121 protein-coding genes (2 of these 121 cut by a window edge) are annotated in these 115,343 nt (G+C 40.2%); 69 read left to right on the top strand and 52 right to left on the bottom strand.

The annotated features are described in order from the left end of the window. On the bottom strand, window positions 1-2,495 hold the 5' portion of the coding sequence (locus tag H6G69_RS07515; protein WP_190684022.1) for a UPF0182 family protein. It extends 508 nt beyond the left edge of the window; 2,495 of the gene's 3,003 nt are visible here — the first part of the coding sequence; its start codon is at window positions 2,493-2,495; its stop codon lies beyond the left edge, outside the window. A gap of 348 nt (window positions 2,496-2,843) precedes the next feature. Between H6G69_RS07515 and H6G69_RS07520 the strand changes: the two genes are divergently transcribed. Then, the gene (locus tag H6G69_RS07520) at window positions 2,844-3,278 is read left to right on the top strand and encodes a cyclic nucleotide-binding domain-containing protein (protein WP_190684025.1); all 435 of its coding nucleotides are present in this window, start codon (window positions 2,844-2,846) and stop codon (window positions 3,276-3,278) included. A 68-nt stretch (window positions 3,279-3,346) separates the two neighbouring features. On the opposite strand, the gene H6G69_RS07525 is transcribed toward H6G69_RS07520, so the two are convergent. Next, window positions 3,347-4,792, bottom strand: a complete 1,446-nt coding sequence (locus tag H6G69_RS07525) for a sensor histidine kinase KdpD (protein ID WP_190684028.1) — start codon at window positions 4,790-4,792, stop codon at window positions 3,347-3,349. 1,457 nt (window positions 4,793-6,249) lie between these two features. On the opposite strand from H6G69_RS07525, the gene H6G69_RS07535 reads away from it, so the two are divergent. Further along, window positions 6,250-6,798, top strand: a complete 549-nt coding sequence (locus H6G69_RS07535; RefSeq protein WP_190684034.1) for a pentapeptide repeat-containing protein — start codon at window positions 6,250-6,252, stop codon at window positions 6,796-6,798. Between the two features lie 73 nt (window positions 6,799-6,871). On the opposite strand, the gene H6G69_RS07540 is transcribed toward H6G69_RS07535, so the two are convergent. Next, window positions 6,872-7,225, bottom strand: a complete 354-nt coding sequence (locus tag H6G69_RS07540) for a hypothetical protein (RefSeq protein ID WP_190684036.1) — start codon at window positions 7,223-7,225, stop codon at window positions 6,872-6,874. 484 nt (window positions 7,226-7,709) lie between these two features. Further along, on the bottom strand, window positions 7,710-8,201 hold the full coding sequence (locus tag H6G69_RS07545; protein WP_190684037.1) for an orange carotenoid protein N-terminal domain-containing protein: 492 nt from the start codon (window positions 8,199-8,201) through the stop codon (window positions 7,710-7,712). Between the two features lie 347 nt (window positions 8,202-8,548). Here H6G69_RS07545 and H6G69_RS07550 point away from each other — a divergent pair, with 347 nt between their 5' ends. Both H6G69_RS07550 and H6G69_RS07555 read left to right on the top strand, forming a co-directional pair. Further along, window positions 8,549-10,984 (top strand): hybrid sensor histidine kinase/response regulator, encoded by a 2,436-nt coding sequence (locus H6G69_RS07550; RefSeq protein ID WP_190684040.1) that lies wholly within the window; start codon window positions 8,549-8,551, stop codon window positions 10,982-10,984. An 8-nt stretch (window positions 10,985-10,992) separates the two neighbouring features. Further along, the gene (locus tag H6G69_RS07555; RefSeq protein ID WP_190684043.1) at window positions 10,993-12,255 is read left to right on the top strand and encodes a sensor histidine kinase; all 1,263 of its coding nucleotides are present in this window, start codon (window positions 10,993-10,995) and stop codon (window positions 12,253-12,255) included. Window positions 12,256-12,409: 154 nt separating this feature from the next. Here the strand turns inward: H6G69_RS07555 and gor are convergent, their stop codons facing one another. After that, window positions 12,410-13,762: a glutathione-disulfide reductase gene (gor, locus tag H6G69_RS07560; RefSeq protein ID WP_190684046.1), complete on the bottom strand. Its 1,353-nt coding sequence runs from the start codon at window positions 13,760-13,762 to the stop codon at window positions 12,410-12,412. Between the two features lie 93 nt (window positions 13,763-13,855). Next, the gene (locus tag H6G69_RS07565; RefSeq protein WP_190684049.1) at window positions 13,856-14,404 is read right to left on the bottom strand and encodes a peroxiredoxin; all 549 of its coding nucleotides are present in this window, start codon (window positions 14,402-14,404) and stop codon (window positions 13,856-13,858) included. Between the two features lie 441 nt (window positions 14,405-14,845). On the opposite strand from H6G69_RS07565, the gene H6G69_RS07570 reads away from it, so the two are divergent. Then, on the top strand, window positions 14,846-15,289 hold the full coding sequence (locus H6G69_RS07570) for a pentapeptide repeat-containing protein (RefSeq protein ID WP_190684052.1): 444 nt from the start codon (window positions 14,846-14,848) through the stop codon (window positions 15,287-15,289). A gap of 96 nt (window positions 15,290-15,385) precedes the next feature. Here H6G69_RS07570 and H6G69_RS07575 read toward each other — a convergent pair whose 3' ends face one another. Further along, the gene (locus H6G69_RS07575; RefSeq protein ID WP_190684055.1) at window positions 15,386-17,443 is read right to left on the bottom strand and encodes an elongation factor G; all 2,058 of its coding nucleotides are present in this window, start codon (window positions 17,441-17,443) and stop codon (window positions 15,386-15,388) included. 304 nt (window positions 17,444-17,747) lie between these two features. Here H6G69_RS07575 and H6G69_RS07580 point away from each other — a divergent pair, with 304 nt between their 5' ends. From H6G69_RS07580 to H6G69_RS07590, 3 genes are all read left to right on the top strand, one after another. Continuing rightward, complete coding sequence (locus tag H6G69_RS07580) at window positions 17,748-18,674, top strand: lipopolysaccharide assembly protein LapB (protein ID WP_190684058.1); 927 nt, start codon at window positions 17,748-17,750, stop codon at window positions 18,672-18,674. 87 nt (window positions 18,675-18,761) lie between these two features. Further along, entirely contained in the window at window positions 18,762-19,310 is a 549-nt protein-coding gene (locus H6G69_RS07585) for a phosphate-starvation-inducible PsiE family protein (protein WP_190684061.1), read from the top strand. Window positions 19,311-19,468: 158 nt separating this feature from the next. After that, on the top strand, window positions 19,469-19,708 hold the full coding sequence (locus H6G69_RS07590; RefSeq protein WP_190684064.1) for a hypothetical protein: 240 nt from the start codon (window positions 19,469-19,471) through the stop codon (window positions 19,706-19,708). 190 nt (window positions 19,709-19,898) lie between these two features. On the opposite strand, the gene H6G69_RS07595 is transcribed toward H6G69_RS07590, so the two are convergent. The 7 genes from H6G69_RS07595 to H6G69_RS07625 form a co-directional block, all read right to left on the bottom strand. Next, entirely contained in the window at window positions 19,899-20,267 is a 369-nt protein-coding gene (locus H6G69_RS07595; RefSeq protein WP_190684067.1) for an EamA family transporter, read from the bottom strand. A 26-nt stretch (window positions 20,268-20,293) separates the two neighbouring features. After that, window positions 20,294-22,627 (bottom strand): hypothetical protein, encoded by a 2,334-nt coding sequence (locus H6G69_RS07600; RefSeq protein WP_190684070.1) that lies wholly within the window; start codon window positions 22,625-22,627, stop codon window positions 20,294-20,296. A gap of 7 nt (window positions 22,628-22,634) precedes the next feature. Further along, entirely contained in the window at window positions 22,635-23,630 is a 996-nt protein-coding gene (locus tag H6G69_RS07605) for a glycosyltransferase (protein ID WP_190684073.1), read from the bottom strand. 433 nt (window positions 23,631-24,063) lie between these two features. After that, complete coding sequence (locus H6G69_RS07610) at window positions 24,064-24,840, bottom strand: hypothetical protein (RefSeq protein WP_190684076.1); 777 nt, start codon at window positions 24,838-24,840, stop codon at window positions 24,064-24,066. 2 nt (window positions 24,841-24,842) lie between these two features. Next, window positions 24,843-25,742: an ABC transporter permease gene (locus H6G69_RS07615; protein WP_190684078.1), complete on the bottom strand. Its 900-nt coding sequence runs from the start codon at window positions 25,740-25,742 to the stop codon at window positions 24,843-24,845. Window positions 25,743-25,778: 36 nt separating this feature from the next. After that, entirely contained in the window at window positions 25,779-26,861 is a 1,083-nt protein-coding gene (locus H6G69_RS07620) for a PotD/PotF family extracellular solute-binding protein (protein ID WP_190684081.1), read from the bottom strand. 39 nt (window positions 26,862-26,900) lie between these two features. Beyond that, the gene (locus H6G69_RS07625; protein ID WP_190684082.1) at window positions 26,901-28,031 is read right to left on the bottom strand and encodes an ABC transporter ATP-binding protein; all 1,131 of its coding nucleotides are present in this window, start codon (window positions 28,029-28,031) and stop codon (window positions 26,901-26,903) included. 291 nt (window positions 28,032-28,322) lie between these two features. Between H6G69_RS07625 and mrdA the strand changes: the two genes are divergently transcribed. Together mrdA and H6G69_RS07635 are read left to right on the top strand one after the other, a co-directional pair. After that, window positions 28,323-30,167: a penicillin-binding protein 2 gene (mrdA, locus tag H6G69_RS07630; protein WP_190684085.1), complete on the top strand. Its 1,845-nt coding sequence runs from the start codon at window positions 28,323-28,325 to the stop codon at window positions 30,165-30,167. A gap of 105 nt (window positions 30,168-30,272) precedes the next feature. Beyond that, entirely contained in the window at window positions 30,273-30,830 is a 558-nt protein-coding gene (locus tag H6G69_RS07635; protein ID WP_190684088.1) for an adenylate kinase, read from the top strand. 21 nt (window positions 30,831-30,851) lie between these two features. Here H6G69_RS07635 and H6G69_RS07640 read toward each other — a convergent pair whose 3' ends face one another. From H6G69_RS07640 to H6G69_RS07675, 8 genes are all read right to left on the bottom strand, one after another. Next, complete coding sequence (locus H6G69_RS07640) at window positions 30,852-31,091, bottom strand: DUF6737 family protein (protein WP_190684090.1); 240 nt, start codon at window positions 31,089-31,091, stop codon at window positions 30,852-30,854. A gap of 159 nt (window positions 31,092-31,250) precedes the next feature. Further along, window positions 31,251-32,963: a DUF1565 domain-containing protein gene (locus H6G69_RS07645; RefSeq protein WP_190684093.1), complete on the bottom strand. Its 1,713-nt coding sequence runs from the start codon at window positions 32,961-32,963 to the stop codon at window positions 31,251-31,253. Window positions 32,964-33,094: 131 nt separating this feature from the next. Next, entirely contained in the window at window positions 33,095-33,670 is a 576-nt protein-coding gene (locus H6G69_RS07650) for a hypothetical protein (protein WP_190684095.1), read from the bottom strand. A 251-nt stretch (window positions 33,671-33,921) separates the two neighbouring features. Further along, entirely contained in the window at window positions 33,922-34,761 is an 840-nt protein-coding gene (locus H6G69_RS07655; RefSeq protein WP_242072002.1) for a DUF692 domain-containing protein, read from the bottom strand. Window positions 34,762-34,765: 4 nt separating this feature from the next. Next, complete coding sequence (locus H6G69_RS07660; RefSeq protein WP_190684099.1) at window positions 34,766-34,933, bottom strand: hypothetical protein; 168 nt, start codon at window positions 34,931-34,933, stop codon at window positions 34,766-34,768. Between the two features lie 121 nt (window positions 34,934-35,054). Then, window positions 35,055-36,002, bottom strand: a complete 948-nt coding sequence (locus H6G69_RS07665) for a TIGR04222 domain-containing membrane protein (protein WP_190684102.1) — start codon at window positions 36,000-36,002, stop codon at window positions 35,055-35,057. A gap of 122 nt (window positions 36,003-36,124) precedes the next feature. After that, window positions 36,125-37,192: a TIGR04222 domain-containing membrane protein gene (locus H6G69_RS07670; RefSeq protein ID WP_190684105.1), complete on the bottom strand. Its 1,068-nt coding sequence runs from the start codon at window positions 37,190-37,192 to the stop codon at window positions 36,125-36,127. A 100-nt stretch (window positions 37,193-37,292) separates the two neighbouring features. Next, complete coding sequence (locus H6G69_RS07675; RefSeq protein ID WP_190684108.1) at window positions 37,293-38,084, bottom strand: ion transporter; 792 nt, start codon at window positions 38,082-38,084, stop codon at window positions 37,293-37,295. A 90-nt stretch (window positions 38,085-38,174) separates the two neighbouring features. Between H6G69_RS07675 and H6G69_RS07680 the strand changes: the two genes are divergently transcribed. Then, window positions 38,175-38,606 (top strand): nucleoside deaminase, encoded by a 432-nt coding sequence (locus H6G69_RS07680; protein ID WP_190684110.1) that lies wholly within the window; start codon window positions 38,175-38,177, stop codon window positions 38,604-38,606. A 24-nt stretch (window positions 38,607-38,630) separates the two neighbouring features. Here H6G69_RS07680 and H6G69_RS07685 read toward each other — a convergent pair whose 3' ends face one another. Both H6G69_RS07685 and H6G69_RS07690 read right to left on the bottom strand, forming a co-directional pair. Next, window positions 38,631-39,293, bottom strand: a complete 663-nt coding sequence (locus H6G69_RS07685) for a response regulator transcription factor (RefSeq protein WP_190684113.1) — start codon at window positions 39,291-39,293, stop codon at window positions 38,631-38,633. Next, window positions 39,290-40,495 (bottom strand): sensor histidine kinase, encoded by a 1,206-nt coding sequence (locus H6G69_RS07690; protein ID WP_190684117.1) that lies wholly within the window; start codon window positions 40,493-40,495, stop codon window positions 39,290-39,292. The genes H6G69_RS07685 and H6G69_RS07690 overlap by 4 nt, the downstream gene beginning before the upstream one ends. Before the next feature lie 220 nt (window positions 40,496-40,715). Here H6G69_RS07690 and H6G69_RS07695 point away from each other — a divergent pair, with 220 nt between their 5' ends. From H6G69_RS07695 to H6G69_RS07760, 14 genes are all read left to right on the top strand, one after another. Continuing rightward, the gene (locus H6G69_RS07695) at window positions 40,716-41,237 is read left to right on the top strand and encodes a Spy/CpxP family protein refolding chaperone (RefSeq protein WP_190684120.1); all 522 of its coding nucleotides are present in this window, start codon (window positions 40,716-40,718) and stop codon (window positions 41,235-41,237) included. 57 nt (window positions 41,238-41,294) lie between these two features. Continuing rightward, entirely contained in the window at window positions 41,295-41,594 is a 300-nt protein-coding gene (locus H6G69_RS07700) for a hypothetical protein (RefSeq protein ID WP_190684123.1), read from the top strand. Window positions 41,595-41,672: 78 nt separating this feature from the next. Then, window positions 41,673-42,188, top strand: a complete 516-nt coding sequence (locus tag H6G69_RS07705) for a Coq4 family protein (RefSeq protein ID WP_190684127.1) — start codon at window positions 41,673-41,675, stop codon at window positions 42,186-42,188. A gap of 169 nt (window positions 42,189-42,357) precedes the next feature. Further along, a complete protein-coding gene (gene sipA / locus H6G69_RS07710; protein ID WP_190684131.1) occupies window positions 42,358-42,624 on the top strand; it encodes a regulatory protein SipA in 267 nt (88 codons plus the stop codon). A gap of 32 nt (window positions 42,625-42,656) precedes the next feature. Next, entirely contained in the window at window positions 42,657-43,214 is a 558-nt protein-coding gene (locus H6G69_RS07715) for a peroxiredoxin (RefSeq protein WP_190684134.1), read from the top strand. 283 nt (window positions 43,215-43,497) lie between these two features. After that, the gene (gene nfi, locus H6G69_RS07720) at window positions 43,498-44,163 is read left to right on the top strand and encodes a deoxyribonuclease V (RefSeq protein WP_190684137.1); all 666 of its coding nucleotides are present in this window, start codon (window positions 43,498-43,500) and stop codon (window positions 44,161-44,163) included. Window positions 44,164-44,293: 130 nt separating this feature from the next. Then, window positions 44,294-44,866, top strand: coding sequence for an FHA domain-containing protein (locus H6G69_RS07725; protein WP_190684140.1), 573 nt, complete (start codon window positions 44,294-44,296; stop codon window positions 44,864-44,866). A gap of 68 nt (window positions 44,867-44,934) precedes the next feature. Next, window positions 44,935-46,893 carry an FHA domain-containing protein gene (locus H6G69_RS07730; RefSeq protein WP_190684143.1) on the top strand — a complete coding sequence of 653 codons (1,959 nt, stop codon included), beginning with the start codon at window positions 44,935-44,937 and terminating at the stop codon, window positions 46,891-46,893. A gap of 157 nt (window positions 46,894-47,050) precedes the next feature. Then, the gene (locus H6G69_RS07735; protein ID WP_190684146.1) at window positions 47,051-47,770 is read left to right on the top strand and encodes a GDSL-type esterase/lipase family protein; all 720 of its coding nucleotides are present in this window, start codon (window positions 47,051-47,053) and stop codon (window positions 47,768-47,770) included. A 63-nt stretch (window positions 47,771-47,833) separates the two neighbouring features. Continuing rightward, the gene (locus H6G69_RS07740; RefSeq protein WP_190684149.1) at window positions 47,834-48,268 is read left to right on the top strand and encodes a hypothetical protein; all 435 of its coding nucleotides are present in this window, start codon (window positions 47,834-47,836) and stop codon (window positions 48,266-48,268) included. A gap of 148 nt (window positions 48,269-48,416) precedes the next feature. After that, the gene (locus H6G69_RS07745; protein WP_190684152.1) at window positions 48,417-49,706 is read left to right on the top strand and encodes a cation:proton antiporter; all 1,290 of its coding nucleotides are present in this window, start codon (window positions 48,417-48,419) and stop codon (window positions 49,704-49,706) included. A 559-nt stretch (window positions 49,707-50,265) separates the two neighbouring features. Further along, the gene (locus tag H6G69_RS07750; RefSeq protein WP_190684156.1) at window positions 50,266-52,449 is read left to right on the top strand and encodes a cation:proton antiporter; all 2,184 of its coding nucleotides are present in this window, start codon (window positions 50,266-50,268) and stop codon (window positions 52,447-52,449) included. A gap of 3 nt (window positions 52,450-52,452) precedes the next feature. Then, window positions 52,453-52,962, top strand: coding sequence for a hypothetical protein (locus H6G69_RS07755; protein WP_190684160.1), 510 nt, complete (start codon window positions 52,453-52,455; stop codon window positions 52,960-52,962). Window positions 52,963-53,001: 39 nt separating this feature from the next. Continuing rightward, window positions 53,002-53,844, top strand: coding sequence for an AMIN domain-containing protein (locus H6G69_RS07760; protein ID WP_190684163.1), 843 nt, complete (start codon window positions 53,002-53,004; stop codon window positions 53,842-53,844). A 37-nt stretch (window positions 53,845-53,881) separates the two neighbouring features. Here the strand turns inward: H6G69_RS07760 and H6G69_RS07765 are convergent, their stop codons facing one another. Continuing rightward, window positions 53,882-54,421 carry a DUF3172 domain-containing protein gene (locus H6G69_RS07765; protein WP_190684166.1) on the bottom strand — a complete coding sequence of 180 codons (540 nt, stop codon included), beginning with the start codon at window positions 54,419-54,421 and terminating at the stop codon, window positions 53,882-53,884. 289 nt (window positions 54,422-54,710) lie between these two features. Between H6G69_RS07765 and H6G69_RS07770 the strand changes: the two genes are divergently transcribed. Then, window positions 54,711-55,538 carry an ABC transporter permease gene (locus tag H6G69_RS07770; protein ID WP_190684168.1) on the top strand — a complete coding sequence of 276 codons (828 nt, stop codon included), beginning with the start codon at window positions 54,711-54,713 and terminating at the stop codon, window positions 55,536-55,538. A 140-nt stretch (window positions 55,539-55,678) separates the two neighbouring features. On the opposite strand, the gene H6G69_RS07775 is transcribed toward H6G69_RS07770, so the two are convergent. Beyond that, window positions 55,679-56,929 carry a sensor histidine kinase gene (locus tag H6G69_RS07775; protein ID WP_190684171.1) on the bottom strand — a complete coding sequence of 417 codons (1,251 nt, stop codon included), beginning with the start codon at window positions 56,927-56,929 and terminating at the stop codon, window positions 55,679-55,681. Window positions 56,930-57,183: 254 nt separating this feature from the next. Continuing rightward, the gene (locus tag H6G69_RS07780) at window positions 57,184-57,672 is read right to left on the bottom strand and encodes an NAD(P)H-quinone oxidoreductase subunit N (RefSeq protein WP_190684174.1); all 489 of its coding nucleotides are present in this window, start codon (window positions 57,670-57,672) and stop codon (window positions 57,184-57,186) included. A gap of 962 nt (window positions 57,673-58,634) precedes the next feature. Here H6G69_RS07780 and rplC point away from each other — a divergent pair. From rplC to H6G69_RS07970, 38 genes are all read left to right on the top strand, one after another. Beyond that, window positions 58,635-59,270: a 50S ribosomal protein L3 gene (gene rplC, locus H6G69_RS07785; RefSeq protein ID WP_190684176.1), complete on the top strand. Its 636-nt coding sequence runs from the start codon at window positions 58,635-58,637 to the stop codon at window positions 59,268-59,270. A 90-nt stretch (window positions 59,271-59,360) separates the two neighbouring features. Next, window positions 59,361-59,993, top strand: a complete 633-nt coding sequence (gene rplD / locus H6G69_RS07790) for a 50S ribosomal protein L4 (RefSeq protein ID WP_190684179.1) — start codon at window positions 59,361-59,363, stop codon at window positions 59,991-59,993. After that, entirely contained in the window at window positions 59,986-60,300 is a 315-nt protein-coding gene (locus H6G69_RS07795; RefSeq protein ID WP_190684181.1) for a 50S ribosomal protein L23, read from the top strand. The genes rplD and H6G69_RS07795 overlap by 8 nt, the downstream gene beginning before the upstream one ends. A 6-nt stretch (window positions 60,301-60,306) precedes the next feature. After that, the gene (rplB, locus tag H6G69_RS07800; protein ID WP_190684184.1) at window positions 60,307-61,170 is read left to right on the top strand and encodes a 50S ribosomal protein L2; all 864 of its coding nucleotides are present in this window, start codon (window positions 60,307-60,309) and stop codon (window positions 61,168-61,170) included. Between the two features lie 115 nt (window positions 61,171-61,285). Then, a complete protein-coding gene (gene rpsS, locus H6G69_RS07805; RefSeq protein WP_190684187.1) occupies window positions 61,286-61,564 on the top strand; it encodes a 30S ribosomal protein S19 in 279 nt (92 codons plus the stop codon). 58 nt (window positions 61,565-61,622) lie between these two features. Continuing rightward, a complete protein-coding gene (rplV, locus tag H6G69_RS07810; protein WP_062291738.1) occupies window positions 61,623-61,982 on the top strand; it encodes a 50S ribosomal protein L22 in 360 nt (119 codons plus the stop codon). 26 nt (window positions 61,983-62,008) lie between these two features. Continuing rightward, window positions 62,009-62,764 (top strand): 30S ribosomal protein S3, encoded by a 756-nt coding sequence (rpsC, locus tag H6G69_RS07815; RefSeq protein ID WP_190588738.1) that lies wholly within the window; start codon window positions 62,009-62,011, stop codon window positions 62,762-62,764. Window positions 62,765-62,878: 114 nt separating this feature from the next. Further along, window positions 62,879-63,307: a 50S ribosomal protein L16 gene (gene rplP / locus H6G69_RS07820; protein WP_190684190.1), complete on the top strand. Its 429-nt coding sequence runs from the start codon at window positions 62,879-62,881 to the stop codon at window positions 63,305-63,307. Window positions 63,308-63,310: 3 nt separating this feature from the next. Next, window positions 63,311-63,538 carry a 50S ribosomal protein L29 gene (gene rpmC, locus H6G69_RS07825; protein WP_190684193.1) on the top strand — a complete coding sequence of 76 codons (228 nt, stop codon included), beginning with the start codon at window positions 63,311-63,313 and terminating at the stop codon, window positions 63,536-63,538. A 6-nt stretch (window positions 63,539-63,544) separates the two neighbouring features. Next, entirely contained in the window at window positions 63,545-63,793 is a 249-nt protein-coding gene (rpsQ, locus tag H6G69_RS07830) for a 30S ribosomal protein S17 (protein ID WP_015113422.1), read from the top strand. 39 nt (window positions 63,794-63,832) lie between these two features. Next, entirely contained in the window at window positions 63,833-64,201 is a 369-nt protein-coding gene (gene rplN, locus H6G69_RS07835; protein ID WP_062291728.1) for a 50S ribosomal protein L14, read from the top strand. Further along, window positions 64,201-64,545 carry a 50S ribosomal protein L24 gene (gene rplX, locus H6G69_RS07840; RefSeq protein WP_190684196.1) on the top strand — a complete coding sequence of 115 codons (345 nt, stop codon included), beginning with the start codon at window positions 64,201-64,203 and terminating at the stop codon, window positions 64,543-64,545. Before rplN ends, rplX begins: the two co-directional genes overlap by 1 nt. 97 nt (window positions 64,546-64,642) lie before the next feature. Beyond that, entirely contained in the window at window positions 64,643-65,191 is a 549-nt protein-coding gene (gene rplE / locus H6G69_RS07845) for a 50S ribosomal protein L5 (protein WP_190684199.1), read from the top strand. Between the two features lie 20 nt (window positions 65,192-65,211). Beyond that, on the top strand, window positions 65,212-65,613 hold the full coding sequence (gene rpsH, locus H6G69_RS07850) for a 30S ribosomal protein S8 (protein ID WP_190684202.1): 402 nt from the start codon (window positions 65,212-65,214) through the stop codon (window positions 65,611-65,613). A 67-nt stretch (window positions 65,614-65,680) separates the two neighbouring features. Then, window positions 65,681-66,229: a 50S ribosomal protein L6 gene (gene rplF, locus H6G69_RS07855; protein ID WP_190684205.1), complete on the top strand. Its 549-nt coding sequence runs from the start codon at window positions 65,681-65,683 to the stop codon at window positions 66,227-66,229. Window positions 66,230-66,231: 2 nt separating this feature from the next. Then, a complete protein-coding gene (gene rplR, locus H6G69_RS07860; protein ID WP_190684207.1) occupies window positions 66,232-66,594 on the top strand; it encodes a 50S ribosomal protein L18 in 363 nt (120 codons plus the stop codon). Window positions 66,595-66,686: 92 nt separating this feature from the next. Beyond that, the gene (rpsE, locus tag H6G69_RS07865) at window positions 66,687-67,211 is read left to right on the top strand and encodes a 30S ribosomal protein S5 (protein ID WP_062291712.1); all 525 of its coding nucleotides are present in this window, start codon (window positions 66,687-66,689) and stop codon (window positions 67,209-67,211) included. Between the two features lie 45 nt (window positions 67,212-67,256). Then, window positions 67,257-67,703, top strand: a complete 447-nt coding sequence (gene rplO / locus H6G69_RS07870; protein ID WP_190588746.1) for a 50S ribosomal protein L15 — start codon at window positions 67,257-67,259, stop codon at window positions 67,701-67,703. 71 nt (window positions 67,704-67,774) lie between these two features. Beyond that, a complete protein-coding gene (gene secY, locus H6G69_RS07875) occupies window positions 67,775-69,088 on the top strand; it encodes a preprotein translocase subunit SecY (protein ID WP_190684210.1) in 1,314 nt (437 codons plus the stop codon). After that, complete coding sequence (locus H6G69_RS07880; RefSeq protein ID WP_190684213.1) at window positions 69,088-69,642, top strand: adenylate kinase; 555 nt, start codon at window positions 69,088-69,090, stop codon at window positions 69,640-69,642. Before secY ends, H6G69_RS07880 begins: the two co-directional genes overlap by 1 nt. Window positions 69,643-69,844: 202 nt before the next feature. Further along, window positions 69,845-70,069 (top strand): translation initiation factor IF-1, encoded by a 225-nt coding sequence (gene infA / locus H6G69_RS07885; protein WP_006276978.1) that lies wholly within the window; start codon window positions 69,845-69,847, stop codon window positions 70,067-70,069. A gap of 135 nt (window positions 70,070-70,204) precedes the next feature. Further along, on the top strand, window positions 70,205-70,318 hold the full coding sequence (rpmJ, locus tag H6G69_RS07890) for a 50S ribosomal protein L36 (protein ID WP_015113411.1): 114 nt from the start codon (window positions 70,205-70,207) through the stop codon (window positions 70,316-70,318). A 121-nt stretch (window positions 70,319-70,439) separates the two neighbouring features. Next, on the top strand, window positions 70,440-70,820 hold the full coding sequence (gene rpsM, locus H6G69_RS07895; protein WP_190684215.1) for a 30S ribosomal protein S13: 381 nt from the start codon (window positions 70,440-70,442) through the stop codon (window positions 70,818-70,820). A gap of 54 nt (window positions 70,821-70,874) precedes the next feature. Further along, window positions 70,875-71,270, top strand: a complete 396-nt coding sequence (gene rpsK / locus H6G69_RS07900) for a 30S ribosomal protein S11 (RefSeq protein ID WP_015113409.1) — start codon at window positions 70,875-70,877, stop codon at window positions 71,268-71,270. 335 nt (window positions 71,271-71,605) lie between these two features. Next, the gene (locus tag H6G69_RS07905; protein WP_015113408.1) at window positions 71,606-72,553 is read left to right on the top strand and encodes a DNA-directed RNA polymerase subunit alpha; all 948 of its coding nucleotides are present in this window, start codon (window positions 71,606-71,608) and stop codon (window positions 72,551-72,553) included. 33 nt (window positions 72,554-72,586) lie between these two features. Further along, the gene (gene rplQ / locus H6G69_RS07910; protein WP_190684218.1) at window positions 72,587-72,937 is read left to right on the top strand and encodes a 50S ribosomal protein L17; all 351 of its coding nucleotides are present in this window, start codon (window positions 72,587-72,589) and stop codon (window positions 72,935-72,937) included. Window positions 72,938-72,997: 60 nt separating this feature from the next. Next, window positions 72,998-73,819: a tRNA pseudouridine(38-40) synthase TruA gene (gene truA, locus H6G69_RS07915; RefSeq protein ID WP_190684221.1), complete on the top strand. Its 822-nt coding sequence runs from the start codon at window positions 72,998-73,000 to the stop codon at window positions 73,817-73,819. Window positions 73,820-73,884: 65 nt separating this feature from the next. Further along, window positions 73,885-74,340 (top strand): 50S ribosomal protein L13, encoded by a 456-nt coding sequence (rplM, locus tag H6G69_RS07920; RefSeq protein ID WP_190684224.1) that lies wholly within the window; start codon window positions 73,885-73,887, stop codon window positions 74,338-74,340. Then, the gene (gene rpsI, locus H6G69_RS07925; protein WP_190684226.1) at window positions 74,340-74,756 is read left to right on the top strand and encodes a 30S ribosomal protein S9; all 417 of its coding nucleotides are present in this window, start codon (window positions 74,340-74,342) and stop codon (window positions 74,754-74,756) included. Before rplM ends, rpsI begins: the two co-directional genes overlap by 1 nt. Before the next feature lie 137 nt (window positions 74,757-74,893). Then, window positions 74,894-75,133: a 50S ribosomal protein L31 gene (gene rpmE / locus H6G69_RS07930; protein WP_190684229.1), complete on the top strand. Its 240-nt coding sequence runs from the start codon at window positions 74,894-74,896 to the stop codon at window positions 75,131-75,133. A gap of 93 nt (window positions 75,134-75,226) precedes the next feature. Beyond that, the gene (gene prfA, locus H6G69_RS07935; RefSeq protein WP_190684232.1) at window positions 75,227-76,327 is read left to right on the top strand and encodes a peptide chain release factor 1; all 1,101 of its coding nucleotides are present in this window, start codon (window positions 75,227-75,229) and stop codon (window positions 76,325-76,327) included. Window positions 76,328-76,489: 162 nt separating this feature from the next. Beyond that, complete coding sequence (locus tag H6G69_RS07940; protein WP_190684235.1) at window positions 76,490-76,990, top strand: hypothetical protein; 501 nt, start codon at window positions 76,490-76,492, stop codon at window positions 76,988-76,990. A 33-nt stretch (window positions 76,991-77,023) separates the two neighbouring features. Then, a complete protein-coding gene (locus H6G69_RS07945) occupies window positions 77,024-77,848 on the top strand; it encodes an Rpn family recombination-promoting nuclease/putative transposase (RefSeq protein WP_190684237.1) in 825 nt (274 codons plus the stop codon). A 26-nt stretch (window positions 77,849-77,874) separates the two neighbouring features. After that, window positions 77,875-78,093 carry a hypothetical protein gene (locus H6G69_RS07950; RefSeq protein ID WP_199335838.1) on the top strand — a complete coding sequence of 73 codons (219 nt, stop codon included), beginning with the start codon at window positions 77,875-77,877 and terminating at the stop codon, window positions 78,091-78,093. A 134-nt stretch (window positions 78,094-78,227) separates the two neighbouring features. Next, window positions 78,228-79,922, top strand: coding sequence for an ABC-F family ATP-binding cassette domain-containing protein (locus tag H6G69_RS07955; protein ID WP_190684244.1), 1,695 nt, complete (start codon window positions 78,228-78,230; stop codon window positions 79,920-79,922). 215 nt (window positions 79,923-80,137) lie between these two features. After that, window positions 80,138-81,736, top strand: coding sequence for a 2,3-bisphosphoglycerate-independent phosphoglycerate mutase (gene gpmI / locus H6G69_RS07960; RefSeq protein ID WP_190684246.1), 1,599 nt, complete (start codon window positions 80,138-80,140; stop codon window positions 81,734-81,736). Between the two features lie 178 nt (window positions 81,737-81,914). Continuing rightward, a complete protein-coding gene (secG, locus tag H6G69_RS07965) occupies window positions 81,915-82,148 on the top strand; it encodes a preprotein translocase subunit SecG (protein WP_190684249.1) in 234 nt (77 codons plus the stop codon). A gap of 10 nt (window positions 82,149-82,158) precedes the next feature. Further along, entirely contained in the window at window positions 82,159-82,893 is a 735-nt protein-coding gene (locus H6G69_RS07970) for a peptidase (RefSeq protein ID WP_190684252.1), read from the top strand. Between the two features lie 164 nt (window positions 82,894-83,057). Here the strand turns inward: H6G69_RS07970 and H6G69_RS33805 are convergent, their stop codons facing one another. From H6G69_RS33805 to H6G69_RS08060, 18 genes are all read right to left on the bottom strand, one after another. Then, entirely contained in the window at window positions 83,058-83,369 is a 312-nt protein-coding gene (locus tag H6G69_RS33805) for a BrnA antitoxin family protein (protein WP_190684255.1), read from the bottom strand. Then, window positions 83,332-83,607 (bottom strand): BrnT family toxin, encoded by a 276-nt coding sequence (locus H6G69_RS07980; protein ID WP_190684257.1) that lies wholly within the window; start codon window positions 83,605-83,607, stop codon window positions 83,332-83,334. The genes H6G69_RS33805 and H6G69_RS07980 overlap by 38 nt, the downstream gene beginning before the upstream one ends. 134 nt (window positions 83,608-83,741) lie before the next feature. Then, window positions 83,742-84,890 (bottom strand): glycosyltransferase family 4 protein, encoded by a 1,149-nt coding sequence (locus H6G69_RS07985; RefSeq protein WP_190684260.1) that lies wholly within the window; start codon window positions 84,888-84,890, stop codon window positions 83,742-83,744. A gap of 341 nt (window positions 84,891-85,231) precedes the next feature. Next, a complete protein-coding gene (locus tag H6G69_RS07990; protein WP_190684361.1) occupies window positions 85,232-86,866 on the bottom strand; it encodes an MFS transporter in 1,635 nt (544 codons plus the stop codon). After that, entirely contained in the window at window positions 86,853-87,764 is a 912-nt protein-coding gene (recO, locus tag H6G69_RS07995; RefSeq protein ID WP_190684263.1) for a DNA repair protein RecO, read from the bottom strand. The genes H6G69_RS07990 and recO overlap by 14 nt, the downstream gene beginning before the upstream one ends. A gap of 114 nt (window positions 87,765-87,878) precedes the next feature. Further along, on the bottom strand, window positions 87,879-88,559 hold the full coding sequence (deoC, locus tag H6G69_RS08000; protein ID WP_190684267.1) for a deoxyribose-phosphate aldolase: 681 nt from the start codon (window positions 88,557-88,559) through the stop codon (window positions 87,879-87,881). A 198-nt stretch (window positions 88,560-88,757) separates the two neighbouring features. Continuing rightward, on the bottom strand, window positions 88,758-89,879 hold the full coding sequence (locus tag H6G69_RS08005; RefSeq protein WP_190684270.1) for a DNA cytosine methyltransferase: 1,122 nt from the start codon (window positions 89,877-89,879) through the stop codon (window positions 88,758-88,760). A 69-nt stretch (window positions 89,880-89,948) separates the two neighbouring features. Next, the gene (locus H6G69_RS08010; RefSeq protein ID WP_190684272.1) at window positions 89,949-91,385 is read right to left on the bottom strand and encodes a YcjF family protein; all 1,437 of its coding nucleotides are present in this window, start codon (window positions 91,383-91,385) and stop codon (window positions 89,949-89,951) included. Between the two features lie 60 nt (window positions 91,386-91,445). Continuing rightward, a complete protein-coding gene (locus tag H6G69_RS08015; RefSeq protein ID WP_190684276.1) occupies window positions 91,446-91,907 on the bottom strand; it encodes a group I intron-associated PD-(D/E)XK endonuclease in 462 nt (153 codons plus the stop codon). Between the two features lie 431 nt (window positions 91,908-92,338). Then, complete coding sequence (locus H6G69_RS08020) at window positions 92,339-93,292, bottom strand: asparaginase (RefSeq protein ID WP_190684278.1); 954 nt, start codon at window positions 93,290-93,292, stop codon at window positions 92,339-92,341. A gap of 97 nt (window positions 93,293-93,389) precedes the next feature. Beyond that, window positions 93,390-93,890: a CGLD27 family protein gene (locus H6G69_RS08025; protein WP_190684281.1), complete on the bottom strand. Its 501-nt coding sequence runs from the start codon at window positions 93,888-93,890 to the stop codon at window positions 93,390-93,392. Further along, window positions 93,887-94,348: a ribosome silencing factor gene (rsfS, locus tag H6G69_RS08030; RefSeq protein ID WP_190684284.1), complete on the bottom strand. Its 462-nt coding sequence runs from the start codon at window positions 94,346-94,348 to the stop codon at window positions 93,887-93,889. Before rsfS ends, H6G69_RS08025 begins: the two co-directional genes overlap by 4 nt. 367 nt (window positions 94,349-94,715) lie before the next feature. Continuing rightward, the gene (locus H6G69_RS08035) at window positions 94,716-95,987 is read right to left on the bottom strand and encodes a glycosyltransferase family 4 protein (RefSeq protein WP_190684287.1); all 1,272 of its coding nucleotides are present in this window, start codon (window positions 95,985-95,987) and stop codon (window positions 94,716-94,718) included. A gap of 353 nt (window positions 95,988-96,340) precedes the next feature. Further along, window positions 96,341-97,228, bottom strand: coding sequence for a LysR family transcriptional regulator (locus tag H6G69_RS08040; RefSeq protein ID WP_190684290.1), 888 nt, complete (start codon window positions 97,226-97,228; stop codon window positions 96,341-96,343). Window positions 97,229-97,362: 134 nt separating this feature from the next. Further along, a complete protein-coding gene (locus tag H6G69_RS08045) occupies window positions 97,363-98,106 on the bottom strand; it encodes an amino acid ABC transporter ATP-binding protein (protein WP_313950275.1) in 744 nt (247 codons plus the stop codon). Window positions 98,107-98,164: 58 nt separating this feature from the next. After that, window positions 98,165-99,340, bottom strand: a complete 1,176-nt coding sequence (locus tag H6G69_RS08050; RefSeq protein WP_190684293.1) for an amino acid ABC transporter permease — start codon at window positions 99,338-99,340, stop codon at window positions 98,165-98,167. Between the two features lie 17 nt (window positions 99,341-99,357). Beyond that, window positions 99,358-100,284: an amino acid ABC transporter permease gene (locus H6G69_RS08055; RefSeq protein WP_190684296.1), complete on the bottom strand. Its 927-nt coding sequence runs from the start codon at window positions 100,282-100,284 to the stop codon at window positions 99,358-99,360. Window positions 100,285-100,498: 214 nt separating this feature from the next. Beyond that, complete coding sequence (locus tag H6G69_RS08060; RefSeq protein WP_190684298.1) at window positions 100,499-101,578, bottom strand: amino acid ABC transporter substrate-binding protein; 1,080 nt, start codon at window positions 101,576-101,578, stop codon at window positions 100,499-100,501. A gap of 475 nt (window positions 101,579-102,053) precedes the next feature. Between H6G69_RS08060 and H6G69_RS08065 the strand changes: the two genes are divergently transcribed. Continuing rightward, window positions 102,054-102,611, top strand: a complete 558-nt coding sequence (locus H6G69_RS08065) for a hypothetical protein (protein WP_190684301.1) — start codon at window positions 102,054-102,056, stop codon at window positions 102,609-102,611. Window positions 102,612-102,689: 78 nt separating this feature from the next. Continuing rightward, a complete protein-coding gene (locus H6G69_RS08070; protein WP_190684304.1) occupies window positions 102,690-103,334 on the top strand; it encodes a DUF3318 domain-containing protein in 645 nt (214 codons plus the stop codon). Window positions 103,335-103,387: 53 nt separating this feature from the next. Here H6G69_RS08070 and H6G69_RS08075 read toward each other — a convergent pair whose 3' ends face one another. Together H6G69_RS08075 and H6G69_RS08080 are read right to left on the bottom strand one after the other, a co-directional pair. After that, entirely contained in the window at window positions 103,388-104,866 is a 1,479-nt protein-coding gene (locus H6G69_RS08075) for an esterase-like activity of phytase family protein (RefSeq protein ID WP_190684307.1), read from the bottom strand. 138 nt (window positions 104,867-105,004) lie between these two features. Continuing rightward, window positions 105,005-105,802 carry a 7-carboxy-7-deazaguanine synthase QueE gene (locus H6G69_RS08080; RefSeq protein WP_190684310.1) on the bottom strand — a complete coding sequence of 266 codons (798 nt, stop codon included), beginning with the start codon at window positions 105,800-105,802 and terminating at the stop codon, window positions 105,005-105,007. 193 nt (window positions 105,803-105,995) lie between these two features. On the opposite strand from H6G69_RS08080, the gene H6G69_RS08085 reads away from it, so the two are divergent. After that, window positions 105,996-107,042: a sugar transferase gene (locus H6G69_RS08085; protein ID WP_190684312.1), complete on the top strand. Its 1,047-nt coding sequence runs from the start codon at window positions 105,996-105,998 to the stop codon at window positions 107,040-107,042. Between the two features lie 171 nt (window positions 107,043-107,213). Here the strand turns inward: H6G69_RS08085 and H6G69_RS08090 are convergent, their stop codons facing one another. The 4 genes from H6G69_RS08090 to H6G69_RS08105 form a co-directional block, all read right to left on the bottom strand. Further along, window positions 107,214-107,462 (bottom strand): hypothetical protein, encoded by a 249-nt coding sequence (locus tag H6G69_RS08090; RefSeq protein WP_190684315.1) that lies wholly within the window; start codon window positions 107,460-107,462, stop codon window positions 107,214-107,216. A 35-nt stretch (window positions 107,463-107,497) separates the two neighbouring features. Further along, on the bottom strand, window positions 107,498-107,743 hold the full coding sequence (locus H6G69_RS08095) for an HNH endonuclease (protein WP_190684318.1): 246 nt from the start codon (window positions 107,741-107,743) through the stop codon (window positions 107,498-107,500). Next, window positions 107,740-108,120: a KGK domain-containing protein gene (locus H6G69_RS08100; RefSeq protein WP_190684321.1), complete on the bottom strand. Its 381-nt coding sequence runs from the start codon at window positions 108,118-108,120 to the stop codon at window positions 107,740-107,742. Before H6G69_RS08100 ends, H6G69_RS08095 begins: the two co-directional genes overlap by 4 nt. Window positions 108,121-108,441: 321 nt before the next feature. Next, window positions 108,442-110,922: a dynamin-like GTPase family protein gene (locus tag H6G69_RS08105; RefSeq protein WP_190684324.1), complete on the bottom strand. Its 2,481-nt coding sequence runs from the start codon at window positions 110,920-110,922 to the stop codon at window positions 108,442-108,444. Between the two features lie 521 nt (window positions 110,923-111,443). On the opposite strand from H6G69_RS08105, the gene H6G69_RS08110 reads away from it, so the two are divergent. Then, window positions 111,444-113,279: an alpha-amylase family glycosyl hydrolase gene (locus H6G69_RS08110; protein WP_190684327.1), complete on the top strand. Its 1,836-nt coding sequence runs from the start codon at window positions 111,444-111,446 to the stop codon at window positions 113,277-113,279. A gap of 165 nt (window positions 113,280-113,444) precedes the next feature. On the opposite strand, the gene H6G69_RS08115 is transcribed toward H6G69_RS08110, so the two are convergent. Then, window positions 113,445-114,404: an RsmB/NOP family class I SAM-dependent RNA methyltransferase gene (locus H6G69_RS08115; RefSeq protein ID WP_190684330.1), complete on the bottom strand. Its 960-nt coding sequence runs from the start codon at window positions 114,402-114,404 to the stop codon at window positions 113,445-113,447. 151 nt (window positions 114,405-114,555) lie between these two features. Here H6G69_RS08115 and H6G69_RS08120 point away from each other — a divergent pair, with 151 nt between their 5' ends. Then, window positions 114,556-115,343, top strand: the 5' portion of a protein-coding gene (locus H6G69_RS08120) for a DUF2157 domain-containing protein (protein WP_190684333.1). Its footprint extends 655 nt past the window's final position; the window shows 788 of its 1,443 coding nt (coding positions 1-788); the start codon lies at window positions 114,556-114,558; its stop codon lies off the right edge, out of view.

Here is a 115,343-nt window from a genome sequence, read left to right on the forward strand (position 1 = left end):
GGACGCGCTTCACTACCATAAATTTCGTTGGGAATTTGCCACTGGTCTTCGCGGTTGTAAAATACCTGGGGGTCAGTCATGTGATAAGTTATCAACTGCTCGGCTTGAGTTTGAAAAAAGTCCAACGGGTAGCGGACATGAGTGCGGAGGGTGGCTGGCATCGCACTCAGGGGCTGAAACATTTTGGGTAAGATGGTTGCCCAAGTATTAATTATGGGATCTCTAGTGTCGGCAATGTAAAAGTTCACAGTGCCGTTGTAAGCGTCAATCACTACTTTGACAGAGTTGCGAATGTAATTAATCCCATTTTTATCAGGGTCAGAATAAGGATAGCGATCGCTGGTAGTATAAGCATCGATAATCCAGTACAATTTGTTTTTAATATCTGGAACATCAGAGTTGACATCAGCCGCAACTAAATAAGGGTTGCTATCAAATTTGAGAAAAGGTGCGATCGCTCGAATCCGTTGATTGACATTCCGGCGAAACAGAACTTTTGTATCAGGCAAAAAGTCTCGCGTAAATAGCATTTGCCAATCTTTCAAATACATAGCAAATAACCAGCGTCGCCATCTACTCCCGATGGAAACGCCTCCTCGCCCATCGTAAATGTTATAAGCGTTATCACTGCCACTGGGATAATCTAATTCTCTAACTCTAGTGCCAGTCATTACATAAGTATTCGTAATCTCACCGTAATAAATTCTTGGTAGTCCAATGGGAATGCTATTACGAATTGCGGCATTAGCAGTAGTCAACGGGCCATCACTACTACTGGCAATATCTTTGACAAAGTATTCTGGTAAGCCACCAGGGCCGACTGTATTCACCGGACTAACTGTAAAGCCATAGCCGTGTGTATAAATTAGATGGCGGTTGACCCATGTTTGTGCTTGTTGTGGTACAGCACCATAGTCTAATTCCCTGGCAGCAATTAATACTTGTCGCTTTTCTGCTGAGTCTGATGTAGGTGCGGATGCTATGGTATTGGGTGGCGCGGCTGGGCGGTTCGCGGTTGCTTCAGTTGCTAAAGTATAGCGATCAATGTCAGCATCAGGAAAGCGGTAATAGGGGCGAATTTGTTGCAGTTGGCGGTTAGTATCTAAAAGTGGTCGCTGATCCCACAAACGAATATTGCGAATTGTTAAGGCATTGGTGCGGAGATCAGCTTGCGTTAAGGTTCCCTGAGGGTTGAAGGTTCTAGCATCAATAGCTTCTAAGCCAAATGCTTGGCGAGTTAAGGCAATTGTTCTTTGAATGTAGGGTTCTTCTCGCTGTAATTCGTTGGGTAGGACAATGAAATTCTGCACTAAAGACGGCAAGATTACACCAGCCACCACAGCAATGACCAAATAAACGCCGAAACCATAAAACACCCAGCCACGAGAGCGAGATTTTGGTCGCCAGAAAACTGTACGCCACAACAGGTAAAAAGCGATCGCCACTGCTAAAACACACAGAACGTTGTAGGCTGGTAACTGCACATTCACATCAGTGTAACTAGCACCGTAAATCACACCTTGTCGGGAATACACCAATTCATAACGACTTAGCCAATAACTGAGGGCGACAACCAGCATCAATAAGCCACCCATCCCGTATAAGTGACGCTGCTGCTGGGAAGAAAATCCTGGGAAAATTCCTTGGCTTAAACTATCGGCTGAAAGTAGATAAGTTAGACTTACGGCTGCAAAGCCAAATAAAAATAAACCCATTAACCAGAGTTCTAGTAATTCCCAGACTGGTAGGGAAAAAATATAGAAACTGATATCTCGGCTAAATAAAGGATCGGAATAATTAAATTGAGTTGGGTGGAAATATTGCAGAACTTTTGCCCAGTTGTGATGCACTATCCAACCAAATAAAAGTGTAAATATACCTGCGATCGCTGTGAGTAAAATTCGCGGATAAATTAAAATAGCGATCGCTACGCCTGCAACTAAACCCCCATATAAAACTTGAGCAGTAATTTGTGTTCCTAATTGCCAAATTGTTTCTAGCCGAAACAAAGATAAAACAGGTTGTCCGACTCTTTTTGTGGAAGCTTGCCAATATGCGAAAGCTACCTGACCATAATGTGCCAGCATTAAGCCTATCAACAAGCTCAATATTAAAACTAGCGGGATTAACCACCTTAATTGTAAGGTTGGTTGATCAGTGGTTTGCTTGTCATTAAATTTGGCAGACTGAGGACTGAGCAAATTTTTGAATTCAGCTTGCAGTCCGCCTTCCTCCAGCCTAACTTGGTCAATTTTCCAAGATTGAGGATATTTCAGCCGCCTTGCTAAAAACAAATTACCGAACAAATAGACAGCACTAATAATAGTGACCACCAACCATAAAATACCCTTAGTTAGCAACCTCAGCCAAAATACTGATAGATAGCCAACTTCGTGGAACCAAAAAATTTCTGCTCCTAGGCGGGAACCCAAATCTAACAAGAACCACAGCCCTAGGAGGACTATTAATAATCGCCAGCACCACTTTCGCAACATTTTTTGGTAGCTAAACTAAGGGAATAGGGAACAGGGAAAAATACTTATCACCTGTCACCTACATTACTGGGAACCCATCTCAAAAAACAACGATTACGCTGTTGAGAGGTTGATAATTTAAACGCAGAGTTACGCAAAGTTAAGCGCAAAGGGGCGCAAAGTTATTCAAATTTACTACTAAAATTCCTAATCCCCACTCTCGACTGCCTATTCCCAGCCTCTACAACTAGTTTAGAAGCCAAACGAGATTGCTATAGTTATAATTTTTATCGGTTAATATGGCGATCGCATATTCAAGAATAGCAAAATTGCCTGATATTTTTAAGGTGTGAGATTTAACTCTAAATTATGCTCAGTAGTGTTGACCGTTTGTTATTTGTGCGGCGAGTCCCGATTTTTAAGGAATTACGGGATGATTTTATTGTCCGGCTGACTTCTGTAATGCACGAGTTGTCATTTCCGGCTAACTATACCATTTTTAGACAGGGTGAAGAAGGGCGATCGCTTTACATTGTGGTCTCAGGTAGAGTTAAAGTCCACATTGGCAATAAACTTTTGGCAGAAGTAGAACAGGGAAAATACTTTGGGGAAATGGCAGTGTTTGATACTCAAACTCGTTCTGCTACCGCCACCACCATAGAACCTTGCGAATGTCTAGAATTAACTCAAGAGCAACTCTATGATGCTATAGAAGAAACGCCCGAAATAGCTGTCAATATTATTCGGGAATTATCTCGCCTAATTCGGAAATTAAATGAAAGTGTTGACGTAAATCACTCATAAAATTATAATTTTGCCAATCCAACTTTGCCGCTCAATTTTCATCAGCTGGGCTAAAGCTAGCAAAAATATCAGACTTCATACTTAATGCTTTGCTTATGCTGAGAGCTTACTTCTAAAGGTAAGAAAATAGTCATCACTTCGCCATATTGCGGACGTTGACGCACAATTAATTTACCGCCAATCGCTTGGAATAAATGTTTGGTCGCATTTAAATTCAAACTAATTGTGCCTGTTTCTGGTTGAAACATCAATAGCTGACCAAGAGCTTTGCGAATTGGTGGTGCAACAGTATCTGCGGTTTCTTGACACTGGGGTTGCGGCGACAATTGCAATTTAAGTTGGTCGCCTGCGGGGATTACTTGCACTTGAATATGGCTACCAGCAGGTAAATTGCGGGTAAAGTTCTCCATCAAACCCGTCAATACCCGGTCTAGCATATTGGGATTACTCACCACTGTAGGTAATTGTTGCGGTAACACCACCTCTAAAGTTAAATTGCGGCGATTTGCTGCTTGTTGCCAACGCGGGATACTTTGTTGCAACACTTGGTCTAATGACATAGGAGTGAGATGAGTGTTGGCAGATTTCCCTGCTGCACAGGTTTCTAATTCTGCCGCCTTAAACAATAATTCCATCCGGTCAATTTGCTCAGTACACTCATGATCTATCACTTGTAAGCGCTTGATGACATTAGCAGGTAAATCCCGCCGCTTTAATAGCAAGCGAGTCATAGTACGGATAGTAGTCAAGGGGGTGCGAACTTCATGCGCAAAAGCTTGCAGCAATTCTACATCCGGTTTTGATGATGCGGCATTAGGAATTACGGTTTGAAAATTGGGGATATGCGATGGAGAATTGACTACATTCGTACCCACTTCTACATCTTTGCTCACTTCCGAGGGTAATTCTTGCAACAGCAATTGGCTAAACTGCATCACAATCCGATAATCAGGCGCGACTGGGGAATATTGCTGCACTACGGCATCGAGTTGCGCGCAAAAATCGGGATTAGTTAGCATAACTCGCGCACCAATAGCTCGCCAAGCTTGCTGTACCACCTCTGGCTCAAAAGAAAAAGAAAACTTTTTGTGACCATCCTTGCATTCTGCCAACACCAACACTAGGCGAAACTTATCTGTAAATACCAAACAAAATTGTTCCACCACCAGGGGATCGGCAGGAAGTAAGGGAAGCACCGCTTCCTCGGGCGAATCTTGTTCGGTTTCCATCACCGCAGTTGGCATTTGAAACGGCATCAACGCCAAAGGATTAAACGGCTTGGCGGTAAAAGTCACCGTTTGTAAGTTTTGCGTCAGTATTGGTTGACTAAATAAAGGTGCAGGTGCGGTTAAGACTAAACCTTTGCTAGCAGCTAAAGTATTAATCAGCAAATTTTCGGTTGCTGCTAAACTAATACGCCATTGTCGCTCCGCTTTGGCTGGTGAACATTCAGCCATAGTTGATTGACTTTCGGCTAAAACTTCACTCAGACTTGGCAAGATCCATTCGTACACAGGTTTTCACCCCTTAAGTGGAGAGCGACTACTAACGTGGAGATTTAATAAATTCTTCCTAATTAAGAGGTTATAGGCATTTGTGTATCAGCGACAGTCGTAGAACCGAACAAGATAAGCGCAATAACAGTAAACACTCAAAGATAGATAATGTGATTCGACAAATTTGTACAGAAACGACAAAACCCTCTCCCCTGCCACGCTAGTCACTGTTAGTCGAGCAAACCGCTCAACGCGCTAGCTCCCCCGCGGCCTGAATAATAAGTCTTTAACAGGAAACGTATGAGTCCATTTGCCATCTCGGCAGAAGCCAAGACGGCAAATTGGCGAACCCGGAGGGTAGTCTCGATGAAACAAGTTTCATAGCCAAGCATGAAAGTGAGACTAGCATTTTTACTCAGCACGGGCTAAACGCCCCGCTACCGCTAACAGCACTCAGCACTTTCAAGTCAGATGGGAAAGAATTATTCGCCCTCAATGGTCATAGTTCTTATGTAAATGCCGTTGTCATACCATTTCACGAAAATTCTGATGGTTTTTCATTCTTTCTCCCTGCCCCCCTGCGACACATTTGTATCAAACTTAAAGTGAAACGGTATCATCACCCCCAAAAGAAAGGCGAAAAATCAGGGAGGAGGCATTTTTTACATCTAGAAGAGATAGACAGAAACACGATGAAGAAGTAATTTGATCTGCCAAAGTTTTCATTGATGCTATTATTCAAATCACATTCAAAAATGCTGGAATTAATCAAATTTGACAGTTTTTATGTTTGCTACTTTAACAAATCAGTGGAGAGTTAGCATTTTAGGAAATAAAATTTAAGATTTTTTTAATAAAAAATCGATATTTTTCTGTTAGATTTGCGCAAATCTTTTACTATTTTTATGTAGGTCGAAATAGTTTCAACGAAGAGCGATCGCCTCAACAAAGATTGCCGCGATCGCTTGAAATTCTAGAGGAAATTATGTTGACTATTCATTATCAAATCATTTCATGACACTAGTGAATGTAAATAATGATAACCATCTATTAACCATAGTTAATGTTTTGATAACCAAATTAACTGTTTCATCCTCAACTCATCTTGATCCCTCGCTACTGCCAGCAATGAGTCAGACAAATAAGAATGCTAAACTCCTATGAAATTAGAAAAATAAAATAAATTTACCTAAGCATTTTTCATTCGCATTAGCAATTGCTCAGTTTTTGATGATTCAGAGCAAATAAATAACCAAAATTGATTAATTTTATCGGATCATTTCTTTAAGATGAGAACGTTACGTATATTTCCATTAAGTAATCGGGAGAAATTGCATCAACTATAGCAAAATGAAACTACAAGTTTTTCTGAAAATTCCGGTTGCTAGCAACTCAAAAAATAGTCTGTAGTGTGGTTTGAGTAGTGTGAATGCACAACTAGACTTGTGTATCTATAGACATGGTGAGGTGAAAATATGGATGCGAAGAAACTCCTAGATTCATATGCGGCAGGAGAACGGGAATTTATCGGTGTAAACCTTCATCAAATCAATCTGTCGGGTGCAGACTTAAGAGGTGCAAACTTTGCTGAAGCTGACTTCAGTGGGGCAGATTTAAGCCAAGCTAACTTGAGTGGATGCAGCTTTAGCAGAGCAAACTTGACAGATGCAGATATTAGTGGAGCTAATTTGAGTCGGGCAAACTTAAGTGAAGTCAATTTAATCGGTGCAGACTTAATTAGAGCTAACCTCGAAAGAACTAATCTCAGCCGTGCAGATTTACGGGGTGCTAACTTGTTGTTAGCTAACTTATCCAGTGCTAATCTCAGCGAAGCAGAAATGAGTGGCGCAGACTTTAGCGGTGCTAACCTCAAAAGAGCTAATTTGATTGCTACTAATATTAATGAAGCAGAAATTAGCGGTGCAGATTTAAGCAAAGCAATCATTACTGAATATGAGATGAGTGGCAAAATCTTACATTTAGGTTTATCTCATAAATGGGTAACTTGGGCTGGCAGCTATTAAATGACTACAGGATGTCATAAAAAGAGGCACAATGTCTTGTGCCTCTAAAAATTTGTTTTTTACAACAGATATATTAATAAACTAAAGGTCTTGCGCCACTCATTTGGCGCAAAGAATTAATGCAAGCCGGACAGTCACAACCAAATAAAGTCACAGCCATCTCGCTTTCTTGGTCACTGAACTCTAGCATTGGCACGTTATCGTTAGAAAATTCCACCTCAGCTTGCTTTGTCGGAATTTGTGCCAATACAGAAGCTCTAGCACACACTAAACCAACCTTGTGTTTGTTTCGGATACAAGATAAACGGTCTTCAGTACTTTTTACTACTGGCTCAGTTGCTTGTGCTTGATTAACCATCGCTGTCATAGACAGAACAGAGCTAATCAGCATAGGAGTTGAAAGTAAACTCAGTATGATTTTGTTCATTTCCTGGAAAAATAGTGCGGCTGCGGACAATACATTGATTAAATCTTACATTTATGTCGATCGTCCATCAGGAGTTTATCTTAACCAAAAAAAGACGCGTAATTAAAATAATTGCGGAAATCGGGTTTTCTCAAAAATAAAAGTAATGCTGATTTAATTGAAAGCTGAAGAATTAAAATTATTGTAATTCATTATGACACTCATAGATTATAACTAATGCTTGAAAAATGACCCAATATTTAAGATAAATAATCACATATTGCATTTACAAACCAATATTTTCCACTAGCCATCAGATAGATAAAATTAACCAAAAATCAGCATAAACTATAGATTATCAAGCAAAGAAAGTAACAAATTTAGGGTGTAACTGGATTCATAAGCAACCAAAAATTACCCAGAGTAAATTTAGATTCACTCTGGGTTTCTTTGCTATTATTCTTCAGACTTATTCGTTTTCAACAGCCTCTATTAAAGCCATATATTAAACTTCAGCACCCGCTTTTGGTTCAGCACCCATTGGGGAAACATAATCGCGGAAGAGATTAATTTGCTGTTCAAAAGCTAATTCTTTGACTTTCTCTAGCAATGTTTCTGCTTGTGAGGAAAGATTATAGCCAGCAGGCACAGGAATAATTACACTGCTGTCCATACCTTGAGATAAACGATACCAAAATAGCAGTTTAGTAGTATCGCCTAAAGAACCATATTCACGGCTAATTTGAGTATCGGCTTGATTAATTAAGTCACGTTGAACTTGTAGTTGTTCTTCATGGCTTAATTCTTTGACTTGATTAAATAAACCTTCAGCAATTTCCGGAGAAACCGTGCTAGCAGCAGGGGCGGCTGGAGTAACATCTTTACCCATTTCTTTATATATGAACCAGAATAAACCTAGTTGTTCATCTACATCTAATTTTCTCCAAGATTCGACACATTCACGAATTGTCGGGTCACTAGTTTGAGTATAAGTCATGACTAATTTGCTTGTATTTTATGATTGCCAATAGTCACCTTAACAAACAGGTATTTAATGTTTAACCCCACTAAAGACAGATGTCTCTTCACCAAAAGGAATCATCAATAAATAAAGCACAGAATTATCAAAATATATGGAATTTCAATAATTAATAGGTTATTGAGCAGCGAAATCTTACACCGGGTAGATAAAAATTAGAGGGTGGGTGAGATAGTCAACTATGAAGCAACTAACTTGGGATATATAAGGTTTAGACAAATATGTGAGTATCAGTAATTTATGGGGAAATCTAAGAATAACGTAGAATTTCTGCTGATTTGACTTTGTGATTAAGGAGCAAACCCTTGATACAAAAAAACTCCATACTATCGATATCTCACAAAAAAATTCCCGGCTCACGTAATTTACTAATTCGATTTATTGTTGGTGGGACAACCATTTTAGTCAGTATTTCGGCATATTTTAGCTATCAAGCTGCCAGAAATATGACACTCAAGGATTTAAGACAAAGTGCTTTTTTAGAAGTACAGAGAGGATCTGATGAAATTGAGGAGTGGTTACACGTCCGCCAAGTAGAAGTAGAAACCTTGGCTAATACTCCGACTGTGCGTTCCTTAAATTGGTCTGTTGCAGAACCTTATTTAACCGCAGAAGTTAAGCGGATCAAAGAATTTTTCTTTTTTCAAATGGTTAACCGTGATGGTTCATTTGCTAATACCAAAGTTGGGCGATCAAAGAAAAATATTCAAGATAGAGATTTCTTTCAAAAAGCGATCGCAGGTAAAAGCAATATTTCCGATCCCTTCATTAGCCGTTCTACAGGAATTCCCTTAATTGCGATCGCTACTCCGATTTGGGCAAATAATCCCCAAGTTAATTCACCCATCGGAGTTTTCCACGGTAATGTGACAGTCGATCACATCAAAGAGGTCGTCGATTCCCTGAAATACGGCCCCAATAGTTACGCTTTTGCGCTGAATTCTCAAGGACAAGCCATTGTCCATCCAAATTTAACTTTAATGTCCACCGTTGAAAAACCTGCACCTAGCTTACTCAACGTTGATGATTGCCATTTAAATGCGATCGCTCAACGGATGGTCAACAAACAGCAGGGAATTGAGTTGATGGAAATTGACGGTACATATAAATATGTAGCTTATCTGCCGTTAAAATATACTAATTGGTCAGTAGCTTTAGTCATTCCCCGCCAGAATATCGAATCTCGACTGCAATTTCTCGATGCGATCGCTTTAATTGTCGGTGGGCTGACAGTCACCATGATTACTGTCTTGTGGAGAGTCCAAGCATTTGAACAAGCTGAACTCAAAAAGTCAAAAGCCGCAGCTGATACCGCTAACCTAGCGAAAAGCGAATTTTTGGCTAATATGAGTCACGAACTGCGAACACCCTTAAATGGTATTCTTGGCTGCGCGCAAATTTTACTGCGTTCTTCAACTTTACCTGAGCCAGAGCAGTATCACGTCAATATTATTGAGCAATGTGGCTCCCATCTGCTGACTTTAATTAATGACATTTTAGATTTGTCTAAAATTGAAGCTAAAAAGCTAGAACTCCATCCTCATGATGTGCATTTACCTTCTTTTTTGCAAGGAATGGTGGAAATCTGCCAAATTCGGGCAGCACAAAAAGGTATTTTGTTTGTCTATCAACCCGCAATTAACTTACCCCCCGGGGTTCATATCGATGCCAAAAGATTACGTCAAGTATTATTAAATCTGCTGGGAAATGCCATCAAATTTACAGATGTAGGTCAGGTAAGTTTCCATGTGGAAGTGATCGAGCAACCCGCCAATGAGCAGCAGATAGTTAAACATCGGATTCGCTTTAAAATCCAAGATACAGGAATTGGCATAGCTCCGGCGGAGTTAAGCCAAATTTTTCTGCCCTTTGAACAAGTAGGTGAGAAAAAGCGCCAAGCTGAAGGTACTGGTCTTGGTTTAGCAATTACTCGGCAATTAGTACAGATGATGGGTAGTGATATCCATGTGCAAAGTCAAATTGGTCAAGGAAGTAGCTTTGGTTTTGAGTTAGAAATTCCCGCAGCCCATGATTGGGTACAGTCAGCAATGGCTGTCTCAGAGAAACAAATTATTGGCTTTGTTGGTGAACCTTACACTATTTTGATGGTTGACGATCGCTGGGAAAATCGTACAGTGATTACAAACTTACTGCAACCATTGGGTTTTAATGTCGTGGAAGCTAACAATGGTAAAGAAGGTTTAGAAAAAGCTCTGGCTCTCCAGCCGAACTTAGTTATCACAGATTTGCTGATGCCAGAAATGGACGGCTTTGAATTGATTCAACATCTGCGTCAAACCCCAGAAATTCAAGATGTTAAAATTATCGTCTCTTCTGCTAGCGTCTTTGAAGCCGACCAATATCGCAGTCTGCAAGCCGGCGGTGATGACTTCCTCAGCAAACCCATACAGGCTGACGAATTATTACGGCAATTAGCTAACCAACTAAATATAGTTTGGATTTACAAACAATCTCAAACTTCAGAGCCAACAACTAAAGAATCTACCACCGCAAATAGCCAATCTTCCCAATTCACTCCGCCCAGCCCAGAAATTTTGCAAGAACTAGTTACTTTAGCTAGTAAAGGTAACTTCAATGCCATTCTCAAGTGGGCCGATCAACTAGAAAATTCCGACATCAAATTTGCGCCCTTTGCTAACGAAATCCGGCAACTAGCAAGACAATTTGACGAAGATTTAATCCTTAATTTCTTGAATCAATATGCAGTGGAAAAAGTGTGAGAAATACTATGGCGGAGCCTTCTGGTCAAGGAATTATTTTAATAGTTGATGATAACCCGACGAATTTACAAGTGTTATCCAGCTTTCTGGATCAATCTAACTTTGAAGTCTGGGCAGCACGCAGTGGTGAAAAGGCCATTCAGCGATTAGAAAATGGTGATTTACCTGATTTAATTTTACTAGATGTGATGATGCCTGGTATGGATGGATTTGACACTTGTAAATATCTCAAAAATCATCCACGGATTCAAGATATTCCGGTAATTTTTATGACAGCCCTCTCAGAAACAGCCGATAAAGTTAAAGGGTTGCGATTGGGGGCTGTAGACTATATTACTAAACCTTTTCAGCAAGAAGAAGTCTTAGTCAGAATTGAAAATCATCTGCAAATCAGAAACTTAACTAAGTCGTTGATTGCCAAAAATAGCGAATTACAAAAAACTCAAACTCAACTGATTCAAGCCGAAAAAGTAGCAGCTTTAGGGCAACTCACAGCCGGAATTGCTCATGAGGTTAATAATCCCATCAATTTTATCGCTGGCAACTTAAATTTTGTCGAAAAATATGTAAAGCAAGTAATTAGTGTACTTCATCTCTATCAAAAACATCTACCTGAGCCACCAGATGAAATTAAAACCGCAATTTATAAAAATGACTTCGACTTTCTGTTAGAAGATTTATCAAATATTATTCATTCTATGCAAGTCGGTACAAGTCGAGTTACAGAAATAGTCTCATCTTTGAATAAGTTTTCTCGACATAGAGAAACAGGTAAGAAATTAGCCAATTTGTATGAAGGGCTAGAAAGTACATTGCTGATTTTGGGACATCGACTCAAAAGTAATGGTCATTATCCAGCGATTCAAATAATCAAAGAATATGCGGAATTGCCTCTGATTGAGTGTCTGCCTGGGGAAATTAATCAGGTATTTATGAATTTAATTTGCAATGCCATTGATGCTATTGAAGAAACATATAAAAATAAAGATTTGCATGAACTTGGACAAAAACCAGGCGTAATTAAAATTAAAACTGAGGCAAATCAAGAAAGAGTAATTATTAAAATTGCCGACAATGGCTCTGGTATTAAAAAAGTAGATGATTCTAAAATATTTGATGCCTTTTACACGACAAAACCTGTTGGCAAAGGTACAGGACTTGGCTTATCTATTGCTTATCAAATTGTGGTGAATAACCATAACGGTAAGCTGACATATAATTCTGTATCTGGTGAGGGCTTAGAGTTTGTGATTGAATTGCCAATTCGATAACAGCAATCGGAAATTTATCACATCATTACCGATGGATAGAGGTATTAGGAATTTTCCAGCTTGGCGTAAGCAGATTCAGTTTTTTGCTCACCTACTCTTACACCCCTAAACCTCTGACTACAACCATCGGTTTTTATCTGACTGGGGACGATTTTTACCGCATAGTCACGAATTCTTCAGCAGAACTAGGATGTATACCCACAGTGGCATCAAAATCGGCTTTGGTAGCACCCATTTTAACAGCGATCGCTACTCCCTGAATAATTTCTGCCGCACTATCACCAACCATGTGCGCGCCTAAAACCTTATTAGTATTTTGATCAACTATCAGCTTCATTAAGGTTTTTTCATCTTTACCAGGCAAAGTGTAATACATGGGGCGGAAACGCGATTTATAGATTTTAATCGCATCGCCATATTTCTCTCTCGCTTGGGCTTCCGTTAAACCAACCGTTGCAGCTTCGGGTGTGGTGAATACAGCTGTTGGCACATTTTCATAACTCATGACGCGAGGCTTGTTACCAAATACCGTATCTGCAAACGCCCGGCCTTCATTAATCGCTACAGGGGTCAGATTAATCTTATTTGTACAATCTCCTACTGCAAAGATATTTTCTTCATGGGTACGGCTGTACTGGTCAACGAGAATTGCCCCATCTCTGTGCTTCACATGAGTATTTTCTAAGCCGAGGTGCTGTGTATTGGGTTTGCGACCAACAGCAGCTAAACTGACAGCATCAGCAACTACTGTCTCGACTGTATCGCCACTAGCTTTCACTGTGACTTTTACCCCTGCTTCACTTTTCTCAATTGCAATTAGTTCGCTGTTATTGAGAATCCGAATACCGTGGTTAGTCATCCCCTGCTGAATTTCGTTGCGGATGTCTTCATCAAAACCACGTAAGATTTTTTCGCCACGAATTACCTGAGTAACTTCACTACCCATCCCGTGTAAGATACAGGCAAATTCACACCCAATGTAACCGCCGCCCAAAATCACGATGCGTTTTGGTTGTTCTTTGAGGTGGAAAATCTCATCCGAAGTGATGGTGTGTTCAATACCTAAAATATTTGGTTTAAAGGGTTTACCACCAACGGCAATCAAAACCTTATCGGCTGTGACTTGACGTTCCCCAACCATAATAGTGTGAGGGTCAACAAATTTACCGTATCCTTGCAACACCTCAACTTTGGAGTTATCCAACATTCGTTGATAAATCCCATTTAGGCGAATCACTTCATTGTTCACTGCCGTAATCATCTTTTCCCAATCTAAAACACTCTCGACAGGACTCCAGCCATAGCCTTGAGCTTCTTCAAATAAATCAGGAAAATGAGAGGCATAGACCATCAATTTTTTGGGAACACAGCCACGATTGACACAGGTTCCACCTAGTCTATCAAACTCGGCAAGCCCAACTTTAGCACCATATTCTGCAGCTCGCCTTGCAGTAGCAATTCCTCCAGAACCCGCGCCAATCACAAATAAGTCAAAATCGTAGCTCATGTCTTTTCCGTTAATAATTACTAATGCCTAATACGTAATTCGTAATTTTTACCTTAATTACGAATTACGTATTATCAATTGCAAATTATCTATTTATACAGCAACAGGTTTTTTAGCTTCTTGCAGGTAAGCCAACATTGTATCTGCATCTGAAACTTCAAATGGATCTATAGGGCAATTGTCTAAAAAACCTGGCTCAATGAAAATCTTTTCGATTTTGCCATCATCAACTACCATTGAGTAACGCCAAGAGCGCATCCCAAAACCCAAATTAGACTTATCAACTAGCATACCCATTTTGCGGGTAAATTCGCCATTGCCATCGGGAAGCAAGAATACATTTTTCGCGCCTTGTTGTTTACCCCATTGGAACATCACAAAGGCATCATTTACAGATATACAAATTATTTCATCCACACCCAAGGCTTTAAATTGATCGTATAGTTCTTCATAGCGTGGTAGGTGAGAGGTAGAGCAGGTAGGAGTAAAAGCCCCAGGTAGTGAGAAAACTACAATACGTTTGCCGCCAAAAATATCTTGAGTGGTACGATCTTGCCAACGGTAAGGGTTTGGCCCTGGTACAGACTCATCACGAACACGGGTTTTAAATACAACGTCAGGAACTCTTTCAATCACAGCCATATTTGCCTCTTAAGTAGTTGATGTGTGGACGGTTAATAAAATTTCGTTGCTGTAAATCAGAATAATTCTGATTTAAGAAAGATGCAATAGTCATAAATACTTAAAAGATATAAATAATTGAACTTAAGAATTGATAAATACGGGGAATGGGGAACAGGGAAAGGCTAATTACAGTATTTTGTGGATAGAGGCTGAAGGAATTACCTCATTGGGATAAAACTGCTGTAAGAATTTTCAGCACATATAGCAGTCCGTGTAGGAGTTATAAACACTACGCCCTATTTCTCATTCCCAGCTATAGCTTAAGTATTATGACTCCACTGAGCATTTGAATCTATAAATTATACCTATAGTCCGAGGCGAAAAATCTGGAATTGCCGACAATAGAGTTGTAGGAAGTAAGTAGTTAATCACTTCTGATACCTTCAGAAGTCCCTAATTATGAAAGCGATATTTTTGACAGCTGCCGCTTTAGTTAGTACCGTCACTCTAGCTACATCTAGTCCCGTCAAAGCAGAAAATCATAACCTAGTGCGACGCTTACAAGAAACTAGAGAATGTGCAGGCTGTAATTTAGCAGGCGCGAATCTGAAAAACGCTCACCTCATAGGTGTGGATTTACGAAATGCTAATTTAAAAGGAGCAAATTTAGAAGGGGCAAATTTAGAAGGTGCTGATTTAAGTGGTGCAAATTTACAGTCAGCTAATTTGAAAGAAGCTTTTGCGACTGGTGCTAGCTTTAATAATGCTAATCTCACCAATGCTAATTTGAGTGATGCCAAGTTATACAACGTTGAAGTTGATGGTGCGGTAATGGTTGGCACTAATATTAACGGTGCTGATGGATTTGATATCAATTTGGGTGTGGGCGGCGGAGAAGAATGATCGCAAATGGGTATGTAGAGACGCGGCATTTCGCGTCTCTACAGATTGTTTAAATACAAATTGGTTGCTAGAAGCGTAGCATTGCTACGTCTCTACTTATTTATGACCGTTGCCGTTGCCGTTGCCGTTACCGTTACTATGACCGTTAGTCAAAATGCGTTCGGCAAGTTTTTCGGGTACTTCTTGGAGATGGTCATATTCCCAATGGAAAGAACCAACACCTAAAGTGAGCGATCGCAACTCTACAATAAAATTCTGCATTTCTGCTTGGGGCAAGTAGGCAGAAATATTATCCCAACCTTGCCAATCTTGTCTGCCTTCATAACCGAGAATTTGTCCCCGTCTACCACTCAGCAGTTGCAGTACCTTAGCTGTAAATTCGCTTGGGGTTGTGACTTGCACCCGCAAAATTGGCTCTAACAGGGTGGGTTGGGCTTGGGGTATGCCTGTCTGCATTGCCAAACGCGCAGCTTGTTTAAAGGCTTGTTCGGAACTATCAACGTTGTGATAAGAACCGTTGGTGAGTGTCACCGCTACATCCACAACTGGGAAGCCTAAAGGCCCATGCGCGAGAAATTCTCGCACACCTATTTCTACGCCAGGAATGTACTGTCGGGGAACTACGCCACCAACAATGGTTTCTTTAAAGTTGAAACCTTCACCGCGCGGTAGGGGTTTGATATCTAGGAAAACATCACCGAACTGCCCATGTCCACCACTTTGATGTTTGTAACGTCCATGTACTGAAGTCACAGGCTTACGAATTGTTTCTTTATAAGGTACTTGCGGTAGATGGGTCGTCATCGGCAAGTTATATTTACGGCGCAGTCTGTCTAGGGCGACTTGCAAGTGAATTTCACCTTGTCCCCATAGAATTACTTCGTGGGTATCACCGTGCTGTTCCCAAGCCAGGGAGGAGTCTTCTTCGAGCAGCTTGGTAATTGCACTGCTGAGTTTTACTTCATCGTTGCGCTTTTCGGGTGTAATAGCTAGGGCATAGACTGGTTCTAACTGTTCAGCTTTGGGGAATTCTTTGGCTGATTGTGTGGATAGTGTATCTCCGGTTTTGATACCTTCCATCCGGCTTAAAGCAATGATTTCTCCAGCTACTGCTTCATTGACAGACTGCTGCTGTTGTCCCATGAGGCGATAAAGTCCACCCGCGCGTACACCGTTGAGGACAATACCATCGGTTAATTTACCTTGCCAAACTCGCACGAGTGAAAGTTTGCCACCTTGGGGAGTGTAATAAGTTTTTAATACCTGAGCTAGAGGTACTTGGCTGGCAATACCTTTTAAGCGACGTTCTGCTGTAGTTTCGGGTTCGGGTGCTTCACGTAGTAGGGCTTCTAATAGAGGTCTAACGCCATAATCTTGTTCTGCAATCCCAAAGAAGACGGGGACTACTAAATCTGCCCCTAATTCCATTTTTAAATCTTTGAGGATTTCTTCTTGGGGAGGTTCAATATCTTCTAATAATTCTTCGAGTAAGTGGTCATCAAAATTTGCTAAAGCTTCGAGCATTTCGGCTCGTGCAGTATGTTCTTCTTCTTTGAGATGTTCGGGGAAGGGAATTTGATCGGCTGGCGCGCCTGGGTGATATTGATAGGCTTGTTCGCTGACCATATCAATAAAGCCTGTGAGTTGTTCCCCTTGCATAATGGGGTATTGGTGCGCGACCAAAGGACGGCTAGAAACGGCTTTTAAGGCGTGTAATGTTTCTAAAACATGAATATTTGCCCGATCCATTTTGTTAACAAAGACAATATGGGGAATTTCCCAATCGTCTAAGAATTTAAATAGAGGAGCTAGGGTGAGGACGCGATCGCGTATGGGTTCGCAAACTACAATTGCCGCATCAACTCCCATCAAAGCATTGTAAGTTTCTTGGGCAAATTCTACGCTGCCTGGACAGTCAATAAAGGTGAACCGAGTCCCGTTATAATCGGTGCTGGCGGCGCTAACTTCTACAGTCATTTGGCGATCGCGCGATTCTGCTGCACTATCTCCAACTGTATTTCCCTCTTTAACGCTGCCTTTGCGAGAAATCGCCCCAGTTACGAATAATAGACTTTCTAGTAAGGTAGTTTTTCCGCTTAAATAAGGGCCGACAATTGCAACGTTCCGTGAACCCGATGTGACTTTTTCGGTCATACAACCTCCCTTGCGGTAAGTTATTCTTACCTGCACTACCTGTATGCTTCAGAGATAAATAATCCTTCTGTTGCAGGAGAATTATCCCTGCTTTAACTTGTCATTATCCTCCCTTTAATCTGATGCTCAAAAAATTGTAGTCACTCGTAAGATTTAACTTAAGAAAAGTTAAGTAAGCCAAACTTTAATGCAGATTCTAAAATATTTGTTAAAACTTAAAGTGAGTTAGAGGTTAGAGGTTAAAGGCTAGGGTCTAGCTAATATGATTGGGAACTGTTATAAATTATTGAAAATTAGACAATAAATGTCGCTATCATTCTCTAAATATCCCATAATTGGGTTAATAAATCTCATGCTATTGGGTGGTAGTATTTTGTTGCTAACTCCCAAAAGCTTTGCTGCTGACTCTGCTTTACTGCTAGCACAAGGCATTAATCAACCTGCTGTAGACTGGTTAAACCAAGGATTGCTAGCTATTCAAGCCGGAAGAATACAAGATGCGATCGCATATTTTCAAAAGGCGATTCAGCTAGATCCAAAATTAGCGGCAGCCTACTATAATTTAGGTCTAGCATATAGGCAATTAGGGCAATTAAAGCCAGCCGCCGATGCCTTTTATCAAGCAACCCAAGCCGACCCTCAGTTTGCGCCAGCTTTCGCCAATTTAGGCGGAGCGTTGTTAGAAGGTAACAATGTCCAACAGGCTAATGATTATTTACAACGGGCTATAGAATTAGACCCAAATCTTGGTTTTGCTCACTATAACTTGGGTTTGGTGAGACAACAACAACAAGACTGGGAACGAGCGATCGCATCTTTTAAAAAAGCTTCCGAATTTAGTAAAAATGCACCCGAACCCCATTATCATTTGGGTATATGTTATTTACAGCAAGGTCAACTAGATAAAGCCAAAAATGCCTTTCGCCAAGCTATCAAAATTAATCCTAAATATACCGAAGCACACTATAATCTAGGGACGATTTGGTTTAGTCAAAATAAATTGAAAGAAGCATTAGCAGCTTTTAGAAAAGCGGCTGAATCTAATTCTAATTATCCCAATGCTTATTATGGGGCTGGGTTAGTATTTATTCAGCAAAAAAAATATAGCGAAGCCGCACAAGTTTTACAATATGCCAGAAATTTATATAATGCCCAAGGAAATGTTCAATGGGTACAAAATACAGAAAAATTGTTACAACAAGTACAGAATTTAAATTACCAACCACGCTGAGGCAAGAAAGCTAAACATTGGTGAAAATAAGAGTAATGGGTAGACCTGGCTGATGTGGTCTAACATTAACCAGATGAGAATATACCAATGCAAAAACGCTTCAAGAGCCGATTTTTATTTTGCGATCGCTGGCTGGATAGACATTTAATTGCTCGGAACATGGAAGCTTTTCAAGACTTACTTGTAATTGTCTTGTGTTTAAGCTTATTTGTAGTCATGATCATCCAGATATGGGGCATATTTATCGCACTTACACAGACATTAGACTATAAACACGTCACAGCAAAAATACTGTTTGTCTTGATTTTAGTCGAATTATTTCGACTGTTAATGATTTACTTGCAAGAACACAGTATTTCTGTCGGTGTAGCCGTCGAAGTCACAATTGTATCAGTCTTGCGAGAAGTTGTTGTTCATGGAGCCTTAGAGATTTCTTGGATTCAAACAGCTGCAATTTGTGGTTTGTTATTTATCTTAGGTGGTTTATTAATCGTATGTGCCAAAACACCACATATGGACTGTATCAGTGCTAATACCAAATTCTGTCCTATTGTCTATCAAGGGAGTAGAGAAAAGCCAAAAGAACTAGAATTTCGGTATGCACATCAATGTGAAGAGAATCAACCACTAACATAAATTAGCCAACAGGTACTAACTCTTTAGTTATAAACAATCAACATTGGCTTGAGGCTGCTTAATGCAGCCTTAGTGATTTTTTCTCCGCTTTTAGAGAGATGAAGCCCTGATTTGATGTAAGTAGAAATGAAATAGAAACTTACAAGAGGGTAACTAGTATGACCACAGGTAACGGACAATCTCAACAACCTATTAGCAACCTAGAATACGATTTTGTCACCGTACTGCACAACAAAGCAGAAGCAGTAAAAGCATACGATCAATACATCCAAGATGCACAACAAGCCAACTCTCAGCCTTGTGTAGAATTATTTCAAAAATTGCGCCAATCTGACATAGAACACGCACAAGAAATTCGTCAACATCTTCAACAAGTGTTACAACAAGGCAAGATGTAAAACTAAAAATTCAAACACATTAAGCAGCTGATAAAACCAGGCAGACTGAAAATCAGCTGCTTCTACCATTTCTTTGTTAAACTGCGCCAAACTCTCTCTTCTCCCTCTCTTTGCGTACTTTGCGTACTTTGCGGTTAGGTTCTTATTAAGCTTGTGCATTATTCAAACCTACAACTAACACAAAATCAACTTACTTTTGCCAAACTACTAAAATTACACCAGCAATTATTAAACTCAAACCTACAAGACGAGTGACAGGAATTGTTTCTTTAAATAAGAAATAACCCAGTAACATCGAGAAAACATACACTAATGAGATAGACGGGCCAGCCACACTCAGGTTAACTCTAGTTAGCAAAAGTATATAAGCCACAGCACCTAAAGCATAGCAAGCCAATCCTATTAAAAGTTCAGGAATCGTCATGATACTGAAGATATGACTAACAGTATTACTTATAGTTACTTTGCCTAGTTTCAGTGCGCCTGCTTTCAAAAAAAACTGCCCTGCTACACTACTAAAAACAGACATCAACAGTAAACTGAATTCTTGGATAGACACGAATGTATCCTTATTAATTCCGAATTTTAATTTGCTTTCGAGGATTTCTCTTCCAGGGCAAGGTGCAGAAATTTTACAGCAAAACTGCGTTTATCACCTGGGGAAAAAGTAACTTTTTGGTCAGGCCAATACTTATATTTAAAAACTATTGTATTCACCCCTGTAAGACTCTTAAACTCAATTTTACTTTCAATCTTAATATCTTTGTTGATATCATTTATCTTTTCTACTGTAGCCCCATTGATTTCTATCAATAAATCTTGTCCTTGCAGTGGATTCATCAACGTAAAATTTAAAGTAAGTAACTTAGAATCGTGCAACTTAAATCTCAGTTCAGTTTCTGGAACTAAACCCCAGCGCCATGAATTAGCAGAATTATTTGTCAGGTGTCCTTGATTAAGTCCAGTTAGGTTTAAACCATAAGGTACTTGAAACTTTAACAAGTCAGCTTGAGATAAATCTAAATACGGTTCAAACTTAAGAGTGCGACCTAAATTTAAATTAACTTGATTTTTTAAATTAGCAGGTTTAGGAATAAATTTTACCAGTCCAGCACTAGGAACTTTTGTTTCTATCACTGGCTGGCCAAAACGAGTATAAAATTCCTGAACGCAATCTTGAGAGAAAAAATCTACATAAAGATTAATACCTGCAAAGTCATTCAGTTTAAAAAAATCAGTAAAAAAATTCCATTCATCAGCATTAAAACAACGGGTTTGATGACTAGCTAACATAATATTTTCATTATCAGGTGCAAAAAGCTTATCCCAGCCAGCATCTAAATATGGTTTTAATTGCGAAGGATGTAAGCGACCAAAATAATGTCCCAAAACTTTTTTCTCATGAAACCTTCTTAGGGTAGAAATTGAACCATTCTTTCCATAATAGCGGCAAAGATTAGAAGTACCGACTCCATTACCTCCTACAGCACAAAATGGCCAATCTAAAATTGCTTCTCCTGGTTGAGCTTTGACATATTTCATATATGCCAAAAAATTATTATCCCAAAAATAAACAGGCTTCTTGTTGGTATTATCCGAATAAAGTGAATAAGCAGTATAAATTTCAGTACAAGCCAAAATCACTAAAACTGTTATAACTAATCGCCTAATATATATTTGTAAATTACTTAAATTGATATTTAATCCCAGAAGACAAAGTATAACTGGATAGAGAATAGTAAAACGCCCTTGGACACGGCTAAAAGCAAACCAAGGAAACATCTTCAATGTGGGAAAATAAGTTGGATGATAAAATATACAAAGCCAAAAAATGATTAATAGCGGTATATAAATAATTATTTGTTTGCGCCCTTGCCATAAGCCAATAGATGCAATAGTTAGTAAAAACCAGCCTGGACTACCAGCACCTAAACCTTCTGGAAAGTCGTTAAACAATACCTCTACAGAAATTTTTCCGGGATGGTAAAAGGGAAAGAAAGGAATTAAAATTCTTTGCGGATCAGCCCACCAAGCCCCACTAGGAATATTAGTAAAATCAAAACTTTTTGCTTCTCTAGCAATTTGAAAAGCTAAAGGAAAATTAATAAAAGTTATTACCAATAATAAGCATAATAAAAATGAATATATATTTATATTTGAATAGAGTTCACTTTTATACTTTTGAAGTATGGTTTTAAATAACTTTATTAAAGTAATATTTTTTTGAATCAAAAATTTATAGCTTATCAAAATAACAGCAAAAATATTAGAAATTGTAAATGACATTAAGGCACAGCCAGCTATATAACCTAACTCTTGTCCTAGAGATAAACTCAGCAGACAAGCTCTTATTAAAAGCAATTTTAAAGAGACATCACCTCCTAAAGCTATTCTTTTTAGGATCAAAAAATCAGCAATTACGTTAAGGACAGTCCAATGAATTACTGAATAGCTAAGATGTTCAGGATACTTATGAATTGCATAAAAACTAAAAAAAGGAATTATGAATGCAGCACCACTAGCACGCACAAAACCATAATCTTTAATAAGTAGAGCAAAACTGCCAACACCTGTTATTAATACACTTAAAAGATAGTATATTTTTAGCCACGGGCCAAGTCCAAGAATAGAGGAAAAAATAGCATAAAAAATATCTCTTTCAATTGACCAAGGCTGAAAAACTTGATTAGTACCGTAAGGATAAAATGCTTGATTGTTAACTAAATCTAGCTGAGGAAATGGTGTAAATTTGATATTGTGTCTTAGATAAAATCCAGCATATTCCCATTGCTCTGTATCACCAAAACCAATCAATGGGTGTGCAAAATCTTTAACAATCAAGAAACTAAAAGCTAAAAGGACACATAAAAAAGCTAGGATTAAAATATAATTATTAATTCTATATTTTTGATAAAACATAATTAAATTACTTGTTGAATTCAATATTTTTATTGGGAAATATTTCTTCTAAGCCTAAAACAAAATAATGATAATCTCTGTGTGGTAGGAAATTAAAATTATTTCTGCCATTAAGAACTAGAAATACAAAACAGATAGATATATTCATAGATTGTAAAAGAATGATAAAAGATAATCCTGCTACATAAGGGGCCCAGTTAGGAATAGCTAATCTAATTAATATGACAATACTAATTAATATAAAACTGCATAACATTAGTACTAAAGTAGCAATTAAAAGCCTTACACCAATGATATCTCCGTAAACTGAAATTGCACTGAGTCCGTGGATTACTAAAGAGATAAAATTCATTTTTGACTTTCCTGATAAGCGTGAGCCGCGCTTGCAAGGAATTTTTACCCAAGGTAGTTTAGCTTTTAAAATACCAGAGGAATAATGATTCCATATTTCTGAGATAACAACTATTCTGGATAATAATTTGTAGGGAATAAGACTAAAATTTCCTATGCTGATAGTTTGGCCTGTTAATATTTTATAAAGTAATTTATAAATAAAATAAAACGTTCTAAATAAAAAACTTTCCGAACGTTGAGTTCTACAAGCAAAAACTATTTTTTGATATTCTTCGTCATTACATTTTTCGATGAGCTTTATAACATCTTTGGGAGCATCTTCTCCATCCCCATCCATTACTAAAACTGCTGGACAATAAATGTAGGCTTCTGTATAAGCTAAACCTATAGTAATGGCTCTTTGATGACCTAAATTTCGCTTGAGTTTCAAGCAACTAATTTTTTTGATAGATTGAAAATTGGTAGTTATAAATTTTTCATGGGCAGGGATAGTTGAAGCATCATCTATCACTAATATTTCACATTTAATTGCTGCGTCAAAAAGTACATAATCCAAATGTTCTAATAAAATTCCTAAAGAATACCAATCATTGAAAACAGGTATTAGTATGACAATAAATTCAGTTTCATATTTTTGGAAATTTTTCATATATTTTTTTACATGAGTTTATGTGCCTAAATCTCATTGCAAGAGAAAAAAATGTGAATGAATAAAATTGACTGTTGATGCAGTTTTTTTAAAATTGCAATATCTTGAATCCGTTTTAAAATAGGAATGAGGGTAAATATTAACTAATGCTAAATACTCATCAAGTAACAAATACAAGATGAGAGCTATCCTATCTTTGCTAGGAGTGTATAGACTACTGTATAATTCCTGAACTTTGAGCTATCTTAAGTGGAGATAGCTATATGTTTTATAGTAAGTTTCTAGATTTGTAACTAATTAACCTACATAAATTCCTAATAATCAGCAACCTGACTTATTTGAAAAGTCAGGTTGCTAAGATTATCAACTTTGATAACTTAAATAAAATTTATATATAAAAATCAACAATTATTAATAATAAAATTATCCATTTTTACAAAAACTTGAGAGGAGATAGTTCAGCATTTTTCAAAGCATTACGCAAAGCTATGTTTGCTGCTATGCGGTAATCAATCTCTCTAGAATCAACTTCATGATAACTGCCATTATTGATAATAATTTTCATGGCAGCTAGGGCAATATTTGATTTATGGAAATAGTCAAATATGCCATCAATAATCCCTTCAAAAATTACTGGGATATAATCAGATGTAATAGTTCTTTCATCATTAATTTGCCAGATAATTTGAATGTTTTTATTATCGGGTTTCGGCTCCAACTGTAAACATAAATGACCGTAACTGCCAACACTAGAAGACTGGCGAATAAATTTACCTTCTGCTATTAATACTGTAGAAATAGAATAAAGATTAAATTTTGGTGTTTTCCATACATCTAATTCCAGCATTCCTGCAAAACTGTCCCAGATATTAGTAGCCCAGTGCCATTTTTCAACATAACTACAAATGTGATCCCAATCATAGTTACGTACACCTTTATAAAATTTTAATAAGTGATATAACTCGCTAATATCTTGTGAGTTTGGTTGTTTAGTGTCTATTAATTCAAGTAATTTTTTCGCTACTTCTATTGTCTCATTTGTAAATGATTCTTCTGTGTCTTCATATGCACTAAGTTCTGGTTGTTGATGTAATAACTCAATAGTGCGATGCAACCATTCTACATTTTTAGTTCTTGCCTCATAAGTGTAATATTGGGCATGGCTGAGTTTTTTATCATTCATATAGCTCATTAATTTTGTTTGCAGCATTGCTATCTATTTGGTGTGGCTTCACCAAATTTAATTGCGAGAGCGATCGCCACACTCACTGCTAAAATTAATGTCATACTCAAGGCTGAACCAAACCCCCAATTTTGGGTAACGCCAAGAAACTGGTTGTAAACTAGGCGTGCTGCTGTCATACTCGAAGCACCACCTAAAAGTTCTGGATCAACGAAATCTCCCAAGCCAGTAATGAAAACTAGCATGGAAGCAGCAGTAATTCCTGGTAAAACTTGAGGTACTGTAACTTTCCAAAAAGCTTGTGTGGGATTTGCACCTAAATCGGCTGCGGCTTCTAATAAGCGCTTGTCTAGTTTTTCTAAAGACGCATATAAAATTAACACCATATAAGGTAATAGGCTGTAACTCATCCCAATTAATACAGCCGGAATGCTATTCAATAATCCTAAAGTTGGTAAGCCTAATTTACTTAAAATAGTATTTAATAAACCTGTGGGACGTAAAATCGTAATCCACGCATAAGAACGCAGTAGCGAAGAAGTCCACAAAGGTAAGACAAAGCCTAATACAAGTAAATTTCGCCATTGTTTGGGAGCCATCTGTGCTATCCAGTAAGCTACAGGAAAACCTAATAATAAACAAATGATAGTTGTACCCATAGCTAACCATAAAGAGCGCAAAATTACTTGTCCATACAGTGGGTTAAATATCCGAATATAATTAGCTAATCCACTAGGATTGACAATATCGCCTGGGCGAATGTTCGGGACTAAACTCAACTGAAAAATTATTAAGGTTGGTAATACTAATAATAGTAATAACCAAATTCCCGCAGGAGCCAGTAATATTAATGGTTGGATTAAGTGAAATGCAGGGCGATTGAGTTTTTCTAAATTAGGAATATCTTCAGGAGAATTAATAGAAGTCATATTTTATAGATATTTATTTGATTAATTATTAATTGGTTAACTACTAGTTAATTGAGTCCAATATCGTTCATAAACTTCTTCAAAATCACCTAGAGGAGTAATTCGTTCACACTTTTCTAAAAGTCTTTGTTCGGGAAATAAATTTTTATTATCTTTTATTATTTTGGGCAATAGTTCAAACCCGGCACTATTGGGAGTAGAAATATTTAAATTTTGGCTAGTCATGGCGGCAACTTCTGGTTGTAAGCTAAAGTTAATCCAAGCGTAAGCCCCCTCTAAGTTTGGCGCGCTTTTCGGCACAACAATTGTATCAGTCCATAAAGAAGAACCACTCCGAGGAATCACATATTTAAACTTAGGATTTTCTTTAATGACTCGGATAGCATCGGCTGAGTAACACATAGATAATACTAAGTCTCCAGCCAGAATTTGATTTTGCCAAGCATCAGTATCAAAAGATGCGATCGCAGGTTTTAATTCCTGTAATTTTTTATATGCTTGTTTTAGTTGATCTTCATCTTTGGAGTTATACGAATAGCCCAACATTCTTAATACAGCACCCATCACTTCGCGGACATCATTTAGCAACGTCATCCGATTATGGAGTACCCCTTGATTTTGCCAAAGGTAATCCCAATCTTCAGGGGCTTTTTGAATAACTTCTGAATTGTAAATTAAGCCTGTAGTTCCCCAATTAAATGGTAAACTATGATTATTATTAGGGTCATAACTCGGGTTTTTAAACTGGGGTAATAAATTCTCTAAGCCATTCAGGCGAGTATGGTCTAATTTTGTTAATAAATCTTTTTCTACCATCTTCTGTACCATGTAATCAGAAGGATAAATTATGCTGTATGCACCACCACCTCCAGCTAATAGTTTCGCTAGCATTACTTCATTAGAATCATAAGGGTCTACCAGCACTTGTAACCCTGTTTGCGTAGTAAAAATTTGTAATAGTTTTTTATCGGAATATTGCGTCCAAGTATAAATATATAGTTTGTCACTATGGCTAGATTTAGCCGCAGCCCTCACATTTGCTAATTTCCAGCCACAACCAGCTAAAGATAAACTAGAAAACGCAGTCAAAGTTTGTAAAAATTTTCTTCTATTTCTCATTGGTCATTTATCACTGCTAATTTAGATTAGTAATTTTGCCTACTGACCAATAGCTAAACAATCACTTTCTGCCCATAAAACATAAATTGGGGTGTCTTGGTCTGGCAAATTTCCAAATGTATTCGGCTGCAAAACGTTAATATTTATTCCATTGGTCAATTCCACAACGTAGGTGATATGAGTTCCTAAATACATGACATTAACTAGTCGCCCTTCAAACGAGTTAGTTGGTAAATTGGGAGGATAGAGAGATAGTTGAATTTTTTCAGGACGCACACTGACAACTACTGGCTGAGACAATTCTGTGGGTGTGTATTCAGTGCGAGTCACAACAATTTTCAGTCCGGTTTTAGTCAAGACTTGGATACAATCAGCTTCTACCGCAGCAATTTCTCCACTAAATAAATTAGTATCACCAATAAAATCAGCCACAAAAGCTGTTTGTGGACGTTCGTAAATTTCGCTGGGTGTACCAATTTGTTCAATTTTGCCTTGATTCATCACGGCAATGCGATCGCTTAAAGATAATGCTTCTTCTTGGTCGTGAGTTACTAAAATAAAAGTCAGACCTAACTTTTTATGTAGATTTGCTAATTCTACTTGCATTTCTTTACGTAGCTTTAAATCCAAAGCAGCTAAAGGTTCATCTAAAAGCACCACAGCCGGATGATTGACCAAAGCCCTAGCTAAAGCTACACGTTGCTGTTGACCACCAGAAAGTTGACTGGGAAAACGCGATCGCAAACTTTCCATTTTCACTAGTTTTAAAGCATCTGCCACCCGATTTTCAATTTCTGATTTGCGTAATTTTTTTTGTAACCGCAATCCAAAAGCGATGTTATCCCAAACATTCAAATGGTTAAACAGCGCATAACTTTGAAATACAGTATTGACAGGTCGGCGATAAGGCGGAACATTAGTCATAGATTGACCTTGAATCAAGACCTTACCCGCGTCAGCTGTTTCAAACCCAGCAATTAATCGTAATGTTGTCGTCTTGCCACAACCAGAGGGGCCTAAAATACTAAAGAATTCGCCTCGGCGAACATCTAAATCTATTCCGTGTACTGCTGGTTCTTGTTTAAAAAACTTAAACACATGACGCAGTTCCACATCAAGCGGCTGAAAAGAGGTAATTCCTCTTTGATTCTGGGCAACAGATTGAGCCATAATCCTCAGTAGAATGCCGTGATTTTGCCTGATTATTGAGAGTGAAATTAGCCCATTAAGCAGACTTAAATAACACTTTGGTTTATTGTATCCGCCAAAATCCCAAGATTAGGAATATCCGTTGTGATTTTTACAAGGTGAATACTAAAGTAAATTTTGGGCATCCTAAACCCATAATTGTCATTTCCGAATTTTTACTTAAATATATGAGCAGTAGTCTTTTGATACTGCAACCCCCTAGATTTATCTGCCCAATCAATCTAAAATCTAAAACCTAAAATTGTTTGACTTATGTCTTTATTTCCATCATCCTTACCTAACAGTAGAAGGGATACACGAAGTGTCGGACGCGGTATCCAATCAATATTTTTAATTGCATTTACCCTATTGGCGATCGCAGGTATTGAAGGACGACTAGCATATTTACAAATCGTGGAAGGGCCACAACTAAGAAAGCGGGCAGAATCAAACCGTGTCCGCACAATTCTGAAGCAGCCAGAACGCGGTAACATTTTTGACCGTAATGGTAAGTTATTAGCCACCACACGCTATCCCCATTCCGTATATTTGTGGCCAATGGCCCATACTAAACCTTCTTGGTCAGTAGTAGGGCCGCGGTTATCAAAAATTCTCGGCATCTCAGAAGATGAAATGGAAAAGAAATTAGAAGCAGCAGGTGCGAATTCTGCTTCCCTCATTCGGATTGCCCGTGATGTCAGCGATGCCCAAATTACAGCCTTAAAAGAGTATGAAAGCGAACTCAAAGACGTAGAAATTAACACAGATGCAGTACGTTTTTACCCACATGGCAAAGAACTAGCCCATGTACTCGGTTATACACGCGAACTGACACCAGACCAGTTAAAAGAAAAGCAAAAAGAAGGCTACCGTCTGGGTGATGTTATTGGTCAGATGGGAATTGAAAAAGCTTATGAAACTACACTCCGGGGTGAATGGGGAGGTCAGCAAGTAGAAGTAGATGGTGCAGGTCGTCCCATCCGGATTTTAGGTAGCAAAGAAGCAAAATCTGGTAAAGATTTGCACCTCACTATAGACTTAGAACTGCAAAAAGCTGCTGACAATGCTTTAGGTAAATATCATGGGGCAATAGTCGCCCTCGATCCTCGCAATGGTGCAGTTTTGGCGATGGTGTCTCATCCAGGTTTCGACCCCAACATTTTTTCTAAGCAAAAACTCTCACAACAAGATTGGGAAAGTGTTCAAGGTCAAGACCATCCCCTAGTTAACCGGGCTTTGAGTGCCTTTCCTCCTGCCAGTACCTTTAAAATTATCACTACAACTGCTGGGTTAGAAACTGGGAGATTTTCACCCGATACAGTCCTACAAACCTACGGTTCGCTCACCTTTGGGGGCGTCACTTTTGGCGAATGGAATCACGCTGGGTTTGGGTCATTGGGATTTGCACGCGCGATCGCCATGAGTAGTGATACATTCTTTTATCAAATAGGTAAGGGTGTCGGCGGCCCCGCGTTAATTGAATGGGCGCGGAAGTATGGGTTTGGTCAAAAAACTGGGATAGAGTTTGCCCGTGAAGAATCACGAGGTTTGGTTCCTGATGATGCTTGGAAACGAAAAGCCTGGAAAATACCCTGGACTGTTGGCGACACAATTAATATGTCAATTGGTCAAGGTGCTTTGCAAGTAACACCAATGCAATCAGCAATTATGTTTTCTGTCCCTGCCAATGGTGGATATCGCGTGAAGCCACATTTGCTAAAAGATAACGAAGACGCTAAAAGCTGGCGCGAATCTTTAAATATGAAATCAACAACTATCAGCGTTCTGCGTGACGGACTGCGGAAGGTAATAACCGAAGGGACAGGTAAACGCTTAAATCTACCCACAATTGCCCCAGCATCCGGTAAGAGTGGGACAGCCGAAGCTGGTGTGGGTCGGCCTAATCATACTTGGTTTGGAGCCTATGCGCCTAGCGATCGCCCCGAAATTACCGTTGTCGCCTTTGGTGAAAATTCCGGTGATCATGGTGGTACAGTTTGCGGCCCAATGGTATTACAAGTCTTAGAAACGTATTTTCAGCACAAGTATCCAGGTAAGTACCAAAAATCAGAATCAGCAAACTCTCAAAACGCCAGTGGTGGCGATGATAGTAGATAGAATATCAACCAAACCAGCAATCCTTTGAATGCGTATTGCTGGTTTTATAAATCCATATAGCCTACGAGGTGAAATAATTACACTCACACTCACAGGAGAGTGACAATGAAAAAAGTAGCGGTGTTCGGCAATGCTGGAGGCGGAAAATCAACTCTCAGTAAAAGATTATCCGAACTGACTGGTTTACCACTTCATGTCTTAGACAAAATTCAATATCAACCAGGAGGCGTTCAAGTTTCGGATGAAGAATATCAGCACGCCCATCAGCAAATTTTAACTGCTGACCGATGGATTATTGACGGGTTTGGTTCTATGGAAACCCTCTGGCCGCGACTGAACGAGGCAGATACTCTAATTTTTATTGATTTACCTTTATATGTGCATGGATGGTGGGTAACTAAACGATTCATTACAGGATACTTAAAACCACCAGAAGGCTGGCCGCAAAACAGCCCAATATTAAAGAGTTCCCTAACTAGCTACCGCGTACTTTGGTTATGTCACAAATATTTAACCCCAAGATATCGTGAATATATTGAGCAGGTTAAAAGTACCAAAAATGTTTATCATATTAGCTCCACTAAAGATATTTCGCAATTTTTTGAATCAATTGAAAAAGATATTAAGTTGAATAACCGTGCATCAGCTTCAGGTTTGCAATGATGATTTACCCCAGAAAACCTTTTAGGAATTTTCTCTTTGATAAGATTCTAAAATTCCACTGCGAATCATCAGTTGTGGCCAAATAAATACAAAAAATCCCATCCAAATAAGTACAGGAATAGCCACAAGAATTGTTAACCAAATAATTTGAAATAGTAACCAGCTACCACTGATTAAAATTACAGATGTGAGGATAATAGACCAAGGTTGACACCACCAAGGTTTGTACTTCCAAGGATTTAAGGGCTTTTGTTCAGACATATAGCAGTAAACAGGCTAGAAATTTTCTTTTTGTATGTATTTTATAAGGATTAGAGACGCGAAAATTGAGGCAGCGCGTTGCGGAGGGAACCTCCGTTGTAGCGACTGCCGTCGCGTCTCTACATCTGGTGCAGGTGGAATGGCTAATCAGTTTACAAGTCAAGCATTGACAATATAAGGTGAATCAATCGCCGCTACACGGCCAGCGTCAACCAAAGCTTGATAAACCATCACTGCTACCTCAGCGCGTGTAGCATCGCGGGTGGGGTTTAGTTGCTTTAAGTTAGGATGGTTGACAATGATTTTCTTGTCTATGGCTTTAGCTACCTCATCTTTGGCATAGTCGGGAATTTTTGCTTGGTCATCAAAAATTTTGATCGCGTTGGCTACGTTACCAGATATACCTAGCCCTAAACCATTCACAAGAGAAACTATAACTTGCACACGCTGAATATTTTGGTTGGGGCGGAAAGTATTATCAGGAAAACCAGAGAGGAACAAACCTTGATAAGCCTGTTGAATGACTTTTGATGCCCAAAAGCTGGGTGATACATCTTTAAATATAGTTGCAGCGCGATTAGGTGCAGGGCTGAATGCTTTCACAACTAGTGCTGCATACTGCGCCCGTGTCATGGTTGCATCCGGTTTAAAGGTGCGGTCTGGAAAACCGTTAATTATCCCTTGTCTGACTAGTTCTCGAATAAAAGCTGCTGCCCAATGATTACCAATATCGGTTAAGTCTACAGCACTGGGTGTGGGTGTTGGGGTTGGTGTGGGTGTAGGTACTGGTGTTGGTGTCGGTTCAGGTACAGGGTCAGGATCGGGGTCAGGGGTTGGTGTGGGTATTGGTGTTGGTGTTGGTGTCGGTGTTGGCGTTGGGATAGGTACTGGTGTGGGTGTTGGTGTGGGTGTTGGTATTGGTGTGGGTGTTGGTATTGGTGTTGGTGTCGGTGTCGGTGTTGGCGTTGGCGTTGGTGTTGGGCTAGGCGTGGGAGTAGGTGCTGGGGTACTGGCAAACTCAATACTGCCACTGACTTTATTGGGGTCTATTTGATTGCCTACAGAAATCAGCTTGTTAGAACTGACATTTTGTAAGTCAAATTTGCCGTTATTGCGGAAAATATTACCACCAGGTGTAGTTGTGCTACCAATATCCGGTAAAGCTGTGGCAATCACAGTTAAACCATCATCGGTATTATTTTCACTCAGGTTGTTGCGTAATACTGGGCGAGCGCTGCCAGAAACTACTATACCAGAACGGTTTTCGGTAAATTTGTTATTGGTGAGGGTGGGTGATGCGGTATCACTAATTGCAATGCCAAAACCTGTTTTAAAGCAGGCGTTATCTTGAATTTGACCTTGGGAATTTTTAGCGATCGCAATTCCATTGGCGGCATTTTCTGTAAATACATTACCTTGAATTGTTGGGTTAGCATCGCCTGTGGCAAATATTCCTTCACGCTTACAACTTTTGAAGGTGCAGTTGGCAATGGTAGGAGTAGTTGATTCTGCCCAGACACCACTACCGCGAGAAGCTGGGTTTGTTACCGTCACTCCCCGCAATTGGGCGTTATCTTGCATAACAAAAGTGACGTTTTGTTTAGCAAAAGTCCGACTGAGGAATTCACCACTACCTTCAATGACAACGTTACTACCTTTGTTAGCTTCGTTACCAACAATTGTCACGCCCGATGGAATTGTTAACGGGAACGTTTCACCACTACCAACACTGTAATTCCCATCTGCTAGTTGAATTGTCGTGTCGGGTGTAGCCACCTTGAGGGCTTGTGTAATGGTTTTAAAAGGGGCTTGTTGGCTACCAGAATTGTTACTATTACCTGTTAAAGGATTTACGTAAAATTTTTGAGGCATATTTATATGGCCAAAATATACATAGTCATAGTACTAACGCTAACCATAACAATGGCTAGCGATCGCTAAAATTTGCAACATTGACTACCAATTTCAGCCACTACATTCCAGAAAAAGCGGCAAACACTTGCCTATTCAGCATTGCCTATTTTTGGTGCTGACAAAATTAAATGGCGCAATTGCGATCGCCCCGACCAACGCCACCAGATTGCTAAAGTTGATTTTGCAGTAAAATCACGATGGATGGCGTAACGCAACCAACAAAATTTTAAACAAATCCCTGGTTCATAAGTTAACAGCCAAGTTTGTTCATACCTGACTAAATCACCTATCCAAGCAGGTTCTAAGTTTTCATATTGAGCCACCTTAATCATAAAGTTAGCAAAAGCGATCGCATCATCCCGATGTTTTTTTATTCCCGTGGGTAAATAGGTTTCCGCATATCGCCAAAACAAAGTATTAAAATTTTTGCCCAAAACCTTAGCAGTTCTGGGTAACAGTTCTCGTATTTCCCCTAACCGCTTCCACTTGAGAGAATTGGCAAATATATTGACTTCCTGTGATGAAACTTCAGCTAACTGTTGCACTTCATCATCACTCAAACCAAACTCCACACCCACAGCTTGCGGGTTGGCAAAAAAACGCCCTCGAAATTCAGTATTGGTGTAAAGCTGGGCTAAAACTTGCTGGGTTTGTGCTAACCCCATCTTTGATAACTCCTAATAAGCTGTCAACTCTCAAACTCTCTTACCTTCATGTCCTACCCTGCTGAACCCGAAGGGCTTGCCGCAGGCTACCACAGAGGCGCAGAGTTCACGGAGAAATGAGAGTTTGAGAGAGTTTTTGCGTAAGTCCTAATTCTGTTGACGTTGCATAAATGCGTGATGAATTTATGCCTTTTAGCAAGGTTCAGTATCGATAACCCGCGCAGGCGGGTTTTGTCTGTGTAGCCGCGACTTCAGTCGCCAGGCGCACTATATGTATTCATAATCTTTCGTGCTGTCTGCAATTCTTGGACTATTTCTGTAAACGGAGGTAAATTTTCATCCCGTTCTAACACTATCCCTTTCACAGAAATGCGGGCTACAACTTCCGCCATTATTTGCCAAACTTCCGCAGGGGTTGACTGGGAATGACTATCAATTAATACACCATCGTGCCAATGTCCGCCGACGAAATGCAACTGTACAACACCTTCCCAAGGTAAATCATTGAGAAAATCTTGGACATCATAACCATAATTTACCGCATTAGTATGTAAATTCGTCACATCCAACAGCAACCCACAGTCAGCACGTTCTACCACTTCCGCCAAAAACTGCGCTTCGGTCATCTCTGCACCAGGAAGTTTTACCATATAGGTAATATTTTCCAAAATTAACGGCACATCAACAAAGCGTCGCACTTCGGCAATATTGCGACAGAGTATATCTACCGCCTCTTTGGTGTAAGGTAAGGGTGATAAATGCCCAATATCCACACCACCAGCTTTAGTAAAACAAATATGTTCACTCCACCAAGGAGGGTTAAGTTGTTTAATTAAGGTTGCAAGTTTGCGTAAATAATCTGTGTCTAAACCTTCCGCACTACCCAGCGACAAATTAATGGCGTGGGGAATTATCGGGAAATGTGCAGCCAGTATTTCTAATTCTTGTTGTTTTTGTACTGGTGCATCAAGATAATGTTCCGCCACAATTTCCAAAAAGTCCACTTGTGGACGGTTGAGAAACAAATCACTTTTGAATGGTTCTCGAAAACCCAACCCGACACCCAAAGTAGGAAGTTGAGATAACATCATTTTTCTAGTCTCCACCACAACCGCCACAACCACAGAAACGCAGAAAATCAACGTTATTCATGTCTGTGATGATTTTTGCGATCGCCACCACTACACACATTACCAGTAAGATAATCAGTAACTTGAGTATTAGCGATTTTATAACTGTGCTTGGTACAGGTTTAGTTAACATTCTCTACATCTCAATTTTTCAGACAGCCTACGCAACAACTCTCTTAAACTCTCATTCCTCCCTAACTCTTATTTCTCCGTGTCCTCTGCGCCTCTGTGGTTCGATAAATTAAGTTCTATCTCTAACCGCCACAACCGCCACCACAGCCGCCGCAACCACCACCACCACAAGAACTACCGCAAGAACTCCCACTACTACATGAACTGCTACCACCACCGCAGGAACTACCACTACTGCAAGAACTACTAGACGAACTACTGCGGCTACTTGTCGTAGAATAAGCCGATGGTAAGAATGCTTTATAGTAAGCATTGTAGGCAGTTCCAGCAAAAGATTCAACACCAAATAGTGCTAATACCAGTAAGTTGTTATTGACGATAGAAGTTTCGCGCAGTTGCTTGAAAGTGGTTTGAAGTTGTTGCAGATACCTTTTTCCCAGATGGCTGAGAAACTTGTGCTGACTCACATACCACAACAGATAGATAATGGACGACACACCCATAATTATCAAGAAACCAACGTTATGGTGTCCCTTACCCAAAGCTATCAGCAGCTTATAGCCACCCAAGCCAAAAATTAACATCGCGCCAACTAAGCCGACGTTAATATTCCATTCTTGCCACTTCGCACCATACAGCAGTTGTTCATCATCCAACTTTTCTTGATAAGCCTTGCAGAATAACTGTACGCACTCAGTCGCTAACCACAAAGATGTTTTAGCTGTAGTAGGTTCAGAAATTTTCTCCAAAACTTGCCGTTCGACTGGTTGTAAATTTGATATGTCAGGATGGTTAGAGGCTTGACTGATAGTCTGTTTGCTGAGTTGCAAATAACCCTGCTGAATCAAGTTGAATAATACTAAATGGGCAATTCCGGTTGCTTGAGAACGCAAGTAAGCGACTTCGTAAGGATCTGGTTCAGCCGGAATTAAGGGTAAAGGCTGATTTTTCGTCGGATCTTGGACTAATCCTCCACACAATAACAAAGTTGCGATGATAACAACACCATACAATAGCAGAAAGTTCGGCCCATACATATCTGCAACGAAATTGTGCAGTAATGTATCCATTACTTTTACTCCTTGTTGGGAAATGCCTAAAGTTAGGAACAATTAATTGTCAAAATTTTGGTAGCGGTTGTTTAATTCATCTCGCTTTTTTAACTCTGCACAGTATTATATCACACTCAGTTTTAGCCACCACCACAGCCACCACAGCCACCGCCACCACCGCAAGAACTCCCACTACTGCAAGAACTTCCACTACTGCAAGAACTCCCACTACTGCAAGAACTCCCACTACTGCAAGAACTTCCACCACCGCAAGAACTTCCGCCACTGCAAGAACTTCCGCCACCACTACTATCTATGCTTGCAGTTGTATATTGTCCAGGTGGTGAGGTGAAATATTGAGCTAATTTAGCGTGTGAAGTTCCATATAAAACGCCTGTACCAAAAATAGCCACAGGCAACAATATATTAAATTCTGTACCATCGGGATAATCTGATACAGGTTGAGAAATTTTGCGTTTGAGTTGTGCAAAACTTTGCTGGAGTTGCTTTAAGTAAGCTTTTCCAAGTTGAGTTAGGCGTGGTGGATAACAGATAAATTGAATTATGGCGAATGAGACTATTCCCATCATGATGAGAAACCCAACATTGGTATATCCTTTAAACAAAGCTACGCCAAGTTTATAACCACCTAAACCGACAATAATTAAACTTCCTAGTTTCTTGATTTGTCTTGCAGTTTCTATTGCTGTTGGTGGCGATAGAAGCTGCTCGTTAAGTAGTGATTGTTCGTAGACTTTGCAGCAGGAACTAATTTTAGCTGGAAGAGAGGAAAGAAAGATTTGACTAGCTGTTTGGGGAACTGAAAAATGCTCAAATACTTTACGCTCAATGGTAGATAAATTATCAGAGTTAGATTGAGTAGGCGATCGCTCTATCGTACCGCGCTCGATTTGCAAATAACCATCCTGAAGCAAATTAAATATAGCCAAACGGATAACTTCATCTTCTCCGCCACGTAAATATGCAATCTTATAAGGATCTGGATGAGTGGGAATTAATGGTAAAGGTAACTTTGCCGTTGTGTCACGCTGGACATTCCAATAGGCATTAAATATAGTTACAGCAACTATACAGCCATAAAACACCAAAAAGTTTGGCCCATACATATTCGCAATGGGGTTACTCAATGGGTTAGGAACGGTCACGAAAACCAACATCGCTATAATTGCTAGTAATAACTTATCCATTGCTAATATTCAACTCCTGATAAGTTCAGAATTGAGTCTATTCAGCAACCGCTACAATTACAGACAATATTTTTACGGAAAATTTAGAATAATTTAATTTCTACTCGCCACTTTTAATTCTCAATTTCGTCCCACATCTTTTACAAAAAGCTGCATCTAAATCATGAAAAGCTAAACCACAGCCGGAACACACCGTTTCTACTTGATTAGCATTTTTTACCAAACGCTTAATTAAATCTCCCACTTGCCAAGGAATTAAGGTTACACCTGTTAAAATCATCAATACTGTCAACAATCTTCCTGCTTCGGAAATTGGTGTGACATCTCCAAACCCAACAGTCGTCATCGTCACAACAGAAAAATAAAACGCATCCAAAAATGTAGTGTAAATTTGCGGGTTAACTGGATGTTCTACTTGATAAATTAACCCTGAAAAAACAAAAATAATTGCAAATAATGTAAATAATATCCGTACAAAAATTAAACCATCTTCCGTACTGATACTGGCAAATAAAAATCTTTTGTCAATAAATCTAATTAATCTTAAAATCCGAAACCATCTCAACAGACGAATAAAACTGATATCTACTACGCCCAGAAAAAATGGCAAAATTGCCATTAAATCAATAATTGCATAAAAGCTAAAAATATATTTAACTTTATTTTCTGCACTCCAAAAACGCAGTAAATATTCTACCGCAAAAATAATCAAAATTGTATTATCAACAGCATCTAACTGCCATCTTAAACTATCAGGAAGATTATAGGTTTGGGCTACAAAAATGGCTGATGAAATTAAAACTAATGCGGCAATCGTGAGGTTAATAACTTTACCTGTGGGTGTTTCCAGGTCTTTTAAATAAAATTCTGTTTTTTCTCTACTCAACAACATATTTTTCGACCTTTAACGCCTTTACTTATATCTCATAATCTATAAAATTAAAATATTAATGAGCATGATGTTTAGATCAGGATAACGACAATGAACCAAGAACATTTTATGCGGTTAGCCCTAGAAGCTGCAAAAAAAGGTGATTGGCCTTACGGTGCAGCAATTGTCAAAGATGACGAAGTTGTGGAAGTCGCATACAATACAGTGCAGCGAGATAGTGATCCATCCGCTCATGCAGAAATCAATGCTATTCGTAATTTAGCAAATAAGCTCAAAAATCCTTCTTTAGAGGGGTACAAAATATATGCAACTTGTGAACCTTGTCCGATGTGTGCGACAGCGTGTGTTTGGACAGGTATATCAGAAATTATCTATGCTGTTTCCATTCAAGATTTAATTTCAATTCATCAATCGCAGATTCAGATTTCTTGTGAAGAAATTATTGCCAAGTCTTTTAGAAATATCACAGTAACTAAAGGTATTTTAAAAGATGAATGTTTGGCTTTGTTTGATAAAAGTTAAATTATTTCCTAGTAAATTGAGTTTTTAATCAGACTCAGTTAAATGAGATAAAAACGTATTAGCAATAATAGCAGCCTGAGTGCGATCGCGCAAACTTAAGCGATTCAAAATATTCGTGACGTGATTTTTCACTGTCCCTTCGGAAATATATAATTCCTGAGCGATTTCGCGGTTGCTAGCACCTGTAGCAATTAACTTTAAAACTTCTTTTTCTCTAGGTGTGAGTTCTGCTAAATTAGGCGGTACAGGTTGTACTTGCACTTGGCGATTGTGAGAAAATTGATTTAATAGCTTTTTCACAATGCCTGGCCCTAGTTGAGTATAACCTTTATGCACAGCGCGAATAGCTACAGCTAATTCTTCTGAAGGTGTATCTTTAAGTAAATAGCCCATTGCCCCATTTTGTAAAGCTGCTTTTACATATTCATCATCATCAAAAGTCGTCAGCACTAAAATTTTTGTATTAGCAAAACGTTGGACAATTTCTTTAGTAGCTGCTACCCCATCCATAATTGGCATTCTGATATCCATTAAAACCACATCTGGCTGAAATTCTGCAACTAAATTCACAGCTATGTTGCCATTTTCAGCTTCGCCAATAATTTCTAAATCTGTTTCTAATTCTAATAATGCTTTTAAACCTTGTCTAATTAAACTTTGGTCATCTACTAATAAAACTTTAATCATTTTACAAACCTCGGTAAAGGAAGTTCCACGATAATTTGACAACCACATCCAGCAGTAGTGTTAATATTAAATTCGCCACCCAAAGCTAATGTGCGATCGCGCATACTTTGTAAGCCAAATCCCGTAGTATTTTGCTGAATATCAAAACCTCTACCATTATCTTGAATCATTAAATATAAACTAGTTTTATTAGTTGCTAACTCTAGTATAACTTCAGTTGCTTGTGCATATTTTGATATATTAGTCAACGATTCCTGCACAATCCGATAAACTGCAATATTAATTTCTATCGGTGGGGCATTTTCCAGATTAATCAAAGACATTGGTAAAATCCCATTAGTCCGTTGAAAATCCTCTAACAGCAGTGCGATCGCTTCAGCTAAACTCTTATCTTGTAAAGGATTAGCTCGCATAGTTGAAACTGATTGACGAACATCTTTTAAAGCTTTAGAACCAAGCTCTTTTGCTCTAGCTAAAAATGTTTGCGCTTTCGGTGGATTAGACTGCCATAATTTTAAAGCAGTTTCTAATTGCAGATTTAAAGCAGTTAAAGAATGCCCTAAAGAATCATGAATTTCTCGTGCTATGCGGTTGCGTTCTTCTAATGTAGCTTGATTTTCAATTCGCAACGCATATTGCCGTAATTTTTCATTGGCGATCGCTAGTTTTTCGCGGCTTTGGCGTTCAGCTAAAACTGTATTCATTAATAATAAAACGAACACCAAACTCAAGCCAAATAACAACGCCGTATTAAAAGTAAAAAATCGAAATCTATCTTGGGCTTGTGGAGGTAAAGAATGCGGTAAGCGAGCATTTAAAGTGACTAAAAATAAAGTAAAAGATAACCCTGTCACCACTAAACGTCCAGGCAACTTAAAAATCAAACAACTACGAGTTACTAATATCAAATACAAAAACGGAAATAATCGCGCCGCCCTACCACCAAAAATACCAGTAATAAATAAAAGTAAAATTTCAATAGCTGTATAAATTATCTTATTGCGCTGGTTACTTGTAGGTAATCTTAAACCCATTAAACCAAAAATAATCAAGCAAACAATCGTCAGTTCCGGAAATTTACTGACAAATTTAGAGAAAGGCTCAGGTAATGCCGAGGATATAATCGCAAGTGCTAATAAAATCCATTCTAAATATAAGAGAAATCGAAATGGATGATTCTTAATATTTATCGGGCTACTCATAGGAATTTTAGGCTTGAGAATTTAGATTAAATTATTTGAGTGATGCTTAATTATTAGGGTCAGCATAAGTTCCTTTTTACAATTTATTTTGACTTAAATAATCATCAAATCAAGCATGACTAAAGTCATGGTGTAAACGTGACTTTATGCTCATGTGATTATTAAGAGTAAATTCCTATGATGATGACATCCTCAACAGGAACGAAAAACAAGGTAACAAATGAAACTTAAATCATTATCTTTGATCGCTGGTGCAGTTGCTCTGACTTTAACTACAACCTCCTTCGCGGTGAAAGCGCAAACTTTATCAAATTCACATTTACTGCTAGCGCAAAACCAAGAACAAGGAAAGCGTTGGGAAGGTAAAAAAGGCCCTTGGGCAGAATTAGGGTTGACAGATGCTCAAAAAACTCGCATTCAAGAAATTCAACGCAATACCCGCTCTCAATTAGAAGGCGTTCTCACACAAGAACAAAAAGACCAATTAAAAGCCGCATTTGAAGCACGCCGCGCTCAAAGACAAGCTAATCAAGGTCAGCAAAGACAACCAGGCGAACGTACAGGTCGTCCAGGCAAAGATTTTGCCGGGTTAAATTTAACAGAAGCACAAAAAACCCAAATCCGGCAAATTCGTGAGTCTTCTAAACAACAAATCGAAGCAGTTTTAACTTCTGAACAAAAAGCTAAACTTCAGCAGTTACGTCAAAATGCTCAACAGCGTCGTCAACAACGCGATCGCTAAATTTAGTTAATTCCACCTTGAAGATTACAGCAAAAATCTAACTAGAAGGTTAATTTTATGAGCCGCTTTACCTATGTCGCTTTATGTGCTGTTGCTATTTTCTTACCTACAGTAGCTTCTGCTGGTGAAATTCATCACCTTGAAGTTAATCAGCAACAACGCATTGATCACGGTGTGCAGAACGGCTCAATTAACCGCGCTGAATTACGCACATTAGAACGGCGAGAAGCATTACTAGAAGCTGCAAGAAAAAGAGATATTCATAGTAGTGTCCATCTAAATAATCAAGAAAGAAGACGCTTAAACCAGCAAAAAAATCGTCTTTCTCGCACGATTTACCGTTATAAGCACAACTAGTTATTTCAGCCATTTATTGCCAAAATTTAAACAGTTAGGGTGGGTTTTACTCACCCAACTCAACTAAAAATTTAAACTATGCAATCTCACATTATTTCTAGCAACGCTACACCTCATATACAAAAATTTTTAGATTTACTCGATTGCTTCACCGCCGCCCAAGGAAAAAATGTCCCACAAATAGTCTACGTAGAACAATTACGCTCCTTAAATGGGGGAACTTTTGGTAAAGCTTGGGTTGATTTTTTAGATGCACATAACCTCCAACCTTTCACTACAGGTTTTCGCCGCAAACAGCTACATGATGGCGTTCATGTCTTGACTGGTTATGGTGCTGATCCTATTGGGGAAGCAGAAGTCCAAGCATTTTTATTAGGAGCGAAATTCGGAGTATTCAATTTCCTATTAGGAATAGCAATATTAAAAGTTATTTATCAAAATCCCGATTATCGACAAGAATTTACATGGAAAAGATTGCAACAAGCATATCAACTTGGTCGTCACTCTAACTTTGACCCCGACACTTGGCAACCAGAATTAGTTTGGCACTTACCCCTAACTGAAGTACAAACAATATTTTCCGTCAACAAATAAACTTTTGACTTACTCAAGCTTCCTTGCAGAAGATAGCGAGAGGAGATAAGTTCCTTCTCCTTTCGCATTCCCTAAATTCCTTCCCAACTAGATAGCAGCTTTTACTCTCAAAATTGGCAACCCCTTTAGTATAAAGTTAGGAGTTAATTCAAACTTCTAACTTTTTTCTATGTCTCAAGAATTCACTGTGGGTAGTAAAGTCAAAGTTGTGGCATTACCACCATACGTCAAAACCGCCGACCCTATGCCTATGTTGCGCCCCCCAGATGTGATTCAACTGGGTGAAGAAGGTATAGTTATAGACCGCCGCCCCGGTGGATATTGGGGTATCCGCTTTGCTAAAGGTGCTTTCCTACTCGATAGCCAATATATCGAAAGTAGCGATACACCTAGTGAATCTCAACAGAATGATCAGAGCAACAGCCAAGAATTGTAAACTTATGTAAAGTTGTCATTCTGGTTTGTACCATGATTTCTCGTCGCACTTTTTTGAACATATTATTTACCACTTGTTTTGCTGTTGTCAGTTGGTTAAATTTTTCACCTGCGGCTAATGCACTGGGTGGTAAATTACCAGCAATCAATCAACCCGCACCAGATTTTACTTTGCCTACTAACACAGGCGATGGCAAAATTGCACTTTCTGACTTGCGCGGCAAGTGGGTTGTACTTTACTTTTATCCCAAAGACTTTACATCTGGTTGCACCATCGAAGCACGCCGTTTTCAGCAAGACTTACCCAAATATTTAGACAAAAATACTCAGATTATTGGTGTGAGTGCTGACGACGTAGATTCTCACGCAGAATTCTGCGATTCCGAAGGGTTAAAATTTCCACTGTTAGCTGATACTAATGGTGCGGTGAGCAAAGCTTATGGTTCTTGGATTGGTTTTGTCTCTATGCGCCACAGCTTTATTATTGATCCAGCAGGTATCTTGCGTGAGACTTTTGTGAAAGTCAACCCATCTGTTCACAGTCAAGAAGTGCTAGCAAAATTAGATCAATTGCAATCTTCAGCTTCATAGCGATTATCGCCCAACACTTTCTGCCCATCTTTGCTAGTAAACACAAGCGTTACTAACAGTAACGCCTTTTTTTTTCACCTGAGTTCGGCATCAACAAAGAATAGATAGTCAACTGAAAATAACGTCAAATCAAATTGCTAAGATTTGAATTACGTGCAAAAGTACTAGCTGCAATCTCAAAGTTTCTCCCGAACTCAGGTTCTACTATTTTAGATTTTGGATTGGGAATTGCTGTCTAACTCTGGGTTTTAGCAATCCATATTATTTTAAATAAATAAAAAATATGAAAATTTACCAACCTCATGCTTGGCCTCAAACAGTAGAGGAAGCTATCAAAATTCAAGAAAATTTGCGCGAACAGGTAATTACAGAAGATAGATTTTCCGAACCGATTCGTTATGTTGCTGGTGTGGATATGGGTTTTGATGCTGATGGCACAATTAGCCGAGCAGCAGTGGCAGTTTTAAGTTTTCCTGATTTGCAAGTAGTTGAGACGGCATTAGCCCATCGTCCGACTTCCTTTCCTTATATTCCTGGCTTTCTCTCATTTCGAGAAATTCCAGCTGTATTGGATGCGTTAGCAAAAATTCAAACAGCACCAGATATCATTCTTTGTGATGGTCAAGGTATTGCTCATCCTCGAAGATTGGGTATAGCTAGCCACCTAGGGGTAATTTTGGATATGCCAACAATTGGTGTAGCTAAGTCACTATTTATTGGTAAGCATCAAGAATTAGCAGAAACTAGAGGCAGTTGGCAACCGTTAATACACCAAGGTGAAACCATTGGCGCAGTTTTACGAACCCGCTTGGGGGTTAAACCTTTGTATATTTCTAGTGGCCACAGAATCAGCCTACCTACAGCTTTGGATTATGTGTTGCACTGTACACCAAAATATCGTCTGCCAGAAACTACGCGCATAGCTGATAAATTAGCTTCTAACAGATAGCTTGAGAAAGGTTAATGTGATGCTTGTTTGAAGTTTTCTACTTAATACTTGCTTACACCTAGTTAGTCGTGTTAGGAATCGCACAGAGAAAACGTGAAGTAGCAAAATACAAGTGATCTAAGTTAGAACAATGAACGCACTAACTCTACAGTGGCAAGATGTAGGTCAAATAAGAACCCATAATATTTACGAACAACAGCCCAGCAAAAATCCTGGTACTGTTCGCATTGGCCGCGACCCGCAGCGGTGCGATATTGTTTTGACTGACCCAACTGTATCTGGTCTACACGTTGAAGTCTTTTTTCACCATCAGCAGCATAGTTTTTATATCAGAAATCTGCGATCGCAAAATCCCCCCTTAATTGATGGACAACAACTCGTCCAAGGTGAAAAGCCTTTACATCAAGGCAGCATCATTCATTTAGGTCAAATGCAGCTCAAAGTTAGTGCTATAACTATCGACAGTATTCCAGCCACAATTATTACACCACCCCAACCTGCCGCACCCCCCGCATATCAACAGCCAATAGTACAGCAAAGACCTGCCTATGTACCAACACCTCCTGTACAACAAGGAGTTTATGGCTTAGAGTGTCCGAAATGTCATAAAGTATCCCCACCGACCCATCTCCAAATTGGTTGTCCTTGGTGTGGTACTTCTTTAGCAGCAGCCGTGAGTGTTTTGGTAGCACCAGGAAATTGAAAAACAGGTAATAGGGAGTCTGGAGTAGGAAATAGGCAACTTCTGTAATGACAAATGACCATTGACCAATGACTAACCTACAAGTGCAATTAAGTTGGGAAGACCCCGCAACAGGTGAACGGCGAGAACCTCAGTTGACTGCGCCAATAGCCTTTGGCAGAGAATTCGCTCGTTTGCCTGCGGAACTTAGCGGACAGCGTGTCTCTAGAATGCTGCTAAATAGTAGTGAAGTTTCTCGCTACCATGCCTTAATTAACTTGGAACAAAACCAATTGGTAGTCATTGACCAAGGTAGTGTTAATGGTGTGTTTGTCAATGGTCAAAAGCAACAACGCAGTATTTTAAATAACGGTGATACCTTACAAATCGGGCCTTACATGATCACGGTGATGTTTGGTGTGAACACATCTACACCAGTGACTAGTCCACCGTCGATGATTCAGTTTAACCCCAATACTAATAATCCCGACCCTAGCTTACCGCCCACACCACCCATCACACCCATCGGTAGCAATTTTCCCCCGCAGTTTTTTCAGACAGAAGAAAAAGTACATATCCAAGCACTACACGCCACAGGTTTACCAGTGGATGAATGTGATTATCTCGCGGTTGGTGCGGGACTGGGTAGTTTTATTTGGGTGGATTTATTGCGAATTAGTGGTGTTCGGGTAGAAAAAATTGTGGCTGTTGGCTTGGAGGCAGAACCCTACGCCCGTTATAAGCGACTATGCCTCAATTCGCAAATTCCTTTACATGAAAGGTTGCGGTCTAATTCTGATTCTTGCCCTGATAATATTTGGGGCTGGCCTAGCTATGCCTTACGAGAAGCATGGCGAGATTTGGGTAAAGGTCAGATAAATTCAGGCTTTAAATATTTATGGCAGGTATTTGCGGAACCAACTTTTGCCGAGACTTATACACCCAGGGCGGGTAATGTATTTAATTCTATAGATAGAGAAGCTAAACGCATTGGTTGGCAACAAATTTATCGCTATGGACGAGTTAGGGCGATTCGCAAAACAGAAGATGGGAGATATTGCATTGCCTATTCTCGCAGTCCTGGTAATTATGCGTTTCTAGTCACACGTTATTTACATTTGGCGACTGGGTATCCAGCAATTCAGTTTCTGCCAGATTTGCAAGCTTACCGCGAAAAATACCAAGATTTTAAATCGGTTGTCAATGCTTACGAAGAACACGATCATGTTTACGAACTATTAGAAAGACAAGGTGGCACAATATTGCTACGCGGCAGGGGTATTGTGGCTTCGCGCATTGTTCAGCGAGTGTATGAAGCGAGGAAAAAAAATCCCAAAATTACAGTTTTACATTTAATGCGATCGCCTAAACCCCAAGGCAACAAATTTCAAAAAGCCCAACGTCCTGTCAAAAATCATTACGAATTTCAACCTTTTAACTGGCCCAAAGCCTGTTGGGGTGGCGAACTCCGCGTCATGTTAGAACAAGCCAGCCCCGACGAACGTAAACGTTTACTCACCGACTGGGGTGGTACAACTACCGCAGACCGCCACGACTGGCAAAACATCACAGAAGAAGGTTTGAGAGAAGGTTGGTATCAAATCACCTTTGGGGAAGTGCTAAGTGTAGAACGCGATAACCAAAACCGCACCATTACCCATATCCGCGAAAAGGGTTTTGGCGAAATGAAATTAACTGCGGACTTTATTGTTGATGCTACTGGGTTAGATGCCAAAGTCCAAGCCAGCCCACTTCTGGAAGATTTAGTCAAGCATTACAACCTGCCATTAAATCACTTGGGACGGTTAGTAGTGGCTAACAATTTTGAATTGGTAGAAATGCGAAATACCAAAGGTCAAATGTATGCGGCGGGTGCTATTACTTTGGGTGGCCCTTATGCGGCTGTTGATAGTTTTCTGGGTTTGCAATATGCAGTTTTAGTTGCAGTAGATGGACTCGCGGCTGTGCGTGCGCCTGGGGTTCATCGTTTAAATGGAATTGGTTCTTTTAGCCAATGGTTGAAATGGGTATTCAATCGGTCTCCTTAATGTATGAAAAGAGCAATGAGGAGACAAGCTCATCATTAAACACAGATAATTAGCTGCTTTCACCTCTATTACTTGCTATAAATGACAAAAATATACTCTGGAATAGTGTAGAAATGTATAGAATCTTGTAAAGATATAAAATATAGTCTTTTTTAAGATGCAAACATTACAAACTCCTTCTTCAATGCAACTGTCTGTAGCCCCAAGTCAATGTCAGTCTTTGAAGATTGTCGCCCTGGGAGATAGTATAGTTTACGGCTTTGGCGACCCAGAACGCGGTGGTTGGGTTGAACAACTGCGCCGCTGGTGGATGTTACCCAATAGCCCTGGTCACGTTTTATATAATTTAGGTGTAAGAGGCGATCGCACACAACAGGTAGCCCAGCGATTAGAAGTAGAATTCCGCCATCGTGGCGAACTGCGCAATCGTGTGCCAGATTTAATTATTCTTTCAGTAGGCGTGAATGATTCCGCGCGATTAGGTCGTGCTAATGGCAAAAATTACACAGATTTTGCTGTTTTCCAAGCAGATATCGCTAAATTACTAGATTTGTCCCAACAACTTTGCCCAGTTTTATTTGTGGGTATGGTTCCTGTAGATGAAGCTAAGATGCCATTTCTTGATTGTTTTTACTTCAATCACACTGACCAATATACTTACAAAGAAGTGACACGCCTAGCTTGCAACCAACGCCAAATTCCTTATTTAGATATTTTTGATTTGTGGCAGGGACGCGGTGAAGCTTGGTTACGCCAAAGAATGAGTGAAGATGGTTTACATCCTAATACTTTGGGCTATGAAACTTTGTTAGACGATGTGCTGAAATGGGAAGCTTTAGCACCTTATCATTCTCAGCCAAAATATCAACTCAGGTGATTTTATCATCAAGAGCGATCGCTCATAGCCCAGTTTTCCTATCCCTGATAACTCAGCATTTTTATGACTCCCACCTTATTAGGTCGTTGGCAAACCCGATTATTGTTACTAGCCACTGTTGGTGTAGTAGTATCATTACCCTTTGCAATAGGGATAATCGGCCCAGGCGCAAACTCCGTTTACTTTTGGATTTTAAGCTATGTTGCGATCTTTGGCTTAGGTTGGGATGTGCTGTATGACTATCTGCAAAAATCTCGCTGGGATAGGGACTGGCCCGCAGCTTATCAGCTGTTCGCTGGAATTTGGGAATTAATATTTATATTTTGTGGCACAAAAATATTTGGTTTATTACCCATACCTCTACCCAAAGAAGAACTTTCAGTCAAAGCTTTTCTGCTGCATTATAGTGTTGTCTGGCTAGCAGTATTTATCACATCACAAAGCTTGATGCGAGTTCTCTTTCCCCGGTGGCGGTTTCGTGGTGGACAATGGCTATAACAATGCCTTAAATTAACTAAATTAACCTGCAAATAAACGCATATTCTGGGCAAAAATCTTGACTATTTAATATTTGACGATTAATCTTCCTAATTTTTACTTTCTTGCATTAAGATTGCCATACTTGCTACACATCAGGGAAGTAAAAATGTCGAACTTTGAGTTAATAGTCAAGTTATTTTTGCAGCTAACAGTCATTTTAAGCACTTGTCGCTTAGTCACAATTTTAGGGCGACGTTATCTCAAACAAACAGATGTTGTTTGTGAAATGATTGCCGGGGTCATGTTAGGCCCTTCACTGTTAGGTTTAATTGCCCCAAGTTTTCAGCAATGGCTCTTTCCTAAACTACCGATATTGACTGCATTAGGAGATAAAATTCCCCATCCTTCGATGTCGATTTTATATGCTATCAGTCAAATTGGGTTGGTAGTTTATATGTTCTTAATTGGATTGGAATTTAATACCCAACTTTTAAAACATCACATTAAAAGTGCTGGGATACTCTCGGCTTCTGGGATTATTACACCATTTTTATTAGGAGCTTGTGCCTCTTTTTTTATATATAACCAAGGTGATTTTTTTCAAGCAAAGGTTGTTCCTTGGTCAGCAGCTTTATTTATGGGTGCATCCATGACAATTACAGCCTTTCCTATGTTAGCTCGCATCCTTTACGAACGAGGTTTAGCCAAAACTCGCTTTGGCACTCTTGCTTTAGGAGCAGCATCAGTAGATGATGGCGTAGCTTGGTGTTTGCTGGCAATTGTTCTCGCTAGTGTGAAAAACTCTATCAATATTGCGATCTTAGCAATTGGTGGGGGTATTGGTTATGTGATATTTGCATTTTTCGTGGGTAAACCTGCACTCAAATTTTTTACTCAAATAACTAAACGAGATGCTGGGGTAAGTAAACAAACTCTGACATTATTGTTAATAATTTTGATGTTCTGTGCATGGTTTACAGATATCACCGGCATATATGCAATCTTTGGCGCGTTTGTCTTAGGTGCTGTCATGCCACGCGGTGAATTTGCCCAACAAATTCGCCAATATACTGAGTATTTAACTACAACATTTTTATTGCCTATATTTTTTGTTTTTTCGGGACTCAATACACAAATCGGTCTAGTGAATACGCCTAGATTATGGTTAATTACACTTTTTATTTTAGCGATCGCAATTGTAGGTAAAGGTATTGCTTGTATGTTAGCAGCCAGATTAGCAGGAGAAAACTGGCCTGAATCTGCAACTATCGGCGCGCTGATGAATGCTCGGGGTTTGATGGAGTTAATTATCCTGAATATTGGTTTAGAACAGGGCATTATTACCCCAACTTTATTTACAATCATGGTAATTATGGCTATTGTGACTACCCTCATGGCATCACCATTAATTGCCATTTTCTTACAAGGCACAACTTATGAAAAATCCCCCATCTAAATAGGAAATCTGATCAGGTTTTGCTCGACTACTACCAATATTCATCTTGTTTTTCCAATATGAGTCCTATAGATGTCAATGAATCGTGTAATTTAAGCTCTATAGCATTCCTAAACAAGATATACTCAATAAGCTCAGTTAAAAAAGTTGATCTTTAGAGATAAAAAAGCAGGGAAAAGCAAAAAAGTATTATCTAAATTGTATTAGTTATCACAAATATTTTCCCTGTTTCCTCTCTAGATGAATAAAGTTGATAAATCCAATAAGCAAATATCCAAGTAAGAATATTTAAGCGAATTTCTTATTTCTGCCCAAAATGGCTGAAGCACTGATCATCCAAAATTGATTATTAATACTTGTTACTGATTTATCATTTAGTATGTCGCTAATTAAGTATTAAATATAGGTCATTTCTATGTTATTTAATATACTGTTACCGTAACAAGAATTAACATCTTAGCCGCAGATAAACACAAGTTAAATGTGCTGGATAGGTTGACAATTTCCCTTTAATTAAAGAATCATCTTAGGGAACCCAGATATTTATTTAGAGGAAACCATGCATACAGTTATTCTCGTTTTGTCTGAGGTGCTGATTGTGATTGGATTGTCCCGGCTGATAGGTCTGGCATTCAAATCAATTAATCAACCATTAGTAATCGGTGAAATTGTGGCTGGGATTATGCTTGGCCCATCTTTATTTGGGTTAATTGCTCCCCACATAGCTACTAGCTTATTTCCAGCCGAAACCATACCGTTTTTAAATGTTCTCTCGCAGGTAGGTTTAATATTTTTCATGTTTTTGATTGGGTTAGAACTCAATCCTAAATATCTCAGTGGTCAGTTAGAAGTAGCAGTCTTAACTTCTCATGTCAGCATTTTAGTCCCTTTTTCCTTAGGAACTTTATTAGCTCTCTTGCTCTATCCTTTAGTTTCTAATGCCAGTGTATCTTTTACGGCTTTTGCCTTATTTTTAGGTGCAGCCATGTCTATTACCGCTTTTCCGGTTTTGGCACGGATTATTACCGAAAATAATTTGCAAGGTACGCGTTTAGGAACATTGGCATTAACTTGTGCGGCTGTAGATGATGTTACAGCATGGTGTGTTTTAGCAGTAGCGATCGCCGTTGCTCGGACTGGTAACTTTGCTAGCGCCATCCCAACAATTTTTGAGAGCATCATCTACATTACTTTTATGTTGACTGTCGGACGTTGGTTTCTCCAGCGTTTAGCCACATACTACCGCCGCACAGGACGCTTAAGCCAACTACTTTTAGCGGTAATTTATGTTGCGGTAGTTGCTTCAGCATTAATTACAGAATTAATTGGCATTCACCTCATTTTTGGCGCATTTTTATTAGGCGCAGCAATGCCGAAAAATGCAGATTTAGTTCGAGAACTAGCGGTTAAAACCGAAGATTTTGTTTTGATATTTCTGCTGCCAATTTTCTTTGCTTACAGTGGATTGCGGACGCAAATTGGCTTGCTAAACCGTCCTGAATTATGGTTATTATGCGGCTTAGTTTTATTAGTGGCGATCGCAGGCAAGTATATTGGTACTTATGTAGCCGCGCGTGTGAGTGGCATTGAAAACCGCGAAGCATCCGCACTCGGTTGGTTAATGAATACTCGCGGGTTAACCGAGTTAATTGTCCTCAACATTGGTTTAGAGTTAGGCGTAATTTCACCTTTAGTTTTTACCATGCTAGTCATCATGGCATTGGTAACAACATTTATGACCTCACCTTTACTGGAGTGGACATATCCAAAACACCTGATCAAATTGGATGTAGTCGAAACCCCAGAAGCAGAAAGTGAGGCCGAAATTACCACAGTTAGCGAATCTTCTGCCTACCGGATTTTAGTACCTGTTGCTAATCCCAGCACGCAAAAAGGTTTGCTGCAATTAGCCCTAGCCTTAGCAATCAACAAGCGCCAGCCTGGGTTAGTTAATCCCCTCAGCTTGATTGAACTAGAAGAAGACTACGCCTTTGAAAGTACCCCAGTAGAAGCTGACCGACTCATCCTTCAGCGTCGTCAGCAGCTAGAAGAATTAATTAACACTCTCGAACCCGCAACTACACGCTCCCACGTCCAACCTATTGTACGGATATCAAGTAATGTGGCACGGGAAACAGCCCAAATTGCCAAGTTAGAGCAACCTAATTTAATTCTTGTCGGTTGGCATCGTCCAGCTTTTAGTAACAATCGTTTAGGTGGGAGAGTGGGACAAATTCTGAGCACTGCGCCTGTAGATGTGGCTGTATTTGTAGACCGTGGTGGCGAGCGCCTAGAAAGTTTGTTAGTACCCTACTCGGCAAATATTCACGATGATTTAGCATTAATTTTGGCTTTAAGACTGTTAATTAATCGAGATACCTGTACCTTGCAGATTTTACAAGTAGTGACCGAAAACAACAGCTTAGAGGAATTAAGTTATGAACTACAAAAAATGATGGAACAACTACCATCCAATGTAAGCGATCGCGTCGAAATTAAAACCATTGAATCCACAGAACCAATTCAAGCAGTAGTTACAGCCTCCCAAGCCGTTGACCTCACCATTGCCGGAACTAGTCGCGCTTGGGGAATCGAACGTCAAACTCTAGGTAGATATACAGATGCTCTGGCTATTCAATGCCGTTCATCTCTACTAATTACTCGTCGTTATAGTCAAGTTACCTCTCACATTACTTCCGTACTGCCAGAAGTGGGAAATCAAGAACCAACAGTTAAAAGCTAGAGCATGAATAATCTTAATCTCAAATCCTTAACCTTCTATGGAGTTACCATAGGTGCAGTTTTACTGTTGTTTAAAATTGTTACCGCCTATGGAGAAAGCAAACTCCAAGCACCTCCTGTGGTTAACGGTAATTACCAGCTCAAGTTAAGCCAAAATTTACCAACCTGCCAAAATTTACCGCCGCTTGTGTTAAACATTCAACAATCAGGTATTTATTTAAATGCCGCTTTATTTCCCGAAAATGCTAATGCAGAGACTAAAAAACAACTTTCGCTGACAGGTATCTTAAAAAACCAACAGTTAAATCTCTCGGGAACAGTTGCACCAGAAATCCTTTGTCAGCAACCAAACTCCCAGATTTCCAAAAATCCATCAGTTATCATGCAAATGCAACTGACAGATCCGGGTAAAATAACAGGTCAATTAACGCTTAATAAAACTTCTCAAAATCTGAGATTTATTGCCATTCAACAGCAAATCCCAGAACAATCACAGAAGTTAAACAGCCATTAAAATCTCGGACAACTTCAACCTTAACAAGGTATAAAAACAATGTGCATCCGACCAAAAACCAGGCAGTGTTTTCTGTGGAGTCAACAATTAATTGGTGTGAGCTTATTTGGCTTATGCCTGACAGTCACTTTTGAGCCAGGAATAACTGCTACACCAATCACTAAACTGAATAACTGGCGGTTCAATCCCAAAACTGCCCAATTAGAATTTACTCTTTCAGCAGGTACAACTCCTCACTACTTTTATCTTTCCCAACCTCCGCGTCTGGTGATTGACCTACCAGATACAAAAATGGGCCGTGTTGTTACTAAACAAGATTATTCTGGGTCGATTCAGCGCATTCGCGTTTCTCAATTAAATGCCAGCATCACTCGCATTGTTCTAGATTTAGCAGATGGAACTTTCTTAGATCCGCAACAAGTCAAACTACAACCTGTTTCTCGCTATAACCCCACGCGCTGGGTAGTACGTCCTGTCATTTCTAGTACAGGTCGCTCTGTTTCTGCTGCCACAAGACAACCTGCCATCAATACTCTATCACCCAATCCCTATAGCTATTATCCTCCAACACCTAGTAGTAATTTGCCTGCCAGTGCAAATTATTTACAGTTGCCTAATACTTTGCCGTCAATTACCACTAATCAACAACAGCCTTATATTACTGTACCTCCCCTAGCCCCTAGCGCGCCTTCTCAAATCCGCGATTCCATTCTGCCACCACCTAACTTTCCGACGCAATCAAATAATTTAAGCAACATCCCATCTGTAGCCAATCCTAATTTTCCTGTACCCACACTTTCAAATCTGCCTAACTATCCAGCTAATGAACCTCAAGTTCAAGTAATTGAGTTTGGTCAACCTCTGCCCAAACCCAGGTACTAAGTTCAGTTAAAAGTCATCTGACTTCCACCTTCTCACACTAAAATCTATCTGTTTCTTGCGGTTGTGTAACTGCCCCAGGTTGAGACGTGAAAAAGTTTTGCGCGGCCTCGTTTTGATAAATACACCTAATATCAGGTTTGTCGCTATCCAAACTGCCAGTAAAACCAAAAGTGTTCAAGCGGTTTTTACATTCTCTGACTTGCTCAGAAGTTACGAGTTTTCGCTGTTCTAAAATTGCCCAGTTATTTTGACGCAGTACGCAGCCAGGACGCATACTTGGTTGAGCGACATAGACATTGAATGGGTTCAATGTCACAAATAATCTGGCATCCATCACCATTGCACTAGCACCGTACTGCACGCAAATTTCTGGATTTGGCGCTCTTGTATCAATAAATTCTCGTGAAGCCACGTTTGATGGCGTTAAAGTGGTTGTAGAGCTAAAAGCAATCCCAATTCCAATTCCTAAAACCAACACCCCTCCCAAAATGGCGATCGTGGTGAGGTTAAATAAAGAAGGTTGGAAAGCTGTAGGCTTAGATGTTGTAGCCGATCTACCAGTAGATTTACGTCTCATTTTTGCTTGACACCTTCACGTTTCGGAAAGCAGGGAGCGATTTCAACGGCTCTCCCTATTTCAGTATGCCGATTCTTCAAGATAATTGTCTGCCAGTTTTTGTTTAATTAATTTTTGATAGGTTAAGATAAAAACTCGTCATGAAACATAGACGCTAAGTGGCTCTAAAAGCTAGGTTTGGTTGACTTTTTTTGGCTATTTGGGCAATTTTGGCTGCCTCTAGCACATTGAGATGTAAAGAAATATCAAGTAATATCATAGAAAACTTCGCTAAAAAACTGCAATAAAAGTGACATCTCAAAAGTCCTTAACCAGGGGAATCCAATTTAAAACAGCACACTTTCAACTGTTTCTGGCTGATAGCCTGACTGTTTTCTGGGGAGAGTGGTTAAAGTTACGTTCCAGAATTACACAGGTTGCTGCAACAGGTTTAGTCTCTCCACTGATATATATATTGGCGTTTGGTTTGGGACTTGGTAGTTCTATAAGGCCAGGCTCAGGTATTACTGGCAACTACGATAACTACTTAGAATTTATTTTGCCGGGAATGGTAGCTTTATCGTCGATGACGATTAGCTTTGGTGGGACAACTTTTTCGATTTGCGGTGAAAGGCTATTTAGTAAAACATTTGAAGAAATGTTGCTTACCCCTGTACATCCATTAGCTCTGCACATTGGAAAAATGTTGGCGGGAATTGTGCGGGGGCTGATGACTTCAGGTTCGGTAATTTTGGTAGCAGTGCTATTTACAGGTAACTGGAATTTTCTCAATCCTTTATTTTTACTGTTGTTAGTGCTAAACTGTGCCGTATTTGCTGGGTTAGGGGTAATTATTGGTTTGAGTGTGCGATCGCTCGAATCTGTGGGACTATATAACAACTTCGTGATTGTCCCTATGTCTTTCTTAGGTGCAACCTTTTTCGACCCCAGCACCTTACCAGTAGCGTTGAAGTGTGTAGTTTACTTATTGCCTTTAACTTACGCCAGCACTGGTTTACGCGCTGCTGTTTACTCACCTTTATCAGAATTTCCTTGGTACAGTATCCCGATTTTATTAGTAACTGCGATCGCTTTATCGTTTTGGGGCAGTTACAAATTTTCGCACCAACAAGATTGATGAGAAAGCTTATGGTGTAGGTGCAAAATTTTGTTGTTTCCCTGCAGAGGAAACAACTAATTTCAACTTTACTCGTAATTACATATTTCTATCTTGAACAACAACTAATAAAATTCTGCACGTCCATTTCAAGCTAAACCTTAAACCATTACATGAGTTTTCTGTTTTAAGGGGATTTGAATCACAAATTCTGTTCCTTTACCAAAATTGGAAGCACAAGCTAACTTACCCTGATGCTGTTCGACAATAATTTGATGGCTAATGGACATACTAATTCCTGTTCCTTTACCAACAGGCTTTGTTGTGAAAAATGGATCGAAAATTTGTTTTTGTAGATGTTCAGGAATGCCAATCCCATTATCTTGGATGGCAATTTCTACCCATTTTTCTGCTATGAGAGAAGTGCGAATTGTAATTTGAGCAGGATTATCTTGAATCTCTGGAGATGATTTTTGAATCATCCTTTCTTCAAGTGTATCTATGGCATTTGTGAGAATATTTAAAATTGCCTGATTGAGTGAACTAGGATAACACTCGACATCAGGTAATTTACTATAATTTCTGACAAGTATAATTTCTGGATATTCTAATTTTTTTTGGAGACGGTGTTGCAAAATCATGAGTGTATTCTCAATTCCTTCATGAATGTTCACCGCTTTTAATTCAGCTTCATCCAAGCGCGAGAAATTTCTGAGGGATAGGACAATTTGCCGGATGCGATCGCTTCCCATTTTCATAGAAGCTAAAATTTTTGGCAAGTCTTCTTGAAGGAATTCTAAATCAACCTCTTGAGTTAGTGCTGCAACTGCCGATGGTGTAACCAGAATATGAGCTTGGTAAGCTTTGACAATGCTCAACAGATAACCTGCATATTCTTGGACATGACTCAAGTTGCCATAAATAAAGTTAACTGGATTATTGATTTCATGTGCAACCCCAGCAACTAGTTGTCCCAAGCTCGACATTTTTTCTTGTTGCACTAACTGAGTTTGCATCTGCTTCAGTTCTGTCATAGCTTTTTCCAAGAGCGCGTTTTTGCTCTCCAGTTCAATCTTTGAGGCGAATATCTGACTGAAACAAGCAAGTAAATCAAAACTTTTGTAAAAGCTGAGAAATCGTAATGCAATCACAACTGTAATCAAGTCTGCTGCTGTTTGCCATAAGTGTGAATGAACCAACCCCAACATTCCCACTACATGAAAGCCGTGACCAAAAGCGCAACTACAAAAAATACCAGCCACTGTCACTACCAGTGCGTCAACTCCAGCCCGCCGATTACGCCAAACACCATAGGCGATGACACTGCTAATTATGAAATAACAGCAGGAAATGACGAAATTTTCCCCAACTATTAACCAAGAGAGTTGATCAGCCTCGAAAACAGTATGCATAAATCTATTCGTACCCTAAAGACTTGTGATCCTTAAAGTACCCATTCGCTCTCTCATAAACTACATAAATATTTATATTTCGTAATATTTGTTACATTTTTAATAATTGATAGTTCAAAATTTCATACAAGTACCATCATCCGTTAACTGTTAACTGTAATGATGGGGTACAAGCAGCAAACAGGCAGCTTATTAAAAAAGGCGATCGCACCCAAAAATTAGAGTAGCGATCGCCTTTTTTGTAACACAATAAATTACACAGCTTGAGAACTAACGGCAAATGTAGCTGTTAGAGGTTTCCATTTGAAAGCGCGATCTCCACCTCTTTCTACCACTACTTTTACCCGTGGTTCCAAATTAGGTAGTTGGGCTAAAAACTCCACTTCTTGGTCAGAGAGAATATGCCCTTCAATAATCCACAACACCAAACCTTTAGATTTAGGAGGTAGCTGTTCTAGCTGATAGTTAACGATGGGAGGTAAATAGTAGACGTTACCCACCGCAGCACCGCTACTACTACTTTTCTTTCCTAAATGAGGTGGTCTAACCCCATGAACTCCTGTTAAATAGGCAGCTACATCGCCTAATCCTCTAGCACTCATATGCAAAGTCACATACCCTGCTGCACGCAACCGACGGCGATATCTTCCCTCAAAACCACCTTCCAAAGGAACATACACACCAAGCGCGCCAAATTTTTGCAAGTCCCGAATTAAACCATTGCCAGTGGTAATCAGTGCCATAGATTTTTGTTTATCCTATCCCACTTACATATCTCTATTATTTACTGTTAAGTAAAACATTTAAGTTACCGTCAGATAGTAACTAAATTAAAATTTGCTAGAAACCTAGCTCATCAAGTCGTTCGCTTCAATAAGTTTCCTTTATCCGTTGCATAGAGACTATGCTTACTCCGGTTTAGTCCCAGTTCTTAAAAAAATTATCGACAAGTATTAACCATCTCATCTATAATGTGAGATTGTGACCAAACAGCCAAATAAAACTATTCTCTTTGCAGCACTTAAAATCTACGACTGGACATAAAAATCAGGCGTATGATTCTGACCTAAGTTGACAAGAGACTGGTAAACTAAAAAAGCTTGAGGTACAATGAGGAGCCTGTGGCTAATTAAACAACAGCCAAATCCCAACTCCAAATTAGATTAACTTCTGTAGCCCGGATCACCAGGCAAAACCTTGAACAATAGTTTAAGGTATTCCGTCAAGTAGAAACTGAGCGACAATACTACAGCGATAGTATTGCAAAAGTCTTAGTTAAGGGATACTGAGTGGTAACAACTGCTTAAGTCCTACTACAACACGGCAGTCGCCGCCAAGATAACCATTGCATTTCGGAAATTTTAGCCGTTTTAGCAATTGGTATGGGAAATCCACTAAAGGTGCTGCCTCCAAAAAGTGCCTAAGCAATTGCTTGGACGAGAGCATTGCTGCACAAAGAGCAAAGCTTTAGAGCATTGCCTCAAAGTCAGAAGTTGAAACTTCCCAACAGGAAGAAACTTGTGGCTGCTTGATTAAGCAAATTAACAAAAGTAAACGGATTCACTCAAAAGTAAGGGAACTGTTTTGTTTCGGATAAGAGAAAGCTATCTGCTGGAATTTGCTGAGGATCGTCCTCCCTCAGTCGAAACATCAACAATGTATCCCGAAGAATCTGCTAAGTAAGTAAAAAGGAGAACCAGTAACTGTGTCAGTAGGAATTCTCGGCACCAAGCTGGGCATGACCCAAATTTTTGACGAGGCAGGAGTAGCAATTCCTGTCACCGTGATTCAAGCGGGGCCATGCACTGTTACCCAAGTTAAAACAAAGCAAACTGATGGTTATACTGCCATTCAACTAGGTTATGGCGAAGTCAAACCAAAAGCACTGAATAAACCCTTGTTGGGGCACTTAGCAAAATCATCTGCGCCAGCATTGCGGCATCTTAATGAGTACCGCACAGAAAATTCTGGTGAATATACTCTAGGCCAAGAAATTAAGGCAGATATCTTTAGTGCTGGTCAAATCGTCGATGTAGTCGGTACTAGTATTGGTCGCGGTTTTGCAGGCAACCAAAAGCGAAATAACTTTGGTCGCGGGCCGATGTCTCACGGTTCTAAAAACCACAGAGCGCCTGGTTCTATTGGTGCGGGTACAACACCCGGTCGTGTTTACCCAGGTAAAAGAATGGCAGGGCGTTTAGGTGGTACTCGCGTCACCATTAAAAAATTGACAGTAGTGCGTGTAGACACTGAACGCAATTTATTGCTCATTAAAGGAGCCATTCCTGGTAAACCAGGTTCTCTCGTGAGTATCGTCCCCACAAACAAAGTTGGTAAATAGTCAACAGTCAAAAGTCAATAGTCATTAGCAGTTGAACTATGGACTATTGATTATGAACTATGGACTAATGACAAAGGACAAATAACTAAGATGGTTGAGACTGTAGTTAAAAACTGGCAAGGAGAAGAAGTCGGGCAAAAATCGTTCGACTTACGGGTTGCCAAAGAAGAAACAGCGGCTCATATTGTACACCGAGCATTGGTCAGACAAATGACCAATGCTCGTCAAGGAACCGCTAGTACCAAGACTCGTTCAGAAGTTAGAGGTGGTGGCCGCAAACCCTGGCGGCAAAAAGGTACCGGACGCGCTCGTGCGGGTTCGATTCGTTCGCCACTGTGGCGTGGTGGTGGTGTCATCTTTGGGCCAAAACCTCGAGATTTCAACTTAAAAATGAACCGCAAAGAACGGCGTTTAGCACTGCGGACAGCTTTTGTCAGCCGTACTGACGACTTAATTGTGGTAGAAGATTTCAGCACCGAACTGTCACGTCCGAAAACTAAAGATTTAGTAGCGGCTTTAACACGTTGGGGCGCACTTCCAGAACAAAAGAGTTTACTAATATTGTCAGAAATTGCAGACAACATTTATCTATCAGGCCGCAACATCGAGAAATTGAAGATTATTGCTGCAGATCAGTTAAATGTTTACGACTTGCTGCACGCTGACAAAATTGTAGTTACAGCATCAGCACTAGAGAAAATTCAGGAGGTCTACAATGCCTAAGTTTGACCCCCGTGATCTGCCTGACTTGATCCGTCGCCCAATCGTCACCGAAAAAGCGACGATTATGATGGAAAAAAATCAATACACGTTTGAAGTTGTTCCCAAAGCAACCAAGACAGATATTAAAGCAGCGATCGAAGACTTATTCCAAGTCAAAGTTGTCAAAGTGAATACAGCCATGAAGCCACCCAAAAAACGTCGGGTTGGCAAATTCATCGGTTATAAACCCCAATATAAGCGAGCTATTGTTACTGTCGCGCCTGGGGATGAAGAAAAGATTAGACAAGTTCTATTCCCAGAGGTCTAAAGAAAGATGGGTACTCGTTCTTATCGCCCTTATACCCCCAGCACTCGTCAAGTTACTATCTCTGACTTTGCAGAAATTACCAAATCTGAACCAGAGAAGTCATTAACGACCTATAAACACCGTGTTAAAGGTCGTAACAATCAAGGGCGGATAACCAGCCGTCGTCGGGGTGGCGGACATAAACAACTTTATAGAATTATCGATTTTAAAAGGGATAAACGCAACATTCCTGCAAAAGTAGCAGCAATTGAATACGATCCCAACCGTAATGCTCGAATTGCCCTATTGTTTTACCAGGATGGCGAAAAGCGTTATATTCTTCAGCCCAACGGTTTGACTGTTGGCAAAACTTTAATAGCTGGTGCTGACGCTCCTATTGAAGATGGTAACGCCCTACCTTTGTCAAACATTCCCTTGGGTACAAACGTTCATAACGTAGAATTGACCCCTGGTAGAGGTGGACAAATTGTACGAGCTGCTGGTGCTACTGCTCAAGTAGTTGCTAAAGAAGGTAACTATGTAACATTGAAGTTACCTTCTGGGGAAGTGCGGATGGTTAGGCGTGAATGTTACGCCACCATTGGGCAAGTAGGTAACACAGACTTTAGAAACCTCAGTGCAGGTAAAGCTGGACGTAACCGCTGGAAGGGTCGTCGCCCGAAAGTCAGAGGTAGCGTTATGAACCCAGTGGATCACCCACATGGTGGTGGTGAAGGTAGAGCGCCTATTGGTCGTTCTGGCCCTGTCACACCTTGGGGTAAACCAACATTGGGAGCCAAGACACGCAAACCCAAGAAACCCAGCAGTAAATTGATTGTACGCCGACGTCGTAAATCTTCTAAGCGCGGTCGTGGTGGTCGTCAGTCATAGGCAAGTCTGAAGGATGCAAGATGAAGGATGAAATAGAAATGTTGAACTTTCCATCTTCATCCTTAAGTCTTTATTCTTCATTTTTAATTTTCATTTTTAACCTCATCCTGATATTATGGGTCGTTCACTCAAAAAAGGGCCTTTCGTTGCCGATCATTTACTCAGCAAAATTGAAAAGCTGAACGATAAAAACGAAAAGCAAGTGATTAAAACTTGGTCAAGAGCCTCAACAATTCTGCCCCAGATGGTGGGACATACGATCGCTGTTCATAATGGCAGACAACACGTCCCCGTGTTTATCAGCGATCAGATGGTAGGCCACAAGTTGGGAGAATTCGCCCCAACACGCACCTACAGGGGTCATGGCAAAAGTGACAAGAAAGCGGGTAGATAGTCATTAGTTATGAGTCACTCACTAAAAATGATGACTTATGACAACAATGGAGAAAAACATGGCAACTAATACTACAGAAGTAAAAGCGATCGCCCGTTATATACGCATGTCTCCCTTTAAAGTGCGTCGCGTACTCGATCAAATTCGGGGGCGGTCTTACAGAGAAGCGTTAATTATTTTGGAATTCATGCCTTATCGGGCTTGTGAACCAGTCCTCAAACTAATTAGAAGCGCAGCCGCCAATGCTGAACACAATGCAGGTCTAGACCGCGCTCAACTGGTAATTACTCAAGCTTATGCCGATCAAGGCCCAGTCCTAAAACGTTTCCAACCTAGAGCGCAAGGTCGAGCTTACCAAATTCGCAAACCAACATGTCACATCACAGTAGCTGTAGCTGCTGGTGAGACTGCGGAATAATTACCAGAACTTTAGAGGAAGCATTTGTGGGACAAAAAATTCATCCAGTTGGCTTTCGCCTCGGAATTACCCAAGAACACCAATCTAGGTGGTACGCAGATCCTGAACGCTATCCAGAACTTTTACAAGAAGATTACAAACTACGTAATTACATTGAACAAAAACTGGGTAGACTCGCTCAAAATAACGCGGGCATTTCCGAAGTTAGAATTGAGCGCAAAGCAGACCAAATTGATTTAGAAGTACGCACAGCCCGCCCTGGTGTAGTTGTAGGTCGTGGTGGACAAGGTATCGAATCCTTACGCACCGGACTGCAAGACTTATTAGGCGGTACTCGTCAGATCAGAATCAACGTCGTCGAAGTCCAACGAGTTGATGCTGATGCTTATTTAATTTCGGAATACATCGCCCAACAATTAGAACGTCGGGTTTCCTTCCGTCGCGTAGTTCGCCAAGCAATTCAACGGGCGCAACGTGCTGGTATTCAAGGAATTAAAATTCAAGTTAGTGGTCGGCTCAACGGTGCGGAAATTGCGCGGACAGAATGGACGCGCGAAGGTAGAGTACCTCTACACACCTTACGGGCTGATATTGACTACGCTTACTGCACAGCCAAAACCGTTTACGGTATTTTGGGCATCAAAGTGTGGGTGTTTAAAGGAGAAATTATTCCTGGACAGGAAGAAACTCAACCCCAACCCGCCACCCGCGAACGTGAACCGCGTCGCCGTCAACAACAGCGCCGTCGTCAGCAGTTTGAAGACCGTTCCAATGAAGGCTAAAGGATGAAGGAAGAAGGATGAACAATTTGTGTTTCATACTTCACACTTCACACTTCACACTACCCTTCGGGAACGCCAAGGGCGAACACACTTCATACTTCACACTTCATAGTCATGTTAAGTCCTAGAAGAACTAAATTCCGCAAACAACAGCGCGGGCGAATGGCGGGTCTAGCCCACCGGGGTAGCACCCTCAACTTTGGAGATTTTGCTCTCCAAGCCCAAGAACCAGCTTGGATCACCTCTCGGCAAATCGAAGCTTCCCGTCGGGCGATGACTCGTTATATCCGTCGGGGTGGTAAAATCTGGATTCGGATTTTCCCAGATAAACCTGTTACCATGCGTCCAGCAGAAACACGGATGGGTTCTGGTAAAGGTAATCCAGAATTTTGGGTAGCAGTAGTTAAGCCAGGGCGGATTTTATTTGAAATCGCTGGTGTTTCTGAAGAAATCGCCCGTGAAGCTATGCGCCTAGCTGCATACAAACTGCCAATTAAAACCAAATTTATTGTGCGCCCTCAAGTAGAAGAGGAGCAGGAGTAGGTTATGCCGCTTCCCAAGATTTCAGAAGCTAGAGAATTAAGTGACGAACAATTAGCTGCGGAAATTGTTGCCACTAAAAAACAACTGTTTCAGTTGCGCTTGCAAAAGGCAACCAGACAACTAGAAAAACCTCACCAATTCCGCCACGCTCGCCATCGCCTTGCCCAACTGTTGACAGTAGAGGGAGAGCGCAAACGGGCAGCAAGTCAAACTCCTAAACAAGAGAACTAAGAGATTATGGCAATCAAAGAACGAGTTGGGTTGGTAGTGAGCGACAAAATGCAAAAAACGGTGGTAGTTGCCATCGAAAACCGCGCTCCCCATCCCAAATACGGCAAGATTGTAGTGAAAACCCGCCGCTATAAAGCTCACGATGAAGAAAATAAATGCAAAGTGGGCGATCGCGTGCGGATTCAGGAAACCAGACCCCTGAGCAAAACCAAACGCTGGCAAGTCACAGAAATCCTCAACACTAAAAATTCATAAGTTGTTACTTCACTAACAACTGCACAAGGGAGACCAATTGTGATTCAACCCCAAACTTACTTAAATGTGGCAGATAACAGCGGCGCACGGAAACTAATGTGTATCCGAGTGTTAGGCGCAGGTAACAGCCGTTACGGTTTTATCGGCGATCGCATTATTGCTGTTGTCAAAGATGCCATCCCCAACATGGCTGTGAAAAAATCAGATGTTGTGGAAGCTGTGATTGTTCGCACCCGCCATAACATTCGTCGTGATAGCGGTATGACTATTCGCTTTGATGATAACGCCGCCGTGATCATCAATAAAGAAGGTAATCCTAGAGGTACACGGGTATTTGGCCCAGTAGCACGGGAACTCCGCGACAAGAACTTTACTAAAATTGTTTCTCTGGCTCCGGAGGTGCTGTAATGCCTATCCAAAAGGAAAAAGTATTCTATAAAATGCACGTCAAAACGGGTGACACCGTGCAAATAATTGCCGGCAAAGACAAAGGCAAAGTTGGCGAAGTGATTAAAGCATTACCCCAACTGAGCAAAGTCATTGTTAAAGGTGTCAACATTAAGACCAAGCACGTTAAACCCCAACAAGAAGGGGAATCTGGACGGATTGTTACTCAAGAGTACCCAATCCACAGTTCTAACGTGATGCTCTATTCCACCAAACAAAATGTCGCTAGTCGTGTTTGCTACACCTTTACTCCCGAAGGTAAGAAGGTGAGAAAACTCAAAAAAACTGGCGAGATTATTGATTAAGGATGAAGTTTCCAGTCTGAAGTATAAATATTACTTATTTTATCTTCATCCTTCATAATCTTCCCTGACCAAGCCCAGGGATCTCAGGACAAAAACTATGGCGACAACAAGACTCAAAACTTTATATCAAGAGACAATCGTCCCGAAACTCACCAATCAGTTTCAATACACCAACGTTCACCAAGTACCGAAGTTGGTCAAGGTAACTGTGAACAGAGGTTTGGGCGAAGCAGCACAAAACGCTAAGGCTTTGGAAGCTTCTATCAACGAAATCGCGCTCATTACTGGTCAAAAACCCGTAGTGACAAGAGCAAAAAAAGCGATCGCAGGCTTTAAAATTCGCCAAGGTATGCCTGTCGGGATTATGGTCACACTTAGAGGCGAGAGAATGTATGCTTTCCTCGATCGCTTGATCAGCTTGACACTACCCAGAATTCGTGACTTTCGTGGTATTAGCCCAAAAAGCTTTGACGGACGCGGTAACTATACTCTCGGCGTCAGAGAACAGCTAATCTTTCCAGAAGTCGAATACGATAGCATTGATCAAATTCGTGGTCTGGATATTTCGATTATTACTACAGCAAAAAATGACGAAGAGGGCCGCGCTTTACTCAAAGAATTGGGAATGCCCTTTCGCGATCAATAAGTTCATCTAAAGAGGGAACGATGGCGGCTAACGACACAATTGCAGATATGCTGACGCGCATCCGCAATGCCAACATGGCAAGGCATCAAACAACACAAGTGCCAGCCACTAAAATGACACGTAGTATTGCCAAAGTACTACAGGAAGAAGGATTCATCTCAGAATATACAGAGACCGAAGAAGGCGTAAAACGGCACTTAGTGATTTCCCTAAAATACAAAGGGAAAAATCGTCAGCCTTTAATTACTGCCCTCAAACGGATCAGTAAACCTGGTTTACGTGTTTATTCCAACCGAAAAGAACTACCCAGAGTATTAGGCGGTATCGGTATTGCCATTATTTCTACCTCTAGTGGCATTATGACTGACCGTGAAGCTCGCCGTCAGAATTTGGGTGGTGAAGTACTTTGCTACGTCTGGTAGTCATTAGTCATTTGTCATAAGTATTCAAGACAAAAGACAAAAGACAAATAACAAAGGACAAAAGATCATGTCTCGTATTGGTAAACGACCAATTACTATTCCCGCCAAAGTGCAAATCACAATTGATGGCACTAAGGTTGTGGTCAAAGGCCCCAAAGGTGAGCTTTCACGGGATTTACCTGTTCAAGTAACAGTGAACCAGGAAGGCGAAACCTTACAAGTAGTTCGTAAAGATGATTCCCGTACCTCTCGCCAAATGCACGGTTTAAGCCGGACATTGGTAGCCAACATGGTAGAGGGAGTTTCCCAAGGTTTTCAACGTCGTTTGGAAATTCAAGGGGTTGGTTATCGCGCCCAAGTACAAGGACGTAACCTAGTGTTGAACATGGGTTTCAGTCACCAAGTACATATTGAGCCACCAGATGGTATTCAGTTTGCCGTAGAAAATAACACTAACGTCATCGTTAGTGGTTATGACAAAGAAGTAGTCGGTAATACAGCTGCTAAGATTCGTGCCGTTCGACCACCAGAACCTTACAAAGGTAAAGGTATTCGCTATGCGGGTGAAGTAGTCAGACGCAAAGCTGGTAAGACCGGAGGTAAAGGTAAGAAATAAATATGAAACTTACTCGTAGAGAATCCAAACAGCGCCGCCACCGCCGTGTTCGTGGCAAGGTTAGCGGCTCTCAAGAACGCCCACGCCTAGCCGTATTTCGTTCTCACCAACATATTTATGCTCAAGTAATTGATGATACACAGCATCATACTTTAGTGGCGGCATCAACTTTAGATGCCGAGTTAAAAGCAAATTTAGCTTCTGGTGCTAACTGCGAAGCTTCAGCTCAAGTTGGTAAGTTAATTGCAGCCCGCGCATTAGAAAAGGGCATTACAAAAGTAGTTTTTGATCGTGGTGGTAATTTATATCATGGTCGCATCAAAACACTAGCGGATGCTGCACGCGAAGCTGGTTTAGATTTTTAAAGTTGTCAAAAGTCCATAGTCCATAGTCAAAAGTAATGACTATTGACTCTTGACTCTTGACTGTTGACTCTTGACTTTTAAAGGCATGAATTATGGCAACAGGTCGTCGTAAAGCTAACCGCGCAAAAAAAGAAGAAACCAATTGGCAAGAGCGCGTAATCCAAATCCGACGGGTGAGCAAGGTAGTTAAGGGTGGTAAAAAACTCAGCTTCCGTGCCATTGTCGTTGTTGGTAACGAACGCGGTCAAGTCGGTGTGGGAGTAGGTAAAGCCTCAGATGTTATCGGTGCTGTGAAAAAAGGCGTAGCCGATGGCAAAAAACACCTAATTGACATTCCAATTACCAAATCTAACTCTATTCCGCATCCCATTGATGGCGTTGGTGGTGGTGCAAAAGTCATCATGCGTCCAGCCGCACCTGGTACTGGTGTAATTGCTGGTGGTGCTGTGCGGACTGTATTGGAATTAGCCGGAGTTCGCAACGTTCTCGCTAAACAACTTGGTTCTAACAACCCACTTAATAATGCTAGAGCCGCAGTTAACGCTTTATCTACCCTGCGTACTTTGGCGGAAGTTGCTGAAGACCGTGGTATCGCTATTGACAAACTCTACATCTAGTAGAGCTTCACTGACAGAGTTCTTGTACACAATACAAATAACATCATGAGACTCAACGATGTTAAGCCCCAAAAAGGCTCTAAAAAACGCCGTCGCCGTGTAGCCAGAGGTATTTCTGCTGGTCAAGGGGCCAGTGCTGGTCTAGGTATGCGGGGTCAAAAATCTCGCTCTGGTAGTAGCACCAGACCAGGGTTTGAAGGTGGTCAACAGCCATTGTACCGCCGTATACCCAAGCTGAAAGGCTTTCCACTTGTGAATCGCAAGATTTACACTACGATAAATGTAGAGAAGTTAGCCTCTCTTCCTGCCAACACAGAAGTAACATTGGAATCCTTAAAAGCAGCCGGGATTTTAACCTCTGCCAAAGGGCCATTGAAAATTTTGGGTAATGGGGAATTGAACGTTGCCCTCAACGTCAAAGCGGCAGCTTTCACAGGTCAAGCTCGTAGCAAAATTGAGGCAGCTGGAGGAAGTTGTGAAGTTTTAGGGTGAAGCCCAACCGCGCACTTATAATACCTGCCAACTCCCTTCCAGTGCCTGGTTCACGACAAAGGTAGCACTCTATGATCAGTCGAGATAAAGCCCCAACGGCTCAAGAAACTTTTATGCAGATGGCACAAGCAGCTGGGCTAAGAGGCAGGCTGCTTGTCACTGTCGGTATTTTAATTTTGGTTCGTCTAGGTATATTTTTACCTGTACCAGGAATTGATAGAACTAGATTCCATGATGCCATTTCCGGCAGTAATTCCATATTTGGGTTATTGGATATCTTTTCTGGGCGCGGACTTTCTACTTTGGGAGTCTTTGCATTAGGGATTCTGCCCTTTATTAATGCGTCCATTATCATCCAATTACTGACGGCTGCTATCCCATCTTTAGAAAATTTACAGAAAAATGAAGGCGAAGCGGGACGGCGGAAAATATCGCAAATTACCCGCTACGTGACTGTAGGTTGGGCAATTATCCAAAGTACGGCGTTTTCTGCCTTCTTCTTGCAACAATTTGCTTTAACTCCTGGCCCATTATTTGTAGCTGAAACTGCGATCGCGCTGACCGCAGGTTCTATGTTTGTTATGTGGGCATCCGAACTGATCACAGAACGAGGTATTGGTAATGGTGCATCATTGTTGATTTTTGTCAACATTGTTGCTTCGCTACCCAAATCTCTAGGCGACACCATCGACTTGGTACAAGTTGGCGATCGAGCAATCGTGGGTCGGGTAATTGTGCTGGTGTTGGTCTTTTTGGCCACCATCGTGGGCATTGTCTTTGTACAGGAAGGTATTCGCCGCATCCCCATCATTTCAGCTCGTCGTCAAGTAGGTAGAAGAGTTTTGGCAGAGCAGCGTAGTTATCTACCTTTGCGTCTCAACTCTGGTGGTGTAATGCCAATTATTTTTGCGGCTGCCATTTTGAGTTTGCCATTACTCATTGCCAACTTTACAAAAAATCCTGACTTGGCAAACATCGTCAATACCTATCTCAGCCCTGGTGGTTCTGCACCTTGGGTATATGCCTTGGTGTATTTAACTTCCATTGTTTTCTTTAGCTACTTCTACTCTTCATTGATTGTCAACCCAGTTGATGTAGCGCAAAACTTGAAAAAAATGGGTTCGAGTATTCCTGGGATTCGTCCAGGGAAAGCTACCAGTGAGTATATTGAGCGAGTTATTAACCGCTTAACTTTTTTGGGAGCTATCTTTTTAGGCTTGGTTGCGATTATTCCTACCGCTGTGGAAAGTGCGTTGAAAGTGCCAACCTTCAAGGGACTGGGTGCTACTTCATTGTTAATTCTAGTTGGTGTGGCAATTGACACCGCAAAACAAGTCCAAACCTACGTTATTTCTCAGCGTTATGAAGGAATGGTGAAACAATAGTGACGCGACTAATCTTCTTGGGGCCACCGGGTGCGGGCAAAGGAACTCAAGCTCAGGTTTTGGCAGAACACCTGCATATACCTCATATTTCTACTGGTGAAATCTTGAGGCAAGCAATGAAAGAGCAAACTCCTTTGGGAGTGAAAGCTCAAAGTTACGTTGATAGCGGTGATTTAGTTCCTGATCAATTGGTGCAAGATTTAGTGGAGGAACGTCTAGGTCAATCAGATGCCCAATCCGGTTGGATTTTAGACGGGTTTCCTCGCAAAGTGACGCAAGCAGCTTTTTTAGAAGCATTGTTAGCGAAAACTGCTCAAGGTGGCGAAAGAGTAGTTAACTTAGATGCACCAGATGACATTGTAATTTCACGGTTACTGGCTAGAGGCAGAAAAGATGATACCGAAGAGGTGATTCGTCGTCGTCTAGAAGTGTACCGGAATGAAACTGCACCTTTGATCAACTACTATAGTGAACGCCAAAGGCTATTAACAGTCAATGGTAATCAATCCCAAGAAGAAGTCACTAGTGAATTGAAACAAATTTTAGCTTCCTAGCTGGAGATACAGGAGTAGTCATGGAGAAGTATAAAATTCCCCAGCTACTACTCCCTATTCTTCACTGAACTTTGGCAAGATGATGCTGATCAATTTTAGCTAAGATATATTAATAAACTGTTGATATATTTCTCAAAATGTGTTCTGTTGCAGATAAAAGCTGCCAGCGAACCAAAAACTGTTGAGTTGAGGAACCAAAAAGTTGTCTAAACAAGATTTGATTGAAATGGAAGGTACGGTTACTGAGTCCTTGCCAAACGCGATGTTTCGCGTTGACCTGGACAATGGTTTTAACGTACTGGCACACATCTCTGGAAAAATTCGCCGCAACTATATCAAGATTTTGCCAGGCGATCGCGTCAAGGTAGAACTCACTCCCTATGACCTGACAAAAGGCCGAATTACCTATAGATTGCGGAAAAAATAATTAAATTCAGAAAAAATTAGTTGTATAAAGAGGATCTTACCATACAACTAACTTGTTGGGGGATTCTTAATTACTTAACTGTAATATTTTTCCAGAAATGCTATAATTTTATATTTGGAGTCAATTAAGAAAGGCATGAAAGTCCGAGCCTCTGTCAAGAAAATTTGTGAAAAGTGTAACGTGATTCGCCGTCGTGGTCGCGTTATGGTGATTTGCTCTAACCCCAAACATAAACAACGTCAAGGATAACACTCTCTAGAATCCGGGAGTAAACTGCGACTAGAAAAGATCACCACAAAAATTACAGATGTGGTTTACATTCCACATCTTAACCAAGAGAAACTGCGAGAACAACAGGGAGAAATTAATTGTGGCCCGTATTGCCGGCGTAGACCTGCCACGCGATAAGCGCGTTGAGATTGGTCTCACATACATCTATGGAATTGGGTTATCCAGGTCGCAGGAAATTCTAGCGACTACAGGTGTCAACCCAGACACCAGAGTTAAAGACTTAAGTGATGCTGATGTTGCAAGTCTACGTGCAGAAATAGAAAGTAACTATCAAGTAGAAGGTGACTTGCGGCGCTTGGAAGCAATGAATATCAAGCGCTTAATCGACATAGGAACCTATAGAGGCCGTCGTCACAGGATGGGTCTTCCAGTGCGAGGACAAAGAACTCGGACTAATGCGAGAACCCGTCGTGGCAGAAGGCAGACAGTGGCCGGTAAGAAGAAAGCTCCTGGCAAATAATTATTCATTGCTTGCTCAACAGAGCAAGTTTTTCCTTAAATTACCTAAACAAATATGGCGAGACAACCAACTAAAAAAACTGGGAGTAAAAAGCAAAAGCGGAACGTACCCAACGGACTTGCTTACATCCAATCTACCTTCAACAATAGCATTGTCACAATCACCGATCAAAATGGTGATGTTATCTCCTGGGCAAGTGCTGGTTCCAGCGGTTTTAAAGGAGCCAAAAAAGGAACTCCCTTTGCAGCCCAAACTGCTGCTGAAAGTGCTGCCCGTCGAGCTATTGACCAAGGAATGCGTCAAATTGAGGTGATGGTTAGTGGCCCAGGTGCTGGTAGAGAAACTGCGATTCGCGCACTGCAAGGGGCAGGACTGGAAATTACCCTGATTCGGGATATTACCCCAATTCCTCACAATGGTTGCCGTCCACCAAAGCGCCGTCGAGTCTAGATCAAACTTGTGAGGCAATCAAGGCAAGAAGTCTAAATAAAAAATTCACCTGCAATAGTGATTTATGCTTTTGATGTTTAAACTATCAAGCAGAGTGAACCATAAATAACTTCTGAGTGCTTGAGTGGTAAAAGCCAGTTAGCTCTTCCTTGGGGGAGAGCTGCTGTAATTTCCACAACACCATATTTATGGATAATCGCCCATAGGCTTCATCAGCAGATCAATTACCATTATTGAATTTGGGCAGTTTGATCAGCCGGAAGCAAGCCGAGGGCAAAAGTAAATTGAATAGGCAATTAATTGTTAGCAGCACCTTCATTAAGGGAGGCTACTCCGTGGCGCAGTTTCAAATTGAATGTGTAGAGTCTAGTACAGAAGAAAGTCGGAGTCATTACAGTAAGTTTGTCTTAGAACCCCTAGAGCGCGGTCAAGGCACAACTGTTGGTAATGCACTGAGACGGGTGTTATTGTCCAACTTGGAAGGAACAGCCGTGACCGCAGTGCGAATTGCAGGTGTTACACACGAGTTTGCCACAGTTCCGGGTGTGCGGGAAGACGTGCTAGAAATCTTGATGAGAATGAAAGAAGTTATTCTCAAAAGCTATTCTTCTCAACCTCAAATTGGTAGATTACTCGTTACTGGGCCAGCAACAGTTACAGCCGCCCATTTTGATTTGCCTAGTGAAGTTGAAGTGGTTGATCCTACCCAGTATGTTGCGACTCTCGCTGAGGGCGGTAAGCTGGAAATGGAATTTCGCATCGAACGCGGTAAGGGTTATCGTACCGTAGAACGAGGGCGAGAAGAGGCAACTTCTTTGGACTTTTTGCAAATCGACTCAGTATTTATGCCGGTGCGAAAAGTCAACTATAGTGTTGAAGAAGCCCGTGCAGATGGCTCGATTACCAAAGACAGATTGTTATTAGAAGTTTGGACAAATGGTAGTGTCTCTCCCCAAGAAGCACTATCCTCAGCTGCCAGTATTTTGGTAGATTTATTCAACCCACTGAAGGATATTTCTTTAGAACCAACAGATATTGGTTCTGATGTTCCAGACGATCCAACTGCTCAAATTCCCATCGAAGAATTGCAACTTTCTGTGCGGGCATATAACTGCCTCAAACGCGCACAAGTTAATTCTGTGGCAGACTTATTGGATTTTACCCAAGAAGATTTGCTAGAAATCAAGAATTTTGGTCAAAAATCGGCGGAAGAAGTTGTAGAAGCGTTGCAACGACGCTTGGGAATTACCTTACCGCAGGAAAGAAGCTCCAAACACAGCTAAAGCAAAACCTTTCATAGTTCATAGTCCACCATTATGCGTCACCGTTGTCGGGTTAAAAAACTTGGTAAACCAGCTGACCAGCGTCGCGCTCTGTTGCGTACCTTAACCACTGAGCTAGTTCGTCATGGTCGAATTACCACCACTTTAATCAGAGCGAAAGCTTTGCGGAGTGAAGTAGAGAAAATGATTACCTTAGCGAAAGACGGCTCCTTAGCATCTCGTCGTGCAGCTTTAGGTTACATATACGATAAGCAACTGGTTCATGCTTTGTTTGAACAAGCTCCTACTCGGTATGCTAATCGTAGTGGTGGTTACACCCGGATTCTTCATACCGTGCCTCGGCGTGGAGACAATGCCGAAATGGCAATCATTGAACTGGTGTAAATAAGTCAAAAGTCAAAAATCAAAATGATTGAGACGAATGACCAATGACACAAAATCTGTATGTTAGAAATTGACCAGCCGCAACAAAATCAAAGAGTTGCCTTGGTAATTCAATACCTGGGTACTCATTTTCATGGCTGGCAAAGGCAAAAAGGGCAGCGTACAGTCCAAGAAGAAATCGAAACAGCGATCGCAACTATTCTTGGTCATCATGTCACACTATATGGTGCAGGACGCACTGATGCTGGTGTCCATGCTGCTGCACAAGTAGCCCACTTTGATGCTACAGGTTTAATTCCGGCTCATAAATGGGCCACAGTTCTCAACAGTTATCTGCCACCAGACATCATAATTAGGGCTTCAGCACCAGTGGGTGACGCTTGGCACGCCCGTTTTAGCGCGGCTTATCGGCGATACCGCTACACGATATACACGGAAAAACGACCAAATTTGTTCGTTAAACCCTTTAGTTGGCATTATTATCATGAGCCACTGGATGAATTATTAATTCAGTCTGCCATGAAACCTCTATTGGGTAAGCATCATTTAGCAGCTTTCCATCGTGCAGGCTCTAAGCGAAAGCATTCTTGGGTAGAAGTACAAGCCGCAGAATGTCATCGTAGTGGGTCATTGCTCCATCTAGAAATTCAGGCAGATGGATTTTTATATGGCATGGTCAGGCTGCTGGTGGGAATGCTAGTACAAGTAGGTGCTGGACAGCGTACCCTGGCGAACTTCACCGAAATTTGGCAAGAAGAACGCCGAGAAGAAGTAAAGTATGCTGCACCTGCTCAAGGTTTATGCTTGTTGCGTGTCGGCTATCCTGATTTTCCTTTTTCTTATGATATTTGGTACGATACCCAGCCAAAATTTAGTTTTTAGTCATTGGTCATCAGTCATTACTCAATGACGAATGACAAAGGACAAATAACAAAGGACAAATACAAATGAGTAAAACCTACCTTCCGGCTCAAGATGCCCTTGAGCATAATTGGTATGTAGTAGATGCTACAGACCAACGTCTAGGTCGCCTCGCCAGCGAAATTGCTATGATTCTCAGAGGCAAAAAGAAAGCAGAATTTACACCTCACCTAGATACGGGCGACTTTGTAATTGTTGTGAATGCTGATAAAGTCGCAGTCACAGGTAAAAAACGGACGCAAAAATTATATCGTCGCCACTCTGGCCGTCCTGGTGGGATGAAGACCGAAACTTTTGCCAAGCTGCAACAGCGCATCCCCGAACGGATTATTGAACATGCTGTTAAAGGTATGCTGCCGAAAAATAGCTTGGGTCGGCAGTTGTTTACCAAGCTAAAAGTTTATGCAGGGCCGACTCATCCCCACGAAGCCCAACAACCTAAAGAATTAAAAATTAGTACAATTCCTGGAGAAGAAAGCTAATGGTAGTAGCAGAAGCCAATAGTGGTCGTGCTGTGTACTGGGGTACTGGCCGCCGTAAATCCGCAGTTGCACGAGTACGTCTTGTGCCTGGTAGTGGTCAATTGACTGTCAATGGCAAGGCAGGGGATTTATACTTCCAATTTAATGCGAATTACTTGGGAGTCATCAAAGCCCCTCTAGAAACACTAGGCTTAGAAAGTGAATATGACATCTTGGTCAAAGCGGAGGGTGGTGGCTTGACTGGTCAAGCTGATTCTATCCGTTTGGGTGTGGCTCGTGCTTTGTGTCAATTAGACCCAGAAAATCGCTCACCCTTAAAAATCGAAGGTTATCTCACCCGTGATCCCAGAGCAAAAGAGCGCAAAAAGTACGGTTTGCACAAAGCTCGCAAAGCTCCTCAGTACTCCAAACGATAAGGGATTGGGTCTTGGGTATCAAAAAGTCAAAAGTAAAAAGTTAAAAGGCAAAAAAGCCTTATCTTTTGGCTTTCTCGCCCTCATCTCTAAGCACATCAAAAAGTTATAATTTATATAGATTCACCACAAAAGGAACAATGGCTAAACCTGATATTCATCCCCAGTGGTATCCAGAAGCTAAAGTCTATTGCAACGGTCAAGTTGTGATGACTGTTGGTTCTACCAAACCAGAATTACACGTAGATGTTTGGTCTGGAAATCACCCTTTTTATACTGGTACTCAAAAGATTATCGACACAGAAGGTCGCGTAGAACGCTTTCTGCGGAAATATGGCAAGTCAAGCGAGCAAGGCTCCGGCGGCAAAAAGAAAAAGTAGCGGTTTGGCTCTGCTGTTAACGACGACCCTGCGAATGCTGGGTCGATTGTCATTTTTTGAGCCAAGTTGTTATTTGAAGGAGCGATCGCACTTATGGCTGAAACATACCTGCTGGAGAAACTTAAATCTGTTGAACAAACCTTTAATGAACTGACACGCCGCCTTGCTGACCCAGATACCGCGAAAAACCCTGATGAGTATCAACAAATAGCTAAGGCTCGTTCTTCTTTGGAAGAGGTAGTGAATACCTATGAAACTTGGAAAACAGCCCAAGCCGATTTAACTGGGGCGCGTCAAGTTTATAAAGAAGCAGCCAGTGACCCAGAAATGCAAGAAATGGCCGCACTGGAAGTTAGTGAACTGGAAGAAAAAATAGAATACTTAGAAACCCGCTTAAAAGTATTATTACTGCCCCGCGACCCCAACGATGAAAAGAATATCATGTTGGAAATTCGCGCTGGGACTGGTGGCGATGAAGCGAGTATTTGGGCTGGCGATTTGATGCGGATGTACACTCGCTATGCTCAAACTCAAGGTTGGAAAGTTTCGCTGGCAAGCGAATCTTTGGGAGAAATGGGCGGTTGGAAAGAAGTCATTCTGGAAATTAAAGGTGACAACGTTTACAGCCAGTTAAAGTTTGAAGCTGGAGTGCATCGCGTACAGCGTGTACCAGTCACAGAAGCTGGGGGACGGGTGCATACTTCAACCGCTACTGTGGCAATCATGCCAGAAGTGGATGATGTAGAAATTCACATCGACCCCAAAGATATTGAAATGACGACGGCTCGTTCTGGCGGTGCTGGTGGACAAAACGTCAACAAAGTAGAAACAGCCGTTGACTTAATGCACAAACCCACAGGAATCAGAATTTTCTGTACGGAAGAGCGTAGCCAGTTGCAAAACAAAGAACGGGCGATGCAAATTTTGCGGGCGAAACTGTACGAAATGAAGTTACGCGAACAACAAGAAGCTGTAACTTCGATGCGGCGATCGCAAGTTGGTACAGGATCGCGATCGGAAAAGATTCGCACTTATAACTATAAAGATAACCGCGTTACCGACCACCGCTTAGGTCAAAACTTCTCCTTAAACCCTGTGCTTGAAGGTGATTTAGAGACAGTAATTCAATCTTGTATCTCTCAAGATCAGCAAGAACGTTTGGCAGAGTTAGCGGCTTCTGGGGCAATGAACTAATTTTTACCTTGAGAATTAATTTAATTACGAACCGTCTGGGGTGTTGCGATGTTTAACACACTAGACGGTTTTTTAATCTGAATTGATTTCCGCAAATATACATAAGTTACGCACATATAAATAGTCTTAAAATGGTTAGCATTAAAATTTTACAATGCAGCTATGTCATTGCTACGTAATGAGCCTTTAGATTGGCAATCTGATCCAGAAACATCTTATCTACCTATCTATCACAAAGGTAGTTTAGTTGGTTTCTTTAAGCAAGAATATGTCAATGAAATCATTCATTTTTTAAATGAAGAAGAAGTCTTAAAAAAAGCCCTCAAAAAAGCTTGTAGTGATTTACTAAAAAAGACTGGTGGTGATACGAGTAAGGTTAATTATTTAGTACAAAAATATATAAAAGTTAGTGAACGTCCTAAGTTTGGCACAAGAGCGATCGCACTACTACTACAAGAGCGACAAAAAGAACTTGACCTTAACAATCAAGAATTTGCTAAATTCTGCGATACCTTTAAAATCTCTCCTACCGAACTCAATAGTATTTATGCTGGAGAACCGATTGATGATAATTTATTAGCACCAATCTCACGAGTATTAGGGATATCTAGAGAACGTGTACAAGAGGTTAGGGATGGTGCAGAAGCCCAAAAAAGTACATAATTAGCTATTAATGTTATTTCATCTATTCAATCTGTGAAAACAGACAGTATATTTTATCGCCTGTTTCAAGAATTTCCTGATATCTTCTTTGAACTCATTGGTGCTTCTCCCGAAAATACTGAATACTATCAATTTTCATCAGTTGAGATTAAACAAACAGCCTTCAGAATTGATGGTGTGTTTCTACCTGTACAAAATGAGGAAAAGCATATTTACTTTGTGGAGGTACAGTTTCAAACTGATGATGATTTTTATTCACGACTGTTTGCCGAAGTTTGTTTATATTTACGCCAAAATAGACCGCCAAATAACTGGTGTGCAGTGGTTTTATACCCCAGCAGAAGTGTAGATACACAAGATATAAAACATTACCGAGAATTTTTTGAAAGTCAGCGAGTCCGATGTATTTATTTTGATGAATTAGGCGATGCAGCATCATTACCAATTGGTATAGCAACAATCAAGTTGGTAATTGCTGATACTAACTCAGCAATCATCGAGGCTACAGAGTTAATCACTAGAACAAAACTTGAGTTAACATCTCAACGCCAACAACAGCAATTATTACAATTAATAGAGACGATTCTGATTTACAAGTTGCCGAACATGAGTAGAGAGGAAATACAGAATATGTTTGGATTAAGCGATTTAAAGCAAACGCGATTTTATCAAGAAGCTTTTCAGGAAGGCAAAGAACAAGGCAGACAGGAAGGTAGACAGGAAGGTAGACAGGAAGGTCAACGCCAAGAAAGGTTGAGAATAGTCTCTCGCCTTTTGAGGTTGGGTTTGACTGTGGAACAAGTAGCGGCGGAACTTGATTTAAGTATTGAAGAAGTACAACAAGCTGCACAAAATTAATCAGTAATCTAGGAAAAATGCAGGCTATGTTTGAATTAGGCGATTTAAAGCAAACGCGATTTTATCAAGAAGCTTTTCAGGAAGGCAAAGAACAAGGCAGACAGGAAGGCAAAGAAGAAGGTCAACGCCAAGAAAAGTTAAGAATGGTCTCTCGCCTTTTGAGTTTGGGTTTGACTATGGAACAAGTAGCGGCGGAACTTGATTTAAGTATTGAAGAAGTACAGCAAGCTGCACAAAATTCATGAGTAATCAAAATTAAGCGATGTCTGGGTTTGATTGTGACTTCTTGGGAAGAATTATTGGTTAATTTTTGTTAATATTGGACACGGTGTTGGTACTTCGTCCTTAACCATCAATTTCCTACCCTGAGAGAAACTCGATGCTGCGACTCGAACATATCAGTAAAATTTATCCCACAGGCGAAGTCCTTAAGGATATCAACTGGGAAGTAAAACCAGGCGATCGCATTGGCTTAGTTGGCGTTAACGGTGCGGGAAAATCTACCCAGTTGAAAATTATCTCTGGGGAAATTGAACCTACCGCCGGCGACATTATTCGTCCTGCTAGTTTACATATTGCTTATCTCAATCAAGAGTTTGAAGTCGACCCTACCCGCACGGTTAGAGAAGAATTTTGGACAGTATTTAAGGAAGCCAACGAAGTACAGTTAGCTCTGACGCAAGTGCAACATGATATGCAAACTGCGACACCAGAGGAACTGGATAGACTAATTAACAAGTTGGATCGTTTGCAGCGTCAGTTTGAAGCTTTGGATGGTTACGGTTTAGAAGCACGCATCGGCAAGATTTTACCAGAGATGGGATTTGATCAAGAAGATGGCGATCGCCTCGTCAGTGCTTTTTCTGGTGGCTGGCAAATGCGGATGAGTTTGGGTAAAATCCTGCTGCAAGCACCGGATTTATTACTGTTAGACGAACCAACTAACCATTTAGACTTAGAAACTATCGAGTGGCTAGAAAATTACCTCAAAGGCTTAACAACGCCAATGGTGATAGTTTCCCACGACCGCGAATTTTTAGACCGCCTCTGCACTCAAATTGTCGAAACTGAACGCGGCGTTTCTAGCACATACTTGGGTAACTATTCTGCTTACTTGCAACAAAAAGCCGAAAATCAAGTAGCGCAGCTGAATGCTTACGAGCGCCAACAAAAGGAAATTGAGAAACAACAAGCTTTTGTTGACAGATTCCGCGCTAGTGCTACCCGCAGTACTCAAGCCAAAAGCCGGGAAAAGCAACTGGATAAAATTGAACGCATTGAAGCACCAACATCTGGAGTCAGAACCTTACATTTTCGCTTTCCCCCTGCACCCCGCAGTGGTCGGGAAGTTGTGAAAATTAAGGATTTAACGCATATCTATGATGATAAAATCTTATTCCTGGGTGCAAATTTGCTGATTGAAAGGGGCGATCGCATCGCTTTTCTAGGCCCCAACGGTGCAGGGAAATCTACCTTATTGCGAATTATTATGGGTACGGAAACACCCAGCGAAGGCATCGTTAGCTTAGGCGATCATAACGTTATTCCGGGTTACTTTGAACAAAATCAAGCCGAAGCTTTGGACTTGAAAAAGACCGTGATGGAAACAATTCACGATGAAGTTCCTGACTGGAAAAACGAAGAAGTTCGCACGCTGCTCGGCAAGTTTTTATTCACTGGCGACACTGTATTTAAATCGGTTGAAGCCTTAAGTGGGGGAGAAAAAGCACGTTTAGCTTTGGCAAAAATGCTATTGCGTCCAGCTAATTTACTGATTTTAGATGAGCCGACCAACCATCTTGATATTCCAGCAAAAGAGATGTTGGAAGAAGCACTGCAAAACTATGATGGGACAGCGATTGTAGTTTCCCACGACCGTTATTTTATTTCGCAGGTGGCTAACAAAATTGTGGAAATTCGGGATGGAGAATTCCGCGTTTATTTAGGAGATTACCACTACTATTTAGCAAAAATTGCCGAAGAAAAAGAAGAAGCCAAATTAGCGGCGATCGCAGCGGAAAAAGCAGCGAAAAAAGCAGCCAAAGCAGCCAAAACTTCTGGCAAGAAAAAGTAAACTATCAAGTTAGTAGTAGTACTTTTACTTAACTACTAACTGATATTCCTCAAATTGGAACATCACAAAATATATTCAACAGCTGCAAAAAGTAAAAAAAGTCTAAAAAATCTCTCAATAAGTCATAAATTAAGTTAATAAGCAGAAATTCACTTGCACCTGTGGTTAGCAGTGGTATCATTCGGGTATTACAAAAAGTAAAGGGCAATTTTACTATGACCAAGGCACCTGTTGCTCCTGTGGTGCTAGTCATTTTAGACGGATGGGGCTACTGCGAGGAGACGCGAGGAAACGCTATTGTTGCGGCTAAAACGCCGATTATGGACAGCTTGTGGGCGGCGTACCCGCACACCCTCATCCGCACATCAGGAAAAGCCGTAGGCTTGCCAGAGGGTCAAATGGGTAACTCAGAAGTTGGTCATTTGAATATTGGCGCTGGGCGAGTTGTACCACAAGAACTTGTACGCATTTCAGATGCTGTGGAAGATGGTTCAATCCTCAGTAACCCCGCACTAGTCAAAATTTGTCAGGAAGTTCGTTCTCAAAATGGCAAGCTGCATTTAGTAGGTCTTTGTTCTGATGGCGGGGTACACTCACACATTACCCACCTGTTTGGATTACTGGATTTAGCCAAGGATCAGCGAATTTCAGAAGTTTGTATCCACGCAATTACTGATGGTCGAGATACCTCACCCAGTGAAGGTATAAAAGCGATTCAGGCAATTCAAGATTACACTGATCGCGTCGGAATTGGGCGCATTGCTACCCTGAGCGGTCGTTATTATGCGATGGATCGCGATCGCCGTTGGGATCGTGTTCAAAGAGCATATGATGTCATCAGCCAAGATGGTGCAGGCGATGGACGAACAGCCGTACAAGTCTTGGAAGCATCTTACGCCGAAGGGGTGACAGATGAATTTATTAACCCAGTCCGTATTGCTCCTGGTGCAATTGCTCCCGGAGATGGGGTAATATTTTTCAACTTCCGCCCTGACCGTGCTAGACAGTTGACTCAAGCCTTTGTTAGTCCTGAATTTACAGGCTTTGAGCGACAGAGAATCCAACCATTATCTTTTGTGACATTTACCCAGTACGATCCAGAGTTACCCGTGACAGTGGCTTTTGAGCCGCAGAATTTAACGAATATTCTCGGTGAAGTCATTGCAAATCATGGTCTAAAACAGTTTCGTACCGCCGAAACCGAAAAATACGCCCACGTCACTTACTTCTTTAACGGCGGTTTAGAAGAACCTTTTGCTGGAGAAGACCGAGAACTTGTCAGCAGCCCAATGGTAGCGACTTATGACAAAGCACCTGTGATGTCAGCCGCAGCCGTCACCGATGTAGCGATCGCTGCCATGCAAAAAGGCATATACTCGTTAGTGGTGATTAACTATGCTAACCCAGACATGGTAGGGCATACTGGTCAAATGCCAGCCACAATCACAGCGATTGAAGAAGTTGACCGTTGTGTAGGTCGCCTTTTAGAAAGCATTATCAAAGCAGGCGGGACAACCATTATTACCGCCGACCACGGTAACGCTGAGTATATGCTAGATGAAGAGGGTAACTCTTGGACGGCGCATACTACCAACCCAGTACCCTTGATTTTGGTGGAAGGCGAAAAAGCCAAAATTCCTGGACATGGTACGAATGTCGAACTACGTAACGATGGCAAGTTAGCCGACATTGCACCTACAATTCTGGATATTTTACAGCTGCCACAGCCACCAGAAATGACCGGGCGATCGCTAGTCAAACCAGTAGAATTTGACTTAAAACGCGATCGTACCCCTATGCCAATTGGTCTGTAAACAGTGCTGAGTTGAAAGTGCTGAGTGCTGAGTAATTTTGACTTTACTCAACACTCAGACCTCAAAACTAAATTATGCCAAGAATCTTAGGAGTTAAGATTTAAAGGTAATAAAATAGAGTTTTTGAAGTCTTAACTTCCGACATCTTTTTCAAACCGCTATAAATGAGATTGCTAACATGACAGTTACAAATATCGTACAAATTGTTTGGGCATTAGCCGCCCTGGGATTAATTGTTTTAGTATTGCTGCACAGCCCCAAAGGAGATGGTATTGGTGCTATTGGTGGACAAGCTCAATTGTTTAGCAGCACTAAAAGTGCAGAAAACACCTTAAACCGAGTGACTTGGGCTTTAACAGTCATTTTTCTCGGCTTAACAGTAGTTTTAAGTGCAGGTTGGCTACCCAAATAAGGATCGGGAAATGGGGAAAATGACCCTAAACCCAACACCGAATATTAGAAAATTACTAACAGCCTTTGTCTTAACTATAAGTACAGGGCTGTTAATTATTTTTGCTCACTTTTCATCCAGTGCCACTTCTTTACCTCCAGCAAAACCTCATCCCTTACCACCTACGCTAGTTCAGTGGAATGATAATACAAACAGGGGTGATTACTTTGCTCAAGTTACAAAAACAGAAATAGGTTATTTAGTTTGGTCAACATTTCCAGTTCAAATTTATATAGAACGACCAATAAATGTTAGCAATCAACAGGCTGAAGAGTGGGTTAAAGGTGTTGTGCAAGCTGTACAGGAATGGAATGTTTACTTACCTTTAAAAGTAATAGAAAATCCAGAAATTGCTGATATTAAAATTGAGCGAAAAGCACCACCATTACAATTATCACCAGATAAAAAAATTCCCCGGGCGCGTTCTGCTTTAACTACATACCAGTTGTATACCAAAAACACAGTTTTATTACACCGTTTTACTATTCTCTTGAGTCCTAGTCAGACTGGTAATTATGTCGTTGCCGCAGCCCGCCATGAACTCGGCCACGCCTTGGGAATTTGGGGTCATAGTCCATCACAAACTGATGCTTTATATTTTTCCCAAGTCCGTAACTCACCAACTATTTCACCTAGAGATGTGAATACTTTGAAACGAGTTTATCAACAGCAAACAAGTTTAGGTTGGGCTTTAAAGAATAATTAATTCAAAAAATTTTTAACATTCAATTATTTATCTTACATTTATGAAAGCATATTGCCAGTCATCCAGAAGAATGGAATATTTTCATTAAACCTGCTTATGCTGCTAAAAAGTTTAGAGGTAGATTGGTACAGTATTCTGACAAAAGCAATTGTAAATTTCCTGCTTTAAGAATTAGGAGTAGATTGATGAGAAAGTGAAGAGGAGAGGATATATTCTGTCAGAATTTGATTAATTAGTGCTTGATATCCCTGTTCACCAGCTTTCGCCTCGAAGTATTCCACGATAAACGCATCTAGTAAGAGATCGACACGCCGTTGACCTCGTTCAACAGGTTTTCCACCAACACGCAGCACAGCCCGCTTCATCTGCTCTTCAGTTACTTCTGGAATTTCCGAAAGATCAATGTCTTCATCTTGCATAGTATCAATTCGCTCCCAATCAGTCTGAGAGGCTTCGGAAGAAAATGATTTGCTCACGTTTAGTTCCCTCCCTCATTGAAATCACACGAATTTCATCTTGAGCTTCTGTATGAGCTATTACCACAACTCGCCCACGCAGCAGCCCCATTGTAATAAAACGCTGCTCTCCATAAGCATAACGCTCATCTTCAAAAGTAAAGATTGCACCTTCAAAAACTATATAAGCATCTACAAAATCAAATCCGTGTTTGCTGATATTTGATTGCCGCTTATTTTCATCCCAAATGAACCGCATCTGTTAACTACAAGCCACACAAAGCCTATTTGCCAAAAATTTGAGTAAATGTCATCATTGAAAATCACTATCTTAAGTGTGAAGTCCGAACTTCCTGTGAAAATCATACTCAGTCAAATAATCTATAGATGCTTTTAAGCTCCCCAGCTAAGATGTACAGGTCGCTGTGTTAAAACTTCCTTATAAAGTTCTTCTAGCTGGGTGATATTTTTATCCAATGTATAGCGTTCTAGAACGCGATTTCTAGCTTTTTGTCCTAGCAGAGTTGTTAATTCTGGATGGTCTTGGCAAAGGGGTAAAAGGGTTCGTAATTGCGATCGCACTGTTTTAGTATTTAAAACAATACCTGCCCCTTTTTCTAATACTTCGCCATCTGCACCCACATCTGTAGCGATACAAGCAACTCCACAAGCCATTGCTTCTAGCAAAGACAAAGACAACCCCTCTACTAAAGAAGGCAAAATAAATACATCAGCCCCTCGCAATATTTCAACTCTTCTTTCTTCTTCTGCTACAAACCCTAACCAAATAATGCCGTATTCTGCTCCATAAAATGGCTCTAAAGAAGTTCTTAAAGGCCCATCACCTACAACTAATAATTTACTTCCAGAACCCATATCCGACTGTTTCCAAGCCCGAAGCAGTGGTTCTACATTTTTTTCTGGTGCTATTCGCCCTTGATAAACAAATAATCTTTCGGCTTTAAATTCTGTTTTAATTTGAGAATATCCAGGCGAATATTTAACTGTATCTACACCATTCGGAATAACAGCTATATTGGCTTTTCTGACACCCATGTTGGCTAATAATTCTCGCTGAATTTGGGAAAATACAATCACGCGATCATAATTATCCAAAAAAGGTGCATACAATTGATACGCTAAAAGTTGTGTTCCTGATATTAGTTTTGCCCCTTTGCCTGCAAATGGTGTATGAAAAGTTGCCACCAGAGGCAAATTTAGCTGTTCACAAATTTCTGGTAGAAAAAAATCTAGGGGAGATAAAGTTAAAGAAGCATGAACTATATCAGGATTAATTTCTCTTAAAGATTCAGTTAAAACTTTTGTTGCTTTGAGAGCCGGAATTGTGTAAACCTGAGATTTATAAATGAAAGGCAAAGATACTTCTTGAAATTTAGGCCAGTTATTGGGTTCAGGTTCTTCTTGAGCAAAGTGTAAAAAACTAACTTGATGTCCCCTATCGAGCAAAGCATTAGTAATTTCTCGGCTATAGGTGACATTGCCACAAAACGGTGATTTTTTTCCAATCCAGGCTATACGCATTCTTTAAAGTTAGTTCTAAGAAAGCTAGTTTTATTGATTAGTTTTGCACCTTAGCTGTTTTATGTTTATCCTGACTTTATTTGGTGTTTTTGCTATTAAAAATACAGATACCAACCATTCTTGATGTTAGCTATGAACCAACAAAGAAAATGGATTCTCAGCTTAGTACATTTTACTGAAGAAGTGGTTAGTTAGCTCTTTAAATGCAACTTTTTTTGGGCAATGTCAGGGTTATTGCCAGCATTTAGGCACTAAATTATTTGTGACCTAAGTTTACCACGAAATCAAAATCAATAATTTATGGTTGCCTTTCTTAAGTTATTAGTAATAACTTCTATTTGTTACGAATACTTGCGAGAGTTATACCAAGTCAAGATACCACCAAAGAAGACGATCGCAGCTAATCCCAAAAATACCACCTTTAAACCGACAAAGGTTTCTGCTACACCAGCTAGTGCTAAAGGTAAAGATAATGCAATATTAATTACATTATTTTGTAACCCAAAGACTTTACCCCGCATTTCTGGTGGTGTTTCGGTTTGAATTGTGGTTTGCATCGGAATTCCCACTAATGCACCAAAAACGCCCAACATAGCTACCAACAACAAAACTAACCATAGTTGTGTTGTAAATAAAGATAGGCCAATTAAAGATGCTGCCATCCCTAAACAACCAAACAAACCCAATTGAGAATAGGAGAAGCGTTGTCCAAACTGACCTAGGATTGTAGCTCCTGCTGCTATACCCACACCACCTGCTGCTAGTAGAAACCCAAACTGAGAAGCTTTAAGGTTCGGAATAATTTCTGCCATCCGCACTGCTAAGACAGTTAATGCGGCAAAAACAGAAAACAAAATAATCAGTCTGACTAAAGCGTTGCGGACGTGATGATTAGTTTTGAGGTAAGAAAAACCATCCTTTAAGTCTGAAAATACGTGGGGAAATTCCGTGTCAGGAGCGTGAGGTTTTTCGTGAGTCACTAACAGCATTAAGATTATGCCAGCGATCGCATAACTGCCGCCTACTAAAATTTCTTTACCTAAACTATTGTTACCACCCAGTTGCGCCCAAATATCATCTGCAATTGCTAAAATCGGTTCACCAATGGCGAATCCAACAATCACCGATGCCATCATTGTTGTTGTATAAAGCGAGTTAGCAGAAAGTAAATGTTGTTCTTCCACCACCAAGGGAATTGCTGCTTGTTCTGCTGGGGCAAAAAACTGCGTTAGTGTGGAAACTAAAAATGTTATCCCTAAAATAATTCCAAAACCTACTGGTAATACTCCCACAGGTTGCCAATCATGAGTCAACCACAGTAGAAAAGGAATTGCTAAAACTAAAATTCCCCGCCAAATATTTGTTGCTACCAAAACAGCTTTTTTCGACCATCGATCAACAAAAACACCCGCAACAGAACCAAACAATACTGCTGGGATTGTAAAAGCCATCATCAAAGCCGATACCCAACCACTAATACTTTGACTTCCTGCTTGGAAGTGAGCATTAATTAAAGCAATCATTAATACTAAATAAACTTTATCCGCCAATTGGCAAAAAACTTGGCCACCCCAAAGTGCTAAAAAATTAGGGTTTTTCAAAACAGGTAAAAATCCCTGTTGTTGCGAATCATCCAAATTTTTTGCACCACCAGAACCATTTAATTCGACTTTTTCTGAGGCAGAGTCTACTGGCAAATGATTACCATTGTTGCTTTTTTCAGCGTTAGTTAATCCACTGTGCTTTTGTTCGGCGGATTGATTAGGAATATCAGTTTTGGAATTTTCTGATGTCCATTGCTTAATATTTAACGAAGTATCTGGTTTTGATATTTCGTGATTATGAATTGGGCTATTTGTAGAAGTAGAAACTGCTTTTAAATGATTATTACCTGTAGGAGATGGTGGCCTATTTTGTTGTTTGGTATTACTTGGCGATAAAGGCAGAATTTTTCTATCCAAATTAGATGGTTGCATCATGGTTGGCAGCAAAATAAGAGTCAATCAGGGTAGCGGAGCGAATAGAGTGGCCTAAATGATACTGAGCATACTGGCGCAAAATTTGCTCAATAGATAACCAGCCATTATCTCTAATTACATCAATTTGCATTATCTCTGGTTGTGAGAGCTGTTGGAGCATAGCAAATTCTCTAGCATTCAAGCGACCAGAAATTACGGGAAGTTCCTGGCGATGAATCACAGTCTCGTAACTGGAGATAGAAGAATTTGGGGATGAAGAAGTCTGAGGATTTTCTTTATTTTCCCATCTTTCTATCTCTCTTTGTTTGCGTAAACGTTCCCAAGCTTCTAAGCAAATTGCTCCACCACTGGGAACACTAAATCCCACTTGCCAGTTTGGGTTTGTCAAGTTTGGTGCGAGGGAACGCTGAGTCAGACAGCATTTATGGATTTCTGGCGTTAGCCCTGCCAATGTTAACAGCTGAAATACCCCGTGAGCTAAATAAGCATAAATACTTGATGCGTCTGTTTTAGGCAATGTTTCCAAACGCTCAAGCTGATCGTTGAGTAGATGATAGAGTTCTTCTTGGGGTTGTTCGCTTAAAGCCTGACAAAGTACTATTTCTGCCAGATATTGAGCAGCAGCCAACTTTCCTAAATCTTTAGCTAAACCGGGATATGTTTTTAATGTTTGGGCTTGGGTAATTTTATCAAGCGATCGCCCCTTAGCAATCAATAGCTGATTCACTACAAACATTCCACTTCTGCCACCAAGGCTAGAGTTGTGCTTCCGCGCCCCAGGTGCTACTGCCCGAATCAGACCAAACTCTTGTGTTAAAACAGTCACTATTTTGTCTGACTCTCCTAGTACCTGGGTTTTAAGATTAATTCCAGTTGCTTTATAGGTTCTGTTCATTAGTCATGGTCATTAGTCATTGTTCGTTAGTCATTGCTCATTAGTCATTGCTCATTAGTCATTACATAAAGACAAAGAACAAATGACAAAGAACAAATGACAAAAAACAAATAACTATTCCTTTTTATCCAGGTTATCGCGCTGACGGATCAAATCGATACCGCGAGACGTGCCTAATCTAGTAGCACCCGCTTGGATTAAGTCTAATGCCTGTTCGTAAGTCCGAATACCCCCTGAAGCCTTAATTCCTATACTTTCACGGACAATTTCTTTCAAAAGGCGGATATCGGCTACTGTCGCTCCACCATTTAAACCGGTACTAGTCTTGATGAAGGCTGCGCCTGCATCCATACATAGTTCTGTTGCTAGTTTTTTTTCTGCATCTGTCAGCAAGCTAGTTTCTAGAATTACCTTGACTATTTGCCCAGTTTCTTCACAAATCTCAGCAATTTCTCGGTGAACTTCCTCGGTTTTGCCAAACTTTAGCCAGCCTAAGTTAAGTACTACATCTAACTCAGTTGCTCCGTTTTCTACAGCTTCTTGAGCCTCATACAACTTGACAGATGAAGTTGTAGCCCCAGTTGGAAAGCCGATGACTGTACAAACTTTGGGATTTTTGCCGTGGAGGATTTCTGCTGCTTGCTTGACGTAAGTAGGGTAAATGCAAACTGACGCAAAATTATATCTGTATGCTTGTTCACACCATTGCTCAACCTGCTCTGGAGTAGCCATAGGCGTTAGCAGGGCGTGATCGATAAATGGCGCAATATCAATATCTGGATAGTCTGCTGCCATTGAGTATTCTGCCAATAAAGTATTATTAAAATTTATAAAAAAATAAGTCGTTTCTTATATATTAAAGCATATTCATGGCATTTGAACGCAAAAATCAGCGAGATGGATAGGTTAATATTAAATGAATTTTGAGTTTATTTAATAAATATAACGAACTTAATAGATATCATTAGCCCTCATCGGGCAATACTCACAAGTTTAATCTTCGTTAATGCTTAAAAAGTCGATAATAGTTTGAGCCAGTGCTTGAGATGCTAAATACGGCACACCGTTACCAATAGTTTTAAACATATTAGTCAAAGACATATTTTCTGGAAGCACAAAATTTTCCGGTAAAGATTGTATGGCTAAAGCTTCGGCTACCGATATTCGCCTGATTTTATACGGATGTAAATGAACTTCGTTATTTCCATAGCAAGCGGTAGGAGAGTAACGCCATCGATGTAGACGCTTAAAAGACTTTTTAGAAGTATCTCCTTCATCTATCAATGCAAATTTATGAATACCTGCCCTTGGTTGAAAATAATGTTCAGCATTAGGATGGTTATAAACACTATTTTTCCTAAACCAGTGTTCAACCGTTAGTTGATCAGGAATATTATGAGGACATGGCAGGAAAGAATTTTCTTGAAATAAATTACATTTAGGCCAAGAATAGTTAAAAGTTGCTTCTTTAAAGTATAAAATCTGTTTTTGCCAATCAACAGGATGTTGAATTCCAATGTCATTAATAAAATTTTTATAAAAACCTATAAGAATAATTCTTTCTCTATCCTGTGGTACACCGTATTCAATAGTATTAATTAATTTTTCTGTCAGAATATAACCAGATTGCTGTAACTTCCTTTTTAAAGATTCAAAAAACAAACGATGTTTTTTTGTCTGCCATAAGCCTTTAACGTTTTCAAATAAAAAGAAATCAGGCAAAATTTGACAAATTAATGCAATATAAGCAGCCGACAGTTTACCATTATCTCCTAAGTGTCCTTTGTTCTTGCCTCCAGTAGAAAAATCAGGACATGGTGGCCCGCCAATAAAACCAACGATTTTACCCACCTGCCGACATTCTTTGACTAGTTCTAACAGATATTTTGCTTGAACTGTTTCGACTAATTTACTTACATCTGCGGCTTCTCCAAAATGATAGCCGTATTCTGGTGATGGCAATTTCAGCAATTCTCTAGAATAACGGTATGCTTCTATGAATGGGGCAAAAATTTCATTAACGTAAACAATATTAAAACCACTAGTTTCAAAACCTAAATCCAGAAAACCTGCACCAGCAAAAAAGGAAAAAATGCCAGCGTTTATCTTTGTCATTGCTTGTGATTTTCCGTGTCACAAGGAGGCGCAAAGAAAATATTAGTAACTTTGCGCCTTCATTTGAAATTAACCAATCAGTTCAACTTGCTGTGTTTGTGGCAATAAACGCTTCACACCTTGCTGAACAAAACCTTGCAAAAATGCCATCTGTTGATTTTGCTGAAACACTTTTTGTAAGGTTTGACGCAATTTGTCGAGATTTAAAGCATTGCCTGAATCTAATGCTATTTCTTGCTGCTCAAAATACTCAACTAAACTCAACCCTGCCACTCTCGTGAGATAAGCAGCACTCACACCTTGCACTAAACCACCAGCAACAAATGTGATGGCATTACTTTTAAGCACAGTGCCAACGGCTTTAGTAGAAAGTTCTACTAACCCTAGCTTTAACATTAAACTGCCCATTGTTCCGGCTACAGTTTGTGCTTGTTCTAGAGATAGTTTTTGCTGATAGATATTGCCTAAGTCGATGACCATTTGGGCGTTTATTGCCGCAGTTGCCAGTATATCTAATGCTGGTACAGGGTTAGCAAAAGCTGTAGCCGCAGCTATCCATTGATATTGTTCAATAACTGGAGTAGCGCGATCGCGTCTAATTTTGTTCAACCAATTTTTCGCCTCAGCTTTTAAAGCCAAAGCTTTTCTCATAGTAGTTGTCCAGACTAAATTTTGACCTTGTTGTGCCAAAACTGCACTTAATTGCTGCGTTAGTTGGGCAATATCTGGTGCTGGCTGTTCTAACCATTCTTGTACAGTACCATCAGCCTCATATTTGCGTACTTTAATCGGAACAGGGGATACAGCAGTCGCAACTACATTCCCAGGCATTCTTTGTTGTAAGGACAGCAACACGCTAGCACGTTCATCAGCTAAATACTGGTCTTGTTTGTTAAAAACCAGAATTGTCGATTGATTTGCTGCCTTTAATTGTTGTAAGGTTTGGAATTCTGTATCCGTCAAGTCACCGTTTGTGAGAAACAAAACAACATCAGATTTGGAGATTTCTGCCAAAACGGCTACATCGGACTTGTCTGTGGTTTCTCTAAATAAAGGTGCTGTCTCTTGCAAGTTGAATTTTCCTGGCGAACCATTAGAGTTCAGCACTTCAATTAAAGTGCTTTTACCCACACCTTTAGCACCAGTCACAGCAATTTTAATTTCTTGCCTATCTAACTCCGAGAATAACTGTGCTAATTGTTCCCGCAGTGTAGCTAAGGAGGAATGATTTTCGGCTTCTTTAGCCAGTTGGTTAATGACTGTTTCGGATGCGGCGATCGCTTTTTGGGCGGTTGCGCGATCTACAGGTGTACAATCTACTTGTTCCCAGCTGGCTTTTGGGCGATTTTTCTGCCATAACCACAAGCCACCACCAACCGCTAGGCTACTAAATAAACCAAATTCACCTAGCTGTAATATGGAATCATGCCAACTTTGTAGTATCCAAAGGGAAAAGGAAAGACCTAATCCTCCCACTAAAATTGGTCGTTCTAACTTCACAACCATTATTCTCCGCGCTTTTTGGCAGGTTTTATTTCAGAATAGATCAAAACCTTGCTTTGGGAATCAGACAGACGAAGATACACAATTTTCTTTACCTAAGGATGCTTGTAAGATTAACCCCCAAGCATCGCGGTATGGTGCAGAACGAGGTTTACGCTGTCGTTTTTCAGCCTCAACAAGATGGATTTCGCTACCATATCCTATAAACACATCTACCGGGAAGACATAAAACAAGTCGAGTTGCTCTACATACACTAGAGCAAAATCAAAGTCAGTTGGCTTGTATGCTTCTCTAAGCATAAGCCGCAGATTTGTTTTAGTCCGACGGTTATCTACGACATAATTACCAGAAGACTCTGCTAACCAAGCGTATTTAACTTGGATTTTGATTAAGTTTCCCCCTATGTCAAATACTAAATCGTAACGTAGGCGATCGCCAACTGGTCTTAACACTCCCCACCCACGCTTAAGAGCATGAAAAACAGCTGCTTGCTCTGCTATATCACCCTTGAGCTTTGTATCCATTTATCAATACCTACCAAAAACAAAACCCTGTAGTTTTTAGCCTACAGGGTTTTATTTTTAATTTGGTGGCGGGAAGTGGATTTGAACCACTGACCTTCGGGTTATGCTTACCAACTACAGTTTTCACTGCCTGGATTAACCAGTTTGTGGTCTGGACTGTCCCTTCACCCTCAGCTTTTTTTGTTAGGGTGCCTGCCTTCCAGTCTCTACACCTTCTCCATTTCTGGAGCTTGGTTCGGGATTACCGCGCTAATGGCTTCCCCGAGTTTGACAGGTAAACGCACATGAGTTTCTTCATGTACCGCCCACTACAAAGCTAACTTTTAAGCGTTTAGTTATCTTTGTTAGTTGAGCCCGACGAGCTACCAGGCTGCTCTATCCCGCGTCGCTCTCGACTTTTACAGTATAACCCAAAGTCTAGAGTTTGGCAACTACAAAAGCGATAATTCTCCCACAACCTCTAAACGCTTGTATTTGCCGAAGGTCATAAACTTTTCTGCGAGGGTTTCTGCGGCACTAGGGCTAATCCAACCCATCTGTTGCAATAAGTGGATAGCTACGGCGTATTTGGCGCGTTTTGCCCCATCTACAACTTTAATCGCTAATCCCATACCTTCGCCCAGTCTGCCAATGCACTGTACGCCTTCTGCACCAGCTTTACTAACTACTTCCCCAGGAGCCAAACGCATCAATTCTGTATCAAATTCTCCGTCTCCAGCGACTAAGGCGGGATGATGAGTCATTGCTCGCACAATGCGCTCCATATCTAAATTGCTGCTGGCTGCTAGTAGGGCATATAAAGATGCCATTTGCCCAAGTTGCATTAGATAAGTTGGTGCGCCGCAGTCATCGTGTGCGCTGATAAATTCTTCAGCAGGCATTCGCAACAAATCTGCAACTTTGCCCAAAATTAGCTGCTGAATCGGGTGCTTCCGGTCTAAGTAGTTATTTAAGGGCCAATGGCGTTGCTGACAAACAGCTAACATCCCGGCGTGTTTACCAGAACAGTTGTATTCTAATGGGCTGCGTTTGCCTTCGGAAATAGGACATTGTAGAGCTGTTGGGTCGACATCAGCACGCCAAAGGATGTTAAATACCTGTCTGACTTGCTCTATTTTGCCTTTATGAGAGCTTGTAATAATTGCTAAATCGCGATCGCTTAAATCGTAGCGCTCTAGTGTTCCAGTGGTGGTAACAGCTAGTGCTTGAAACGGTTTGAGTGCTGAACGGACGAATGTAGCAGTTTCCGCGTTACCAGCAACGGACAACACCCGTCCACGATCATCGCATACAGCTGCTTGAACTATATGCCGCGATTCAATGATGCCTTCTCGCAGTAGACGGACTTCTAAAACTGTAGCTTGAGTGCGTTTTCCCATTGTCATGGGTTAAAATATATCTCTTTTTTATTATTTGCCCTTAGTCATTAATCATTGTTCATTATGTTTTCACTCATAACCAATGACTAATGACTAGTGACGTTTACGACAAATGCCAAACTATAGTACCAATTACGTACATTCCCGCCAACCCAGCAAACGTAAATTGTAACCGTTGGATAATTGGCTTAATTTCATAGGTTACAATTAGGCGATCGCGTGTGAGAACTTCCTGCGGCTTGATCCAGGTTTGACCATCATACCAGCCTGACTCTTCATAAAATACAGTTGTGCTGTAAAGGCGATCGCGGACATAAAGCCAACCTAAATACATCCGTACTAATACGAAAATTACACCTAGGCTGGCTCCTGCGGCTCCGCACAGCAAAAAATGGACAGTATGTTTTAGAGGTGGAAAGCTGGCTGCGGCTACTGGCCCTGATACTAGCCACGAAAAACCCCAAACCCAAGCTATGTTTGTGATATATTCCCGCCAAATTAAGGTGCAATCACGAAACAGCCAAGAAGTTTTTAATTCTTCGTACTCATTAAGTGGTTGTTGGTCTGTTGGAACTGGGCAGTTTGACACCGAAGACCTCATCATGTTGGCTTACCCCCACCATCATCTGCTTCTGGAACAGCAATACGTTCTGCATGAACCCAGAACGCTTCTAAATTATAAAACTCTCGTTCCTTTGGCATCATGATGTGAACAATCACATCACCGTAATCTTGCAGCACCCAACTTCCTTCGGCTTTGCCTTCTGTTCGCAAGGGACGACGATGCCATTCAGTGTCTACTTTATCTTCTATTGCATCAGCGATCGCCCTGACTTGCACTTTCGAGTAGCCCGTCATCATCACAAAATAATCTGCCAGGTAAGATACATCTGCCACCCTCAGTACCAAAATATCCCCTGCTTTACGGTCTGATGCTGCTTCGGCGACAGTTATAGCTAATTGTCCACTCAAATCTTCTATGCCTGCCTCTCGGCTTTTGAGTGAGATGTTCTTTTCTGACACAGATTTTAATGGGAAATTTCCTTGGATATAATCAGACATTCAACCTCAGGTGCTTGATCCCTTTTATTTTACAATTCTCACAAACAACAATTGAACGACAACTGTTTTTTTGAATACTAACAAAAAAACGTATGTTTATGGAGTTGCCGAACCATTACCTATGTGAATAGCAATTAAAATCAGACTAAATAGGTACTCACTGAGGTATCGATATCAATCAAGCAGTAAACTTTTCCCAAGAATTGTAGCGAATAATTTACCAATTAAAATCTGAAAATGTTTAATACTCTATCTTATGCCAAAATGCGCTTGAATCATAGATAAAACTGAAAAACTGCTGGAAAGATCAGTTTTAATTCAAGCGCATAATGATTATTAGCTTTTCCAGGATACCGTGTAATTTAAATCACACTTCTTGCTTTGTAACTACTTTAGTTTCAACTATTTGACGAGCGGCACTCACTGATTCAAATAAAGTTTCGTAGTGATTTAAGGCTTGGTCAAAAGCATATTGCTCTGTAGCATATTGACGGCTGTTGTAACCAAGAGTTTTGACTTTTTCTGGGTGTTTGTAAAGTTCTAAAATAGCTGCTGCCAAAGCTTGGGCATCTTCTGGAGGAACAATCACTCCGCCACCGCTTTGTCTGATGGCTCTTGCTGCTGTACCATTTTCAGGCACAGATGCCACTAATGCCCTACCACTAGCCAGCAAAACTTGGATTTTTGACGGCATATTGAAAGAGATCACATTCTTTTTCTGCACGACTAAACCCACATCAGCGGCTGCCAACATTTGTGGTAGATGTTCGCGCGGTTGAAATGGTAGTAACAGCACATTATCAGCACCGCATTCTAAACAATATTGCTGCAATCTTTGTAAACCCTTAGCTTCACCAACAATTACAAAAGCAATGTCTGGGATATCACGTAACGTAGCAGCAGCTTGAATGACAGTTTCTAAGCCTTGAGTCAGGGCAATGTTACCGGAATACTGGACTACAAACTTGCCGTTAAGGTTATGTGCTTCACGGAAAGGGTTGTTTTCTTTCGGTAAAGGGCGAATGAAATTCACATCAACCCAGTTAGGGATTTGCTCGATTTTCTCTGCTTCTACGCCCTTAGACAGCAAATTTTCGACAAACCCATCGGCGATAACGCTAATTTTTGCGGCGGAATGGTAAGCAAATTTTTCTAATGCAGCAAATACTTTAATCAGGAATTTATTTTTTAGTAGACCGACATGAACGGCTGCTTCGGGCAGAATATCTTGAAGATTGAGGACTACAGGACAAGCGCGTAGCCATCCCAGCAAAGCAGCAGGAACGCACACAGGTAATGATGGTGATGTTGAGAGAATGACATCTGGTCGCCAACCAAGTAATGCAGGTAAAAAACTTGTCACTACAAAACTGGCATCAAGCATGATCCGATCTAACAAATTTGGTTGTGGACGAATCCAAACATAACTGCGTTGGATTTGTACACCATTTTTATACTCATTAAGATAAAATTTGCCCCGATAAGCTTCATATATTTGGCGTTCGGGATAGTTTGGCATAGCAGTAACGACCCTTACTTCATGCCCTCTTTTGACCAGACCTTCTGCTAATTCCGTCATCAATGGAGCAATACCAATTGGTTCTGGATAGTAGTTGTAAGAATAAATCAGTATTCGCATAAGAAATCAGTTATAAGCCCTGGTTTTTGACATGAAGATAGGTTTTACATTTTGATAAACCTAAGTTCAATTGTCTCTTCAGATTCTTTGTAAGTCAGTAGTTTTGGTTGAAGATTGAGTAAAATTTATTTTTAATTACTTAAATATTACTGAGACAAAATTTTACTGAATCAAATCATAATTTGATGTGTAATTAAAAAATACAAGTCAGTATAAACTCGACTATTATTGATATCAGCAACTAGATATAGGAATCCGGTTTAATTTCTGAATCTAGTTATGTAGTTAGGGAGTAGGGAATGGAGAGTAGGAAAGAATCTTGCTTAATCTGGGTGTACTGATTTTTTTATAAGTTAACTACAAGCAATTTGAATAACTTGGAAAAATTTGTCCAGTACGGGTGTGATGTTGTCTGGCTGCCAAATTATAGCTGTTTCTATTAATGGTGTTACTTCTTCGATTGGCCGATAAACAACACCAGAGCGCTGGAGATTTTGTAATGAAGATGCAACAATAGCAATTCCCATTCCTGCCGATACTAACCCGATGATTGTTTGCATTTGAATGGCTTCTTGAGTGACTTTTGGGTTGAAATTAGCTATTTGGCAAAAAAGATTGAGAATTTGGTCATAAAGTCCCGGGCCCAAATGCCGAGGGAACATAATAAAGGATTCGTTAGCGAGCGATCGCACTGAGATACTTTGTTGTTTGGCTAAAGGATGTATTTCTGGTAAAGCTACGATTAAGGATGCTTGATGAATGCATTCTTGCGAGAGTGTAGTGTCTTCTAAGGGTGGATGGGCAAAACCGATGTGAATGGAGCGATCTCGTAGTGCTTGTTCCTGCTGAGATGTAGTTAATTCCTGCAAAATTAACTCCACCTCGGGAAATTCTTCTCTAAATCGCCGCAAAATTACAGGTAGCACGTCATAAGTTACCAAACTCGTAAATCCGATTCTTAGTTGTCCCCTTTCGCCTCGCCCTGTGCGTTGAGTTAATTCGATTGCTCGTTCTAATTGTGCCAATAGTTGATAAGCTTCTTGCAAAAATACCTGTCCAGCTTCTGTTAGTTGCACTTGACGCTTGGTTTTGCGCTGAAATAGTTCGACATCTAATTCTGCTTCTAACTGCTGAATTTGTTGGCTTAAAGGAGGTTGAGCGATATGCAGTCTTTCTGCGGCTTTACTGAAGTGCAGTTCCTCTGCTACAGCAATAAAGTAACGTAGATGTCGCAGTTCCATATTTTTAATACTGAATAAATATTAATTACCAATAAATATATATTTATAGTCTGAAAAATCCATAATTTTTTGCTTGACTCAGAAGAAGACACTTGCACGGGCGAGTTGGCACGTAAAGAAATAGAAACCTTGATTTAGAGAATTTGAGATAAAAATTGGCGGGTTCTGTCTTCTTGCGGTTTAGTAAAAAAGATATCGGGTGTTGCTGATTCTACGAGAGAACCGCTATCCATTAAAATTACTCGGTCAGCAACTTCACGGGCAAATCCGACTTCGTGGGTAACGACAACCATCGTCATACCATCACGCGCCAGACTACGCATCACATCTAATACTTCGCGTACCATTTCTGGGTCTAAGGCTGAGGTGGGTTCGTCGAATAGCATAATTTTAGGTTGCATAGCTAAGGCACGCGCGATCGCTACTCGTTGTTGTTGTCCACCAGATAATTGTCCTGGATATTTCTGCGCCTGTTCTAATATTCCCACTCTTTCTAAAAGTTGTTTTGCTAATTCTTCTGCTTTAGCTTTTGACCAACGGCGTACCCAAATAGGAGCTAAGGTAATATTTTGGATGACAGTAAGATGAGGAAATAAATTAAATTGTTGAAAAACCATCCCTACTTCTCGCCTAATTGCTTCAATATTTCGCAAGTCATGGCTGAGGGTAATGCCATCAATAATAATTTTTCCTTGTTGATATGCTTCTAAAGCATTAAATGTCCGGATAAAAGTTGATTTACCTGAGCCAGAAGGCCCCATTAACACTACTACTTCTCCACGATTAACTGTTAAACTCACACCTTTAAGAACATGGAATTTTCCGTACCATTTATGCACATTTTCAGCAATAATTATTTGGCTTTTTTCTTTTGTCACTGATTTCAACCTCAGAATAATAAATAATCACTATTGACTATAGACAAATAACTATTAACTAATTATTTAACTGCTTTTCTAAGCGTCGTGATGCTAATGACATTGAATAACAAAATAACCAATAAATTAATCCAATAAATAAATACACTTCTGCGTAGCGGCCGAGAAATTGTGGTTGTGCCAAAATGGAACGGGCAATACCTGTTAATTCGACTAAACCGACTAAGGATAAAAGTGAAGTATCTTTAAATAATCCAATAAATTGACCAACAATTGCGGGAATAACTGCGCGTAAAGCTTGGGGCAGAACAATTAACAAAACTACTAAAGGTGCTTTTAAACCTAATGCTTTGGCAGCTTCAATTTGACCACGAGGAATTGATTGTAGCCCTCCACGGACGTTTTCTGCCATATAAGCTGCACTAAATAAAACTAATCCAGCGATGCCTCTAATTACTCTATCTAAACGCCAATCTGTTGGTAAAAATAAAGGGAGCATTACTTGAGCAAGAAATAAAACTCCAATTAATGGTAATCCTCTCACAATTTCTATATATAAAATAGAAACCCAACGGATTATCGGTAAATTACTAGTGCGTCCTAAAGCTAGTAAAACTCCTATGGGGAAAGAAAGGACAATACTAACTACCGCCATCAGTAAAGTAAGTAATAAGCCATTCCATAAATTTGTCGGTACAGATTGTAAGCCAAATCCTCCACCAATTAGCCACAAAGTTATAAAAAAAGATAATAACCAAATGAGAGAAAGCCAAGAGGTGATTACATTATAAAATGTTTTACCTATCCAAAATCCGGCACATGAACTAACAGCAATTAGTATTAACCAATTGCGTGATGTTAAATCGAGTGGTAAAAGAATTAATAATAAGCTAGAAATAAAAGCAACAATAACAATTCTCAGTTTATTAAAACTTTGCTTGTGGTAGAAAATACCGATACTTGTAGCAGATAAAATAGCAGCGATCGCCAAGACAATCCAAGCTCGCCAATATAGCGTTTGCGGAAATCTACCAACTAAAAATAAACGTAAATTTACTTTAATTACAGCCCATTGTGCTTGGGTGGTTGCCCAGGTTATGATTCCACGTAATGCCCAAAATATAAATACTCCACAAATTATAGTTAATAAGCTGTTATACCAATTATTGAATAAATTTTTACGCAACCAAAAAATTTGTGAATTTGGTATTTGAGATTTGAGATTATTGTTCATATTATTGATATCAGAAGCTATCTTTCTTGAATCTGCACGGTACGATTGAGCAAATTCATAATCATAGAGATAGTTAAGCTTAAGGTGAGATAGGTGAGCATAAGTAGTAACATTACTTCTACGGCTCTCCCTGTTTGATTAAAGGTGGTAGAAGCAACAAAATAAATATCTGGATAACCTATAGCGATCGCTAAACTAGAATTTTTGGTCAAATTAAGATATTGGCTGGTTAGCGGTGGAATTATTACCCGCAAAGCTTGGGGAAAAACCACCAATCGCATAACTAAGCCTGGTTTTAAGCCAAGCGATCGTGCCGCTTCCCATTGTCCTTTAGGTACTGATTGAATCCCACCTCGAACAATTTCTGCAATAAACGCACCTGTGTAAAAAATCAATCCCAAAAGTAAAGCTGAAAACTCTGGAGATAAATGAAACCAAGGCAAATCAATGCCATTTTTACTCAGGTTAATCAAACCCCAAAGAGAAATTTTGTTGTCTACATTAGGAAAACTCAAAAATACAGCAAAGTACCAAAATAGCAATTGCAACAGTAAAGGTGTATTCCGAAAAATTTCTACATAAATTAAGCTGATATTCCGCACTAACCAGTTATCAGATAAACGAGCAATTCCGGCAGTTATGCCGACAATTGTCGTGAAGAATATGCCAGCTATTGCCACACGTAAAGAATTGATTAAACCCACCCACAAAGCACGCGTATATGTATCAGTTGCTTGATAAACAATTGGGGTTTCACCAATATCAAACGATGCTTGCTGTTTGAGAAAATCAAATCCGAATTTAATGCCTAATTGCTGTAAGTTACGGTTTAAGTTACTCCACAGTATAGTTACTAAAATTGCTACTAAAAATAGAGCAAGAAATTGAGCTATGATTTGCCAAAAACGATTATCACGCCAAATGGGGGGTTTATCATTAGTCATTAGTCAATGGTCAAAAATCAGAAGATAAATTTCAGACTTCACACTAGTACAACAAGGCAAAAGTAAAAAGGCAAAAGTAAAAAGAAAGAATTTGGAAGTACCCTAGCCTGCGGCAAGCTGCTACGCGTCTACACATTTCACACTTCACACTTCATACTTCACCCTTCACCCTTCACCCTTCACACTTCATACTTCACACTTCACCCTTCATACTTCATCTAAATGGTGGGGAATAAAGTAGTCCACCTTTTGACCAGAGTTGATTTTGACCGCGCACGAGATTGAATTTTGTTTTTGGGCCGAGGTTGCGATCGTATATTTCGGCGTAATTACCAACGTGTTTAATAATTCTGGCAGCGAAGTCGTTGGTTAAACCGAGTCCTTCTCCTAAATTGCCTTCTGTGCCTAAAAAGCGTTTGATATCTGGATCGTTACTGGTAGCAAATTGACTGATATTTTGAGAAGTAATACCCAATTCTTCAGCTTTGACTAGAGAATAAACTACCCATTTCACAACATCACCCCACCTAGTGTCTCCTTTAGCGACGGCTGGTGCTAGCGGCTCTGAGGAAATGACCTCATCAAGAATGATGTTATCGTCTGGTTTTGGTAAGATGGAACGCCGCGAGACTAAAGCAGAACGGTCAGCTGTAATACCTTCGCAACGTCCTTCAGCGTAGGTAGCAAAGGTAATGTTAACGTCTTCAAAAACCACGGGCTTATAAGCTATTCCCCGCTTCCGCATTTGGTCTGCTAAGTTCTGTTCGGTAGTTGTGCCGGTTTGGACGCAAATTGCTTTATTTTTCAGGTCTGCTAGGGTTTTAATGTTACTATTTTTGCGAACCATGATGGCTTGACCATCATAAAAGACGACAGGCGCAAATTCTAAACCAACTGAGGTATCACGGCTAAGTGTCCAAGTGGTGTTACGGCTGAGAATATCAACTTCACCTGTTTGTAAGGCTGTAAAACGCTCTTTAGCGTTGAGGTTGCGATATTCTACTGCATCTGGGTTATCAAACAAAGCAGCTGCTACACCCCGACAAATATCTACATCGATACCACTGTATTTACCGTCAGTTCCTACAAAACTAAAGCCTGGGACTTCACCACTAACGCCGCAAATCAACTGACCACGGCTTTTGATGGTATCCCAACGATTTCGGGTTGCTTGGTTAGCAGAGTTATTCGCAGGAGTACCAGGTGTATTTGCGGTTTGACCTGATTCGCCGCTACAGGCTGCGATGGTAAAAATTAAAGGTGCGATCGCCAAGATTAAAGCTGATTTCCGCATAAACTTCATGAATATTAAACGTCAAAAAATGTGTTGAGGACTACAATATTTTTGTACAAAATAAGTCGATGTTTGTAATATATAGCTTTTTGCAGATTTTTTAGCATTTGTGTATTCCAGCCTCAGATTTAGTTTGAGAAATCAAGTGGCTGAGATACTCAACTTATTTCAGCAGCCGAGTATCAGGTGATTAATTAATAATTGAGTAATAATATCGTGTTTTTTAATTAATACTTAAATACTGATGATTGAGCTACAAATATGCCTAAACATTTTGTCCTTATGCTTACTTCGGAGAAGATAACTTTCTTATTTTATGGATTGTAGATAAATCAATAAACAGAATTATCAAGTATGCGAAAACTTGCTGCATACTATGTCAACAGGAGAAGTCGCCCACCAACCTCAGCATCTACTCTTAGCAGGGTAAACTAGTTTTGGTGAAAGCCGCTCCACCATTTCTTATGAGGCTTTTATGGGAGCAAATCTCGAACAGATTGCCAGTTACTTAGACAAGCTAGGTTGGGACTACCGTTTTGATGATGAAGAAGAACGAATTATCACAGGGGTGGAAGCTGATAACCTAGATGATTTTTTGATAGTTGTTCAACTGGATGAAGAAGGAAAATTTTTCCGCATATTTGCGCCTCAAGTTTTGGCTGGAGTGCAAGACCACCCTTACAAGGGAGCGATTCTACAGACGATGTTAGCCATTTCTTGGGAAACCAAAATGTTGCAATGGGAGTACGATCCATCTGATGGTGAAATCCGGGCAATTATTGAATTTCCCTTAGAGGACTCAATTCTCACTGAAAAACAATTTAACCGTTGTTTGAGTGGCTTGATTCAAATTGTTGATAGTATTGCTATCCCTCGGCTAAAAGAAGTGATGGCGACAGGTCACGATCCGGGAAATGTGGAGTTAGGAGAAAGAATGTTACTCACTATTCAAGAAGAAGCACCTGGATTACTAGAACTGTTAGAAAAGGCGATGGAAGCCAGAAAAAAGCGCGGGACTTTTCCTAGTGAATGAGGCGAAGTATCACTAATAATAGCTATACTCCAAAATGATACTCTGACTATATACTGAAATTTTATAGGGCTGGATTTTATGACATCCTATGCAACCTCCTCTGCCAAAGCGGAAATGAGTGAACTCAGGCGGTTAAAAGGCTTACTACCGCCAGAATTGCAGAGTTGGGTCATGGTAGAAGGCACAACTGAGGTCAATCCACCCCTGATCCGGAGCGAAGAAATCGGCAAAGACCAAGTAGAAATTCAAATTGACTTGGTGAAATGGGATGCACTCGCAATGGATCAGCGTAATCTGCTTTTCTGGCATGAAGTTGCCCGCATTCAAAATGACACAATTCCCAAAGATGGTTGGGAAATGGCAGCATTAGCGATTGGTTTAGGCGGTGCTGTGGGTGAGTTGTGGGTACAAGATGGATTGTTGCTGGTGCTAGCTTTAGCGTTGTGTGGTGTTTCTGGCTGGCGACTTTATCAAAAAAACAACGGCGAAAAGCAAATCAGAGAATTGCTAGATGCTGATGAAAAAGCGATCGCACTTGCAACTCGTTTTGGTTACAGTCTCCCCAATGCCTACAAGAGTTTGGGTAGTGCTTTAAAGACCCTGATTGATACTACTCCTAGCAAACGCCAACGGTCTCGTTATGAAGCACGACTTTCTGCGCTTAAACGTAGTGCTAACAAGGCAAAAGCTAAATCAAGACCAACTGACGACGATAGACTGTAGTCATCAAAAATTAAATTGGGTGGGTACTTCTCTACCCACCCAAAAATATTTATCTACTTTTCAATAGATTTAATTTGTCGGTGCAAAAACAAAGCACTCGCAGCCAGCAAGAAAATTCCCGCAGTTGTAGTTGGTTCGGGAACTTTTTTCGGCGAGATAAATCCGGCTAATTCTGCTTGAGTTGCTTTTAAAGCGTAAATATATGTAGGAATCAAAGTTGTGCCATTGGGACAACCACTGTCGATGGTTACTTGTGTGCCATCGGTACATACATCAAACTGGATATCATCATCATTTTGGGTGACGCTGAAATCGTTGTCTGTACCTACAATAATTGCGTAAGAGCCATCAGCAAGTTGAGGCCCTATTGCTAAACCTTCAAATTTTTCTGGAATAGGTAGCCCAGCATTTTTTAAGAAATCGGCAATATCCGCAAATAAAGTTTTGCTGACAGGGTTGATGCCATTAGGTAAAATATTCTTTCCCTCCAAGCTAATGTTAGTTACATCTGTTGCTTGACTCAAATCGATTTTATAGATACGTTTAGAAGCCACAGGGTTTTCGCCTTGGGGATCTTCGACACCAATACCGCGATTATCCCGTTCTAAAACTAAAAATTCTTTGTCATTTAGGGCTGTAATTGCACTAATGCCAATATTCCGCCCTTGAGCGTTAGGGCCAAAGGTTTCTTCGGGAACACGGGCATTGATATCTGCTAAATTTTCTAATTGATAAATATACTGAGCGGTACTTTCACCAGTCTTAGTATCAAATTCTACGATTCTTAAGTTGCCACTACGCCGACCGTCGGGGGAACCTTCATTAACTAAGGGGTCTTGTAGCATGGCAAAAAGTTTACTGCCATCGGGACTGAGGGTTACGCCTTCAAAGCCGCGATTGTCTTGGCGACCTGTGGTAATGTCGGGACGACCATCGACGTAGTTAATAGTGCCATTGCTTTGTCGGGGAATGAGGTTGCTAGGAGTAGCAAACGCCCGAATGAAGTTACCTGTTGGGCTGAATTCATATACTGATGGGCCGTATTCATCAGAAACATAAAAATTACCATTAGGTGCGATCGCAAATCCTTCTGGGTCAAAACTGCGGCCGAGAATGCTAGGATTACCATTTAGCTTTGTTGGGTTCAAGCCGTTAAAGTTCTGCCCATTCTGTGTGAATAAAATGGTGTCGAGCAGTTTAAGATTGCTAATTGCACCTGTGGTTTGGTCAACATCTAAAGAAAATTTCTGTACCCGTGTTTTATAGTCAATCACACCACCGCCAGGGCCGCGATCTGCCAAACTGTAATACACGTTGTTGTAGCGATCGTAGTAGAGATCAGAGAAAAATCCTAAGCGATTAGTATTAGCACTATTGCTGTTAGAAGGAGATAAATCTGTACTATTACCAGGAACTGTTAGGCCGTTAATTAAAGAAATAGCACTGGCAGAGTGAGCAAATCCCGTAATACTAACTACACCAGTTACCAAAGAAAGGCTTAATCCAGAAATCCAATGCTTGAGAGACACCATGTAAATTCCCTGAAAGACACAGTGTTCTCAGCTTTGGACTTCCAGATTAAAGAAAGGTTAATAAAAGATTAACGTGCTTATTAGCACATGAATATTTTACGAATGTGGTTTTTACTAGGGTACATCTTTATCAAACTTTTACAGCTGATTGAGCATTTTATGAGTTTGGGGGACAACGCGCACCTGGGAAACAAACTCTTTCATTAAAGCTTGCCAGATCAACACTTGATCGGGAGTTGGGGCAAGAATTGGCGTTGGGGTAAGCTGGGCCGCAACAGGTAGAGGGGTAACTGGTTGCAAAAATACGGGGATTGTTGGACTGATATCTGCTATCAACAAGGCGGCTTGCTTTAATTCATCTAAATGTGTGGTTTGTGAAATAATTATCTTGACAAAAACATCTAAAGATGAATTGTGGCATAATTGGAGAAATTTTGCGTGAGCTTGCCAATGGTTCTCGCCACTGACGCTAGGCAGTTTCAAATCCATTCCTACAGCGTCTAAGTAGGGCAGAATCATCGCTAGTTGTTCTGGACGATGGCCACCTGTCTCTAAATATATAGGGAGATGAGTGAGCGATCGCACTTGAGGCAAGAATTCAAGCAAAAAAGGGGCGTGTAGAAGTGGTTCGCCTCCGGTTAGGCTGATGCTATCGTGTAAAAACGGTAAATTTTGACGTTTAATCCATTCGAGTAATATGGTTAAGGGAACGGGATTAGAGTGAATTTCAAAATCTCGGAGTCCAGGTGATATTTCTACCTTGCAGGTAGCAGGTGCATTCCAAGTGTACGCGCTATCGCAAAAGTGACAGCGCAAGTCACATAAAGCAAAGCGAATAAAAATTTGACGTGTCCCGACATTCAATCCTTCCCCTTGAATAGCAGAAAAGACCTCTATCAGGCGTGCAGTAGGTTCAACCTTAATGTTAGCAGTCATGGGATGTAGCAATGCGATCGCGTTGTGACGTTACAACGACAAGTACTTTTGTGTTCTTGTTCTATTGTGAATCGTCGTTGGCAATCCTGCTTTCGCTCTCAATAACTAACAATCAGTCTGCACCTACTTAAATATGAAATATGGGGTTAATTGATTTTCTAGGACAAAATAATGTTTGGCGGATTAAATTTACATGGCAACGAAAGTGCAGAGCTTCATGACTAGCCAACCCACAGAGGTAAATTTTCTAGTTACTTCCCTAAATGAAATGGCCATAGTGCAAGTGCCAGCGCGTTTAAGTGTGCTGGAAGCTGTCGGCTTTAAACAAACCTGCCAAAAATTGACTCAAGCAAATCCATATCCCAAGAAAATTATTATTGATTTTCACCAAACTATTTTTATGGATAGTAGTGGTTTAGGGGCTTTAGTCAGTAATTACAAAACTGCTCAAGAACATGGAATTACGATAATTCTGCGCGATGTTACCCCTCAAGTGATGGCGGTATTAACCTTGACAGAACTAGACCAAGTTTTTCCAATGGAATTCAGTAGCGAACCAGCCGTCGTAGAAGCGGAGAATGCTACAGAAGTTGCCAAAAATAGTTCTGTTAAAGAGCAGCTACCGACAACCCATCCGTCTGTCGCTTCTTGGATGAAACGCTTAATAGATATTGTTGGCTCAATAGTGGGTTTGATAATTACAGGAATTTTATGTATTCCCATTGTGGTTGCTATTACAATTGATGACTCCGGCCCAATTTTCTTTGAGCAAACTCGCTGTGGTTGGATGGGGAAGCGGTTTAAAATTTGGAAATTTCGCTCGATGTGTGTAGATGCGGAAGCGAAAAAATCTCTTGTCAAAAATCAAGTACAAGGTGCATTCTTTAAAAATGAGAATGACCCGAGAATTACTAAGGTAGGGCGTTTTTTGCGGCGTACTAGTTTAGATGAATTACCCCAATTTTGGAACGTCTTAAAAGGCGATATGAGTTTAGTAGGTACTAGACCACCTACACCTGATGAAGTTGAACGTTACGAAGTACCAGAGTGGCAACGCTTAGATGTTAAGCCGGGTATGACTGGAGAATGGCAGGTTAATGGACGCTCTACGGTTCGGAGTTTTGAAGATGTCATTCGTCTAGATTTGCAATATCAAAAAAATTGGAGTTTATTGTACGATTTGAAGTTAATTTTTAAGACTGTTGCTATTTTGTTTAATCGCAAGAGTGGTGCGTTTTAGCGAAAAATTAATTTTACAATCGTCAGTAAATTATGACTAATAAACTAATTGCCCAAGCTCGTTATGAGTTTGGGCAATTAAGTATAAATAATACCCAGTTACAGTCAAAGATAGTAACCTAGAGAGTGGGGAGTAGGAATACTATTTTTGATAGTAACTTAGGATGAGATTTTAGCCTTTTTGTTTAGAGCGATCGCAGTGATATGGATATAGCCATTCGCATCTAAAAACTCCCCGGGTATGCTTTTCTAAAAATGTCCCAGCGTGGTATTTATCGGAGATGTTAATTCCAGCTTTGGTTTTAATTTCATATATCCAAGGAAACGCTGCGGTTAAAATTGCGATCGCAGCTACAAAATAAAATAAACTGGTTCCTATTTTGCTAAATTTGCGAGAATTGCTGTTGACGTTTCGGCGCATAAATATTAATAACTAACAGCCTCTTCTAGGTTAGCTTAACTTTGAAAATTGCGCCGAAAACGGTGGTCAGTTTTATCTGATTTACTTTGATTACAAATCAAGCAAAGAGTATGTAAATTGCTGATATCATTTTGACCACCAAGTGCTAACGGGATGATATGGTCGATAGTTAATTTTGCTTCTACAGATGTTTTACCGCAGCTTTGACACTGATATTTGTCGCGTTGGAAGACATATTGTCTAACTTCTGGTGGAATGCGAATACGTGGCGTTTTACTCATGAATTTTCCTCATGAATCATCCGACGTAAATCATCAAAAGGTGATTCTGGTTCGGTGAAGTTTAAATTATTACTGTTAGTTGTTTCTAAATCATCTTCAATATAAAATTCAATGCTTAGGTTAAATTTAACTTTTCCCTTTTTCCAATTTTGAGAACCTAGGGTTAATATTTGACAGTCTATCCCTTCCTTAAAACATTTTTCAACAGATGGAAGTTGAATTATTTGATTATTTAATTCTTGCTGTAGTCTTTGTGCTAAAGAATGATTTGATGATTGACTTACACCAGTTTTAATTTTGCTAACCTTGTAAGTATTATCTCCAACTTCGATAACATCATCATCATTACATTCTATGGGCTTAAATATATCTTCCATATTCACCTTTATTACTAATTCAACTATTTACAAAAAACATTATTCACTTTGATAGTTTCATATACCCAACTTTTTTAAGAAATAAATGTAGTGGACTGTCTACACTAAAATAGTGCAAGGTAGGTTGGGTGTAACGCAGTGAAACCCAACATTTTTAGAATTTTGTTGGGTTACGCTCCGCTTCACCCAACCTACAATTTTTTTGCAACATTTTAGTCTTGCCACGCCAGTAGATTTCAAAAATCAAATATGAGTCTTCTAGAGCTTCAAGTTTATGAATGGAAGCTCTATAAAATAATTAATTGTGTGCTGAATGAATATTTATACCTGTGCTAGTCCATCTGATAAACCATCGGAAATCAAAATACCGTTAGTAGCAGGAATCTTATTAGTCACTTCAGAATCATGAGAAATGATTAAAAATTCTTCATTACCAATCACAGGCAATAAATAATCGTATAATTGGATTGCTTGCAAACAACCATTAATACCCGATACTGCTGCATTATAAACTTCAATCTTTTGTTCTACAACATTCAACAAGCGACGATTATTTAAAATCTTTTCTTCTGCTTCTTGTTGTAAAGTTTGCTCTAAATAAACTCGTGCTTGTGGATACTGCTGTAAAATTTCATCAGCTTGAGTTTCCGCCATTGGTAGCAATTGAGTTTTGAGAATTTGGTTAATAGTTTGGCGGAAAGATTTGCGAATGGTATGAGAAACTTTAGGCTCAAAATCTAACTTTAATAATTGTCTAATTGCTGGTTCGGCTTCTACCATGCTTTCGCAATCGTAACTTTGAGAAGTTTGCAGCAAAGTTTGCCGAAATTGATATATAGAAAAAGTGCCTTCATCATAAAATCTGGGACTTTCTCTAACGAAGCGATCGCACTCTACCCGTGCTGCACTTACTAAAGCTAATGATACTTGATTTTCTATTACTTTTAACTCTTGTTCAATGCCGCTATCATTGCCTAATAAACGATACAATTGGCGATAATATTCCGACTTACGAACTTTTTCCATTAAGCGTTCAAATAAATTCTCCACTACTTTCTCTGAAGAATCTACTAAAATATCTTCCAACTGATTAGATAAATAATAAAAAGCCTCTACCAAAATTGCAATTAAGGGTGCAGTTGCATTGCGCGGGTGGCTAAGAGTAGCGCGGCGATAAGCATCAGCTACAGAAAAAGTATCAAGCAATTCATCTAAACGGCGAATCATGCGAGACTGCAATTGTCTAAAGTCAGTTTCAAAAGCATCACAAGCCTGATTAATTACTTGGTTGACTTCTTCTGTAATATGCTGATTGAACTCTTTACCAATTTGCTGAAGTTGCTGATTTAGCCGCATTAACTCTTGCGACTTCATCGCTTCAATTTCGCGCGGTTGACTATCTAATTCTCGATAATTTGACTGATAATATTTTTTCAGCTTAATACAAACGTCTTCTAAATCATCAGCAAGATTTTGGAAAAGCATTGGACGCTTTTCTTCGGTGAGATAACGGGTAATAGCTGTGCGAAATTCCTCAATTCCACTATCTAAAATTAACTGATTAATTAAAGGTGTACCTTGTTCGGTTAAAATCCTGAGATAGTTTTGATTTGGCGTTTCAAAACCATTGAGAGAAATCCGAAAATCAGTAGGTGAAAGTTTGCCTGATGTTACACAATAATTATTGAAAGCGTAGACAAATTGTGGTGTTTCTTCTTTCCCATTTAAACTTTTAACACTTTCAGCAAAGATAGAATCCAAACCAAATCGATTTTGTAAACTTGTCTGTTTAATTAAGCTGCCATAAAACCCAAGTAATCCACTAGTTTTGTAAACTCTGCTGCTATCTCGAAACTGGCTGCTAATTAAATCATCTAATCGCTGTCTTAGTTGAGTATTATACCAAGTTTCATCGATGCGATTGAAAACATAAAACACGCGATCGCGGATTCCAGCATTTCCCCGCATCGTTTCTAACAGCGCAGTTTCTTCTTTTGTCATATCCCCAGCCGATGCAGGTTTTAAGACACAAACCACTGCTGAAGTATCAGGATGTTGAATTTTCGCGTAAGTTAATTGGGCATCTTTTTCTACTGGCGCATCAATTCCTGGCGTGTCAATAATGACATTTCCATCTTCTAAAAGGGGATGGTTACAATAATATTCAATCCGCTTTAATACTGCGCTATTACTACCACGCCTGGCATAACCAGCAGCTTCTTTTAGGTTAGAGAAATTAAATTTCTCCATCGAATAGATAGCATTATCAACTGTATGAATATGTTCGCGGTTTGCTTCATATCCTTCCAGTAATAATATTAAGGCTTTAGCTTGTTTGGCGCGTTCTGATCTACTTTCACCACCCTCTTGTTGAATAATTGCATCACACCCTTGATGTAATAAATTAGTTATCTCACTCTGATTAATATTGGCTGTGGTATTAAATCCTAACTGTTGACATAAATAACTTGCTTGTTCTCTAATTTCTGCTTCGCTTAAAAATGTCAAAATAACACGTTCTTTACCTAGTTCAGCATACTCAATTTTACACTCTGTGCCTGTAGCGTGTCCCTCGGCACTATAAAGTAATTCTCGCTCTAATAGTGCATTAATTAGCATAGATTTACCTGCGCTAAATGCACCTGCAAACACAATCTCAAATTTGGGAGATATTACCTTACCTAAAGAAGTTTGAATAGCAGTGACATCTTGAGAACGTAAAGTAGGTTCTTGCTGTAAAAGTTGTAATATTGATTCAACTTGCTCTTTTAAATTTAAACATTGAGCAGGTAGATTTCCCATTTTAAACATACCGAATAGATTAAGTATATTTTAATAATTGGTAAATCTTTATAGCCTCAGTAATTGTTCTGATAAGTTATGGAAAATAAATAGCATAAATTCTAGATTATTAGTTTCTAACTATTAGTAATTCATTCAGCAATTTTTATCTTAATTAAGAAAATATTAAATTTATGTCTAATTTTTATCATAAGTCTTATTTATAAAACAATACAGGTCAGTTAAGCAGAAAAGTAGGTTGGGTGGAGCGATAGCGTAACCCAACAAAGTATTCTCAGATGTTGGGTTTCGTTCCTCAACCCAACCTACACCAGAATTGATTTTTAGTCTTAACCCAAGCGGATTGATTTATAAAATATTCGACCAAGTGATAAGTAAAACCTAATTTAAAAGACTTCTGCTTTATCTGGAATCTCAAACTTGAGTGCTGTAGTTTCCCGTAGCGACAATAAGCTCATCGCTTATCTATAGATAAGCCATATATTCAGCAATCATTCCAGTCATTTAATTTAAATAAGCCAATGGCAGTAAAGCAATTATCACAACTCAACCTAGCTCCTTTAATCGCCGATAAAACATTTTATCCATCCCCAAGAGCTTGGGAAGATCAGGTATTCTATTTTATGATGCTTGACCGATTTTCTGATGGTAAGGAAAGCGAATACAAAGACAATGCGGGGAATATTGTTTCTACTGGTACAACTCCTATTTTCGCAGGCGATCGCAACAATGCTACAAGCACAGAAGCAGATGCAAAAATTTGGCGAGACGCAGGCTTAGAATATGTTGGCGGTAATCTCAAAGGACTAACTAGCAAAGTCGGTTACTTAAAGCGTTTAGGAGTAACCGCCATTTGGATTAGTCCAATTTTCAAACAAGTATTTTTTCAAGATACATATCACGGCTACGGTATACAAGATTTCCTCGCAGTTAACCAAAAATTTGGAACTAGTGAGGATTTGAAAGAATTAGTTAAAACTGCTCATGACAATGGCATTTACGTAATTTTAGATATTATTTTGAACCATTCTGGTAATATCTTTAGTTATGAAGCTGGCAACGTTAATTATAATGGTACACCTTATAAAGTCAAAGGTTTTAATGACGAAGACGGTGAAGCCAACTTACCATTTGTTAAAACAGATCCAAATAATCTGGCAACCTGGCCTAATGAAAACGCAGCAATTTGGCCAGTAGAATTTCAAGATCCATCTGTATATACCCAAAAAGGGCGAATTAGAAATTGGGATGCTGATCCCGAATTTTTAGAAGGAGATTTTGAGGATTTAAAAGATATCCGTCACGGTTTTGGCGATATTAATAATTATGTGCCATCACCAGCCCTCAAATATCTGGCTCAGGTTTATAAATATTGGATAGCCTATGCTGATGTTGATGGTTTCCGCATTGATACTGTCAAACACATGGATAAAGGTGCAACCCGCATTTTCGCTTCCATGATTCATGAGTTTACCCAAAGTATTGGCAAAGAAAAATTCTTCTTAGTTGGTGAGATTACAGGCGGCAGAATTAGAGCGTTTGAAACCTTAGAAGAAACAGGTTTAGACGCTGCTTTAGGTATAGATGAGATTCCTGATAAATTAGAATATCTCGTCAAGGGATATCGTAATCCTAGCGATTACTTTGGACTATTTCGTAATTCATTACTGGTACAAAAAGAGTCACACATTTGGTTTAGAGATAAAGTTGTGACCATGTTCGATGACCATGACCAAGTGCGTAAAGGTAAAAACAAAGCAAGGTTTTGTGCAGATAAAGATGCATCAAAAGTGGTACTAAATGCGTTAGCTCTGAATGCTTTAACGCTAGGAATCCCTTGTATTTATTATGGTACAGAACAATGCTTTGATGGTCATGGAGATAGCGATCGCTATTTAAGAGAATCCATGTTTGGTGGTAAATTTGGCGCGTTTGGTACTAAATTTGTTCACTTCTTTAATGAAGAAAATTATGTCTATCAAGAAATTGCCAAAATTCTCAAAATCAGAAGAGATAAAAAAGCTTTAAGTCGCGGTCGTCAATATCTTAGACCAATTTCTGGTGATGGAGTCAACTTTGGTTTACCACAAATGATTGGAAACGAAATTCGTGCTGTTGTACCTTGGTCACGTATTCTCAGCGAGCAAGAAATAGTTGCAGCTATCAACACTGACTATCACCAACCTCGTGAAGCTTGGGTAACTATTGATAACGAGTTACACAAAGAAGGCGATGTTCTCACTTGTATTTACTCGACCGATAAACAACAGCAAGGTCAAACAGTCAAAGTTGAAGCAAGAAATGGTAAAGCTGTAAAAATTACTGTTCCTGCTGCTGGATTTGTTATTTACGAGTAAACAACTTTTAAATTTTATAAATTTCCTCCTCTAGGCGCATAAGTATGCGCCTTTTTTCTTAATTTTCTCAATATTCACCATCTCTTCGCGCTCTTTTTGTCCTACCCTGCGGGTAGCCGCTAGCACGTCTATGCGGTTCGTTAAAAAATGACTTAAACAGAAATATCACATCTCACCTACTCTATTCATCCAAACCGCAGTTAATTCACTTAAATCAAACCCCTTTCTAACACCATCATCAGTATTTTGAAATAACACCGCAAACGCACCCGCACCTAATCTCCTTTGCGGAAACATTCGATAACAGGGAATATCAGTTAGATGTGATTGATAGTCTTGTAAATGATTTACTCTAACTGCTTGAAACTGGGTAAACCGCGATAAAAACCATTCACAAACTTGCTCATTCTCCTCTGGAGAATAAGTACAAGTCATGTAAGCCAGATACCCTTGAGGGGCAACTAATTGAGCAGAGTTAGCAATGATACGTTTTTGGCGATTTGCACTTTTATTAATTGCAGTGGGATGAAAACATCCAGGTGCTTTTTCGCCTTTAGCTAATAAAGATTGTCCTGTACAAGGTGCATCTACAATCACTAAGTCACTAGATTGAGCAATAGTCTGGGCAAAAATACTCGAATCTCGATTAACAACAATAGAGGGATTAATCTGACAACGTTTCAAATTAGAAATTAACATACCTAAGCGTTTACCAATCACCTCATTACTAATTAGCAAATTTGGCTGTAATGCTTTCCAAGCAAAAATACTCTTACCGCCTGGTGCAGCACACATATCAAAAATTAACTGTACTGGCTGAGTAATAGCTAACAAAATAGAAGCTGAAAATACAGATGAAAAATCTAAACAATAAAAATATCCTTGATTATGTAGAGAATCTTGACCTGGTTTTTCCCCTAAATTTAAACGGTCAATAAATTGCGGCTGCCAACTTAAAGGTAAATCTGCTGAAAAAGGTGATATCTCTGGTTTTTCGTTACACCAAAGAATACAAGGTTGAAAAGATTGGGGATTAACTAAGGCTGCGATAAATTTTTCTTGTTCATCAGCATTTTCAAACAAACGTCGTGAAAGTTTGAGTAATAAATTTGAAGGTTTATCCATTATATATGTCAAGAAATATACTTATTTGTAATAGTCAAATTGTTAACGAAGAACAATGCCATCAAGTGCCTTAGCCGCATACTAAAAATACAATAAATAACCGCTATTTTGACAATGACCGCAAAGCAGCCTGACTACATTGGAGATGGTCATGATATTGGATAATTTTCAGCGGAAATTACGCCGAGAAGCACAACTATGGCGCGATGAAGGACTAATTAGTGCTTCACAGTATCAACAACTAGCCGACCGTTATCAATTTAATAACTTAGAAGCTGCAGTGCGCGATCGCTCCATGATGACTGCGGTAACTATTGGTATTATCCTATTAACTTTAGGCATGATTACCTTTGTCGCCGCAAACTGGCTATTATGGTCACGCGATGTCAAATTCATCATCATGATGAGTTTATTTATAGCGACAACCGTCACAGGTTTTTATACTTGGAGACAAGCCGCAGTTGGCATTCCTGAAGGCAAAAAACCAAGACGCAGCCAAAGACTTTTAGGCGAAGGATTGTTAATTTTAGCCACCATGTTTTTAGGTGTAACTATTGCGTTAATGGCAGATGCTTTTAATCTTAACGGTTCTACTCCTGAACTATTTTTTGCTTGGGGTTTTGGTGTTTTGGTGATGGCTTACAGCCTGTCTTTAAATTCACTAGGAATTCTGGGAATTATCCTCATTCAAATTGGGTATTGGACAGGTTTAGGAGACTTACGCTATTCCACTGACGAATGGAATTGGGCGCGACTAGTAGTCAAACATATGCCTTTGCTATCGTGGCTATTGTTTGTCCCCTTAGCTTATTTTTGCCGATCGCGTTGGATTTTTGCGATCGCAGCCTTTGTTTTTGCCACCTCTCTACAATTAAATCTCGAGCCTGTACCACTATCAAACCTTTCTGAAACTGCGCCTTGGGTAGCCTCCTTTGCCCT

It is taken from the genome of Nostoc sp. FACHB-110, assembly GCF_014697425.1.
Lineage (GTDB): Bacteria > Cyanobacteriota > Cyanobacteriia > Cyanobacteriales > Nostocaceae > Nostoc_B.

Bases quoted from the DNA above. Each gene is read 5' to 3' on its own strand.
- rpmC (WP_190684193.1), top strand. From the start codon at position 63,311: ATGCCGCTTCCCAAGATTTCAGAAGCTAGAGAATTAAGTGACGAACAA.
- H6G69_RS07645 (WP_190684093.1), bottom strand. From the start codon at position 32,963: ATGCCTCAAAAATTTTACGTAAATCCTTTAACAGGTAATAGTAACAAT.
- rplM (WP_190684224.1), top strand. From the start codon at position 73,885: ATGAGTAAAACCTACCTTCCGGCTCAAGATGCCCTTGAGCATAATTGG.
- recO (WP_190684263.1), bottom strand. From the start codon at position 87,764: ATGAACAGAACCTATAAAGCAACTGGAATTAATCTTAAAACCCAGGTA.
- H6G69_RS07690 (WP_190684117.1), bottom strand. From the start codon at position 40,495: ATGAGTAGCCCGATAAATATTAAGAATCATCCATTTCGATTTCTCTTA.
- sipA (WP_190684131.1), top strand. From the start codon at position 42,358: ATGTCTCAAGAATTCACTGTGGGTAGTAAAGTCAAAGTTGTGGCATTA.
- rpsS (WP_190684187.1), top strand. From the start codon at position 61,286: ATGGGTCGTTCACTCAAAAAAGGGCCTTTCGTTGCCGATCATTTACTC.
- H6G69_RS08005 (WP_190684270.1), bottom strand. From the start codon at position 89,879: ATGACAAAGATAAACGCTGGCATTTTTTCCTTTTTTGCTGGTGCAGGT.
- H6G69_RS07585 (WP_190684061.1), top strand. From the start codon at position 18,762: ATGCAAAAACGCTTCAAGAGCCGATTTTTATTTTGCGATCGCTGGCTG.
- H6G69_RS07695 (WP_190684120.1), top strand. From the start codon at position 40,716: ATGAAACTTAAATCATTATCTTTGATCGCTGGTGCAGTTGCTCTGACT.
- rplQ (WP_190684218.1), top strand. From the start codon at position 72,587: ATGCGTCACCGTTGTCGGGTTAAAAAACTTGGTAAACCAGCTGACCAG.
- H6G69_RS07970 (WP_190684252.1), top strand. From the start codon at position 82,159: ATGGGGAAAATGACCCTAAACCCAACACCGAATATTAGAAAATTACTA.
- H6G69_RS07680 (WP_190684110.1), top strand. From the start codon at position 38,175: ATGAACCAAGAACATTTTATGCGGTTAGCCCTAGAAGCTGCAAAAAAA.
- H6G69_RS08020 (WP_190684278.1), bottom strand. From the start codon at position 93,292: ATGACAATGGGAAAACGCACTCAAGCTACAGTTTTAGAAGTCCGTCTA.
- H6G69_RS07575 (WP_190684055.1), bottom strand. From the start codon at position 17,443: ATGACCGAAAAAGTCACATCGGGTTCACGGAACGTTGCAATTGTCGGC.
- H6G69_RS07780 (WP_190684174.1), bottom strand. From the start codon at position 57,672: ATGGCACTGATTACCACTGGCAATGGTTTAATTCGGGACTTGCAAAAA.
- H6G69_RS08105 (WP_190684324.1), bottom strand. From the start codon at position 110,922: ATGGGAAATCTACCTGCTCAATGTTTAAATTTAAAAGAGCAAGTTGAA.
- H6G69_RS07600 (WP_190684070.1), bottom strand. From the start codon at position 22,627: ATGTTTTATCAAAAATATAGAATTAATAATTATATTTTAATCCTAGCT.
- H6G69_RS07545 (WP_190684037.1), bottom strand. From the start codon at position 8,201: ATGACTTATACTCAAACTAGTGACCCGACAATTCGTGAATGTGTCGAA.
- secY (WP_190684210.1), top strand. From the start codon at position 67,775: ATGATCAGTCGAGATAAAGCCCCAACGGCTCAAGAAACTTTTATGCAG.
- H6G69_RS07750 (WP_190684156.1), top strand. From the start codon at position 50,266: ATGCATACAGTTATTCTCGTTTTGTCTGAGGTGCTGATTGTGATTGGA.
- H6G69_RS08110 (WP_190684327.1), top strand. From the start codon at position 111,444: ATGGCAGTAAAGCAATTATCACAACTCAACCTAGCTCCTTTAATCGCC.
- H6G69_RS07535 (WP_190684034.1), top strand. From the start codon at position 6,250: ATGGATGCGAAGAAACTCCTAGATTCATATGCGGCAGGAGAACGGGAA.
- H6G69_RS08070 (WP_190684304.1), top strand. From the start codon at position 102,690: ATGACATCCTATGCAACCTCCTCTGCCAAAGCGGAAATGAGTGAACTC.
- H6G69_RS08115 (WP_190684330.1), bottom strand. From the start codon at position 114,404: ATGGATAAACCTTCAAATTTATTACTCAAACTTTCACGACGTTTGTTT.
- H6G69_RS08025 (WP_190684281.1), bottom strand. From the start codon at position 93,890: ATGATGAGGTCTTCGGTGTCAAACTGCCCAGTTCCAACAGACCAACAA.
- H6G69_RS08055 (WP_190684296.1), bottom strand. From the start codon at position 100,284: ATGACTAATGATAAACCCCCCATTTGGCGTGATAATCGTTTTTGGCAA.
- H6G69_RS07725 (WP_190684140.1), top strand. From the start codon at position 44,294: ATGAACGCACTAACTCTACAGTGGCAAGATGTAGGTCAAATAAGAACC.
- H6G69_RS07670 (WP_190684105.1), bottom strand. From the start codon at position 37,192: ATGGATAAGTTATTACTAGCAATTATAGCGATGTTGGTTTTCGTGACC.
- H6G69_RS08010 (WP_190684272.1), bottom strand. From the start codon at position 91,385: ATGGTTGTGAAGTTAGAACGACCAATTTTAGTGGGAGGATTAGGTCTT.
- H6G69_RS08100 (WP_190684321.1), bottom strand. From the start codon at position 108,120: ATGGAAGATATATTTAAGCCCATAGAATGTAATGATGATGATGTTATC.
- H6G69_RS07955 (WP_190684244.1), top strand. From the start codon at position 78,228: ATGCTGCGACTCGAACATATCAGTAAAATTTATCCCACAGGCGAAGTC.
- truA (WP_190684221.1), top strand. From the start codon at position 72,998: ATGTTAGAAATTGACCAGCCGCAACAAAATCAAAGAGTTGCCTTGGTA.
- H6G69_RS07735 (WP_190684146.1), top strand. From the start codon at position 47,051: ATGCAAACATTACAAACTCCTTCTTCAATGCAACTGTCTGTAGCCCCA.
- rpsQ (WP_015113422.1), top strand. From the start codon at position 63,545: ATGGCAATCAAAGAACGAGTTGGGTTGGTAGTGAGCGACAAAATGCAA.
- H6G69_RS08075 (WP_190684307.1), bottom strand. From the start codon at position 104,866: ATGGTGTCTCTCAAGCATTGGATTTCTGGATTAAGCCTTTCTTTGGTA.
- H6G69_RS08065 (WP_190684301.1), top strand. From the start codon at position 102,054: ATGGGAGCAAATCTCGAACAGATTGCCAGTTACTTAGACAAGCTAGGT.
- H6G69_RS08095 (WP_190684318.1), bottom strand. From the start codon at position 107,743: ATGAGTAAAACGCCACGTATTCGCATTCCACCAGAAGTTAGACAATAT.
- gor (WP_190684046.1), bottom strand. From the start codon at position 13,762: ATGAGCTACGATTTTGACTTATTTGTGATTGGCGCGGGTTCTGGAGGA.
- H6G69_RS08080 (WP_190684310.1), bottom strand. From the start codon at position 105,802: ATGACTGCTAACATTAAGGTTGAACCTACTGCACGCCTGATAGAGGTC.
- deoC (WP_190684267.1), bottom strand. From the start codon at position 88,559: ATGGCAGCAGACTATCCAGATATTGATATTGCGCCATTTATCGATCAC.
- H6G69_RS07635 (WP_190684088.1), top strand. From the start codon at position 30,273: ATGAAAAAAGTAGCGGTGTTCGGCAATGCTGGAGGCGGAAAATCAACT.
- H6G69_RS07615 (WP_190684078.1), bottom strand. From the start codon at position 25,742: ATGACTTCTATTAATTCTCCTGAAGATATTCCTAATTTAGAAAAACTC.
- rpsK (WP_015113409.1), top strand. From the start codon at position 70,875: ATGGCGAGACAACCAACTAAAAAAACTGGGAGTAAAAAGCAAAAGCGG.
- H6G69_RS08015 (WP_190684276.1), bottom strand. From the start codon at position 91,907: ATGGATACAAAGCTCAAGGGTGATATAGCAGAGCAAGCAGCTGTTTTT.
- H6G69_RS07940 (WP_190684235.1), top strand. From the start codon at position 76,490: ATGTCATTGCTACGTAATGAGCCTTTAGATTGGCAATCTGATCCAGAA.
- H6G69_RS07565 (WP_190684049.1), bottom strand. From the start codon at position 14,404: ATGGCTGTGATTGAAAGAGTTCCTGACGTTGTATTTAAAACCCGTGTT.
- H6G69_RS07760 (WP_190684163.1), top strand. From the start codon at position 53,002: ATGTGCATCCGACCAAAAACCAGGCAGTGTTTTCTGTGGAGTCAACAA.
- rplE (WP_190684199.1), top strand. From the start codon at position 64,643: ATGGCGACAACAAGACTCAAAACTTTATATCAAGAGACAATCGTCCCG.
- H6G69_RS07795 (WP_190684181.1), top strand. From the start codon at position 59,986: ATGCCTAAGTTTGACCCCCGTGATCTGCCTGACTTGATCCGTCGCCCA.
- H6G69_RS07540 (WP_190684036.1), bottom strand. From the start codon at position 7,225: ATGAACAAAATCATACTGAGTTTACTTTCAACTCCTATGCTGATTAGC.
- H6G69_RS07625 (WP_190684082.1), bottom strand. From the start codon at position 28,031: ATGGCTCAATCTGTTGCCCAGAATCAAAGAGGAATTACCTCTTTTCAG.
- rpmJ (WP_015113411.1), top strand. From the start codon at position 70,205: ATGAAAGTCCGAGCCTCTGTCAAGAAAATTTGTGAAAAGTGTAACGTG.
- rpsI (WP_190684226.1), top strand. From the start codon at position 74,340: ATGGTAGTAGCAGAAGCCAATAGTGGTCGTGCTGTGTACTGGGGTACT.
- rplD (WP_190684179.1), top strand. From the start codon at position 59,361: ATGGTTGAGACTGTAGTTAAAAACTGGCAAGGAGAAGAAGTCGGGCAA.
- H6G69_RS07675 (WP_190684108.1), bottom strand. From the start codon at position 38,084: ATGTTGTTGAGTAGAGAAAAAACAGAATTTTATTTAAAAGACCTGGAA.
- H6G69_RS08035 (WP_190684287.1), bottom strand. From the start codon at position 95,987: ATGCGAATACTGATTTATTCTTACAACTACTATCCAGAACCAATTGGT.
- H6G69_RS07520 (WP_190684025.1), top strand. From the start codon at position 2,844: ATGCTCAGTAGTGTTGACCGTTTGTTATTTGTGCGGCGAGTCCCGATT.
- H6G69_RS08085 (WP_190684312.1), top strand. From the start codon at position 105,996: ATGGCAACGAAAGTGCAGAGCTTCATGACTAGCCAACCCACAGAGGTA.
- H6G69_RS07580 (WP_190684058.1), top strand. From the start codon at position 17,748: ATGTCGCTATCATTCTCTAAATATCCCATAATTGGGTTAATAAATCTC.
- H6G69_RS07980 (WP_190684257.1), bottom strand. From the start codon at position 83,607: ATGCGGTTCATTTGGGATGAAAATAAGCGGCAATCAAATATCAGCAAA.
- H6G69_RS07985 (WP_190684260.1), bottom strand. From the start codon at position 84,890: ATGCGTATAGCCTGGATTGGAAAAAAATCACCGTTTTGTGGCAATGTC.
- H6G69_RS07555 (WP_190684043.1), top strand. From the start codon at position 10,993: ATGGCGGAGCCTTCTGGTCAAGGAATTATTTTAATAGTTGATGATAAC.
- rplR (WP_190684207.1), top strand. From the start codon at position 66,232: ATGAAACTTACTCGTAGAGAATCCAAACAGCGCCGCCACCGCCGTGTT.
- prfA (WP_190684232.1), top strand. From the start codon at position 75,227: ATGGCTGAAACATACCTGCTGGAGAAACTTAAATCTGTTGAACAAACC.
- mrdA (WP_190684085.1), top strand. From the start codon at position 28,323: ATGTCTTTATTTCCATCATCCTTACCTAACAGTAGAAGGGATACACGA.
- H6G69_RS07640 (WP_190684090.1), bottom strand. From the start codon at position 31,091: ATGTCTGAACAAAAGCCCTTAAATCCTTGGAAGTACAAACCTTGGTGG.
- H6G69_RS08090 (WP_190684315.1), bottom strand. From the start codon at position 107,462: ATGCGCCGAAACGTCAACAGCAATTCTCGCAAATTTAGCAAAATAGGA.
- H6G69_RS07610 (WP_190684076.1), bottom strand. From the start codon at position 24,840: ATGCTGCAAACAAAATTAATGAGCTATATGAATGATAAAAAACTCAGC.
- secG (WP_190684249.1), top strand. From the start codon at position 81,915: ATGACAGTTACAAATATCGTACAAATTGTTTGGGCATTAGCCGCCCTG.
- H6G69_RS07765 (WP_190684166.1), bottom strand. From the start codon at position 54,421: ATGAGACGTAAATCTACTGGTAGATCGGCTACAACATCTAAGCCTACA.
- rplB (WP_190684184.1), top strand. From the start codon at position 60,307: ATGGGTACTCGTTCTTATCGCCCTTATACCCCCAGCACTCGTCAAGTT.
- H6G69_RS07730 (WP_190684143.1), top strand. From the start codon at position 44,935: ATGACTAACCTACAAGTGCAATTAAGTTGGGAAGACCCCGCAACAGGT.
- H6G69_RS07705 (WP_190684127.1), top strand. From the start codon at position 41,673: ATGCAATCTCACATTATTTCTAGCAACGCTACACCTCATATACAAAAA.
- rplP (WP_190684190.1), top strand. From the start codon at position 62,879: ATGTTAAGTCCTAGAAGAACTAAATTCCGCAAACAACAGCGCGGGCGA.
- H6G69_RS08040 (WP_190684290.1), bottom strand. From the start codon at position 97,228: ATGGAACTGCGACATCTACGTTACTTTATTGCTGTAGCAGAGGAACTG.
- H6G69_RS07685 (WP_190684113.1), bottom strand. From the start codon at position 39,293: ATGATTAAAGTTTTATTAGTAGATGACCAAAGTTTAATTAGACAAGGT.
- H6G69_RS07700 (WP_190684123.1), top strand. From the start codon at position 41,295: ATGAGCCGCTTTACCTATGTCGCTTTATGTGCTGTTGCTATTTTCTTA.
- H6G69_RS07605 (WP_190684073.1), bottom strand. From the start codon at position 23,630: ATGAAAAATTTCCAAAAATATGAAACTGAATTTATTGTCATACTAATA.
- rplV (WP_062291738.1), top strand. From the start codon at position 61,623: ATGGCAACTAATACTACAGAAGTAAAAGCGATCGCCCGTTATATACGC.
- H6G69_RS07775 (WP_190684171.1), bottom strand. From the start codon at position 56,929: ATGCATACTGTTTTCGAGGCTGATCAACTCTCTTGGTTAATAGTTGGG.
- rpmE (WP_190684229.1), top strand. From the start codon at position 74,894: ATGGCTAAACCTGATATTCATCCCCAGTGGTATCCAGAAGCTAAAGTC.
- rplO (WP_190588746.1), top strand. From the start codon at position 67,257: ATGAGACTCAACGATGTTAAGCCCCAAAAAGGCTCTAAAAAACGCCGT.
- H6G69_RS07620 (WP_190684081.1), bottom strand. From the start codon at position 26,861: ATGAGAAATAGAAGAAAATTTTTACAAACTTTGACTGCGTTTTCTAGT.
- H6G69_RS07655 (WP_242072002.1), bottom strand. From the start codon at position 34,761: ATGATGTTATCTCAACTTCCTACTTTGGGTGTCGGGTTGGGTTTTCGA.
- gpmI (WP_190684246.1), top strand. From the start codon at position 80,138: ATGACCAAGGCACCTGTTGCTCCTGTGGTGCTAGTCATTTTAGACGGA.
- rpsE (WP_062291712.1), top strand. From the start codon at position 66,687: ATGGCAACAGGTCGTCGTAAAGCTAACCGCGCAAAAAAAGAAGAAACC.
- rplX (WP_190684196.1), top strand. From the start codon at position 64,201: ATGCCTATCCAAAAGGAAAAAGTATTCTATAAAATGCACGTCAAAACG.
- nfi (WP_190684137.1), top strand. From the start codon at position 43,498: ATGAAAATTTACCAACCTCATGCTTGGCCTCAAACAGTAGAGGAAGCT.
- rpsH (WP_190684202.1), top strand. From the start codon at position 65,212: ATGGCGGCTAACGACACAATTGCAGATATGCTGACGCGCATCCGCAAT.
- H6G69_RS07650 (WP_190684095.1), bottom strand. From the start codon at position 33,670: ATGGGGTTAGCACAAACCCAGCAAGTTTTAGCCCAGCTTTACACCAAT.
- H6G69_RS07755 (WP_190684160.1), top strand. From the start codon at position 52,453: ATGAATAATCTTAATCTCAAATCCTTAACCTTCTATGGAGTTACCATA.
- H6G69_RS07660 (WP_190684099.1), bottom strand. From the start codon at position 34,933: ATGTTAACTAAACCTGTACCAAGCACAGTTATAAAATCGCTAATACTC.
- H6G69_RS07570 (WP_190684052.1), top strand. From the start codon at position 14,846: ATGAAAGCGATATTTTTGACAGCTGCCGCTTTAGTTAGTACCGTCACT.
- H6G69_RS07715 (WP_190684134.1), top strand. From the start codon at position 42,657: ATGATTTCTCGTCGCACTTTTTTGAACATATTATTTACCACTTGTTTT.
- H6G69_RS07590 (WP_190684064.1), top strand. From the start codon at position 19,469: ATGACCACAGGTAACGGACAATCTCAACAACCTATTAGCAACCTAGAA.
- H6G69_RS07745 (WP_190684152.1), top strand. From the start codon at position 48,417: ATGTCGAACTTTGAGTTAATAGTCAAGTTATTTTTGCAGCTAACAGTC.
- H6G69_RS07665 (WP_190684102.1), bottom strand. From the start codon at position 36,002: ATGGATACATTACTGCACAATTTCGTTGCAGATATGTATGGGCCGAAC.
- H6G69_RS07990 (WP_190684361.1), bottom strand. From the start codon at position 86,866: ATGCAACCATCTAATTTGGATAGAAAAATTCTGCCTTTATCGCCAAGT.
- H6G69_RS08060 (WP_190684298.1), bottom strand. From the start codon at position 101,578: ATGCGGAAATCAGCTTTAATCTTGGCGATCGCACCTTTAATTTTTACC.
- H6G69_RS07950 (WP_199335838.1), top strand. From the start codon at position 77,875: ATGTTTGAATTAGGCGATTTAAAGCAAACGCGATTTTATCAAGAAGCT.
- H6G69_RS07740 (WP_190684149.1), top strand. From the start codon at position 47,834: ATGACTCCCACCTTATTAGGTCGTTGGCAAACCCGATTATTGTTACTA.
- H6G69_RS08050 (WP_190684293.1), bottom strand. From the start codon at position 99,340: ATGAACAATAATCTCAAATCTCAAATACCAAATTCACAAATTTTTTGG.
- rplF (WP_190684205.1), top strand. From the start codon at position 65,681: ATGTCTCGTATTGGTAAACGACCAATTACTATTCCCGCCAAAGTGCAA.
- rsfS (WP_190684284.1), bottom strand. From the start codon at position 94,348: ATGTCTGATTATATCCAAGGAAATTTCCCATTAAAATCTGTGTCAGAA.